We start from the raw sequence: 88,966 nt of genomic DNA, 5'->3' as shown, positions 1-88,966 counted from the left end.
TGATGGCGAAGAAGGCCTCATACTTTCCAGCAAAGACATATATGATGTAATTGTTCTTGATATAATGCTTCCTGGAGTGGACGGCATTCAGATATTAAAAACAATAAGAAAAGAAGGAATAAAGACACCGGTAATAATGCTCACTGCCAAGGATACAGTAGACGACCGTGTATTTGGGCTTGAAAACGGAGCTGATGACTACCTTGTAAAACCATTTGCAACCAAAGAGCTGATTGCACGTGTAAAGGCTCTCGCCAGAAGGAAAAGCACTGAATATGTGGGTGAAATATATGAATTTGAAGATATAAAGTATGATGTAAAAAATTACCTTTTGTTCATAGAGGAAAAAGAGTATAAAATTCCTCTCAAAGAAGCAATGTTAATGGAAATGTTTATAAAAAAGCCACGTCAGGTTTTCACAAGAGAACAGATAATAGACAGAATCTGGGGTCTAGAAGCTGACGTCCTGGAAAGCAACATTGAAATATATGTTCACCACCTTAGAAAAAGGCTTGAAGAAACAAATGCAAAGATTGAAACAGTTAGAGGCGTAGGCTATATGCTTAAGGAGAAATAGTATGTTTAGAAGGCTTCATTTTAAATTAACAGCATATATGGGACTGATTCTTATTGTTTTCATGTTTTTCGTTGCAACAGGAATATACAGTTTTACGAGAATTGTTTATGAAGACGGCAACAAGGACCTGATGGAAACTGAAGCTATCAGAATTTATACCTACAGAAGCATGACATATTCAGGTTTCATGCTCAATGGAAGTTTTCTTCAGAGGTTCGGACCAAGTGTTGCTTTGATGGGGACTCAGAAGCTGGATGCATGTTACGTGATTTATGATAAAAATCTCAGAAGAGTTTATTCAGAGGAAAATGAAATAGCTATTGCTGACGACATAAAATCATTGGCTGAAAAATCTCTTCAGGATAAGCAAGATTCCTTTGTGACAAAAAAGATTGGCCGTTTCAATTACAGAATTTATACAAAGTTCTTTAACGACATGAACGGAAAAAGCGTGGTCCAGGTGTATCAGAGCACTATAAATGAAGACATCTTGTGGTCGTTTTTAAAAACGGTGTTGTTTGTAACCGGTATCACCGGCATGGCAATATTGCTTTGCATCAGCTATGCCTTTACAGGACAGGCGATAAAACCAATTAGAGATACATGGATGAGACAGAGGGAATTTGTTGCAGATGCTTCTCATGAGCTAAGAACACCATTGACTGTAATTCAGACAAATCTGGATGTTGTTTTAAGCGACGAAGAAGGTACTGTGGATGAAAATGAAATGTGGCTTTCAAATGCTTATTCAGAGACAAGGGTAATGGCAAAGCTTATTGATGAACTGTTGATTCTCGCCAAGGCTGATGCCAATGAGGAAAAGCTGGACATATCAGAATTTTCATTCTCTGAAATAGTTGATAATGTGTGCCAAAACATGGAAATAATAGCAAAAAAGAAAGGCATCGACTTTCAGCTTAATCTGGAGGAAGATGTAATGATAAGAGCAGATTATGACAAAGTAAGAAGGCTTGTGGTCATACTGGTTGACAATGCTGTTAAGTACACAGAAAAAGGTAAGGTTACAGTAAGTCTGTTTACTGACAAAAATAAAAAGAAATATTTCACTGTTGAAGACACAGGAATTGGAATAGCTACAAAAGACATAGATCGAATATTTGACAGGTTTTACAGAGCTGACAAGGCACGCCACAGGGAAGGCGGAACAGGGCTGGGCTTAAGTATTGCAAAGTGGATTGCCGACGTGCATAGATATTCCCTGACAGTGGAAAGCACTCTGAATGTGGGAAGTAAATTTACTTTGAAGATGTAAATAAATAGGACTGTTAATAACAAACCTCAGACCGTTGACAAACCGTAGGGGCGGACCTCGTGTCCGCCCGGGGCTATTAATTCAAAAAAGTTGTTATCTGGGAGAGCACAAGGCTCTCCCCTACGAACTTAGATTTCAAATTCACGACAATTACCAATATTAATTAATTTAATGACTTTGTCATCAATCTGGGCTGTTACATAACGGCCCTTATATTTTTTGTGAATTTTTACAGGAATTTTTCCTTAATAACATTCCAGTAGTTGAATGTTCCTGTTGAAAGCCTTTTGATTATCCTTTTTGAAGTCCTGAAATGTACACATTCTATTTCGTCATATTCATACATTTCTCCGTCTGCAGACAAGGCGAAAAAGTAATCATTTTTTCCTTCAGGGTAAAGTGTTATTTCAAATTCCGGCGGCACAATTATGCTGCAGTCAAGGCACCTGTATGCGTTTGAAATAATCGGAGACAATGGCGTAAGCTGCAGTGTCTTCAGTGAAGGATACACAAGGCTTCCTCCTGCAGATTTGTTGTAAGCGGAACTTCCAAGAGGCGAAGATATGATTAAACCGTCACCGCTTATTTTTTCCAGATGGTTTGAAGCTATGTAGACATCAAGATGAATGGTCTTCATGTCTTTTCTTTTAAGTATTATGTCATTTACTGCATATATTTTTTCTGCTTGTCCTGATGTTATTATTTCACTTTCAATAAGGTTTACGTTTGTAACGGAAAATTTTCCCTCCTTGTAATCATAGATGAAACTTTCCATGTTTTCAGGAGTGATTTCAGGATAAAATCCAAGGGTACCGGTATTTATTCCTATGAAAGGAATGCGTGAAAAATTGCTTTCTCTCACACCTCTTAAAAAGGCTCCGTCTCCGCCTATGGTAATGTTAAGTTCTGCTTCCTCACAGAAACCGTCATAATAACTATAGCCGTACTCTTTTAATATATCTATGAGCTTTTGTTTTATTTCCAGCGTATAACTATCATAGTTTGCAGCTATATTTATTAACTTATCCTTCATGATAATCCCCTTTACATTAAATGTAATTTATATTATATTTATATTAATGAAAATCCAGGAGCATATTAATGAACAATAATAATATTCTCAAATATACAATACAAGAAAACGGCAAAAGTGTAAAGGGTATATTGAGTGAAAACTTAAATTTTTCAAGGCGGCTGTCAAAACGTCTTGAGCTTAATGACAAGATTTTTATAAACGGCAGCATGACAAGACTGAACAAAAGAATCTCTCAAGGAGATATTTTAACCATAGAATTTGATGAAGAAGAAGATGAATACAATGCAGTGAACATTCCCATAGACATTGTTTATGAGGATTCAGACCTCTTGGTTGTCAACAAACCTCCATACATTGTTGTACATCCAACAAAGTCCCATCAGGACAACACAATAGCCAATGGTGTTGCTTATTACTTCAAGGAACAGGGAATACAAAGAAAAGTACGCCTTGTAAACAGGCTTGACATGAATACATCGGGAATAGTTATAATAGCTAAAAATCCATATGCTCACAACGAACTTTCCAATCAGATGAAATCAAATGCAGTGGACAAATACTACTACGCCATAGCAGAAGGAATAATAGAAGAAGACGAAGGAACAATAAACCAGCCAATTGCAAGGCTTAACCCTGAAGACATAATTAGGATCGTGCACCCGTCAGGCAAGGAATGCATCACTCACTTCAAGGTTGAGAAAAGAATGAACAACATGACACTGGTAAGGCTTAAGCTTGAAACAGGAAGGACTCATCAGATAAGGGTTCATTTGAAACACATAGGTCATCCAATAGTGGGAGACACTCTTTATGGAAATGAAAGCAGTCTCATAAATAGGCAGGCTCTTCACTGTTATGAAATGAAATTCAGACAGCCGCTGACCGGTGAAGAAATCACCATTAAGTGTCCCCTTCCGGAAGACATGGTCAGGGCAATTAATATTAGTTAAATGTGTAAATTAAATGAAAAATAAATGAAAATCAAATGAAAATCAAATGACGTTGAACGCAATAAAAATATGAGGGGATAAAATGAAAAAGAATATTTTGCTTATTGCCACAGGTGGAACAATTGCCTCAAAAAAAACAGATGAAGGTCTGGCTCCTGGAATAACATCGGAGGAGCTATTAAGCTATGTTCCGGAGATAAAGAAATTTTGCAATGTAGATACTATTCAGCTGTTAAATATAGACAGTACCAACATTCAGCCGGAATACTGGGTTTTGATGACAGAAGCAATTGAAAAAAATTACGACAAGTACGACGGATTTGTTATTTCTCACGGAACAGACACCATGTCCTACACATCAGCAGCTCTTTCATACCTCATCCAAAATCCGGACAAACCAATTGTGGTTACAGGCTCACAAAAGCCTATAAATGCAGACATAACCGATGCAAAGAAAAACCTGCTTGACAGCTTCAGGTTTGCTGCAGAAAAAGATGTAAAAGGTGTATACCTTGTGTTTGACGGAAAGGCAATTGTTGGAACAAGGGCAAGAAAAGTAAAATCAAAAAGCTACAGTGCTTTTGAAAGCATTAATTTTCCGGTTGCGGCAATAATAGATGACACAAGGATTACAAGATATATAAGAAGTGAACATGAAAATGAAACAGTCAAGTTTTACAAAAGCATTTATCCTAGTATTTTTCTTCTTAAACTTGTGCCCGGCATGGAACCGGATGTTCTTGATTATATTGGTGAAAAGTACGAAGGTGTAGTAATTGAATCATATGGCGTAGGTGGTCTCCCATTTCTTGATAAGAGAAATTTCCTGGAGAAACTTGGGGATTTGACTGAAAAAGGTAAAATTGTTGTGGTTGCCACACAGGTTATGTTTGAAGGAAGCGACATGGGAGTGTATGAAGTTGGAGTTAGAGCTCTAAAACAATTCAATGTTCTTCAGGCTTTCGACATGACAATTGAAGCAGCAATAACAAAGCTTATGTGGATCATGGCACAAACAAAGGATTTTGATGAAGTCAAGGAAAAATTCTACACAAGGATCAACGAGGATTCATTATATTAGAAAGAGGTAACAATGAAAAAAGTCGACATGCATATGCACACTTGCGCTTCCGACGGAACGTGGGATGTGGAGGAACTTAAGGAACAGCTTATAAAGAGCAACATAAATATTTTTTCAATAACAGACCATGACTGTGTTGACAATGTGAAAAATATGGAGAATATAATTACTCCTTCAGACAACCTCATTTTCATTCCTGGCACTGAACTTACAACAGAATATGATGGAAGAGAATACCATCTCACATTGTACAACTATGACATAAATAACAAGGGATTGATGGACTTGATCAACTGGAGCAATCAAAGCAAACTAAATTCCAACAAGGAATACATTGGAACATATGCAGCCGACAAGTACGACAGCATAAGTCTTGAGGACTTTGAAAAATATGAATACGACAGGAAAAGAGGAGGCTGGAAATCAGCCAACTATATGATTGATAAAGGAATTCACAAAGATGTTTTGAGTCATTTGCAGGAAGTTAAAGAATCGGGGCTTAAGGCAAAACTTAAGGGCCCTGATGAAGTAATAGATATTGCAAAGAAAAGCGGAGGAAAATTGTTTCTTGCCCATCCGTCATATCACTACAGAAACACAACCATGCCTGAAAAGGAACTTAAGTTCTGGCTTGAGGCAGGAATTGACGGAATAGAATGCTTTTCACCATACAACAAGGACGAAGCTCAATACTATATTGATTTTTGCAAGAAGAACAACCTTATGATATCAGGAGGCTCCGACTGCCACGGAAATTTCATTCCAAGCAGAAAGTTAGGCGTTCCACATGCTGAACTGAGCGACCTGAACATAAAAAAACTGTTTAACTGATGAAGCTGGATTCCAGTTTGTAGGGGAGGGTCTCATGCCCTCCCGAGTAGGCGTGTACTACTAAACTTTGAGTGAAATTTGTAGGGGAGGACTACTGTCCTTCCGAAAATAATAAATAGTGAAAAATTAAGCTAGTCTGAGAATTAGAATTAATTCTTATTTAAAAGAAGGGATACCATGTTTAGAGAAAAATTTGTTTCTGTTATTATTGTTGCTGCAGGAAAGGGAACCAGAATGGGTTTAGAACTTCCAAAGCAATACATGACAATAGCAGGAAAAACAATACTTGATACAACATTGTACAAGTTTGAAAAAAGCAATGAAATAGATGAAATAATTTTGGTTGTAAACAAAGAAGATATGGAATATGTGAAAAGCGAAATTGCGGAAAATTATGAAAAAATAACACAAGTTGTACAAGGCGGCTCCACAAGGACAGAGTCTGTGTTTGAAGGAATAAAATCAGTGAGGAGCGATTGCTCCGTGTTGCTCATACATGACGGAGTCAGACCTTTTGTTTCCTACAATCTCATAAACAGCTGTGTTGAAAATGCATTTCTTCATAAAGCATGCATTCCAGTAATTGATGTGGTTGATACAATCAAGGAAGTAACCGGCGACGGTTTTGTGGAAAAAACATTGGACAGGCAAAAACTTAAATCAGTACAGACTCCACAGGCCTTTGACTTCGAAACAATCAAACAGTGTTACATGAATGCAATAACAGAAGATGCTGTGTTCACAGATGATGCTTCAATAGCTGAATATTACGGGTACAAGGTAAAAACTATAGAAGGACTTCCAAGAAATTTAAAGATAACTACTCCGCTTGATTTAAGAATTGCAGAAATTCTTGCGAGCGTATATTAAGGAGAGGCAATGAAAATCGGAATTGGTTATGACGTTCATAAGCTGGTTGAAAACAGAAAACTTATTATTGGCGGAGTTGAAATCATTTTTGAAAAGGGTCTGGAAGGACATTCAGATGCAGATGTATTGATTCATGCAATTATGGACAGCATTTTAGGGGCACTGGGCAAGGGAGACATAGGATGTCTTTTCCCGGACACTGATGATGCTTACAAGGGAGCCAATAGCAGAGTTCTATTAAGAATGGTTGCTAATCTAATGAAAGACAACGGTTTAAAAATTGGGAATATTGATTCAGTCATTATTGCACAAAGACCTAAAATGATGACCCACATTGAAAAAATGAAAAGAAACATTGCTGAAGATTTAGAAACTGACATTTCAAATGTAAACATAAAAGCAACAACAACTGAGCATCTGGGTTTTGAAGGAAGAGGAGAAGGCATAGCTGCGCAGTCTGTTTGTTTGTTGGTAAATCAGGAAAATCATTGAAACATGTCTATATATTGAATATATCCAAATATATATCCCGGTTGTATAATAATATTAAGAAAATATGAAACGGAAAATTACGTTTAATCATACAGGGGGTATATATGAACAATTATCAAATTGCGGCATTAATTGGTGTGCTGATTTTTGTGATTTTTCTAATATTAAAAAATAAAAAGTCGGCTCAGAAGGAAATAAATAATTTAAATGAAATGGAATATTTAAGCTCTTCAAACATGAAGTTTGAAGATGTAGCAGGCAACTACGAGGCAAAGGAAAGTCTGAAGGAAATTGTTGATTTCATAAAGTTTCCTGACAGATATTCAAACTTCAATGCAAGGATGCCAAAGGGAATTTTGCTTTACGGCTCTCCTGGAACAGGAAAGACATTGATGGCCAAGGCTTTGGCAGGAGAAGCAGGTGTACCCTTCTATGCAGTTTCAGGCTCGGATTTTGTACAGGTTTATGCAGGTCTAGGTGCCGGAAGGATACGAAATCTTTTCAAGAAGGCAAGGAAATCAGGAAAAAGCGTGATTTTTATAGATGAAATAGATGCCATAGGAAAAAAAAGAATGAATGGAAACATGCGGGGCAGTGACGAGGGAGACAGAACACTGAATGCCCTTTTGACGGAAATGTCGGGATTTGGAGAAGCGGCAGGAATCGTAGTAGTGGCAGCAACAAACAGAATTGACACACTTGATACAGCTTTGCTTAGACCCGGGAGATTTGACAGGCAGATTGAAATTATGCTGCCGGACAAAAATGCCAGAAAAGACATTATTGAGCTTTATCTTTCAAAAAAGAAAGCTTCAAAGGATATCAAGCTTGATGAGATTGCGGATCTTACAGTATACTTCAGCGGAGCCATGATTGAAAACCTCATAAATGAGGCGGCACTTCTTGCCATAAGGGAAAACTCTGAAGCTATATACAACAGCCATATTCAAAGAGCATATCTTGAAATACTTGCAGGCTCTGAAAAAAAGAATGCAGAAGAAAACAACAAACAAAAGCTGACAACTTCTTACCATGAGGCAGGACATGCTTTTGTGTCAAAATATCTCATGCCAGAAAACAAAGTAATAAGGGTGTCTGTAATTCCAACCAGCAAGGGAGCAGGAGGGTATACATTGAGCACTCCTGATAATACAGATGTTGTTACAAAACGAGTTCTTCGAAGTCATCTATCTGTGCTCATGGCAGGGCGTATTGCAGAAGAGGTGTTTTTCGGAAAAGAAAATGTAACTGTGGGAGCACAAAATGACATTGAAAAAGCAACCAATCTTGCAGTTGATTACATTTCGTCCTACGGCATGGATGATGATTCAGGATTCATTAATTTTTCAGTTTTGTCACAAAAGCTGAATATTCCTCTGTCTTCTGTGGAAAAATCAGTAAAGGAATTAACAAGAGAAATTTACGAAGAAACAATAACAATTGTTAGAGAAAATATGGATAAAGTGTCTTCTATTGCAAAAAAATTAATGGAAAAAGAAGTTATCAATGAAGAGGAATTGATAGAATTAATGAATTAAAGTCTTGAATAGTAACGAATATTGAGGTAAAAATACTAATAATTGTATTTTGTAAAATTAAATTACAGTTGTAAAAATAAACGCGCTGTGGTATAATTACATTAACTTAAAAGCCTGCGGTTCACGGAAATTTTTTAATTCAACCGACATACTGTAAAAGGGAATTCGAGTTTGAGTGCCTATGACAGGCCCGCTTCGACGGGAAGTCAGAAATGCTTAACAGAAATCCCACCTGCTTAGATGCGGGTATGAATTAATAATTTGCGGCTCTCGCGGGTTTTTATTTTTTTTAGGAAAACTAGGAAAAAGCAATTGCGTTTTCATGAAAATACATATATAATAAATTATAATTAGGAATACGATTCAAATACCAAATTAACAAGGAGGATAAAATGATAACAATAAAAGACGTTGCACGACTTGCAGAAGTGTCTATATCAACCGTATCAAGGGTTATAAACGATTCTAAGCCAGTAAGTCCTGAAGTGAGAAGAAGAGTACTTAAAGTTATTGAAGAAACCGGATACAAGCCAAATGACGTTGCCAGAAGCCTCGTAACAAGAAGATCATATTTGATAGGTGTAATAGTAAACAATTTAGCCCAGAGCTATGTTGCTGATATAGTAAGAGGAATAGAAGAAATAGGGAAAATGTACGGATATGACATTCTTCTATGCAGCAGCTACTCAAGCAAGGAAACTCAGGAAAAATATCTGCAGTTGCTGGACAGAAAGCAAGCAGAAGGTTTGTTCCTGGTAGGAAACAAGTTTGACGATGAAATAATTGAAATTGCAAGAGGACTTAACAAGCCATGCATTTATTTTACCAGAGACGTGCATGAACACATGAACCATATTTCAATAGACAGCAATGCTGCATTCTATGAGATGACAAACTACCTGATTAAAGAAGGCCACAAGAAAATTGCCTATGTTTCTGACTTTGCAGACAGAACATCAGTTGAAAATGACAAAATTGCCGGCTATCAAAAGGCAATTGAAGACAATGAGCTTCAATATTCGAAAATGTATGTTGTGGGAGGAAACAAGCACAACAGGGCATATGAACTTGGAAAAACAATTGCAAAAGATGCAAGCGAGTTTACTGCTGTGGTATGCAGCAATGATGAAATTGCCATTGGAGTGATGAACAGCTTCTTTGACAATGGAATAAAAGTTCCTGATGATGTTTCTGTAGTAGGATTTGGAAACATAAGAGAAGGAAAATTTGTAAGACCTGAACTGACCACTATAGGAGAACCATATTATGATGTAGGTGCTGTAGGAATGCGCATGCTCATTAAAATGATAAAAGGCGATAAAACTCCTCAAGGTCTCATGGAACTTCCTTTCACAATTGAAAAGAGAAAGAGCGTAAAAACAATAGGCTAATAAAATTCTGCATGGACAAAGAATGGCTAGTACGGTTTTTGTCTATAGCTGTGCAAATTGCCCGTCTATTGTAGTAATATGTTGAATACAAGCGAAAACTAATAAGATTTTCATGACAAATAGCGCCATGAAAGACAACTTTGTCCCCCTATAATAAATGGTATCAATAATTTATTGTAGGGGGATTACAAATGAGAAACAGATTTATCTTCATAATGCTTATTTCGCTTCTTTTTAGTTATAATTCTTTTGGATATTACCAATACTACGAGGAAATAGACAGCATAGAATATTTGCTCAATGAGCGCATAGAGGTAATGAATGAATTTCTTTATGGCTATAAAGACATGGGAAAATTGGAAGAAAAACTGGAAAAAATAGAAGCAGAAAATCTTCTGGAAAACGATCTTGACATTTTATACAAGGTTATTGACTGCCCCACAGACTACGAACTTGCTTTAAGTGTTGAAGTTGATAAAATTAACAGCCTGGAAAAGACAGATGATTATATGAACATTAATGCTGATTTGAAATGGCAGATGAGCGGTTACGACGGTGAATTCACCATGGTGAAAAATTATAATATCAAATGTGTTAGGCTTGCAGATCAAATATACCTTGCTTCGTTAGTGTATATCAGATAATTAGGCTTTTGATATTTAGTGAAAAAAGTATACGTTGACATAAATCGTGATTATGCTATAATCAACATAACATTTATTTATAATAGAGTTTCAAGCGCTAAGAAGTCACTTAATTATAAATTAAGTAAATGCATACTAATTAATTTATATATAACTTTGATGAGTTGTGACAAAAATGTAAAATATAAATTAAGAAGGAGAGTTATATATGTCAACTAATAAAGAAATACAAAGAAAAAGAATGCTTTTGTATTTCATTGAAGCCACAAATAAAATAATTGATAATGATGGAATAGAAAATGTAACAATAAGAAATGTTGCTGACATAGCAGGCTACAATAGTGCTACATTGTATAATTATTTTGAAGATTTGGATCATCTAATATTCTTCACATCAATGAAGTATTTGAAAGAATACATTTTAGAATTGCCTAAATTTATTAAAAATTCGGATAATTCACTTGAGGTTTTTATGAAAACTTGGGAGTGTTTCTGTAAGTTTTCGTTTGAAAATCCTAAAATTTTTTATAACATATTTTTCAGCAAATATAAAGATACTTTGAAAGAGACTATTAATGAATATTATGATATTTTTCCTGAAGAATTAGGGGAAAATAATGAGCAAATACAAAGAATGTTAAAATATAACAATATTTTTGATAGAAATAGAGTAATTATGTATCCTCTTGTAACGGAGGGAATAATAAAATCAGAAGATTTTGATTTAGTAAACCAAACAATAATTTATTGTTTTCAAGGCATATTGCATGAGAAAATTACTGGGGATGGAAAAAGCGTTGAACAATTGGTAAGAAAAACAATGAAAATTATAGAATATATAGTAATGAAAACTAATTAAATATTAAAAAAACCTAGATAAAAACTATAGCGTAGGCAAAAAACCTGCCCTATAGTTTTTTTATTTCAAATAAGAAAAAAGAAAAAATAACATAGATTGTAAAATAATAATGATTGACAAGTAATCATTATTATGCTAGTATATTGTTAATAAAATAACTTTTATATAAAAACGTTTTTCAATAAAAAAATGTTATTAATAAGCAAAGGATTTATTAACTTTGAAATGGTTTGCTTATTACATTTAGTAGTTATGAGAAACAAGTAAAGTATGAAAGAATATGTTTAAATATGAATAATACACTAATAGATTAAAAGTATAAATTAACAAAACTAATCAATAATAATAAGTGAGCTTCATGCCAATAGAAATTTTTGAAGTGTAATAGGTAAACTACAAGAATATTGCAATTTAATTAACAAATTGCTTATTTATATTTATTTAAAAGGAGTGAAGAAATGAAATTAGAAATTGGTAATTTTCAAGTTAAAGATGTTGTTTTTGGAGAGCAAACTATGTTTCATAATGGAGTGCTGTCTATTAACAAAGAAGAGGCGATGTCTTTTCTTAAAGAAGATGAGCACATTATTGATGTAGACATAATTATTGCTAAGCCTGGAGAAAACACAAGAATAGTTCCTGTTAAGGAGGCTGTAGAACCTAGGATTCGACCAGATGGCAGACCGGTGTTTCCAGGTGTAACTGGAGATGTTGAAGCGGCAGGTAGCGGAAGAGTCCATGCTTTAAAAGGATGTAGTGTTTTAGGTGTAGGAATGCATTATGGTAGTTTTGGCGATGGATTAATTGATATGGGTGGAGAAGGTGCAAAGTACACTTTGTTTTCAGAACTCATCAATATATGTGTAGTAGCCGATACTGATGAAGAATTTGAAAGATTTGAACAACAGAAAAAAAATAGAGCAATTAGATGGGCAACACATAAATTAGCAGAATATTTAGGAAATGCAGTTAAAGACTTAGTACCTGAAGAAACAGAAGTTTTTGAATTAGATTCAGTTATTAAAAGATCTGAAGAAGTTAGTAAACTTCCATCAGTAGTATTAGTAATGCAACCTCAGTCTCAAATGGAAGAGTTGGGATATAATGATTTAGTGTACGGATGGGATATGAATAAATTTGTTCCAACATTTATGCATCCTAATGAAATATTAGATGGAGCAATGATATCTGGTAGCTTTATGCCTAGTTCTTCAAAATGGTGCACATATGACTTTCAAAATTTTCCAACTATTAAGGAATTATATAAAGAACACGGAAAAAGCATTAATTTCTTAGGCGTTATAATGTCAAACTTAAATGTATCATTGGAGCAAAAGAAACGTTCAGCAATATTTGTTGCACAAATGGCAAAATCCTTAGGTGCCGATGGTGCTATAGTTACAGAAGAAGGATACGGAAACCCTGATGCTGATTATATTTTATGCATTTCATCTTTAGAAGATGTTGGAGTAAAGACTGTAGGTATTAGTAATGAATGCACAGGTAGAGATGGAGCTTCTCAACCACTTGTTACATTAGACAAGAAAGCAAATGCGTTGGTATCTACAGGCAACGTTTCACAATTAATTGAACTTCCACCAGCAGACAAAGTAATTGGTGAATTACAAGCATTAGCTAGAGACGGTTTATCAGGCGGATGGTCATATGATGAGCTGCTTGGAGCTTCTGTAAGAGAAGATGGATCTATTGTTATGGAAGATAATGCTATGTTCTGTGGAGATAGAATAGCTGGTTGGTCAACTAAGACAATGAAAGAATTTTAGGAGGTGTAGAGATGAAAAAAGCAATTCATTATATAAATCAATTTTTTGCAGGAATAGGCGGAGAAGAGAAAGCAGATTATAAGCCAGAGATAAGAGAGGGATTGGTAGGACCATCACTTGCACTAAGCGATGCTATTGAAGCAGAAGTTACACATACAGTAATTTGTGGTGATAACTTTATGGGTTCAAATACGGAAGAAGCTGTAAAGATAATATTGGGATTTTTAGAAGATAAAGAATTTGATATATTTATTGCAGGCCCAGCATTCCAGGCAGGTAGATATGGGGTAGCATGCGGAACTATTTGTAAAGCAGTTAAGGAAAGATTTAATGTACCAGTTATTACTTCAATGAATGTAGAAAATCCTGGGGTAGAAATGTTTAAAAAAGACATGTATATCTTTGAAGGTGGAAAATCTGCTGCTAAACTTAGAGGTGATATAAAGGTAATAGCAAATTTTGCAAATAAAATACTAAAAGGCGAAGAAACAGGTTCAGCTGATGAAGAAGGTTTTTTCCCAAGAGGAATCAGAGCTCAAGTTTGGTTGAAATCAGGAAAGATTGCATCTCAAAGAGGCGTGGAGATGTTGATTAAGAAATTGAATGACCAGCCTTATATTACGGAACTTCCTATACCAAAACTAGACAGAGTACCAATAGCAGCACCAATAAAAGATTTATCAAAAGCAAATATAGCAATGGTAACAACCGGTGGAATAGTACCTGTAAATAATCCGGATAGAATTCAATCAGCATCAGCAACACGCTGGGGAAGATATGATATATCAGATGTTGATAGATTAGAATCAGGAGTATATAAGACTATACATGCTGGTTTTGATCCTGCAGCAGCAGATGCAGATCCAAATGTAATAATGCCGATTGATGCAATGAAAGCATATTTAAAAGAAGGAAAAATAGCAAAGCTACATGATTATTTCTATAGTACTGTAGGCACAGGAACTACTCAAGCTGAAGCAGCAAGAATGGGCAAAGAAATAGTACAAAAATTATTTGAAGATAAAGTTGACGGAGTTATAATGACGTCAACCTGAGGTACCTGTACTCGTTGCGGTGCAACGATGGTAAAAGAAATTGAAAGAGCAGGAATTCCAATAGTTCAAATGTGTAATTTGATACCTGTAGCAACAACAGTTGGCTCAAACAAGATAGTACCTACAATATCTATTCCATATCCATTGGGGGATCCTTCAACATCTAAGGAACAACAATGGAAACTTAGATATCATCGTGTAGGTGTAGCACTAGATGCTTTAACTGATGATGTGAAAGAACAAACAGTATTTAAGGTGAAAATTTAAACTAATTTTAGATGAGGGTTTTTACCCTCATCTAAACCATAAAAAAGGGAGGAACATATTGAATAAATTAAATCAAAAAGATAATAGTGTGTTTTATATATCTCTTTCTATATCTATTGTTATAGTTTTATGGGGAATAATCGCAAAAGAGAATTTTTCAAATTTTGCAACTTTTATATTTGATTTTCTTACAACTAATTTTGGATGGACTTACTTGCTATCTATGTTAGCTTTTGTTGTATTTGCCCTTTTATTAGCTTTTAGCAAATATGGATCTATTAAATTAGGACCTGATGATTCAAAACCAGAATATAGTACAACATCCTGGTTTGGTATGTTGTTTGGAGCAGGCATGGGCATTGGACTTGTGTTTTGGGGCGTAGCAGAGCCTATATCACATTTTGTTAACCCAGTTGGGGCAGAGCCTGGTACAATGGAGGCTGCGAATTTTGCTATGAGGACATCCTTTATGCACTGGGGATTTCACCCTTGGGCTAATTATAGCATCATTGGACTTGCACTTGCTTATTTTCAATTTAGAAAAAATAAACCAGGTCTAATTAGTAGCATTTTCATTCCTTTAATCGGAGAAAAGAGAGTTAATGGACCTATTGGAAAATTTATAGATATATTAGCTGTATTTGCAACAGTTTCTGGCGTAGCTACATCTCTTGGACTTGGAACTTTACAGATAAACAGTGGGCTGAATTATTTGTTTAATATTCCGGAAACTAAAATAGTTCAGATAGGGATAATATTTATTATTACAATTTTATATATCTGGACGGCGATAAGTGGCATAGGCAAAGGTATAAAGATACTAGGAGACATTAATCTTATACTTGCTTTTAGCTTACTTGTATTAACCATTGTATTAGGGCCAACATTGAAAATAATTAATGCATTAACAAATGGGTTGGGTCAATATATTAATGGTTTTGTAAGTGCTAGTCTTCATATCGAAGCTTTTGGCGATAATAGTTGGTTAAAAGGGTGGACTGTGTTTTATTGGGCTTGGTGGATAGCTTGGGCACCATTTGTAGGAACTTTTATAGCACGTATATCAAAAGGCAGAACCATAAGAGAATTTATTATGGGTGTAATATTTGCTCCGGCTGTAGTATCAATTGTTTGGTTTGCAGCATTTGGTTCTATGGGTATTAACCTAATTGATAAAATAGGTATAGAAGGATTACAACTAGCAGTAAATAGTCCATCTACTGCTTTGTTTCAAGTATTCAATCAGTACCCTTTAAGTAAAATCTTATCTTTAATAACAGTAGTATTATTGGGAACATTTTTCATTACATCAGCAAATTCGGCTACATTCGTATTAGGTATGTTTAGTTCACAAGGCAATTTAAATCCACCAGCCAAGAAACAGTTTATTTGGGGAGTTGTTCAATCTTTATTTGCTACTTCTCTATTACTTGCAGGTGGACTTCAAGCACTGCAGACTGCTTCAGTAGCAGCGGCCTTTCCTTTTATATTTGTAATGTTGCTTGCAATGGTATCTCTGATGAAAGCGTTTAAAGAAGAATAATATCGAAGCTACTGGTGAAACAGTATTTGAAAATAATTTATAAAATCACATTATACTTGGAAATTTATATTATTAATTTCCAAGTATAATGGATGATTTGAGTATAAGAGGTGTAAAATGAGCAATGTTTATGATGTAATAATAATTGGAGCAGGTCCAGCAGGGTTAACAGCAGCATTGTATGCTGGAAGAGCTAGAATGAGCACATTGATAATAGAGAAAGAAAAGGACGGAGGACAGATAGTTCTAACTTCTGAAGTAGAAAATTATCCAGGATGTCTTGAAGGTGAATCAGGTCCTACTCTAATAGATAGAATGGCTGAACAAGCAAAGCATTTTGGTGCGGAAAAAGTTTATGATGAAATTCTTGAAGTTAAACTTGAGAGCAAAGAAAAAGTTTTAGTAGGTAAAAAAGCCGAATATATTGGAAAAACAGTTATTATAGCAACTGGAGCTTCATCAAGACCTATAGGCTGTTCCGGAGAAAAACAATTCACAGGAAAAGGTGTTTCTTATTGTGCTACTTGTGATGGTGCTTTCTTTGAAGGCTTAGAAGTTTTTGTAGTAGGTGGTGGTGATACTGCCATTGAAGAAGCTATGTACTTAACAAAGTTTGCAAGAAAAGTATCTGTAATTCACAGAAGAGATGAACTTAGAGCAGCAAAATCTATTCAAGAAAAAGCATTTGCAAATCCGAAGATGAACTTCATTTGGGATAGTGCGGTACATGAAATTAAAGGTGATGGATTAGTTAATTCTATGGTATTAGAGAATTTGAAAACCGGTGAAATGACAGAATTAGTTGCTGATGAAGATGATGGCATATTTGGTGTATTTGTTTTTATAGGATATACACCTAAGACGAAAATATTTGAAGGTATTATTCATATGGATAAAGGATATATCGTTACTGATGAAAATATGAAAACTAATTTAGAAGGCGTATATGCAGCCGGAGATGTTAGGTTGAAAAGCTTAAGACAAGTTGTGACAGCAGCCGCAGATGGTGCCATTGCAGCAGTTCAAGCAGAAAAATTTTTGTCAGAATAAAATTAGGAGGTTTTAATATGTTAATGTTAGATAAAACGAATTTTGAAACAGAGGTATTACAATCAAAAGGATATGTATTGGTAGATTTTTTTGGAGATGGATGTGCTCCTTGTGAGGCTTTGATGCCTCATGTTATGGAATTATCCGAGAAATATAAAGAACAATTGAAATTTGCTAAGTTAAATACAACTAAAGCAAGAAGAGTTGCTATAGGACAGAAAATATTAGGATTGCCGGTTATATCTATTTATAAAGATGGAGAAAAAATTGAAGAACTAATTAAAGATGAAGCAACTCCGGAGAATATTGAAGCATTAATTAATAAGTACATATAGTTTATTGTAAAATAAATTACTATATAGTAAAAATGAAATTAAAAAAATAGGAGGAAAAAGTAATGAGCTTATTACAAGGCAAAAAAGTTATTATAATAGGCGACAGAGATGGAATACCAGGCCCAGCTATTGAAGAATGTGTAAAAAGTGCTGGAGCTGAAGTAGTATTTTCTTCAACAGAATGTTTTGTCTGAACTGCCGCAGGCGCAATGGATTTAGAAAATCAGAAAAGGGTTAAAGAATTCGCAGAAAAATTTGGTGCTGAAAATTTAGTAGTAGTATTAGGAGCATCAGAAGGCGAAGCATCAGGGTTAGCTGCTGAAACAGTAACTAATGGAGACCCAACTTTCGCAGGTCCATTGACAGGAGTTCAGTTAGGACTCAGTGTATTCCATATATGTGAACCAGAAATGAAAAATGAAGTAGACGAATCTATTTATGATGAACAAGTAAGTATGATGGAAATGGTATTGGATGTTGATGATATAATTTCAGAAATGGCTCCAATTAGAGAAGACTTCTGTAAATATCTTTAATTTTTATATTATAGATATTGTTGCTTCGCAGTTGATTTAATTGCGAAGCAATTTTTTTAAAAACATACAATCATTTATACAACTTAAAATATATAAAATTTAACGGAGGTAAATAAATGAACAGTGTAATTAAAGGTGCAAGCTATATATTGGCATTTACACCAGACATGGTATTGCAAAATGGCACTACTCAAACTACTGAAAGAACAATAAACCCTGAATCGGAATATTTGAAGCAGATTGAGAGTCATTTAAGAACATTTGAACAAGTTGTTAAATATCCACCTAATCAATCATATATTGGAAATGTAACCCCAGATGAGCTTGTACAAATTGAACAACCATGGTATGACAAAGAAATAAGTGCAGCAACAAGATTCGGAAAATATGGCGAAATAATGCCTCAAGACGAATTTATATGTTTAATGCAGATCTGTGATGTATTTGATCTTGTTAAACTAGAAAAAAACTTTGTAGAAACTACTAAAATTAAACTAATGAATCATCCTCTTATAGGAGCTGATTTATTAGATAGACTGAAGGAAGGCGATGAAGCTGAAATAATTAATAAATTAGTTTATGAAGAACATTCAGAGCCAATTTATCACGATAAAAGTTTAGTTGGCTGTGTAAAAAGAGCACATGATTTAGATATAAATTTAAATGCACACGTAATGCATGAAAATTTAACTTCAAAAGCAACTAATGTTTTAGCAATTATGAATTTAATTGCAAAAAACAATATTAATAAGGAAGATATTGATTACGTAATTGATTGCTCCGAAGAAGCATGCGGCGATATGAATCAAAGAGGTGGCGGTAACTTTGCAAAAGCATGTGCAGAAGTAGCCGGCTTAATAAATTCAACGGGTTCTGACGTAAGAGGATTTTGTGCTGCACCTACACATGCGTTAATTCAGGCAGCATCACTTGTCAAAGCAGGTACTTATAAAAATGTTATTGTTTCAGCTGGTGGATGTACAGCAAAACTCGGAATGAATGGTAAGGATCATGTAAAAAAAGGTATCCCAATACTTGAAGATGTTCTTGGAGGTTTTGCTGTATTAATAAGTGAAAATGATGGTGTAAATCCAGAAATTAGAGTTGACCTAGTTGGAAAACATATGGTTGGAACTGGCTCATCCCCTCAGGCTGTTATTACATCTTTAGTAACACAAGCATTAGATAAAGCTCAGATGAAGATTACAGATATAGATAAATATTCTGTAGAAATGCAAAATCCTGATATTACAAAGCCAGCTGGAGCAGGGGATGTACCTTTGGCTAACTACAAAATGATAGGCGCATTAGCAGTAAAAAGAGGCGATATAGAAAAGAATGATTTAGCAAGTTTTGCAGAAAGACATGGTATGGTAGGTTGGGCTCCAACTCAAGGGCACATTCCTTCAGGGGTACCATTTATAGGATTTGGAAGACAGGATATACTTGACGGAAAAATCAAAAATGCAATGGTTATAGGTAAAGGAAGCTTGTTCCTTGGCAGAATGACAAATCTTTTTGATGGTGTATCATTCGTAATTGAAGCAAATCAAGGAAAAACAGAAGAACAAGGATATGTATCAGAAGAACAAATTAAGGGACTGATAGCAAAAGCACTGAAAAATTTCGCTTCAAATCTTTTAGCAGAATAGGAGTGTAGGTATGTCAGAAAAACAAGTAAATCAAATAATAGGTAATATTTTTAATCAGTTAGCAGATACACTTAATACTGGGGAATATGGGAAAAAACCTAAAATTGGTATTACTGCTATGGGAAGTGAACATGGCGAGAAAAATATTTTAGAAGCATCTTTAAAGGCACAAAAAAGTGGAATTGACGTGATTGTTTTAGGATCTCAAACTGCAGAAGGTATAGAAACAGAAAAGATAGAAACAGAAGACCAAGCACATAAAATGATGGAGTCATTGTTAAATTCAAAAGAAATAGATGCAGCAGTTACAATGCATTATCCATTTCCAATTGGAGTATCAACGGTAGGAAGAATTATTACACCTGGTAAGGGTAAAGAAATGTTTATAGCTACAACTACAGGTACTTCATCTACTGACAAAGTTGAAGGTATGGTAAAAAATGCAATTTATGGAATTATTACAGCTAAATCATGCGGCATTAAAAATCCAACTGTTGGCATATTGAATATAGATGGTGCCAGACAAACTGAAATTGCACTTAAAAAATTGCAATCACAAGGTTATGATATAACATTTGCTGAGTCGCAAAGAGCAGATGGCGGATCTATAATGAGAGGAAATGATTTACTGACGGCGTCTGCAGATGTTATGGTAATGGATTCCTTAACAGGAAACTTATTAATTAAAATATTTTCATCTTATACAACAGGTGGAAACTATGAATCCATAGGATATGGTTATGGACCCGGTATTGGTGAAGGCTTTGAGAAATTAATAATGATTATTTCAAGAGCTTCTGGTGCACCTTTAGTTGAAGGAGCTATAAAATATGCTGCTGAGCTTGTAAGAGGAAATTGCATGCAGATAGCAAAAGATGAATTTGCCAAAGCTAATGAAGCAGGATTAAAGGAGATTTTAAAGGGTTTAAAGTCAACAAAAAAAGAAGCAGCTGATGAAGAAGTCGTAGCACCTAAAAAGGAAGTTGTTACTTCACAAATTTCTGGAATTGAAATTATGGATCTTGAGGAGGCTGTAAAAGCATTGTGGAAACAAGGTATTTATGCTGAAAGTGGTATGGGATGTACAGGTCCAATTATTTTAGTAAATGATTCAATAACTAAGACAGCAATTAAAGTGCTTGCAGATGCAGAATTTGTTTCTAAAGAACAATGTGACTGCTAATAATGTAATAGATATGCGTAAAAAATAGGTAGTGAAATATTTGATAAATGTGGTATAATATTTTTTGTATTTACACATATAATTATAACTGGCAAGTGAATAGGTTCCAAAACTATTAGTAATAACAACAGCCTTAGAACAAATGATGCAACAATCGTCTTTCGCCTTTTAGTAAACAACAATTTTGTAAAATGTGATACACTATGTTTCCACGAACCCTATGTTGAATGTATACTTGCTATATATAAAAAGTTATGAGGCATATATCTAATTAGCAAATAAACATATCTGCGGATATAGCCTTAATTGTAACAGCCTGCCGTTTAATTACTGCTGCCGCAGGAAAAAACTAATTCAATGAGTCTATAAAAAAATTATATAGAAAAGAAAATAATTTTATGGAACTAATATAGTTCCATTATACAAGGAGATAATATGGAAACAAACAGTAAACTATTTTACAAGAAACACTTTATTTGGGATAAAATAAGCGACGACGAAAAAAACGATGTCTTTAATTTAGGTGATGACTACAAAAAATTCATAGATGCATCTAAGACGGAAAGACTTTCAATCAAAGAAATAATAAGAAGAGCTGAAAAAGAAGGTTTTGTGAACATCGAAGAGCTGCAGGAAATAAAGGCAGGAACAAAGTATTACTATGTAAACAAGGGTAAGGATGCAGTTCTTGCAGTAGCAGGCAAGGAAAAACTTGAAAAAGGAATGAACATTGTGGGAAGCCACGTTGATTCCCCGCGCATCGACATAAAACCAAATCCACTTTATGAAAAGCATGGTGTTTCTCTTCTTAAAACTCATTATTACGGCGGAATAAGAAAATATCAGTGGGTAGCTATACCTCTTGCTCTTTACGGAACTGTTGTGAAGGAAAATGGAGATATTATTGAAGTGGCCATAGGCGACGATGATAATGACCCGGTTTTTTATATTACAGATTTGCTTCCGCATCTGGCAAAGGATCAAAACGATAAAAAACTTTCAGAAGCTATTGAAGGCGAAAGTCTGAATGTAATAATAGGAAGTCTTCCAGCAGAAGGCAAAGATGACGAGAAAAAGTTCAAGCTTAATGTTTTAAAAATTTTAAATGAAAAATATGGGATGATTGAAGAAGACTTTCAGACAGCTGAACTTGAAATAGTGCCTGCAGGAAAATCTAGGGACGTGGGAATAGACAGAGGAATGATAATGGCATACGGTCATGATGACAGAGTGTGTGCATATACTTCTCTTAAAGCCATTCTTGAAGTTCAAAACCCAGAAAAAACAGCTGTGGCTGTTTTTGCAGATAAGGAAGAGGTAGGAAGCAACGGAAACACCGGAATGCATTCTTTGTTCTTCAGCAATATGGTGGCTGAAATGATAGCTCTGGAGGACAATGGAAATTACAGCGAGCGAACTCTGAAAAAAGCCATGGCTAACAGCTCCATGCTTTCCTCTGACGTTGCAGCAGGACTTGATCCAACATATCCTCAGGTTTCAGAAATTCAGAATTCTGCGGTTATGGGCCAGGGCGTTGCATTGATTAAGTATACAGGAAGCAGAGGAAAATCCGGTGCAAATGATGCCAATGCAGAATACATAGGAAAATTAAGAAAAGTTTTCAATGAAAGCGGTGTTGCATGGCAAAGCGCAGAACTTGGAAAAGTTGATCAGGGAGGCGGAGGAACAATTGCCTACATAATGGCAAATTACAACATGGATGTTGTAGATTTGGGAGTTCCTGTCCTGAGCATGCATGCTCCCTTTGAAATAGTTTCCAAGACTGATGTGTACATGACATATAAAGCATATAAAACATTTTATAATAAATTCTAATGTTGTAAAAAAATACATAAAATTCTCTTTGTGATAAAAGAGGATTTTATTTTAGCTTGATATGTTGATTCCAAAATATGTAACGTTTGCATGTTTTTAATTTGACAAATTACGAGCTATTAGGTTGACTTTTGATATACTCGAAGCTATAATATAAACGTGTTTGTGTGTTAATTATAATAATATGGAGGTAACTGAATTGCAGAATGAATTTGTAGAAGCAAGAAAAAGTGAGTTTGAAGAACTGAAACAGTATATAGATACAGTAAAAAATTCACAAGGTATATTAATGCAGACTTTGCAAAAGGCCCAGGACATATTTGGATATTTGCCTTTGGAAGTTCAGCAGTTTATATCTGATGAAACAAATATACCATTGGCTGACATATACGGTGTTGTAACATTCTATACTCAATTTACTGTAGAAGAAAAAGGAAAGCACAGAATAGGTGTCTGTCTTGGAACGGCTTGTTATGTAAAAGGTTCTCAGGAAATAATGGACAAACTTTCAGAGGAGTTAAATATTAAGGTTGGAGCAACAACCGATGACAAAATGTTTACCCTGGAAGCTACCAGATGCCTGGGATGCTGTGGTTTGGCTCCCGTTATGATTATTGACGAAGATGTTTATCCGAAAATGGAAGCAAAAAGTGTTCCTGAAATATTGAAAAAATACAGTAATTAGGAGGTGTAGGCTTGAAAACATTAGATAATTTGAAAGAAATCAGAGAAGAATCTGTTACAAATTTAGAAATGAAAGATGTTGACAATGCTATAAGAGTTGTTGTTGGATTGGCTACATGCGGAATTTCAGCAGGCGCTAAACCTGTTTTGAAAACATTGGCAGAAGAAGCTGAAAAAAGAAACATGAAAAATGTACAGGTTGTTCAGACCGGATGTATCGGAATGTGCACCTATGAGCCAATAGTTGAAGTATATGTTCCTGGAAAAGAAAAAGTAACTTATATTCACGTTAATTCTGAAAAAGCCATGAAAATATTCGAAGAGCATATTTTAAACGGCAATGTTGTTGAAGAATATACAATTGGTTCTGCTGAAGTTAAGAGCAAAGAATCAAAAGATGAAGAAGAGCACACTTCCCTCATGGACGTTCAATTCTACAAAAAACAAAAAAGAGTTGCCTTAAGAAACTGCGGCATTATCAATCCTGAAAACATTTACGAATACATTGCAACTGACGGTTACATGGCATTGGGAAAAGTTCTTACTGAAATGACTCCCGATGATGTTATAAAAGTTATGAAAGATGCAGGCCTTAGAGGAAGAGGCGGAGCAGGCTTCCCTACTGGAATGAAGTGGAGCTTTGCTGCACCTAATAAGGCTGATCAAAAATATATTATATGCAACGCTGACGAAGGAGACCCGGGTGCATTCATGGACAGAAGCGTTCTTGAAGGAGACCCTCATGCTGTTCTTGAAGCAATGGCAATTGCAGGTTATGCAATTGGAGCTACAAAAGGCTTCATATATGTAAGAGCTGAATATCCTGTTGCAGTTCAAAGACTTCACATTGCCATTGATCAGGCGAGGGAGCTTGGACTTCTCGGAAAGAATATTTTTAATTCAGGTTTTGACTTTGACATCGAAACAAGACTTGGAGCCGGCGCATTCGTATGCGGCGAGGAAACAGCCCTCATGCAGTCAATTGAAGGAAAAAGAGGAATGTCAAGAATAAAACCTCCATTCCCTGCAAACAAAGGACTTTGGGGAAAACCTACAGTTATTAACAACGTGGAAACACTGGCAAACATTCCGCAGATTCTGTACCACGGTGCTGAATGGTTCAAGAGTTTTGGCACTGCAAAATCTTCAGGAACAAAAGTATTTGCATTAGGTGGCAAAATAACAAACACAGGACTTGTGGAAGTTCCTATGGGAACTACACTTCGTGAAGTTATATATGATATCGGAGGAGGATGTCCAAACGGCAAGGCATTCAAGGCTGTTCAGACAGGCGGACCTTCCGGCGGATGTCTTACAAAGGACCACCTGGACATTCCTATAGACTATGAAAATCTTACGGCTGCAGGCTCAATGATGGGTTCAGGCGGTATGATTGTTATGGATGAAGACAACTGCATGGTTGACATAGCAAGATTCTTCCTGGAATTTACAGTTGACGAATCATGCGGAAAATGCACACCTTGCAGAGTCGGCACAAAGAGAATGCTTGGAATTCTTGAAAAAATAACTCAAGGCAACGGAACAATGGAAGACCTTGAAGAACTTGAAACTCTGGCAACAAGCGTGAAAGACGGTTCACTCTGCGGTCTTGGACAAACTGCTCCAAACCCGGTACTTTCAACTTTGAAATATTTCAGGGATGAATATATTGCACACATCGTTGATAAGAAATGCCCGGCAAAACACTGCAAGCCATTGTTGACTTTTGAAATCAACAAGGACAAGTGTACCGGATGTACTTTGTGCGCTAGAAAGTGTCCTGTGAATGCAATTGAAGGAACTGTCAAGAATCCTCATGTGATAAGTCAGGAATTGTGTATAAAATGTGGCAATTGCTTCAGCGTTTGCAGATTCGGCGCTGTTGAAAAAAACTAAGAGGGAGGATTTGGACGTGGCTTTAGTAAAACTTAACATTAATGGACAAGAAATAACGGCTGAACAAGGCAAGAACGTGCTGCAGGCAGCTTTAGAAAATAATATAGAAATTCCTCATCTGTGTTTTGATGAAAATCTTGAAGTATATGCAGGATGCGGACTGTGCGTTGTTGAAATAGAGGGACAGCCTAAGCTTGCAAGAGCTTGTGCCACACCTGTAACAAACGGATTGGTCATCAAGACTAACACAAAAAAAGTAGAGGAAGCAAGAAACACGGCTTTAAACCTGCTTGTTTCTGAACACATCGGAGACTGCAAGGCCCCATGTACTTTAAACTGTCCTGCTCACACAGATGTTCAGGGATATGTTGGTTTGGTAGCAAACAAACAGTACAAGGAATCACTGATGTTGATAAAAGAAAAACTTCCTCTTCCTGCAAGTATAGGAAGAGTATGTCCACACCCATGCGAAAAGGCGTGCAGAAGACAGCATGTTGAAGAACCTGTTTCAATAGCATGCATCAAGACTTTTGCAGCAGATTATGATTTGAACTCAGGCGATGTTTATATCCCAAGTTTAAAAGAATCAACAGGTAAAAAGGTTGCAGTAGTAGGTGCAGGTCCTGCAGGACTGTCAGCTGCATACTTCCTGCTTCGTGACGGACATGAAGTTGAAATATTTGAAGCAAAGGACTTGCCGGGCGGAATGCTTCGCTATGGTATTCCTGAATACAGACTTCCAAAAAATGTTGTTGATGCAGAAGTGTCAGTAATAGAAGAAATGGGAGCAAAGATAAACTACGGCGTAAAAATCGGCGAAGATATGACTCTTGATTATCTTCAGAACAAATATGATGCGGTATTCTTAGGAATAGGAGCATGGAAAAGCTCACCGATGAGATGCGAAGGAGAAAATAAAGTCGGAGTTCTCGGAGGAATTGATTTCCTTATAAAAGTAGCAGAAAATAACCCGGTTAAAATAGGCAAGAAAGTTATAGTTGTAGGCGGCGGAAACACTGCCATGGACGTTGCAAGAACAAGCATTCGTCTTGGAGCAGAAGAAGTGAGAGTTGTTTACAGAAGAACAGAAGATGAAATGCCTGCAGAAAAAATTGAAATCGAAGAAGCAAAGGAAGAAGGAGTAATATTCTCATTCCTGTCAGCTCCTGCTCTTGTAGAAGGCGATGATAAAGTTACCGGACTTAAATGTGAAAAGATGGTTCTTGGTGAAAAGGATGCTTCTGGCAGACAAAAACCAATGCCTACAGGAGAGTTTGTAACATTCGAAGCAGACACAATAATTGCTGCCATTGGTCAGGAAGTTGACTGCGGCAACATAAACGTTGGACAGGGCAAAAAGAAAAATATTGCTATAAACGAAGAAACATTTGAAACTAACTTAAGGGGAGTATTTGCCGGCGGAGACGCTGCAACAGGCCCTAAAATAGCAATTGATGCAATTGCTCAGGGACAGCAGGCAGCAAAAGTTATTAATAGCTACCTGGACGGAGTAATAATTCCTTACAAGGATATTCCATTGGTTTACACTGAAGTTAAAGCAGAAGACTTCAAGGACCAGGAAAAAGTTCCAAGAACAGCTCACAGAACAGTTGAAGCTGAAATAAGAAAACACAACTTCCAGCCAATTCTTCCTACAATGACAGAAGAAGAAGCTGTAAGAGAAGGTTCAAGATGTCTGGAATGCGGCTGCAAAGATTACTTCGAATGCCAGCTTGTTGACTATATTAAAAAGTTTGAAATTGACACTGAGAAATATCATGCTCTAAAAGACAAAAAGTTCAAGGAAACAGATCATCCATACATTTCCCAGAATGTTGACAAATGCGTTCTTTGCGGACTTTGCGTAAGAACATGTCAGGAAGTTGTTGGAGCTTCTGCTCTTGGATTTGTTGAAAGAGGAAGTGAGACATTTGTATCTCCAGCTTTCGAGCAAAAATTAAAAGTAACTGAATGTATTTCATGCGGAAGATGTATTGATGTATGTCCAACAGGCGCTTGGCTTGACAGAAGAGAAAACATTAAGGAAATTCCGCTTGATCTTGCTGCAACCCAGTCAGTATGCAGCTACTGCTCAGTAGGATGCGATATTGTTTACGAACACAAGGACAATGTTGTTTATAAAGCATCAAGTCCAAGACACAATGAAATTCCAATGTGCGGAAAAGGTAAGTTCGGAATTGAGCACATCAATTCAAAGGACAGACTTCTTTCTCCTCTTGCTAAAGTCAAGGGAGCACAGGAAAAAACTACACTTGAAACTGCGTTGTTTGAAACTGCAAAACGTCTGAGAAGCATACAAAACATGTACGGCGAAGGAGCGATAGCTTTTGCAGTATCACCTAAGATTACAAATGAAGAACTGATGCTTGTAAAAGCAACTGCAGAGGAACTTAATACAAATCTTACAGGTTCATTTACCGTAGATGCTGAACCAGGAATTGAAACAGTTCTTGGACAGAATAAATCAACTATAACATTTGCGGAACTTGATTCAGCAGATTTGATAATAGCTGCAGGACAACTTTATGAGCATCATCCTGCAACAGGAATGAAACTGAGAAGACTTTCAAATCAAGTGAAGGTTGTTTCTGTCTCAACAAAAGCAACAAAGGCAGACCAATGGGCTGACAAAGCAGAACTAGACAGCTACGAAGAGTTCTTTGCAGGGATTTTGAAGTCACTAATAGAAAAAGGTGCAGTAAAAGCAGAAACTGTAAAAGGCTATGCTAACGGAGAACAGCTTATAAGTTCACTGGAAAATGTTGATGTTACACCATCAGCAGAAAAAATTGCAGAACTTTTCAAAAAGGCTAAAAAACCGATTATAATTGCAGATTCAAACACTGTTCAAAATGAAGCACTTAAAGTACTGGCTGATATTGTACTGGTAACAGGCAATGCAGACAAACCTCACAGAGGACTGATAGTATTAAAAGCAAAATCCAACAGCCAGGGAGCTTGGGATTTAGGTTTCAGAACATCAGGTGAAGAACTTAAAAAAGCCATTCTTGAGGGAACTGTAAAAGGCCTTATAGTAATAGGCGAAGATGTGGTTGGAAATTGCCCAGAGCTTAAAGAAGCTGTAAATAATTTGAAATTTGTTGCAGCATTCGATATATTTGAAAATGAAACAACAGTATGTGCTGATTATGTTCTTCCTCTTTGCAGTCTTGCAGAAAGCATCGGAACAATAACAAGCGCAGATACAACTGTAAGAAATGTAACAGAAGCAGTAAAGATGCTCACAGGAATGACAAACAAAGAAATGTTCGGAAAAATAGCAGAAATGCTAAATGCAAAAGAGTACAAATTTACTGCAGAAGAAAATGCAAAAGAATTGTATGTACCAACATTTGAAAGCAAAGAAAAAGAATATGAAGTTTATGACACAGTTGAAAAACAATTTTTAGCTGATTTAAAATCAAACTGCGTAAAGGCAGTTTAAAAGAACAAAAACAATCCTTAAAAGACCCTTGGGCGAACAATTTATTCGTCGTTCAATGCAGCTTTTAGCAAATCAGGGACTCATCCCAGTGACTCCCGGTTGGATGAAAAAATGTGAAGACGTAAGTCTTCACATTTTTTTATGCAGCAATGTAGTGTTGAAATAATAACACTGGCGGACACAAGATCCGCCCCTACGAACTAGTAAATTTGACATTTGGCGTTGTTTTGATATCACGAAATGTAGGGGAGGACCTCGTGTCCTCCCGTATATATGACCAACGTTAAAATTTGAGAAATGTAGTCTTCTTCAAATTGCACATTTATTTCATTTTATAAAAATTTAGATATTAATTATTATTTGAATATTGGTAAAAATAATATATAATAAGTTATCAATTAATCTGGAGGAATTATGGAACAATACTTTACCAAAAACCCCACAACTCAAAAGGAAATTTATAAATTTGACTGGAATTTAGGAAAAGATAAATTTTATTTTTATACCAGCAACAGCGTTTTTTCAAAAAATGGAGTTGACTTCGGCTCAATGTTACTTGTTGAAACCGTTATAAAGGAAAACGCAAATTTTAAAGGAAATATTCTTGACTTAGGTTGCGGATATGGACCAATTGGAGTGATGCTTGCAAAACTCATTGAAAATGCCAATGTTACAATGTCTGATGTAAACGAGAGGGCACTTGAACTAGCAAAAATGAATGCAGAGGAAAACAAGGTAAAAACAAGGGTCAAAACATTAAGCTCTTCAGCCTTTGAAAATATAAATGAAAATTTTGATATGATTGTAACTAATCCGCCAATTCGTGCAGGAAAGGATGTCGTATTTTCCTTTTATGAAGGAGCCTACGAGCATTTGAACAAAGGCGGACACCTGTATGTAGTAATTCAAAAAAAACAAGGAGCTCCAAGCACAAAGGAAAAGCTTGAAAGCCTCTTCGGAAACTGTGAAACAGCAGAAAAAAAATCAGGATACTTTATATTCAGAGCAGAAAAATAGCTACATCGGTGTCATTCTGAGGGCGTAACCCGAGGAATCTCATGTTTTCAATAAAGATGAGATCCTTCACTATCGTTCAGGATGACAGCGTCGTGGGTTTATCGATAGTCTATTTGCATTTTTTATTTTTTGAAACCAGGTAATTGACTTCTGCTCCCATTAGGAAAATTATGGACAATATATAAATCCATATTATGAAAACAAACACTCCTGAAAGATTTCCGTAAATGGAGTTATAATACATAAACCTCGTGCTCACATAGTGAGAATAAAAGTATGAGCCTGTAATCATAGAAATTGCTGCAAACAATGCACCTGGGAACACAAATGAAAAATCAACTTTTTCATATGGCAGAAATTTGTAGGCTGCGGAAAACAATAAAAACAGCAGCACAAAGGGAATCGCGTAACGCAGAGTATGTATGAGCAAATAGTTTAGATCCTTATAAATTGTTAATTCTTCAAGGTATATTAGAATTGGCCTTCCTGCTACCACCAGGGCAAAAATTACCTGCATGGATATCATTATTGCCACAGCAAAAATAATTCCTTCAAGTCTTAAAAATAGGAAATGTCTTTTGGCAGTAAAGCCGTATGCTTTGTTTATTCCGCTGATGACTGTAGCGCTTCCTGATGTTGCAGACCACAATAAAACCAGCATGCTAAGAGACAAATATGATTTGCTGCAGCTGTTTATGGCATAACTTACTATGTTGTACACTATTTTATATACATCCTCAGGCATGAAAGAATTAAGTGTGTCAAGCAAGTAATAAATATATTCGCTGTAGCTGCATAGAAGTGATATAGCAAATATTAAAAACGGAAAAATTCCGAGAATTATGAAGTAAGAAAACTGGGCGCTGAGGGCAAATATATTGTCCTCTATTGTTTTGTTCAACAGTCTCATCGCAGACATTACAATTTTTTTTATCATGTGCACTCTCCATAGAACTTTGTATAATTTCTTTATCTTGCATATACAGCAATAATATTATTGACATTTGAACGATTTATAATCAAAAATAAAATGTTAAAATATTATCAAAATAGTATCTTGATAAAAAAAAAGCAGAGTGTTATAATGATTCTAGGCAAAAAAAGGACATGGTCCAAAAATAGGAGGAAAAGATGGAAATTAAGAAAATTTGTGTTGTTGGAACTGGAACAATGGCAAAAGGAATTGTGCAGACATTTGCACAGGCAGGATATCCTGTTGTTGTAAAAGGAAGAGCTGGAAGAACTTTTGATACATTGGAAGAAACAATAGGAAAAGGTCTGTCAAAACTTGTTTCAAAGGGAAAAATGGAACAATCTAAGATGGATGAAATCCTCAGCAACATTACAAAATCTGTTACATATGAAGGATGCAGCGATGCTGACTTGTTCATCGAAGCAATTGCTGAAGACATGGAAACAAAACATGCAATATTTGCTGAAATAGAAGCAGTTGCAAAAGAAGACGCAATACTTTCAACAAACACATCTTCATTGTCAATAACTGAAATTGCATCAAAATCTAAAAGACCTGGAAAGATTATAGGAATGCACTTCTTTAATCCTGTTCCAATGATGAAACTTGTTGAAATAATCAAAGGAAAACTTACAGACGAAGAAGTTCATGAAGCTATTTACGCTTTATCACAGGCTATTGGAAAAACTCCTGTAAGCGTTGAAGAAGCTCCTGGATTTGTTGTAAACAGAATTCTTGTTCCAATGATCAATGAAGGAATCGGCATACTGGCAGATGGAGTTGCAACAAAAGAAGAAATAGACACAGCCATGAAACTTGGTGCAAATCATCCTATGGGACCATTAGAACTAGGAGATTTAATCGGCCTTGATGTTTGCCTTGCAATAATGGAAGTGTTGTACAATGAATTTGGAGATCCTAAGTACAGACCTCACACACTTCTGCGTAAAATGGTAAGAGCTAACTTGCTTGGAAGAAAAACAGGTAAGGGCTTCTACGACTATAATTAAGAATTAATTGTAAGGAACTGCTTGCAGTTCCTTATTTTTTTACGACAAAATCGATTGCCGTTTTGTAAAGGAGGACTACTGTTCTCCCGCAAATAACAAAATTATTAATTTATAAATACGGGACGGACACAAGATCCGCCCCTTCGGTTTGTTGAAATTAATTTGCAATAATCTGAGGAACGCGTAGTTCCTTTTTTTTAGTTTCAAATTTCTCTTTGCAATAACTATTTATTCAATTATGGGATATAATAAATATATTGGAATAATTAACTTGAAATAAAGAGCTTCATTAAGTATAATAAAGTGAAGTTATTGTGGCAGGAGTCTGTCCGGTTGAAAGATAATATGAATTACTTTTAAATTACAAATAAAATATTGATAATATAAATTATTCAAGGAGGAATTAAATGAGCGAAATCGAAAATAATTCAGAAAACAGGGAATCGGTTAACTTTATTCAAAAAATAATCAATGAAGACCTGGCTAAAGGAACTTACGGCAACAGGGTGCAGACGAGATTTCCTCCGGAACCAAATGGCTACCTTCATGTGGGCCATGCTAAATCCATATGCCTGAACTATGGACTGGCAAAGAAAAATAATGGTATATTCAATCTAAGGTTTGATGATACGAATCCTACAAAGGAAGATGATTCTTTTGTTGAATCCATAATAAAAGATGTTAAGTGGCTTTGTCCCGACTGGGATGAAAGAATATTCTTTGCTTCAAATTATTTTGAAAAAATGTACGAATACGCAGTGGAGCTGATTAAAAAATCTTTGGCATTCGTTGACGACCTTTCTGCAGATGAAATAAGGGAATACAGAGGAACTCTTACTGAACCGGGAAAGGAAAGCCCATGGAGAAACAGGTCCATTGAAGAAAACCTTGAACTTTTCGAAAAAATGAAAAACGGTGAATTTGAAAACGGAGCTAAGGTGTTAAGAGCCAAAATCGATATGGCAAGTCCTAACATAAACATGCGCGATCCTGTAATATACAGAATACTTCATGAATCTCATCACAACACAGGAGACAAATGGTGCATTTATCCAATGTATGACTATGCTCATCCAATAGAAGATGCAATAGAAGGAATCACTCATTCAATATGCACGCTGGAATTTGAAGACCACAGACCTTTCTATGATTGGCTTTTAGGCAATCTGGAAGATTTCAAAACTGCCCCAACAAAACAGATAGAATTTGCAAAATTATTTCTTACAAAGACAATGATGGGCAAAAGATACCTTAAGAAAATGGTTGAAGAAGGATATGTTGACGGATGGGATGATCCACGTATGCCAACTGTTGCAGCCTTAAGAAGAAGAGGCTACACTTCTGAAGCAATCAACAATTTCTGTGAAGCAATAGGAGTTTCCAAGGCACAAAGTGTCGTTGATATTGCAATGCTCGAGCATGCAGTCAGAGATGATTTGAGTCTGAAGGCTGAAAGAACAATGGCTGTATTGGATCCTATAAAACTAATTATAACAAACTATCCTGAGGACCAGGTAGAATACATGGAAACTGAAAACAATCCGGACAATGAAGAAATGGGAACAAGAATGGTACCTTTCTGCAGAGAAATTTACATTGAAAGAGAAGATTTCATGGAAGTTCCTCCGAAGAAATATTTCAGACTTTTCCCGGGAAATGAAGTAAGACTTAGAAATGCTTATTTTGTCCGATGCGAGGATTTTGTAAAGGATGAAAATGGAAATGTGACAGAAGTTCACTGCACATATGACCCTGAAACAAGAAGCGGTTCAGGATTCACAGGAAGAAAAGTTAAGGGAACGCTGCACTGGGTTTCTGCACGACACTGCCAGGATGCTGAAGTGAGACTTTACGACTACATGATGGAAGATCAGGATTATGATAAAACCAATTTCCTTGAAAAACTTAATCCAAATTCTAAAGTAGTACTGAAAAACTGCAAGGTTGAACCTTCAATGAAGGAAAAGAATGTGGGTGAAAGATTCCAGTTCTTAAGACATGGTTATTTCATCATAGACCAGGACTCAAATGACAACCATCTTGTCTTCAACCGCATTGTGTCACTGAAAAGCAGCTACAAATAGATAACAATTAAGAATTAAGAATTAAGAATTAAGAATTATGGAAGGATTTGTGCTCAAGCACAAATCCATCTATTAATTTTTCATTCTTCACTCTTCATTCTTCATTAATATGGAGGGTGTTATATTGAACATACATGAAATAGTTACAAACAGTTTAAAGCAAAATAAGTTTATTTACGCTGTGTTTACAACTCCAAGAAACAAGTCTGAAAACCCCTACATAAAAATAACAGCCAGGATTGTTTCCCTAAAGGGAGAAAACTTCATACAGTTTGAAAAATTTACCGACAAGCAGGCTTTCCATGAAAACTGCTCCTACGAGGATGCTGCTGAAAGAATAGTGAACATGATAGTACATGATTACAGGAACATAAATATATTCACGGAAGATTCAGATTTTCAGCTAATGGTCAGCAAAAAAGGAATGGTTAAGGTTACGGAAAAAGAAGCGAGCAAAAAACTAAAAATTGATGAACACAACAAAAAGAAACAATACATCATCAAGGAACATGAACCCTGTGATTTCTTGTGCCATCTGGGCGTAATGAACCCCGAAGGCGATGTGTATGCCAAGAAGTACGATAAATTTAAACAAATAAACAAATTTCTGGAGATTGTGGATGATTCCTTAAAGGACAAAAAACTCCAGGATGATTTCATGATAATTGATTTCGGATGCGGTAAGGCATATCTTACATTTGCACTGTATTATTACTTTTATTTTATAAAAAACATTAAAGTGAAAATAATCGGCCTTGATTTAAAAAAGGATGTAATAGAGTTTTGCAACCAGACAGCAAAAAGTTTAAATTATGAGCATTTGGAATTTTTGCACGGAGACATAAAGAACTTTGAATACAAGGAAAAGGTGGATATGATTGTCACTCTGCATGCCTGCGACAATGCAACAGATGCGGCCTTAGTTAAAGCAATCATGTGGAACACAGACATAATTTTATCTGTTCCATGCTGTCAGCACGAATTTTATGATAAGATTGAAAACATAAATTTAGAGCCCATGCTTAAGCATGGTTTGATTAAGGAAAGGGTATCATCATTGGTTACGGATTCATTGAGGAGCTTGTTTTTGGAAACAAAAGGCTACAAAGTACAGCTCATGGAATTCATAGCCATGGAACACACTCCAAAAAACATTTTAATAAGAGCAGTAAAGTCAAATAAAGACACTGAAAAGTCCCAGGTAGAATATGAAAAATTTAAAAAATTCTGGAACTTAAACGACTTATTTATAGAAAAATATTTCAATGCAATTAAGAATGAAGAATGAAGAATTAAGAATTAATAGAAGGAATTGTGCATTGCACAATTCCAACATTACATTTTTCATTCTTCACTCTTAATTCTTAATTAGAGTAGGGGGTACATGGTGGGCGAAAAGAGCTTCAACAAGCATGATAGAGGATTATTTGAATACATATTGGATAACATACCAGATTCTATTACTGTTGTTGACAAGGACGGAACAGTAATATTTTTTAATTCAACAGCAGAACAGTATTTTGCAGTTGAAAGGAAGGATATTATCGACAAAGACATAAGAGCCTTTTTTCCTAATGCCATACTTCCGAGAGTGCTTGAAAGGAAGACATCCTTTTACAACATATACAACAGTCCCAGGGAAAACAGCTATGTTATTTCCAGTGCAGTTCCCCTTTACGACAAACTTGGTAACCTAATAGGAGGACTAGCAAGAGACAGAGACATCACTGAAATTGTAAAGCTCAGTGATTTACTGAACAAGACTCAGACAAATCTTTTGCAGCTCGAAAAAGAATATTCCAAAATGGCTTCCTCCGGTGAAGCTTATTTTTCAAAAATAATAAGCAACAGTTCAAATTTCATACAGATTATTAACCTGTGCAGAAACATTGCTAAATCTCCCCTGAACATTCTTCTCAAAGGGGAAAGCGGAACTGGAAAAGAGTTGTTTGCAAAAGCAATTCATTATGAAAGCGGCAGAAAGGGAAAATTTATTCCAATTAACTGCAGCGCAATTCCAAGGGAATTGTTTGAAAGCGAAATTTTCGGGTATGAAGCAGGAGCATTTACAGGAGCAAAAAACGAAGGGAAAATGGGAAAGTTTGAGGAAGCCGAGGGAGGAACACTCTTTCTTGATGAGATTGCCGACATGCCCCTTGAACTTCAGCCAAAGCTTTTGAGGATTCTTGAAGACGGAGTAGTAACAAGAATAGGCTCCAACAAACAAAAGAAAATCGACGTAAGGATAATTTCTGCAACAAACAAGGATATAAGAGAACTCATTGCTCAGGACAAATTCAGAATGGATTTGTACTACAGGCTTGATGTGTTTCAGATAAACATACCGCCGCTGAGGGATCGAAAAGGAGACATAGCACTTCTTGCAAACATGTTTCTGCAGGAATTCTGCATGGAGCAGGGAATAAGCATTGTAGAAATCCCTGATGAGGTTTTCGACATATTTAACCAGTACAGCTGGGGAGGAAATGTGAGAGAGCTGAGAAACGTAATTCAAAGGTCGGTTGTCATAGCATCTCAAAGCGGAAAAGACAAAATAGAAAAAGAATTCCTTCCATATGAGCTTCAGAGAATAAAAGTAGACGAAATAAACAAAATTATAAATATAGATGAAATTGTAAACAGCGACACGGGACTTGAAGAATATCTTGAAAAAATAGAAAAAAGAATTATACAAAAAACGCTGGAAGAGTCTAAGAACAACAAGGCTCTAGCAGCAAAAAATCTTAAGATACCAAGAGCCACGCTTTATTACAAAATGGATAAATACTGCATATCAATTGATTGAACAATTGATTGTTAAGAAAGGAAAATATGGATAAAATAAAATTAGCGGCAATCAGCGCCTTCGGTCTGGAGGCAGTTGTAAAAAGAGAACTGAATGACCTTGGCTATGAAAATGTTGTTACAGACAACGGCTGGATGTACTTTGACGCAGAAGCAAAAGACATACCCAGAGCAAATATCAATTTAAGGTGTGCTGACAGGGTTATGCTTGTTATGGGGCAGTTCGAAGCATTAAGCTTTGAAGAGCTCTTTGATAAAACTTATGAACTTCCATGGGAAAAGTGGATTTCAAAAGACGGAAGGTTCACTGTCAAGGGAAAATCAGTGAAATCAAAGCTGTACAGCGTTCCTGACTGCCAGGCCCTCGTAAAAAAAGCAGTGTCAAAAAAGCTGTGTGAAGAATATGATGTTGAGTGGATGCCTGAAACAGGTGCTGAATACACAATTCTCATATCAATCCATAAGGATGTTGCAACTGTTTCAATTGATACAACCGGAGCAAGGGAAGGATTGTTCAAGAGAGGCTACAGAGAAAGATCAATGGAAGCTCCTCTTAAGGAAACAATGGCTGCAGCTTTGGTAAGTTTAAGCTACTGGAAAAAAGACCGCATCCTTTATGACCCCATGTGCGGGTCAGGAACAATTGCAATTGAAGCTGCAATGATTGGGAGAAATATAGCTCCGGGTTTAAACAGGAGCTTTGCATCTCAAAACTGGCCTGCTGTCAAAGAAGAATACTGGAAAAACGCAAAGATTGAAGCAAGAAAAAATATAGACCTTGATTCTGAAATTAAAATTTATGCATCAGACATAAGTGCCAAGGCCATTAAAATTGCACAGGAAAATGCTGCTGAAGCCGGAGTTGATGACTGCATAGAGTTCTTTGTAAAAGATGTAATGCACATAAAAGAACCAATGTGTCCATATGGCATATTGATTACAAATCCTCCTTACGGAGAAAGAATTGGTGATATATCTGAAATTAAAAAGATACACGAGCATCTTGGAAAAGTTTTCGGCAGAGACAAGACCTGGTCCAGTTATTTCATTACATCGATTGAAAGCTTTGAAAAAGATTTCGGCAGAAAAGCAGACAGAAAAAGGAAGCTTTTCAACGGGGATGTAAGAGTAGATTTCTATCAGTATTACGGAGAAAGACCTGAAAAACAGGAAGATTAAAATTTTTCTATTTGTAAATATTTTATCACAAAATTAGTTGAAATATATCCGTTTTTATTGTACACTGTAAATATATGTTTGATTTTTTAAAATATTGTGTTATTATATAATCTACAATATTATAAAGGTGAGGCATATATGATTGAAGAAGTAAGTGCTGGGGGGATTGTTTTTTTCAAAAACAGCATATTGATGTTAAAGAAATTTAACGGAGATTGGGTGCTTCCTAAAGGAAGAGTTGAAGAAAATGAGACGCTTAAGGAAACTGCCTTGCGCGAGGTATTTGAGGAAACCAGGGCAAAAGTTACCACCATTAAATATCTTGGAAAAATCAATTATGAATTTAACAGAACCAGCTACATGGACAGGGTTCATATAAATAAAGAAGTTCACTGGTATTTGATGATGGCACGGAACATGAATTGCACCGCACAGAAAAATGAAGGATTTGTAGAAGCTAAATACCTTCCTTTTGAGAGATCATTGATAATTGCAAGATACGACGATGAAAGAAAAATTATTAAAAAAGCTGTTGAAGATATAAAATTTCATTGCTACAAATAAGGTGATAATATGACTTTTTCTTCTAAAATTAAGGATGAGCTGTCAAGAACAGAAATAAACAGCGACATAGCAGCACAGGCAGAAATCTCAGCTTTAGTGAGAACAATGGGTTATATTAGCTTTAAGGGTTTTAACAAGATCGAAGTGGAATTTTCAACAGAAAATGCTGCGGTAGCAAGAAGAATTTTCAAGCTTCTTAAGATTGCGTACGGAATTTCCACTCAGGTAAGCGTGGAAAAAACCAACAGGCTTAAAAAACATAATAATTACATCATAAATATTGAAAATAAGCTAGCCAGAAAGTTTTTACTGGACACAAGGATCGCCGACAAGGAAGACTTCAACATAATGGCATTTGACTACGGCGTTCCTGAAGAATTGATTAAAAATGACCTGTGCAGAAGAGCTTACATAAAAGGTTCTTTCATGGGATGCGGTTCCATAAGCGACCCTGAAAAATCCTATCATGCTGAGTTTGTCAGCAGCAGGGAAGAACAAAGCAAGGGGATTTGCAGTCTTCTTGAAAGCTACGACATAGGTGCAAAAGTAATTTACAGGAAAAACAACTATGTAACTTACATAAAGGAAAGCGAACAAATTTCAGATCTTCTGGCGCTCATGGGCGCTAACAAGGCAGTGCTTGACTTTGAAAATGTAAGAGCAGTAAAAGAAACACGCAACCAAATCAACAGGGTAATAAACTGTGAAACTGCTAATCTTGATAAGATAGTAGACACATCCATGAGGCAGATTAACAGCATTAAGATTTTGAAAAAGCACAAAGCTATTGATAATCTTCCCGACCATTTGCGTGAACTTGCATACTTAAGACTGAAACACAGCAATGCAAGCTTAAAGGAACTTGGAGAAATGCTAAATCCACCCCTTGGAAAATCAGGTGTGAATCATAGATTAAGAAAAATTGAGGAAATTGCTGAAGATTTAATGAAGCATGAGAAAAGAGGTGTAGAAGATGAGATCACAAAAAGTAATATTAAAAAATAAGATAGGACTGCATGCTAGACCGGCAGCTATATTTGTGAAGAAAGCTAGAAATTTTGACAGTGAGATTATTATTAAAAAAGGAATCCAGGAAGCTAATGGAAAAAGCATTATTAGCATAATGGCTTTAGGAGCTATGAAAGGTGATGAACTTATTATCATTACTAAAGGTTCTGATGAAGACAAATGCATAGCTGAATTGTCAAACTTATTGGAATTCATGGAAGAAGAAGAATAAAGTATAAAAAGAGGGTGTAAACCTCTCAGTTGATGACAAAGTCAATTAAACATGTAGGGGAGGACCTCGTGTCCTCCCGCGGGCGGATACAAGATCCGACCCTACAGTTTGCAAAATAGGGTATGTCAATTAGCTGAAGAGGGTGTAAACCCTCTTATTTATTGCGTTAGTCCAACCGCAACGAGTTCCAAATATATTTGTGAATGAGACTGCGTACTCCATAAACCAATTATTAAATAATAAATCATAGGAGATAAAATGGAAAATAAAGTTTTGGCTGTTGTTGACGGCAGAGAAATAAAGGAATCTGACCTTAAAGCCCTTATGGGTAATTTAGGACAAAATGCGGCATATTTCCAAGGTGCTGAAGGAAGAGCAAAGTTAATTGATGAACTTGTTATGCATGAACTGATGTATTCTGATGCTGTTGAAAAGAACTTTGACAAGGATGAAGAATTTTTAGCTGTTATGGAAAACATGAAAAAGTCCATGCTGCAGCAGTATTCCTTAAGAAAAATGTTTAACAGCATTACAGTTTCAGATAAAGAACTTAAAGATTACTACGAAAAACACAAATCAATGTTCAAGACTGAAGAAATGGTTGCAGCAAGCCACATACTTGTTGAAACTGAAGAACAGGCCAATGAAATTCTTGAAGACATAACAGATGGCTTGAAATTTGAAGAAGCTGCAGAGAAATTTTCAAGCTGCCCTTCAAAACAAAATGGTGGTGCTCTGGGACAGTTCGGAAGAGGACAAATGGTAAAAGAATTTGAAGATGCTGCATTCTCAATGCAGGTTGGAGAAATAAGCGAACCTGTTAAGACACAGTTTGGATACCACATAATTAAACTTACAGAACACATACCTGCAAGAAATTCAGAATTTGAAGAAGTTTATCAGGAAGTTAAAGAAGGTTTCTTTGTAGAAAAGCAAGAGAAAGTATACATGGATAAAAAAGCTGAACTTACAGGCAAGTACGAAGTTTATATAATGGAATAACTTAAAATTTGTAATCGACAAAGCCCTATGGGGCTTTGTTATTTAATTCAAGTAAATTGTTAACACACTGGCAAGTCTGTGAATAAAATTCTTTTAAAACCTTACACTTGTTAACAACTTTATAAATTTTGTTGCAAATCAGTAAAAGTTTAGAACTTAGCAAAAAAAATGTTGCAAATCTAAACTCCTTGTGTTAATATAATTAAGCGATATGCGGATGTGGCGGAATTGGCAGACGCGCACGGTTCAGGTCCGTGTGGGTAACTCCATGCAGGTTCAAGTCCTGTCATCCGTACCAATATATTGAAAAAGCAATCTTATAAAATGAGATTGTTTTTTTTATGCACACTCTAAGAAACTATAGTTTGCTCTTTATCTAGAGTGGGATTATATTTGTTGACAATATAAAGATCTTAATATATAATTTAGGCAAATTGAATATTTGTGTTGTGGTAACATAAGTTTTAATAGGGAAAACAGTAAAAGCTGTTACAGCCCCCGCTACTGTGAAAGGTGATAATTTTCAATGCCACTGTGCGTATGCATGGGAAGGTGAATATTAGTTGAACCGAAAGTCAGGAGACCTGCCATAATACTTATTTATAGATTTTCGGGAGGATTATCATATAATAATTAAAATTGTTATTGTAAATTATTATGTTTATTTAAACTTCCGAAAACTTCGGAAGTTTTTTTATTGTCTGAATTATAATCAGGAGATATTGCTAGTTGTTTGCCAGTAATAACTATAAACCAGAATTAAAGGATTTCCAGTTGATTTTAGAAACAATTCAACTAATATTGAAAATAATAAAATCATTACCAAAAGAGGTTATGAGAAAAAGAGGTGAGCATGGAAGTAGCGGTAATAGGATTTAATCATAATTTATCACCTATTAAAATAAGAGAAAAAGTTTTTTTTACTGAAGCTAAAAAGATTGAAGCAACTACTATATTATTAGATAAAAATATTGATGAAATAATTATTTTGTCAACTTGCAACAGAAGTGAAATATATGTAGTATCAGACAATATAGAAAGGGCTGTTCATATTGTTAAAGAATTTTACATATCTTTTTTTAACGATAAAACGATTGATGAATATATTTTTTCAAAAATTAATGATGAAGCTGTTAAACATATTTTTCAGGTATGTGCCGGGTTTGATTCAATTGTAATAGGTGAAGATCAAATACTTGGACAGGTTAAAGAAGCTTTGACTACGGCAATGGCGTTAAATGGCAGCAGTAAAATATTAAATAAATTATTTAGAGAGGCAATTACTACTGCAAAAAAAATTAAAACAAAAGCAAAGATATCTGAAAATCCACTATCAATTAGTTATATTGGCGTAAAAAAACTTAGGGAGAATATCAAGGATTTGTCAAATAAAAAAATTCTTGTTATTGGGATTGGAAAAATGGGTATTCTGGCTTTAACTCACCTAAGAGAGAACAAGACTGGTCAAATATTCATCTGCAACAGAAACAAGTGCAAGTCCATAGAAATATGGGAAAAATTTAAAGACGTAGAAGTAGTGGAATACGAAAATTTGAAAAATATAATCAATGAAGTAGACATTATCATAAGTGCAACCTCATCCCCTCATGTAATCATAAAAGAAGAGGACATGAAAAAGAATAGAGGTAAATCTTTATATATTCTTGATTTAGCAATGCCAAGGGATATTGATGAAAATATAAAAAACATTCCAAACATTTTATTGTATGATGTGGACTCGTTAAAAACAGAATCTGAAGAAAATAAAATTATGAGAGAAACTCTTTTAAATGAAAACTTAAGTTTTATTGACGAATGCATTGATGAATTTAACATATGGAAAAGCAGTTTAAAAGCAGACAAGGTATTAGAATCAATGTATATAAAATGCAGCAATATAAAAGAAGACACTGTTTCATACATTTACCGAAAGACAAATTTAAGTGTAAAAGATAAAAAAATAATTGATAAAATGATAGAATCATCGCTTAAAAGACTTATGAGAGAAGCAGTTATAACACTAAAAGATACAAGGGAGGAAAAAAAGCTAAATGAGTATGTAAAAGTGCTCAATGAACTTTTTGGATTTTAATGCGCTATTATCCTATATGTATTGATACATTAAATAAAAAAATACTAGTTGTGGGCGGAGGAAACGTCTCATATTTAAAGCTGAAAGACCTTGCAAAGACTGAGGCTCATATAGACGTTGTTTCAGAAAAGTTTTTAAAGGAAGTTGAAGATCTGAATAATATCAATAGAAATATTATTCTAATAAAAGAAAACATTGAAAACTTTGAATTATCAGATGATTATCACATGGTTTTTATCTGTACTGACAATCATGAGTTGAACATTGAAATCTGCAAATATTTTAAAGATAAAAAATCCTTGGTCATGGTTGCTGACAATAGTGAGAAATCAGATTTTATTACTTCGGCAATTTTACATAAAGATAATATAACAGTATCGGTAAATACACAGGGCAAAAGCCCGACAGCTGCAAAACTAATATTAAATGAGACTGGTAAAATCCTTAATGAAGAATTCACAGAAAAAATAAGCTTGCTGTGCGAAATAAGAGAGCAGTTAAAAATGAAAAATAACGAAGGATTAAATATTGGAAATATAAAATCTACCATGGATTCATTAATATGTAAAAATAACTCGGATTTGAAAATATTTTTAAATGATATTGAGGATTCAGTCAGTCAGGAGAACTAAATGAAAATAAAAGTGGGAACAAGAGGCAGCAATTTAGCTTTAATTCAGACAAACTTAGTAATTAAAGAACTGAAAGAAAATAACCCTCACTTGGAATTTGAAATAAAAGTAATAAAGACCAAGGGAGATATAATACTAAATGTACCTCTTCATAAATTTAACGATAACGGAATATTTTCAAAGGAAATAGAAACTGCATTGCTTAATAAAGAGATTGACTTAGCCGTTCATTCAATGAAAGACATGCCGTCTAGGCATACAAAAGGTCTTACATTTGGTTCAGTGCCCAAAGGAGAAGATCCCAGGGATGTTATAGTTTCAAATAAAATTATTAACTCTTTATCGGACTTAGAAGGATGCTTAATTGGAACAGGAAGCGTAAGAAGGGACGTCCAGCTTAAAAAATTCATTAAAAATATAGAAGTTAAAAGTATCAGAGGAAACATTGAAAGCAGAATGAACAAAATCGAAACAGAAAATCTTGATGGTGTAATGCTTGCAGCAGCAGGATTAAAAAGAGCAAACTATGAAAGCAGGATAAGCTGTTACTTGGATCCAAAGTTGTTTATACCATCCCCTTGCCAAGGAATTTTAGCTCTTCAAATAAGAGAAGAAGATGAAGAAATAAAAAACATACTAAAAACCATTGAACATTATGAAACTTCAATTAGAGCAAAGGCAGAAAGAGCATTCTTAAAAAAATTGGGAGTTGGCTGTGAATTTCCCATGGGTGCATATACAGAAATTAATGATGAATCCATGACTTTGTATGCAATGTACGGTGATGAAAACGGCAGGTTCTTGTTAACGACAAAAGGTACTGCTCCAATATCTCAGGCAGAAAATCTTGGCATCATGTTAGCCGAAGAATTGATTGAAAAAAGCCATGAATTAAGTTCAGAAAGGATAACCGAAGAATGAAAGAAAATGGAAAGGTTTATTTGGTTGGTGCAGGTATTGGCAGTGAAGAATATATAACAATAAAAGGCAAAAAAGTTTTAGAACAGGCAGATGTTATTGTTTATGACAAACTATTAAACATTGGATTAATAAATTTAAACGATACGTCAAAGGAATTCATATATGCCGGTAAAGAATCTGCAAATCATTATTTAACCCAGGATGAAACTAATGAAATAATGGTTAAAAAGGCCTTAGAAGGAAAAACAGTAGCAAGACTTAAAGGGGGAGACCCTTATGTTTTTGGAAGAGGTGGGGAAGAAGCTGAATACCTTGTAGAAATGGGAATAGAGTTTGAGGTTGTACCAGGTATAACATCGGGAATTGCAGGTTTATGTTTTTCAGGGATACCAATAACACACAGGGATTACAGCTCATCTTTGCACTTAATAACAGGTCACAAAAAAACGCAGGATTATTTGGACTTTTATGCTCTGTCCAAGCTGAACGGTACAGTAGTATTTTACATGGGACTTGAAAACTTATCAAACATAGTAAGTGGTTTTATGAAAAATGAGAAAAGTCCTGATACTCCATGTGCGGTAATAAGCCATGGAGGATATCCGGACCAGGTGGTTGTAGCCTCTTCTTTAGAAAATATATTAAAAGATATTGAAGGTAAAAATATAAAAAGTCCAAGTTTAATTGTAATAGGTGATGTTGTTAAATTAAGGAGCAGACTTAATTTTTTTGAAAATAAATCTCTATTTGGAAAAAATATAGTTGTAACAAGAGCAAGAGCTCAGGCAAGTTCATTGGTGAGCGCACTTAAGGACCATGGGGCAAATGTTATTGAGGTTCCCGCAATAGAAATAAAAGAAATCAATATAGAATTATTATCTAAAGAAATAAATAACTTACAAAAATACTCCCATATTATTTTTACAAGCACTAATGCGGTAAAAATATTTATGGACAATCTACTTAAAATAAAAGATGTAAGAAGCCTTGGGAATATAAAAATACTTGCCATAGGAGACGGTACAGCTGCTAAGCTTATGGAATATGGTATAAAGGCTGACTTTGTGCCAAGCAGCTTTGTTGCTGAAACATTGTTTGAAGAAATAAAAGATTTTATTAAACATTCTGATAAAATTTTAATGCCAAGAGCATTAAAATCGAGATCGTTCTTAAAGGATAAGCTATCAGAAATTTGCGAAACAGTAGAAGTTTTTATATATGACACTGTTATTGGAACTATCGGAGAACATGAAAAAGAAATGTTAAAAAATAAAATTGATTATATAACATTTACAAGTTCTTCTACTGTTGAAAATTTTATTAAATTAATTGACAGTGAAACTCTTGAAAATATTAGAAATTCTAGAATAATATCAATTGGTCCTATAACAACAAAAACAGTAGAAAATAACGGGTTAAATGTATACAAGCAGTCAGAGATATATAATATTGAAAATTTAGTTAATACAATCTTAAATGATCTGGAGAAATAAAATGAGAATGAGAAGAATGAGGGATAGTAAGTTTACAAGAAATATGATAAGAGAAACTTATTTATCTAAAAATAATTTGATTTATCCAATTTTTGCAGTTGAAGGCAAAGGCATAAGGAGAGAAATACCATCGATGCCTGATTGCTACCATTATTCCGTAGACAGGCTAAGAGAAGAGATCGAAGAGCTCACAAATCTTGGTATAAACTATATTATGATTTTTGGTGTTCCGGACTATAAAGATGAAATAGGAAGCAGCGCATATGGCAATAACGGAATAGTGCAAAGAGCAATAAAGGAAATAAAAAAAATCAATCCTCAAATGTATGTTATTACTGATGTGTGCATGTGTGAATACACTTCCCATGGACATTGCGGAATATTAGGACATAACAATGAAGTATTAAATGATGAAACATTGCCTTATTTATCTAAAATAGCATTAAGCCATGCAGCAGCAGGTGCTGATATGGTTGCACCTTCGGATATGATGGATTTTCGTATAGAAAGTATAAGAAAATGCTTGGATGAAAACGGATATACAAATGTTCCAATAATGGCTTACAGTGCTAAATATGCATCGGCTTTTTACGGGCCTTTCAGAGATGCTGCTGACTCAGCACCTAAGTTTGGAGACAGAAAAAGTTATCAAATGGATATATCAAACTCTGATGAAGCAATGAGGGAAATTAGTCTTGATATACAAGAAGGAGCAGATATAGTTATGGTTAAGCCTGCTTTGTCATATTTGGATGTTATAAGAAGAGCAAAGGATAATTTTAATATCCCCATAGCTGCATACAATGTGAGCGGTGAGTATTCTATGTTAAAAAATGCTGTAAAAATCGGGCTACTGGACAAATCAGCAATTTATGAATCCGTTCTTTCAATTAAAAGAGCAGGAGCAGATATAATAATTACATATTTTGCTAAAGATATTGCAAAAATTTTGAATGAGGTGCAATAATTATGAATAGTTCAAAAAAATTATTTGAAAAAGCAAAAGAAATTATCCCAGGAGGAGTGAACAGTCCTGTTAGAGCCTTCGGCTCGGTTGAAATGGATCCTATATTTATAAAAAAAGCTAAAGGATCATATATATATGATGTTGAAGACAATAAATACATTGATTATATTTCTTCATGGGGACCTATGATTTTTGGACATGGAGATGAAGAATTAAATAATGTTGCAATTGAAGCTTTGAAGTACGGTATATCATATGGTGTTCCTTCAGCAGTTGAAGTTGAAATGGCAGAAATTATTACAGATGCCTATAAGGGATGTGAAATGGTAAGGATGGTAAACTCTGGGACGGAAGCAACAATGAGTGCTATTAGAACAGCAAGAGGCTATACAAAAAAAGACAAAATAATAAAATTTGAAGGATGCTACCATGGACATTCTGATTGCCTTTTGGTTAAATCGGGATCAGGAACTCTAACGTATAACGTAACTACAAGCCTTGGAGTGCCTCAAGATTTTGTTAAAAATACAATAGTATGTGAATTTAACAACATAAAATCAGTAAAAGATGCAATAGAACAAAATAAAAACGAAATTGCCTGTGTAATAATTGAACCTGTTCCAGGAAACATGGGTGTTGTGATTCCCGACATGGATTTTATGAATGATTTAAGAAATATTACAGAGGAAAACAACATATTGCTTATTTTTGATGAAGTGATTACTGGGTTCAGACTATCATACGGTGGTGCAGCAAAAGTATTTAACATAGTTCCGGACATGGTGTGCTTTGGCAAAATTATTGGAGGAGGTCTTCCAGTTGGGGCATATGGAGGCAAAAAAGAAATAATGAGCGTTGTTTCTCCTTTAGGAGCAGTTTACCAGGCAGGTACACTATCAGGAAATCCATTGGCAATGTCAATCGGTATTGCTGCTCTTAAAAAATTAAGAAACAGTCCTCAAATATATGACGGTCTTGAAAAAAAGGCAATCAAACTTGAAGAAGGATTCAATAAAAATATTGAAAAAACAGGTATTAATGCAAAAGTTGTGAGATACAAATCAATGCTTACATTATTTTTCACAGAAAAGTCAGTTAATTCTTATGCGGATGTAATGAATTCTGATACTAAAATGTATGCGAAATATTTTAAGGGAATGTTGAATTCAGGTATATTGCTTCCTCCATCGCAGTTTGAAGTTATGTTTATGAATCAAGCTTTGTCAGATGAAGACATAGATTATACTATTGAGTCTAATTTAAAAGTTTTAAATTCAATTTAGCAGGTGGATAAATGAAAAAAGCTATTATATTTGCCAGTTTTGGATGTTCAATTAAAGAGTCAAGACAAAAATATATTGAAACAATTGAAAATGCGGTGAAAAGTAAATTTAAAAACATTGATTGTTTCAGTGTTTTTACATCTGAAATAATCAGAAAAAAAATTTACAGAGAAGAAAACATATTTATAGATAATATGGAATCATGTTTGAAAAAGTTAAAAGATGAAAATTACTCTCACGTATACATACTATCTTCACACATAATACCTGGATTTGAATATGAAAAAATAATTAATAAAGTTGATGAATGTAAAAACGATTTTAAAGAAATCATGGTGAGCAGAACTTTTTTAGATGATGGAATGGGAGAAAAAGAAGTAAGCGCTGTTAAGTCATATATAAAAAGTGGACTTGGTGAAGGTGAAGCGGTTGTCTTAGTAGGGCATGGTTCTGACCATGAAGCTCATAAATATTATAAACAATTTGAAGAACTTTTAAACAGTGACTGCAGGAATATTTTTATCATAAACGTGGAAGGCGACACTTACATGGATGAAGTGGCAATTAAAATGCAAGAAATGAACATAAAAAAAGCATATATTTACCCGTTCATGGTTGTGGCCGGTGACCATGCAATTAATGATATAGCATCTAATGAAGAAGATTCAATAAAATCATATTTCGCAGAGAAGGGATTTTATGCTGAAGCTTTCATTACTGGACTTGGAAACAACAAAAAAACAATAGAATTATTTGTTAAAAGAATTGCTGACATAATGTAAAAAATTCATTTATAACAAATAATGAGAGTCATTTTGAAAATTGATAGTTTTATCATAATAAAAAATGCAGCTTGCACAATTGCCAATCGTACATATGTGAATATAATGAAATGCTAAAGTGAAAGAATCTATAAAACAACAGCAATTCTTAAATAGTTTTTAAGGAGAACATATGAAAGGGAAATATAACTTTATACTATTATTTGTGTCAGTATTGATTTTAACACCAAATTATGCATTAGGAATGCATATTATGGAAGGTTTTTTACCACTTGAATGGGGAATATTTTGGTTTGTGGTGTGTTTGCCTTTTTTAATTTTAAGCATGAGAAAAATATCTAAAATGTTTAAAGTTAATGCGAATCAAAAATTGTTGTTTGCTTTGGTTACAGCATTTGTATTTATATTATCAGCATTAAAGATGCCATCAATAACAGGAAGCACTTCACATCCTACTGGAATGGGTCTGGGGGCAATATTATTAGGACCATTGCCTATGGTTGTGTCAGGACTAATTGTTCTTTTGTTTCAAGCACTGTTGCTGGCTCATGGTGGAATTACAACATTAGGAGCAAATTTGTTTTCCATGGGTATTGCAGGACCTTTTGTTTCTTTCTTTATATATAAAATTTTTAAGAGCAAAAATAAAAAAGCTGCTGTATTTTTAGCAGCAGCTTGCGGAGATTTATTTACATATGTTGTAACATCAGTGCAGCTTGCTTTTGCTCATCCTGATATGGTTGGAGGAGTAATGGCTTCCATGGTTAAATTTTTAGGGGTATTTGCAATTACGCAAATTCCGCTTGCCATAGCAGAAGGTATACTTACAGCTATAATATATGATTTAGTAGTAAATTATCAAAATGAAGGAGGATATGAAATTGAAAAGTACAACTAATAATTTATTAATGTTTGCGTTAGTAATTATTTTAATTGTATCACCACTATTAATTTTAAAAGATGCAGAATTTGGTGGAGCGGATGGACAGGCGGAAGAAGTTATTGCAGAAATAAATCCAGACTATGAACCATGGTTCAGTCCTATAATTGAACCTGCAAGCGGTGAAATTGAAAGCTTACTGTTTTCAATACAAGCAGCTATCGGTGCAGGCGTTATAGGATATTTCTTAGGATATGGAAAAGGTAAAAAAGCTGCAACTACTCACATGTAATAATTAAAATGTAGTTTTAACAACAGAAAGGAACAAATTTAATGTTCATTATTGACAGATTTGCTTATACTAATGATTTCGCAGAAGTAAATCCATATTTTAAGGTGATATTTTCAATATCATTAATTTTAGCATCAATAATTAATTCAAATATATATTTTTTTGCTGCTTCAATTTTTGGTGTAACTATATTAACTGTAGTAGGTGCACGAATTCCTTTAAAAACATATGCTAAAATGCTGAGTGTACCTTTTTTATATCTTTTAATAGGCGTATTAACCATAGTATTTTCCTTTGGTTTTAATGAAGTGAATGCAACATCAAACTTTGTTTATATAAAATCATTTGATTTTTTCAATCTTTATGTTGGGATTGTAAAAGGCGCTGTTGATAAAGGTATTATAGTTACATTGAGGGCATTAAGCGCTATATCAAGCATGTATTTTTTTATACTTACCACACCTATCAATCAGCAAATAATTGTTATGAAAAAAATTAAACTTCCAGTTGTATTTATTGAACTGTATGTGCTTACATACAGATTTATAGCATTATTTATTGAAGAGGCTGTTATGATACACACGGCTCAAAAGATGAAGTTTGGATATAACAACTATAAAAATTCCATGAATTCTTTAGCATCATTAGCAAGAGCGTTGTTTGTAAGAATAATGATTAGATATAAAGATATGGAATCAGTACTTGAAATAAAACATTTTGATGGAAATTTTTATGTTGAGTGATATTAATAAATAAGAAGCAGGTAAATTATGTTAGAGATGTTAAATGTATCTTACATGTATGAGGATAAAACAATCGCTCTTAATAATGTGAGCATTGATTTAAAAAAAGGGAAAAAAATAGGTATAATTGGCTCAAATGGAGCAGGAAAATCAACATTGTTCATGAACTTTTTAGGGCTTCTCAAGCCAACTAAAGGAAAAATTTTTTTTGACGGGAAAGAATTAAAATATGATAAAAAAACATTGAATAATTTAAGAAAAAATGTTGGAATTGTTTTTCAAGATCCAGACAAGCAAATCTTTTTTTCAAATGTTTATGATGACATAGCTTTTGCCTTAAAGAATCTTAAATATAATGAAGAAGAAATAAAACAAAGAGTTGAATCATCAATTAGAAATACAAACATTACCCATTTAAGAAATAAACCGGTCCATTTCTTAAGCTATGGACAAAAGAAAAATGTATCTATTGCAGGAACTGTTGTTATGGATCAAAAAATAATTTTTTTTGATGAACCCAACGCAGGACTTGATTATCCTTCTAAAGAAAATGTTAAAAATATTTTAAACAATTTAACTGAAAGAGAAAATAAAACAATTGTTATTTCAAGCCATGATATGAATTTTATTTTTGAAATATGCGATTATATTTATATATTAAACAAAGGCTGTATTTTAGCTGAAGGAGAAACAAGAGAAATCTTTCTTCAAAAAGAAATTCTTGATGAAGCAGCATTAGAAGAACCTTTTTTAATAAAAATTCATAAATATTTTGGTAAACCTATTTGCAAATCAGAAAAGGAATTATTTTATTAGTGTTTAAAATACTCCTTTTTTATACACAATGGAATTGCAAATATCACATTGTATTTGCGAAAAACTCAGTTTTTACGGCCTGACGAGGGTTTGAATGTAAAATTCAAGACCCTCATTTTTTTGATGCACCTCGCAATTTAATGATTGGAATGAAGATTTGGAAACGGTACAATTGCAGGAGCGGACAACATCAGCTATGGTAATGTGATGAAAGTAGACTACTGTTACTAAATTACATGGGTTTTAGATTTTTATTGAGGCGCTCAATCATCCATGACAAACGGCTATTCCGTCCGTCAACTGTTTTTGCATCAAAATATGCCCGTGTATAAGTCTTTTTTACAGATGGAGACATACCCTGAAAATTCGTATAGGCAGGTTCATGTTCTATGAGTAAATCAGATAAAGCTGCTATCTGTTCATCGGAAACCACTGGAGATTTAGGAGCATTCCATTGTCCGTTTTTCTTGGCATCCGTTATTTTTTCCCTACCATAATCGGTCATCATTCCTCGTTCCTCAAGTTTCATGACTAACTCCTTATTTTTATCCGACCATTTACTATTTGCCGTACGACACGCAAAGTATTTCTTATATTTTGTGCTGTCAAGTCTTTGCATTTGTCCATCGATCCAGCCGTAGCAAAGAGCTTCTTCCAATGCCTCAGCAGCAGTAAGCGTAGTAGGCCCTCCATTTTTGCCGAAAAGCAACCATACACCTTCACTACTTGTTCCGTTTTTGTGTAACCATTCACGAAACATTTCCCTGTTTGAAAAAACTAAAATCTCGCTCATATATCCACCTCCATTAAGTTTTCTTACTCTTCGAAATTAACTATTTTGATTTTATTATACCATCAAATTCTCACAACAGAAGAAAGAATTTCTAAGTACAGACTACACTGATGCTCATTTTCTGAAGTGACATTAGGTTGTCTGCATAAGCGATTTTTATGGATAATGTAGTTTTACACATTCAACAATGAAGTGAAATTAAATATTCAGGATGCTTTAGGTGAAATGATAATTAGTTTCAAAAATGCTGGAAGTTTATCTTGCTAAATACAATTAATGGTTTTATGATGATGTAGTAGCATGTAAATATGGTTTAATAAATGGTTATTATGAAAAATAATTTTTTAGTTAAAAATCTATTTAAGAAGGTAAGTTTCAGCTATATCTTAATTATAAGAAATGAAATCTACTTTGTTAAGATCAAATTTTTCTAATGACAAAATATAAAAATAATGGTGTAAGTAATACATAAGGTCAATGTAATAGGTGGGGATAAAATGAAAACTGATAATTATATAATAACAGATCAAAATGAGAATATTGTTTTTTTAGGTGATAAAACCTTAAAATACATAAAAAAAGATTTAGTTACGCCTGTTGCTTTTCCAAGTGGAAGCTTTGAAAAAGGTAATGTTTTGATTTATGTTTCCAATTCAGAAAGAGATTATTCATATATTTCTAAGGAATTTAAAATACCTGCTAATGAAATGCATTATGATAAAAGACTATTGGTTATTGCTTCAATAGACAGCGAAGAAATAATGCCGATAATAAAGCAGAATTTTAAATATGAAGGGAAAACAGAAGAATTAATAGATACCATCTATGAGAGAAAATCCATATCAATAATAAGAAAAGATAGGTATATCATAGTAAAGGTCGATACTCAGATAATGTCCTTTGATACGGATAGAGATAAAGAAATTGTAATTCTTGCAGATGATAATGGAATAAAATATTTTATTCATGATGATAAGGAAGACAATAGCTTTGAGATAACCTTAAACAAAAAGGTTTTTAATGGATACTGCGATAAAGAAAAAATTCAGGATATGAATCTAAAAAAACTCATTCATCATAGTATATATGAATCAATTATAAGAGGTGGAGCATTAACTGATTTTAAAGATACAAAGGTTTTCATTTCCAGTGAAACAATTAAAGTTAAGGATGTTCTGTATAATGTTATCTCATTTGATGAGGAAGATAGTCTGATAAAAAGAATTATCGATGATAATTTAAAATATAATAAGATATTATGTAAGGTATCAGAAGATATGTACGGCAGTATACAATACAATAGTTTCAGATTGTGGGGAAATGAAGGTAAATTTAGAGAGCTGGAAAAACTCCTTCAAAAAGGCAGTGCTACCAATGCAACTATTTTATTGACGGGTGAAAGTGGAACTGGAAAGACATACTTGGCAAAAGAAATACATAATTGCAGCAAAAGGAAGGATAAGCCTTTTGTTCATATAAATTGTGCTGCTATAGCGTATCATCTATTGGAAAGTGAGTTGTTTGGATATGAAGAAGGTGCTTTTACAGGAGCTAAAAAAGGCGGTAAAGAAGGATTGCTTGACATGGCATTCGGCGGCACGCTATTTCTGGACGAAATAGGTGAAATACCGCTGACACTTCAGGGTAAACTGCTGGAAGTAATGCAAAGTAAGACGTTTTATCGTGTAGGCGGTACAAAAAAACACAAGGTTGATGTAAGATTTATTGCAGCAACAAACAAGAATCTGGCAGAAATGGTAAAGGAGAAGAGATTCAGAGAAGATTTATACTATAGGATAAATGTATTTCCAATTGAGATACCTCCGCTAAGGGAAAGATTAGATTGTATACACTCTATAATATCAGACATTCTTCCTGAAATATGTGAAAGGCTTGAGATAGAACCTGTTTTGATAGGGTATCAGACTCTGGAAAAAATCAAGGAATATCCATGGCCTGGGAATATTCGAGAACTGGAAAATGTATTGGAAAAGGCTGCCATATTATGTGATAAAAAAATAATACCTCCAGATGACATAATATTGCCTGAGCATGATAAGTTTGCGTTAAAACCGATGACTTTAAAAGAATTGAAAGAAAATTGTGAGAAACTGGCAATACGAAATGCATTAGATTTATTCCATGGAGATAAATTCAAGGCGGCTCAGTATTTAGATATAGGAAGGACTGCAATTTTTGATAAGATAAAGAAATATGCCATCATATATGAGGGGATAGAAGAAAATGATTTTAGATAATATTAAAGATAGAATTGAAAACTTTCGTGGCAAGATAGGTATTTATTACATAGATTTAAATAGTGGTGAAAGTTGCTTTGCCGGAAATTGCGATGTTTTTTTTGCCTCCGGATCAGTGAAGATCATCACTCTTCTTGAGGCATTTGAATGGATAGAGGCTGAAAAAGCCAGCAAAGACAGTAAATATATTCTTAAAAAGAGCGACTATATAGGGAACAAAGAAAAAAGAATAAAGACGTTCGGTGCACTAGAATATCTTCATGAAGGCACGGAATTGACACTGGAAGATTTATATAGTTTAAGCACTTCAGTAAGTGATAACATAGCTTTCAATATATTATACAGAATGTTTGGAGAGGAAGAAATAAATAAAACTTTGGATATGCTTGGATTTCCTAAGACCAGACTTCACAGGGCAATTCTGGACAAGGAAAAGATAGACAAGGGCATAGAAAACTATGTTTCCATAAAAGAAATGGCCAGTCTGTTTTACAGAATGTATAAAGGACAAATTATATCAAATAGAGCAAGCCTTGAAATGCTTGAAATATTAAGAGAACATCAACAAAACAGCATTATTCCTTATTACTTTGATGAAGAGCTTCCTATTGCTCACCAGACTGGAATAGACGATAATTTGATAATGGATATGGGTATTATTTATAGTGAAAATCCATTTATTTTATGTATGGCAGCTGAGGATTCTAATACAAGGAATGCAGAAAGTATAATGAGAGATATTACACTTTTGTGCTACAAAAACTCAAATAAATCCGGAAAAGCGAACTGAGTCCGGATAAACGAAATAAACAGAAAAGAATTGTGTAGATGTACGAATAAAAATGCGTAAATTTACACAATTTTTTTTAAAATTATGTTGGCACATAATTTGCTTGTATTCTATTGATATTAATCAAGGCTTATTTAACAAATATATAGGAGGGTTCAAATGGAAAGTGTAAATAAGAAGAGAAAGTTTAATATGCCTGATACCTTAATAATTGTAGCTGTTGTGGTTTTAGTCATGGCAATATTGTCATGGGTCATACCATCAGGTACATATGATTATCAAGATCAGGATGTTAACGGAAGAATTAGAAGTGTAGCTATTGATGGAACTTATCATGAAGTTGATAAGTCGGAAGTATCACCTACAGGTTTTTTAGGGTTATTCGCAGCTTTCTATAGAGGCTGTGTTGATGCTGCAGATATTATTTTTGTAATTTTATGCTGTTGTGGTACTTTTGGAGTAATGGTAAAAACGGGTGCCTTCCACTCAGGAATAGGATCACTGCTCAAACGACTAGGTAATAAAGGATTGATATTAGTACCTATACTGATGATAATTTTTGGTTTAGGTGGATCAATTTTCGGTATGGCCAGTGAATTCTATGGCTTTTATCCACTTATTATTGGCTTAGGAATAGCAATGGGTTACGATGCAATGTTTGGTTTTGCAGTTATAGCCTGTGGTGAGTTTGTAGGATTTATGGGTGCTACATTGAATCCTTATACAGTAGGTGTAGCTCAGAATGTTTCTCAAGTAGAGTTATATTCCGGAACTTGGTACAGAGCTATTTGTTTAGTTGTATTTATGACAATTACAATAGTGTATGTAATTAGATATGCTAAAAAACTATCTAAAGATCCTAAATCATCAGTTGTTTATGGAGAAAAGTCAATACATGAATTTGCAGAAGGAGATTTGGATTCATATGAGTTTACTACATCTGACTTATTAGTAATCATAGACATTGCAGTAACATTAGTGATTTTAATGCTAGGACTTATGAAATGGGGGTGGGACTATCCTCAGCTATGCGGGCTATTTTTAATCATGTCCATGGTTGGTGCCGGAATCAAGAAATGGTCGCCAAACAAATGGTGTGCTGAGTTCATAGACAGTGCAAAAACAGTGGTATGGGGCTGTATACTTACTGGTGTTGCTAAGGGTATTGTAGTAGTAATGAAAGATGCTATGATAATGGATACTGTTATTTTCCATCTATCGAATCTGTTAAAAAATGCACCAAGCGGGATATCAGCTCAATTGATGCTTATTGTTCAAACTTTAATAAACTTCTTTATTCCATCCGGTTCAGGTCAAGCAGTTGCTACAATGCCTATCATGGCCCAGCTTGCTGATATTATTGGTGTAACTCGACAAACAGCAGTGCTTGCATTCCAGTTTGGTGATGGCTTATCAAACATTTTCTGGCCCACAGCTGACATCGTTATCATCTGCGGATTGGGTGGTATCAAACTTGAAAATTGGTATAAATGGTTTACTCCGCTGTTCTTAATGCTACTTGGAGCTCAAATGATTATGCTTGAAATCGCAGTATTGATAGGATATTGATAGTATAATGAAAATACTTATGTCGAGCCCTCAACTTATTAATATGGGGCTCGGCAAATTCTACAATTTGGAGAATGAAATGGATGTGGATAAAATAATCAAAAAATATAACCTTGATAAGGAAATAATAGAAATAAGAAGACATATTCATCAAAATCCAGAGCTGTCTGAAATGGAATATGAAACTGCAAAATATATTTGTAAGAAGTTGGAAGAGTGGAATATCGAATATATAAAAGGAATTGCAGACACTGGTGTAGTCGCAATTGTTAGTGGCAATCAAACTGGCAATACTGTTGCGCTTAGAGGAGATATGGATGCTTTACCAATTGACGAAAAAACTAATCTTGACTTTGCATCTATAAGCAAAGGCATAATGCATGCTTGTGGTCATGATTCTCATGTTTCGATTTTATTAATAACAGCAAGAATAATTAACTTGTTAAAAGATGAATTGAAAGGAAATGTGAAATTTTTCTTTCAGCCTGCTGAAGAAACTATTGGCGGCTCATCAAGAATGATAAATGACGGATGTATGGAAAATCCTAAAGTAAACTATGTATTGGGACTACATGTCGACCCTGCATATGATACTGGTATGGTGGGTATAAGGTACGGAAAAATGTATGCGGCCTCTGACATGATAGATTTAAACATAAAAGGTAAAAGTGCCCATGGTGCACATCCCAATGAAGGAATTGATACTATTGCTATTGCAGCCAACATTATAAATACAGTACAGACAGTAATAAGCAGGAATGTTTCTCCTTTAAACTCTGCAGTATGTACTTTCGGAATGATAAAAGGAGGTACTGTTAGAAATCAAATCGCTGATAATACAAGCCTTAAAGGTATAATCAGGACATTGGATCAAGAAACAAGACTGAGCGTACGTGAAAAAATAAGAGCAATTTGCGAGAGCATAGGCGAAGTAATGGGAGCACAAATTGAATTCAATGTGACTGAAAGCTATAGTCCACTCATTAATAATGATGTAGTTACTAGAGTGGTAGAAATGAATGCTAAGCTTATTGTTGGTGAAAAAAATGTAGTATTGGAAGAGTACCCTGATTTAAGTTGTGAGGATTTTTCCTATTTTGCAATGACTAAACCTGCGTGTTATTTTCATTTGGGTTGCCATAATCCACAAAATGAGACTATGGTAGACTTGCACCATCCACAATTTACTATTGATGAAAATTGCATGATGCTTGGGGTAAAGCTTCAAGTTAAAAATGTTATTTCATTGCTTAATGAAGGAGCGTAAATTTATAATATGTGTAATGAAAAAGGAAATTTGGTAAAATTAGTCGAAATGGACAATGAATTTATTATATATCTAAAATATGCAACGACTGATAATTTTACTGGTCAAAAGATATATAATTCAGGTGAATGCTGGATAGATAAACATACTGCAGAAATATTAATAAAAGCCAAGAACATATTTAAGGTTGCAGGTTATAGGGTGAAAGTCTGGGATGCATACAGACCTATAAGTGCACAGGCTAAGTTTTGGGAAATAATGCCTAATAATGATTTTGTAGCAAAACCACCTGATATGAGAAAGTTAAAAAAGTTCAGACCAACCCATATGAATGGTCTTTGTGTAGATATTACTTTAACTGATTTGGATGGAAATGATATAGCTATGCCATCTGAGTTTGATGATATGACAGAAAGAGCCTCTCTTAATTGTATAAAGACTTCAGAAGAAGGAAGAAAGAATGCAACATATTTGAAAGAAGTTATGGAAAGCGTTGGTTTTTTGGCTTATGATAAAGAATGGTGGCATTTCTATGATGTAAGTACTGAACCAACACCGTTTATGGATTTTCAGATTTAATATAAAATCATGTCAACTGTATAAATAAAATAAAAAGCGATTCTCATGTGAGGACCGCTATTTTTTGTAAGAAAATCCGCATTAAATGTAGGATTTTATTTAATAGATATAATATAAATTTGAAATAAAAATAATTTTATAGTCAAAGTATAATTGACTTTTATCATGTATTAAAGTACAATCTTTATATAAAAAGACATCGAGGTTAATATGAAAAAGTTATTACTATTATTTATTTTGTCTACAGCAATACTAACAGCATGTTCAGGTCCTGAGAAGGTTGAGGATATAGACAACAATCCTTCAGATATCGTCTATGATGATAAGACTGAACAAAAGGTTTATGAAGAAGTGACAGAGGTTTTCGATGCAGTTAAAGTATATGATGAATCAGCCATCAAGAAGCAATTCGGTGAAGGATTTCTTGATTATTTTATAGGAGATTCAGAGTCGTTAAAACTTCTGACCGGTAAAATGGAATACAAGGTTAACTCTATTGAACTTAATGATTCTAAGGATAGAGCTTATGTAGAAATGAGTATTACAGGAGTAGATACGGCAAAGATAATGTACGAAATTCTCATGTTCAACAATGGTTTTCCGGGTATGATTAACAACAACAAAAAAATTGAAGAAGTAAGAAAGGATCTCACTGTAAACGTAGTAAACAGAAATATAAACAACACAATGGAAAATACCATTAATATTACAGTTAAAAAGGAAGGCTTTAACTGGGAAATTGTGAATGACGTCATGATAAGAGAAGCCATAGTAGGAAGCAGCATATCATACGACACCATTTATATGAAAGTTTCTGAAAATATTATGAATGTAAGAAAGACTGTATCTGAATTATACGACATTGAAAGACCTAATATTTCATTAGAAGAGTATACAAACAAGAAGTTAACTGAATTTTGTGAAAATTACTTAAGTGAGCATATAAATGATTATCCGTTTTCAGAAGCCTTTAGATAATGAAGATTAAATTATATTTAATAGTCATGTGATTTTAGCAGACAAATACTATAAACCCAATATGCAAAAAGCAATTCTCAATGAGGGTTGCTTTTTTATTGCTTCACGTAGCTAAAAAAATATATTAATGAAATTTGCATATAAATAAGTAAAGTTATGCATGTTTTATTAATGTTTTGACCAATTGCAAGTTTTAATTTGAAATTTGGCGTTTTTCCATTTTTCGACAAGTTCTTATGAAATTAAATTTTTAAAAAATGCAACAAAATATTGGGAAAACGTAAAACTAATAAATTAGTAACGTTTGCATGAAATATACATTTGACATTCCTTCAAAAATATATTAAAATTGTGCAAATGTTCAGAATAAATTTCATAAAAGGAGAGTAATTATGATACGCAAAAAACTAGCTTTATTATTATCAGTTACACTTATTGCAGCAACTGCATTTACAGCTTGCAGCAGCCAAAGTGCCCCTGCAGAACCAGACAAGGCAGCAACAGAAAAAAATGAAGGGGACGAGTCAAAGGAAATAAACAGAAGTGAATACTTCATTACTGTTGCAACAGGTCCCACAAGCGGTTTGTATTATCCCATTGGAGGAGCTTTCTCCAGTGTGTTTCAAAATAAATTAGGTTACAAGTCATCAGCTCAGGCAACAGGAGCTTCTGTTGAAAATATTAATCTCATTTTGACAGGAGATGCTGAACTTGCAATAACAATGTCTGACTCAGTTGCTCAGGCATACGGCGCATTCGGTGCATTTGAAGGCAAAAAACCTGCAGAAGACTTAAGATGTATACTGGGTCTTTATCCGAACTATGTGCAGCTGGTAACCACAAAGGATACTGGAATCACAAAATTTGAAGATCTTAAGGGTAAAAAAGTAGGCATTGGAGCTCCTAATTCAGGGGTTGAACTCAATGCGAGAATGATGTACGAAGCTCATGGCATGACTTATGAGGACAGCAAAGTTGATTACCTGAACTACGGTGAAGCAATAGATCAGATGAAAAACGGTTTGGTTGATGCAGTATTTGTAACAAGCGGAATTCCTAATGCAACTGTTATGGAACTTGGAACTTCAGCAGACATAGTTGTTGTTCCAATAGAAGGTGAAGGACTTAATAATCTTACAGAAAAATATCCGTTCTTTGTGCCTGAGGTTATTCCTGCGGACACATATGGAACAGATACGGATGTAAACACAGTTGCTGTAAGAAACATAATGCTTGTTAGCAAAGATCTTCCTGATGAAGTTGTATATGACCTTACAAAGGGTATATTTGACAACATAGAGGACATCAAGGCTTCTCATGCAACAGCAGCAAAGCATATATCTCTTGAAAATTCTCACATAGGAGTTGAAATTCCTTTCCATCCAGGAGCAATTAAATACTATGAGGAACAAGGCATTAAATAATGAAAAATAAAAAGAACCTGCTGGATAAAAGCAATGAACATAGCTTTAACTACGGCAGTGAAGGGATGAAGCGTACAGCTTCATCCCCAATAAAAATTCTTATAACAATATTTGTTTTAGCAGTTGTTTTGTTTGCAGGAACAAGACGTATAAAAGTTTTAACTATCTCTCATCAAATTACAGGTGAAGTTTATCTTAAGACAATAGTGCATGAAAAAGACATAATTGAATATTCGTGGATTCATTCCTTTGAACACATACCATGGAACGAAGAATACACAGTAACAAAAAACAACCAGTTAATGCTTAACAGCATTTCAGTTGCTGGTTTTGGAGCCGGAATCCCGGAAAATAAGGGTGAGGTTTCAGTAGAAAACGGAATTATATATATGAGAAATATCAATCAGATATTTAATGAAATAAATTGGATTAATTCAAATACAGCGCTTGCGCAAATAGGGCTTAACGGCAGCATACTCATTGAGGGAAGCAGCTTGCCGCACCATGAGCCATGCATTTTACAAGTAAAGGAGAAAAATATTTTATGGCCAATTCGCTAGACAACAAGAATATAGCAGTTGAAGATAAGCAAACGGAAATACTTGAGAAGTTTGACAAGGAATCCAAAACAAGAAAACTTGAAAATAAGAATTTGGCAAAATTCATATACTGGACTGCAATAATAATAGCTTTATACCATTTTACAACATCCTTCATAGGATATCCCGCAACTCATAAGCATAGATCTCTGCACGTTGCTATGATGCTTTTTATGACATTCTTTCTCTATCCTGCCACAAACAAGAGCAGCAGGAAGAAGGCAACTTGGTACGATGTGGTTTTCGCAATAATGTCTGTTGCGGTTGCTGCATATGTTTGGTTTGATTACGAGAATTTTATCAACAGAATGGGTATGCCTAACACCATGGACATTATTATGGGAACAATGCTCATAATTACTGTTCTTGAGGCTTCAAGAAGAATTTCAGGATGGCCTCTGGTAATTTTAAGCCTGTTGTTTATTCTTTACGGTTTGTTCGGCAAGGACATGCCGGGAATTTTCACTCACAGGGGATACAACTGGACGAAACTGGTTAACCACATTTTCATAAACACAGAAGGAATTTACGGTACAAGCGTAAATGTTGCTGCAAGCTATATATTCCTTTTCATATTATTTGGTTCAGTAATGAATAAGTCGGGCATGGGACAGTTTTTCAATGACATAGCACTTGCTCTTGCTGGGCATACAAAGGGAGGACCTGCAAAGGTTGCTGTAATTGCCAGCGGGTTTTTGGGAAGCATCAATGGTTCAGCCGTAGCAAATGTTGTTACTACAGGTGCGTTCACAATTCCTCTTATGAAAAAAACGGGATACAGCAAAGAATTTGCAGGCTCTGTAGAGGCCACTGCATCAGTTGGAGGACAGCTTCTTCCTCCTATTATGGGTGCTGCTGCATTCATTATGGCAGAAATGCTTGGGGTGAAATACGGGGTTATAGTAGTAAGCGCTGCTATTCCTGCACTTCTTTATTATTTTGGAATAATGGTGCAGGTTCAATTAAGAGCCAACAAGAACAACCTGATTGGTGTTCCCAAGGAAGAGCTGCCAAAGGTCAGCGATGTTATGAAGACCAGAGGACACCTGATAATACCAATAATATTTCTGTTATACATGCTTCTTTTCAGCGGTAAGACAGTTATATTCTCAGCGTTCCTTACAATTGTTGTGACCATAGCAATAAGCATGATGAAGAAGGAAACAAGAATGAGCATTAAGGACCTCATGGATGCCTTTGAAGAAGGAACACGCTCTACAGTATCGGTTGCAGTTGCATGCGCTGTTGTTGGAATAATCATTGGGGTGGTTAGCCTTACAGGTTTCGGGCTGAATATGGCAAATGCCATCATACTTCTTGGTAAATCAAACCTCATGGCAACTCTTGTACTTACAATGGTTACATGTATGATACTTGGAATGGGACTTCCTTCAATACCTGCGTACTTGATCACTGCAACAATGGCAGCCCCTGCTCTCATTCAGCTTGGAGTTCCTGACATAGCAGCTCACATGTTCGTGTTCTACTATGCAATGTTTGCAAACCTGACACCACCTGTTGCTCTGGCATCATTTGCAGCTGCAGGAATATCAGGTGGAGACCCGATGAAGACAGGGCTTCAGTCAGTGAAGCTTGCACTTGCAGGATTCATTGTACCGTATATGTTTGTTTACAACACATCATTGCTTCTTATTGATACCACACCTATGATAGCAATACGTGTAATAATAACTTCTATGATTGGCGTGTTTATGATAGGAGCTTCAGCAGAAGGATATCTAAACGGAAAAATCAATTTCGTTTTAAGGATTGCTGCATTTGCAGGATCGCTTCTTCTAATAACTGAAAATGTGTACCAGGACATTATCGGATTTGCCATATTGGCTGTGATAATTGCTATCCAAAAATATAAAAATAATAAGTCAGCAAAGTAATATAATTAAAACAGCGATTCTATAATGAATCGCTGTTTTTTAATAATATGTTACATGTGTTTTGCTTTTCCTATTTTGCACTATCAAAACTACACGTTGTATATTTATTTTAACATTTAAAAAAAATTAATGTAATATTTTTTAAAAAAATTATTTCCAAAATAATACTTTTATTCTTCTCCAGATATTTCTCCTACAGGCATAGTGATTTCACCTATTTTAAATTTTTCTCTTATTCTGGATTCAATGCTATCCATAAGTTCGGGATTTGCAAGAAGAAATTCTTTGGCGCTTTCCCTTCCTTGTCCTATTCTGTTGCCTTCGTATGAATACCAGGATCCTGATTTGTTGATTATTTCAGTTTCTGCTCCCAAGTCAACAATACAGCCTTCTCTTGATATTCCTCTGCCGTAAATTATATCAAATTCTGCTTGTTTGAATGGTGGAGCCACTTTGTTCTTCACTATTTTAACTCGGGTCCTGCTTCCGAAAACATTGTCGCCTTTTTTCAATGTTTCAATTTTTCTTACGTCAAGGCGCATTGAAGCATAAAATTTCAAGGCCTTTCCTCCTGTTGTAACTTCAGGGTTACCAAACATTATTCCTATTTTTTCACGAAGCTGATTTATGAATATGGCTACAGTATTGGACTTGTTTATTGCACCAGCTAACTTTCTTAAAGCCTGGGACATAAGTCTTGCCTGTAATCCCATGTGGGAATCTCCCATGTCTCCTTCAATTTCAGCTTTTGGAACTAAGGCTGCAACAGAGTCAACAACTATTACATCTATAGCTCCGCTTCTTACAAGAGCTTCTGCTATTTCAAGTGCTTGTTCGCCTGTGTCAGGCTGAGAAATTATCAATTCGTCTATTTTAACACCGAGTTTCTTTGCATATCCCGGATCCAAAGCGTGTTCTGCATCTATAAATGCAGCTGTTCCGCCCTTTTTTTGTGCTTCTGCTATAATATGCAATGAGACTGTTGTCTTTCCTGATGATTCTGGTCCATATATCTCTATGATTCTTCCTTTTGGAACCCCGCCGATACCTGTTGCAATATCAAGGGGCAATGCACCTGTAGATATGGCTTCTATATCAAGCTTTGCATTTTGTCCCAGTTTCATTATTGAACCTTTTCCATATTGCTTTTCTATCTGAGCAAGTGCCAGTTCAAGGGCTTTTTCTTTTTCCATTATTACCTCTTCCTTATGTCGCGCAGTTTGCTGACAAGTTAGTTTGTGTCTTATTAAATTAAAAAGTAGATATGAATTATTCTTATCTACATCTTATATTAACATTTTTCAGAACTTAATGTAATATTTTATTTTATATTTTTTAGAAGATATAGTATTTAATTTTGATTTATCCTCCATACAGTCTGCAGAGCATTATGGCAAATTAACAAAAAAATTGCAGCATGGCTGCAATTTTTAATATACTAGGAAAGTTCTCATTCCTAGTATATTAAAAACGGGGATACTCAGTTAAAACGCGAATGCGTTTTAACGCCGAAGGGGGACATAGGTCCCCCTAGCGGAGTTGCGGAGCAACTTTTTTATTGTTCGTTAACAACCAATACAGGGCACGGAGCATCTGATATAACTCTTTGGGTAACTGAGCCTACAAAAAACCTCTCAAATTTTGAAAAGCCTCTTCTTCCCATTACAATCATATCGTAATTTTCATCTCTGGCAACTTTAATAATTTCTTCATCAACTGTTCCAAGAAGAAACTTTTTATCATAAGTAATATTGTCAAGATTAAGTTTCTTGAGCGTATCTTCAAGCAATTTACTGTCAATTCCTTTTATAATATCAAGCATTTCATTTAGTTCCGGATCCCAGAAAGGTTCATATTCATACACCTTAATTGGAATTGGATTTATAGAAACAGTTATAAAAGTAAGACTTCCTCCTAGTTTTCTGGCAATGTCAACAGCCTTGGCAGCGGCTTTGTTTGAAGCTTCGGAGCCGTCAATGGGTACTAGTATTTTTTCCATTTTACCCTCCTTAGGAATAAATTTTATTTCCATTAAACTTATACCCATTCATATGACTGCTAATCAATTTTAGTCAACATTAACAATTTGATAATTATCTTTTTTAACAAAAAATATTCCAATATTTTGATTTTATGTTATAATTCATAAAGGTAATAGCTAAAGTCGGAGGACTTATGAAAAAGGCATCAATAGGAAGATTGTACTTGATGTATGGATTGTTTTCAATATTTTGCAACCTGGCACATCCAATAACGCCCACAATGTTCATAGAAAAGAACTTTGCCGATTACTTGTTCGGTGTGTCATATGCAGCCATGTCGCTCAGTTATTTTGCAGGTTCACTTGTTTTTGGAAGCATAGGAGACAGCATGGGACGAGTGAAGACCATGGCTTTTGTAATGCCTGTGTATGCATTGTCACAGTTTGTTTTCGGAGTGACTGATTCTGCTGTGATTACAGTGATTGCAAGGCTTGTGGCAGGATTTTTCAGCGCTGGGGTCTTTGTGTGCAGCCTGGCGTACCTTGTTGACCTCACCACAGAAGAAGACAGAGGAGTTCACATGTCTTACTACGTTGCATGTAATTCAGTGGGTGCAGCATTTGGATATTTTATAGGTGGAATTATTGGCAATGTTTCAATTTTGACTGTCATAACACTTCAGACAGTTACCATAGTTATATGCGGTATAATAACCTACATGCTGCTTGAAGAAACAAGCATGGGAACTTCAAGATTTTCATTGAATATTTCTATAAATCCATTTAAGTCATACAACAATATTGCAGGGAAAATGCCAAGAATACTCACAACATTCTTGTTTGCTGTATTTTTGACTTCATTTGCCACAACAGCCTATGACAATGCTTTTAATTATTACTTGAAAGATGCTCTAGGACTTGGGTCTTCATACAACGGTATAATAAAAGCAGTTATAGGAATTATAACTCTTGTAGTTAATTTTACTATAAACATTTATATAGTAAAACATACACAGACTAGAAAATCGCTGATTGTTGTATTGCTGTTGTGTGGAATTTCAGCAATAGCTGTTCCGTTCATTTCAGGAATGTATCCGTTTTTTGCAGGCAACATATTATTTTTCATGTTTAATGCAATTTACTTGCCTATACAACAGGATATTGTAACAAATGGTCAGGGATCAAGAACAAGCGGCCTCATATCCGGGATATTCAACGCAGTCAGGGCAATAGGAATGATTTTCGGCTCATTGTTTTCAGGTTTTATTTATGAGTGGGGAAACAAGCTTCCGTTTATTGCATCCTCAATAGTGTTTTTTATTAGCGTTGGAATTTCTGTTATTAACTTAGAGCAATACAAATTGAAATCTGCGGAGTGATTATGAATTTACAATTAAAAATTATATTGGTCACAATGTTTTTTGTTATTTTAATAAGTTTGCAGTTCACATTGAACAAAATACTTTTGACTTTAAAGGAAATAAAGGCGATTTTACTTGTCAAAAAAGATAGATAAGAATAATTTATGAAAATTCAACCATAATACTTCTATAATACAAGGAGGAAATTATGGCTGAAAAAAAGAAAAAAGAACCAACACCTGAAGACATAATGAAAATGGAGATTGCCGCAGAACTGGGCCTCATGGAAAAAGTGGCAGAATTGGGTTGGGGAGGACTTACTGCCAAAGAAACAGGCAGAATTGGCGGACTGATGACTGCCAAGAAAAAGCAAAGGAAAAAATAAAAATGCAAAATAAAAGCTATAAGGAATTCTCGCAAATTTATGATTTGCTCATGGATGACATAAATTACGAAAAATGGACATCCTTCATAATTGAAAAAATAGATGGCAGCAGAAAAATACTTGAAGCTGCCTGTGGTACAGGAAGCATTACCCGATTATTGGCTGAAGCTGATATAAAGGTAACTGCTTTTGACCTGTCTGAGGACATGCTCATGCGCGCCTATGAGAAGCTGGGCAGAAATCCCGGAGTGAAGCTTCTTAATCAAGATATGACAAATTTTAAAATTGACGACAGGTTTGAAGCATGTGTATGCTGCTGTGACGGAATTAATTATCTTACAGAAAATCAAACTGCATTGTTTTTCAAGAATGTGCATGATCATTTGAACCAGGGCGGAAAATTCATCTTTGACATGAGCACTGAATACAAGTATGAAACCATGTTCAATGAAACATATGTCTACGATGACGGTGAAGTTTTTTATGTTTGGGAAAATATGTCTGATGAATGCAGCAATAAAATTGACATGGAAATTAATTTTTTTGTAAAGGATTCATCAGATAAATATTCAAGAATAACGGAAGAACAGACACAGTATGTTCATACAATAAAAAATATTGTTGACATGCTTAAATCAGAAGGTTTCTCCAACATAAAAATATACGATGATTACAACAATGGATCTGGTGTCTTACCTGAGGAATCTTTGCGTGCAGTTTTTTGCGGTGAAAAATTATAGCTAAGAAAGAGAGATATTATGGACTACATGATAAGAGCAATAGATGAGAAAAAAACATTCAGAATATTCATGGTAAAATCAACTGATACAGTTGAAGAAGCAAGGCTTCACCACAACACTTCCCCCACAGCATCTGCAGCCCTTGGAAGGACATTGACTGCTGGACTCATGATGGGATATATGTTGAAAAATGAAAAAGACAGGCTGACTATTAACATTAATGGAGGAGGACCCATTGGAACATTGCTAGTGGTTTCTGACAACCAGGGTCATGTAAAGGGCTATGTTGAAAACCCCGACGTTAATTTGGATTTGAAGGAAAACGGAAAGTTAAATGTTGGAGGGGCCGTAGGAACAAACGGAAAAATTACAGTTTTAACTGACATAGGAATGAAGGAACCATACGGAGGAAGCACAGACCTTACAACAGGAGAAATAGGCGAAGACATAGCATCTTATTACTGGATTTCTGAACAACAGCAGTCTGCTGTTGCATTGGGAGTGCTGGTTGATGTGGACTATCACATAAAGTCGGCTGGAGGATTCATAGTGCAGCCTCTTCCATTCATTGAGGAAGAAGATCTTGCAAAGTTAGAAAATGCATTGGGCAAAATGAAATCAGTGTCAGATTACTTCGACAATGATGATGATGTTGAAGACATTGCACGAAAAATATTTTCTGATTTTGAAATAGAAATTACCGGCAAAATACCTGTGAGGTTCAAATGTGACTGCTCTGAAGAAAGAATGGCTTCAGCTCTGATATCCTTAGGAAAAGAAGAACTGAAGGATATAATAGAAGAAGACCAGAAAATTGAAACAGTGTGCCATTTCTGCAACAAAAAGTATTTGTTTGAAGGCGAAAAGCTGGTAAATTTATTTGAAAACCTTAAGTAGCATTTAACATTAATGGAATCCGGGATATCCCGGATTCCATTTTTTTGATAAACTAATTTTCCACATCGTAGGGGCGGATTTGTGTCCGCGCGGGGTTATACGGGAGGACACGAGGTCCTGCCCTACGCACTATGATTTCAAATTCACTGATAATTCCAAAATTATTTAAGTAACTATCGTACAAAAATCTGTGTTAACCCGTATTCAGTCTTATGACAAACTTAATTTTCCACATCGTAGGGACGGATCTTGTGTCCGCCCGGGGTTATTATACGGGAGAGCGCAAGACTCTCCCCTACGTGCTATGACTTCAAATTCATCGATAATTTAAAATTAATTTAAATAACTCTTACTTAAATTCGGGATATCCCGGATTTTTTTAAAAATTTATTTGTATATAATCTTATTTCAAGATTAAAACTCATTTTTTGGACAGGAACTACATAATATTATATATGAGTTTAAAAAGCGGTAACATTTAAAGGTTTTGACTCATAAAACATGACAAATGGTAAAATTCACAACCGTTTAATTAACTAATCGATATTGAATTATTCAAGAAAATCATTTATAATTAAATAAAAAATATTTATGCAAGTTCAATAATAAAATTGAAATGAAAGAAGTATATCAGGAGGTTTATGGTGAAATATTTGGCTAAAGATGATCAAAAATGCATTCAGTGCGGAACATGCGAAGAAGTGTGTTCAAGTGCCTATTTTAAAACTAAAGACAGATTGAAATCCTGCATTCAAATTAACAAAGAACAGGGAAAGCCGGAAATCAGCGTGTGTAGCCAGTGCGGAAAATGCATCGATATTTGTCCGGTAATGGCAATAACAAGGGACAAGCAGGGAGTAGTAAGAATAAACAAGAAAATTTGTGTTGGGTGTTTCATGTGCGTAGGATTTTGCCCTGAATTGTCCATGAGGCAGCATGATGATTATATTGAACCGTTCAAATGCATAGCTTGTGGATTATGTGCAAAAAAATGTCCGACAGGAGCTATAAGCATTGCTGAAAAAGATGATTCACAATCACAGGAACTTAAGCTTGATAAACTTTTTAATAAATAGGAGCGAATATGGATATTAAAGTTTTAAGAGATAATCATAAGCTGTTGGCGGAATATAAGTATGAACTTGGGAAAATCGACAAGGGATACACCGGCAGATCACTTTTTGTAAATGTTTCAGAAAATAAAATAGAGTCAAAACCCGTAAGCCAGATGATGAAAGATAAATTTGTAGGAGGCAAGGGCTTTGGACTCTGGTATTTATGGAATGCTACAACACCTTCAACAAAGTGGAACGACCCTGAAAATGAAATAATAATTTGTGGCGGACCGGTTTGCGGCATTACCCAGTACCCTGGTGCAGGAAAATCTCTTGTTTGTAGTATTTCACCTGCTACAGACATGCCAATTGATTCAAATGTGGGAGGATATTTTGGCCCTCTATTGAAGTTCTCAGGATGGGATGCCCTTGAATTGCAGGGAAAATCAGAAAAGGATATAATAATTGTTATTGACGGCAACAATGGCACCGTATCAATAGAAGAAGCACCTTTAGAAGCAGTTGACGGTCATGTTCTTGGAGAACAGCTTACAGAAATGTATGCTGATAACGAAGAAGACAAAAGAAACGTAGCAGTTGTAACTGCCGGAAGCGGTGCTGAACACACACGCATGGGTCTTTTGAATTTTACTTTCTATGATCCGCGAAGAAAGGTTGCCAGATTAAAACAAGCAGGCCGCGGAGGTATAGGAACAGTATTCAGAGATAAAAAAATAAAGGCTCTTGTTGTAAAATTCAGCTCAGTGAAGGGAGATTTGAACAATCCTTTTGACCAGGGAATACTTAACAGAACAGGAATAAAGCTTCACAAAGAAGTTCATGATCTTGACCCTAAGCAAAACAACATGAGGAAAATAGGAACTGCAAATATTATTGAGGTAATGGATGAATATGACTTGCTTCCTGTTATGAACTATCAGTATGGAAGCCATCCTGACACTCAAAAAATTAAATCTACAGTATTCATAGACAAGTACATTACTCAGGGAGTTCAAGACGGATGCTGGTACGGCTGTTCTTTAGCATGTGCAAAGGCAGCAGACAATTTTTTACTGAAAACCGGACCATACAAAGGACATAAGGTTACAGTGGATGGACCTGAATATGAAAATGCAGCTGGTCTTGGATCAAACTGCGCAATTTTTGATCCGGAAGGAATTTTGGAACTCAACTTCTATTGTGACACTTACGGCATTGACACAATTTCATTTGGTACTGCTACGGCATTTGCAATGGAATGTTATGAAAGAGGAATAATAAATAAGGAAATAACAGGAGGTCTTGAACTTAATTTCGGGAACTTCTATTCAGCCGCTGAGCTTCTCCACCAGATGTCAAAGGGCGAAGGCTTTGGTGTTGTTGTAGGTCAGGGAATTCACAGAATGAAGAAGCTTTTTGTTGAACAGTACGGAGCAGATGCTGATTTCTTGTTTGACATAGGAATGGAGCAAAAAGGTCTTGAATATTCAGAATACGGTTCAAAAGAATCACTGGCTCAGCAGGGTGGTTACGGCTTAACAAACAAGGGACCTCAGCACGATGAAGCATGGCTCATATTTATGGACATGGTTAACAACCAGATACCTACATTTGAAGACAAGGCAGAAGCACTGCATTATTTCCCTATGTTCAGAACATGGTTTGGCCTTTACGGTCTGTGCAAGCTTCCATGGAACGATATAGCTCCTGCAAACAACAAGTTCACATCAGAACCTGCAAAAATTCCTGAACATGTGCAAAATTATCTGGACATAGTGTATGGAGTGACAGGAAAAAGACTTGGAACAGCCGACATGGTGAGAGAATCCGAAAGAGTTTACAACTTCCAGAGAATATTCAACATAAGATTGGGCAAGGGATTGAGAGAAAATGATAAAACTCCTTACCGTTCAATGGGACCTGTTACAAAAGAAGAATATGAATCAAGACAGGAAAGATATGACACGCAATTAAAAGAAAAAATTGGGTATGATATAACTGGAAAAACTACTGAAGAAAAAATGATAGTATTAAGAAGCTACAGAGAAGACCAGTATGAAAAGCTAACAGATGCAGTATACAAAAGAAGAGGCTGGAATTCAAACGGTGTTCCAACCATAGAACATCTTAAAGAACTGGGCATGGATATGCCAGAGCTGATAGAAGTTGTTAGAGGCCTGCAATAGAAATTAAGAATTAAGAGTTAAGAATTAAAAATGGTGGTTGGAATTGTGCGTTGCACAATTCCTTCATTCATTATTAACTTTTCATTATTCATTCTTAATCAAAAAAAGGTGGTGTGTAGATGATAAAAGTAAACAACCGTGATTTTCAGTGGGAACAGGGAATGACTGTTGAAGATATAATGAAGATTAAAAAGTTTTCATGGCCTAAAATCATAGTTAAAATTAATGGTCAGCACGTGGACGAAGAAGATTACAAGACAACAATAGTCAATGACGGTGATGATGTTCAGATGCTTCATCTGCTAGCCGGAGGTTAATTCTCAGAGTGAAATGTTGTATATTTGATACAAAATAATATCATAAAAATGAAAATCGCACTCTAAACAGGTGCGATTTTTTATACAAATGTTTTGCGATTATTTATTTATATTTTGCATGTGATGTTTGAAAATAATGTAATAAATTTTAGTTAATTATATATTTTGCAACATTATTTTGATATAATTATTATATCATTATTAGTTAATAGCAAGAATTTTAAATATGAAAATAAATGGCTTGCTTTGTGAAAGGGATTTGTATGAAAGTAGTAAGGACTGAAGATTCAGTTGGAATGGTGCTTGGGCATGATATTACGGAAATTGTGCCAGGAGAATTCAAAGGAGTAGCGTTTAAAAAAGGACATGTTATACAGGAAGAAGATATTGAAAGACTCCTTAGAATAGGTAAAGAGCATATATATATTTTTGAACTCAAAGAAAATGAACTCCATGAAGATGAAGCAGCATTGGCTTTAGGAAATCTTATATGCGGCAGGGGTGTGCACTTTTCAACTCCTCCTCGTGAAGGAAAAATCAACATTCTTCCAGACTATAAAGGTCTGCTTAAGATAAATCGTGATGTACTTGATGATGTCAATGAACTTGGAGATATTTGTCTGGCTACAATACATGGGGATAGAACTATAAATGAAGGAGAACTCATAGGCGGCTGCAGAGTTATACCTCTGAAAATAAATAAGACAAAAATTGAAGATGTTGAAAAGATTATCCATGAAAAGGGAAAAATTTTTGAAGTCAAAATGTTTAAACATTATAAAGCTGCAATAATAGTGACTGGAAGTGAAGTGTACAAGGGAAGAATAACAGATAAGTTCGGACCTGTTGTGGAAAGAAAACTGTTGGAATTTGGAGCTGAAGTGTTTTATAAGACTATTGTGCCTGATGATTCAGACACAATTAAGGAAACTATTCTTAAGTGCAAAGAAATGGGAGCAGAACTTATAGTTGTAACCGGAGGAATGTCCGTGGACCCAGATGATAAAACACCAGGTGCAATAAAATCAACCGGTGCAGACATAGTTTCATACGGGTCACCTGTACTGCCGGGAGCAATGTTGTTGTTTGCGTACTCGGGTGGAATTCCTGTTTTCGGGCTTCCGGGTTGCGTGATGTTTTCTGCAACAACAGCATTTGATATACTGTTGCCAAGAGTAATGGCAGGAGAGATTATTGTAAAAAGAGACATTACCAGAATGGGATATGGAGGACAATGCCTGAAGTGCCAAGTGTGCACCTTCCCAAATTGTCATTTCGGAAAATATTAATTTTAAATGATAAGCGGTAAACAATAGGAGATTAAGATGGATTTTTATGAGTTTCTTAAACAAATTGACAAGAACAAAGAAAATATAGTCATTACTATTCTATCAGGCCATAACATGGGAGAAAAAATTGTTTTATCAGACGGAGAAATAGTATACAAGGACAACAATGATTTGAACACGGAAAAAATAATTTCTGCCATACCAGAAATCAAAAAGAGCCAGTCATTAACAGTTGATGGGGAAAAAATATATGTTGAATTCATGAGACAAAGCTACAATGTTGTTGTCTGCGGGGCAGGACATATTTCCATTCCGATTATTAAAATATGTAAGCTTCTTGATTTACCTGTGACGGCAATAGATGACAGAATCACATTTGCCAACAATGCTGCTAAAGCAGGAGCTGAAAAGGTTATATGCAAGCCCTTTGAAGAAGCATTAAAAGATATTGAAGGCAGCAGTGGCACGTTTTTTGTTATTGTAACAAGAGGCCACCGTTATGACCAGACTTGTCTGGAAAATATCATCCAAAAGGAAAATGCCTATATAGGCATGATTGGCAGTAAGGTTCGGGTGGCCAAAGTGCTTGATTATTTAGAAAGTGAAGGCATTTCCCGGGAAACATTAGACAAAGTTTACACACCTATAGGACTTAAAATAGGAGCCGAAACACCAGAGGAAATTGCAGTAGCAATTATGGCTCAGATTATTGAAGTCAAAAACAAAGAAACAGGTTCAAGTGCCTATAGCGATGAATTGTTAAATGCCGTGCTAAGGGAAGAAAGCAAGGCAATACCAAAAGCAATGGTTACAATCGTTTCAAGAAGGGGCTCAGCTCCAAGGGATGTGGGAACAAAAATGGTAGTTTACAAAGATGGCACAATAATAGGAACTATCGGCGGAGGATGTGTTGAATCAAGCATTAGAGGAGACGCATTGATGTGCATTGACAATAAAAAACATAAATTAATCTCAGTTGACATGACAGGAAGACACGCTGAAGAAGAAGGTATGGTTTGTGGCGGTGTTGTTGAAGTGTTTGTTGAGTCAATTAATTGATGGAGGATAAAGTGAAAAAAATTATTGCTGTAGTTTTAATTGTATGTTTAGTACTTGGTTTTTCAGCATGCAGCAAAAATGCAGAACCTGATGAAAATAAGGGTTCTTCCATGAATGAGTCTGAACCTGCAGTTAATGAAACATTGCTTGTTGCAGCAGCAGCAAGCATGAAAAATTGTTTTGAAGATGAACTAATTCCTATGTTTGAAGAAAAATATCCCAATATTAAGGTGGATGCAACATATGACAGTTCGGGAAAATTGCAGACTCAAATCGAAGAGGGTGCTGATGTTGATGTATTCATGTCAGCAGCCATGAAACAGATGAATGAATTGGATGAACAGGAACTCATGGTTAAGGAATCAATAGTCAAGCTCCTTGAAAATAAAGTAGTCCTTATTGTTCCCAAGGATAGTGATAAAGGGATTAATGCTTTCGAAGAAATTTTAAAGGCGGATACTGTTGCTGTTGGTGATCCTGACAGTGTTCCTGCCGGTCAGTATGCCAAAGAGATTTTTGAAAATCTAGGTCTGTGGGATGAGGTGTCAGCAAAATCAAGCCTTGGAACAAATGTAACCGAAGTATTAAACTGGATTTCTGAAGGAAGTGCAGATGCAGGAGTGGTTTATTCAACAGATGCTGCTTCAAATAAAAATGTAATTGTTGCAGCAGAAGCACCTGAAAAAAGCGTATCCCCTGTAATCTACCCTGTGGGGATTATAAAATCTTCAACAAAAAAAGATTCGTCGAAATTGTTCGTTGAATTCCTGAAAAGCAATGAAGCTTTGTCTGTTTTTGAAAAATATGGATTTACGTCTTTAAAATAGGAGGGTTTATGGACTGGTCTCCAATGCTTATTTCACTAAGGACAGCCTCGCTGTCAATTTTAATTACATTTTTCCTTGGAATTTTTGCAGCGAGGTTTGTTATAGCAATGAAATCTGACAAGGCAAAGATAGTTATTGATGGTTTATTGACCATGCCATTGGTGCTTCCGCCAACTGTGTTAGGTTTTTTTCTCCTGCTGATTTTTGGAGTTAAAAGGCCATTTGGAAAAATTCTGCTTGATTTTTTAAGCATCAAAATTGTATTTTCATGGACAGCAACCGTATTGGCTGCTGTTGTTGTTTCTTTTCCTCTTATGTACCGCTCATCCAGAGGAGCATTCGAACAGGTGGATAAAACTTTAATAATGGCAGGTCGTACCCTGGGAATGTCAGAAAGGAAAATATTCTGGCGTGTGGTGATGCCATCAGCATTACCTGGTGTAGCTTCAGGAGGTGTGCTTGCATTTGCGAGAGGTCTTGGGGAGTTTGGGGCGACTGCAATGATAGCAGGAAACATAGCAAACAAGACCAGGACACTTCCACTGGCAATTTATTCCGAAGTTGCAGCAGGCAACTTGGAAGGAGCATACGGATATGTGGCAGTAGTATTGATGATTTCCTTTTTTGTGCTGTCACTTATGAACTATTTCACAATTAAAGGAAGAAAATATGCAAATAAGGATGAGGAAAAATGAGTTTATTGGTTTCAATAAAGAAATATTACAAAGGTTTCACACTGGATGCGGATTTTGAAACAGATGAAGAATACCTTGGAATTTTAGGCGCCTCAGGGAGCGGAAAAAGCATGACTTTAAAATGCATTGCAGGTATTGAAACTCCTGATGAAGGGGTGATTGTACTCAATGGGAGAGTGCTTTTTGATTCTGTGAATAAAATAAATTTAAGTCCTCAGGAAAGGAACATAGGTTATTTGTTTCAAAATTACGCGTTGTTTCCTAATATGACAGCAGAACAAAATATAGGTTCCGGGCTTAAAATGACGAAGAAAGAAAAGAAGATCAAGATCAATGAACTTATTAAATCATTTCATTTAGAAGGGCTTGAAAACAAGTATCCTTCACAGCTTTCAGGAGGTCAGCAGCAAAGAGTGGCCCTGGCGCGTATTTTTGCTTATGAGCCTGATGTGTTGCTTTTGGACGAGCCTTTTTCTGCACTGGATACACATTTGAAAGATAAACTTCAGACGGAAGTTATTGATATATTGAAGCTTTATAAGGGAGAAGTGTTGATGGTCACCCACAGCATGGATGAGGTATATAGATTCTGTGAGAATATTGCTTTTATTGAACGGGGAAAAACTGTTCTGTCAGGAAAGACAAAAGAATTATTTGCCAAGCCAAACCTTTTTGCTGCAGCAAGGCTTACAGGATGCAAGAATATTTCAAAATGTAATGTTTTATCAAATCATCAAATTTATGCTGTTGACTGGGATTTTATATTTGAAACGGAAGAACTGGTTCCCGAAAATATAAATTATGTTGGAATTCGAGAGCACAGCTTTCAAATAGCAGACACAGCAGATGTAAAAAATACGGTTGTATGCAAAATCAATAAAATAGTTGAAGAAGTCTTCGAATATACCATAATAGTTGAAAACATGAATCAAAAAACACGAAATGAAAATTCTGAAATGTTATTTAAAGTCAGCAAGGATGAATGGAATAAAAGAATAAACAATAAATATCTTTATTTAAATGTTCCTGATGATTCAATTTTGATGCTGAACTGATAACTGCATCAAAGCATTTTTGATGCAGCTATGATTAAATATATTTGCTAAAATACCTGACAAAGGACTCAGAGGCGTGACTGTTAAGTTCATTTATAAAGGAAGAGTATTTCTCTGAAAATTCTATGCCTTCAGGTGTTAATTTTGAACCGCCGCCTCCTGCTCCTCCTATTTTTCTGTCCAAAAGCTTAAAACCCAGGGCAGTTTCAGCACCCTTTACCATTTTGCATGCTTTTGAATAAGATAAATCCATGCTTTTCGCAGCTGCACTTAAAGATTCACATTCTTGCGTCAATGTTAGCAGAGCCAATACTCCTGGACCAAAAAAAATCTCATTTTTTGCCAGGCGAATTTGTAAGTAGTAATGTAATTCTTCCATTTATATTTCCCCCATAATTATATATATGTATTTTATCAGAAATGTAAAAAAAATGATATAATAATAGAAATATTTTCTAAACATAAATTTGTGCAAGGAGCAATTATGAATCCGTACTTACCTCATAAAAAGCCGCGATTTGTTATAATCGACTACAAGGCTGATGATGAAATTTTAAATTATTTAAGAAAAATGAACATTGAACCCATAAAAACCATTAGGTGCGTGGATTTGCAGGAACCTGTTGACGGACATCCGGATATGGTTATTTTTCCTGTTGATTTTGAAACATTTATAGTTGCTCCAAATGTGTACGATTATTATAAAAATGTTTTAGAAGACAAAGGAATAAAAGTTATTAAAGGTGGAAAAACTCTGTGTAGAAACTATCCTGAGGATATAGCATATAATGTAGCAAGAATAGGGAGATATGCTGTGCACAATACAAAGCATACAGACCAGGTTTTAAAGTATTATTTGGAAGAAGCAGGCGTTGAATTCATTCATGTCAATCAAGGCTACACTAAATGTTCCACAGCTTTAATCAGCGAGACAAAAGCTTTGACATCAGATGTCCTGATACATGAAAAACTCAAATCATATAATATAGACTGTATGTATATAGATCCCAAGGTGGTGTATCTGAAGGGATATGATCACGGATTTATCGGTGGCTGTGCAGGGAAGATTAATGATAAAATATTTTTGTCAACAGGCAAAATCCTTGATGAAAGTATTTTGTGTTCATTAAAGCAATTTATCCATACTGCAGGATATATATATGAAGAAGCTTCAGAAAGGCAAATAATAGATTTGGGATCGCTGATACCAATAATATGACCTCCCTGGCAGAGAGGAGTGACTAAGTGGAGCTTTTATCATTAGAGTTAAATGAAAATGAAAATCATGAGTTGTTTAATAATATCAAAATAATCACAAATTTAGATGAAAGTGATATTAATATAGAATTATCCTCCACAGATGAAGGAAATATACGAGTAAGATATTTTACAAATGAAAAATTAAATAAAAGAGAACTAACTGAAAAAATAATTGCAAAGGTGACAAAACTTCTTGTTGAATACACAAAACTGGAAAGCATAAACTGTCTTAAGGAAAACTACTTTTATTTTGATGAAGATGAAGTGGGAGCAATAATAGAAGACATAGAGGATGAAATAGACAACGACGTTAAAATCAAACTTATAATCAAAAATAAGTTCAAAGAAGTCCTTGAAAGGTCCAGTACAATAAATTTAAACGGATTCATAAACTTCAGGCTTAAGTTCATTAAACTTTATGCAGTCCAGGTTGTTGAAAGATGCATTGACTCTTACCTTATGAAAAAGGAATACCTTGATTTTATCAGCATCATTAAGCTCATATCCGACAAGGATGAAAAAGAAAATGAGCTTGTGAACATCATGTACAACAATAACAAGCTTCAGGTATACGACAAGAACATGCAGAAGCTAACGTTCATAACAAATGCAGAGTTTTCAACAGAATTTGGTGAAAAAACAGTGTTGTACGATGAAATTATAATCAACATTCTTTTAAGCATATCGCCCAAGAAAATAATTATTCACGAAGCAAAAATAGATAAGAAAAACAAAGAAGCAACAAATACTATTGATGTAATAAAAAAAATATTTGAAAACAAGGTTGAAATATGCAAAGGGTGCAAGTATTGCGAATTTCTGTAGAAAATGTTGTCATCCTGAACGATAGTGAAGGATCTCATCTTTATTGATAAGATGAGATTCTTCGGGCTACGCCCTCAGAATGACAGCGCCAAAAGTTACTTGTCATCAACCTGAGGGTGCATAGCACCTTGAAATATTGTAACATTTAAGAAAACTTCAAGGTTCATGTAATATTATGGTAGCAGGGAATATATAGGGGATAAAGGAGGAATACATATGTCATTCTTAGTTTTAGCAGCTTTGATAATAATAACAGTATCAAGTGCGGTTCATTTGGTGAATTTAAAAGAAGCACAAACTGACAACGAACAAATATAAATAAAATATAAAAATGAGCGCTTGCGCGCTCATTTGTGTTTTTTGATTATTCTGCCATTATTTGAGTCCACCTTGATGTGTAAAGGTCTATGAATTCTTTAGGGTCCCGGAACATTTCCATTTTTTTGATATCTTCTGATGGAATGTTGAAGGCTGAATTGTTTAAAAGCTCTTCATCAACTTCTTTGATTGCCTCAGTGTGCACTGTTGAATACCAAACCTCGTCAATGTTTCTTAATGTTGCTTCCTTGGAGCAGAGGAAATTTATGAATTCTTCAGCAAGGGGCTGATTTTTGGTTGTTGATGGAATAAACATGGCATCAATCCAGATGTTGCTTCCTTCCTTAGGAATCACAAAGTCCAGGTTTTCATTTTCTGACATTGCAGATACTGCTTCACCTGACCAAACAAGAGCCATGTCTGCTTCTTCATTTATCATTATGTCAGGAGCCCCGTCAGTTATGTACGCCATAACAAGAGGTCTTTGCTTGATGAGAAGCGCTTTTGCTTCATCAAGTTCTTTTTCATCAACTGTGTTAAGAGAATATCCCAAAAGCTTAAGAGCTGCTGCAAAAGCATCCCTTTGGGAATCCATCATTATGATTCTTTGTGAATATTTTTCATCCCAAAGCATTGACCAGCTATCTGAAGAAGCATCAACTGTTGTCTTGTTATAAAGAATTCCCAATGTTCCCCAGAAATAAGGAACAGCGTATTCGTTGTTGGGATCGTAGGGCTGATTTTTGAATTCTTCATCTATGAACTGGTAGTTTGGAATGTTGTCAAAGTTCAGTTTGTTTACCATTCCTTCGCTAATCATTCTCTCTATCATGTACTCGCTTGAAATTATAAGGTCGTAATCGGAAGCACCGGCTTTTGCCTTGATGTACATTTCTTCAGGTGTTGAATATGTGTCATATTTTATTGTAACATTGTTTTCTTTTTCAAATTCTGAAATCAGCGTCTTGTCCATGTAAATGTCGTAGTTCAGCACATTCAGAACTTCTTTTTCTTCTGATTTGCTGCTGCATCCTGCAGTCAGTATCAATGCAATAATACATACAATAAGTACTAATTTATTTTTCATTTTAAGCCTCTTTTCTTTTATTAGTAGCTTTTTCAGCTCCGCTTGATCTTTTGTTGATAAGTATCATTAACAATAACACCACAGTGAGCATTATTGTTGATAACGCGTTGATTGTAGGACGAACTCCTCTTCTTGCCATAGAATAAATTACTATGGAGAGATTTGTCACTCCTTCTCCTTTTGTAAAGTAGCTGATGATGAAATCGTCTATGGAAAGAGTAAAAGCCATCAAAAATCCTGTTACTATTCCAGGTTTGATTTCAGGTATTATAACTTTTCTTAAAGCATACATGGGGGTAGCGCCCAGATCCATGGCTGCTTCGGTCATATTAACGTCCATTTGCTTCAACTTTGGAAGTATGGACAATATCACATATGGAGTGTTGAACACAATGTGTGAAATAAGCATTGTTTTAAATCCAAAATCAATGTTGAATGATATGTAAAGTATCATGAGGGAAATACCTGTAACTATGTCTGGATTTACAACCGGCAGGTAGTTTACATTGAGCATGATTGATTTCATTTTTCCCTTCATGCTGTTGATGCCTATGGCAGCAATTGTACCAAGTATTGTGGATACTATTGCGGATATCAAGGCAATTGATATGGTGTAATAAAATGCTGAGCGTATGTCACCATCCTGAAAAAGCTCCACATACCACTTGAGTGAAAAACCTGTCCAGTTTCCTCTGGATTTTGATTCGTTGAAGGAAAATACAGCCAGGACTGCAATAGGGGCATAAAGGAATATGAAAATCATCCCCATGTAAATTCTTGATAGATGTTTTTTTACCACAGCCTTGCCCCTCCTTCCTTGTCCACGTCAAACTTGTTCATGATGGACATTGAAATCAAAATAATTATCATCATTATTATGGAAATTGCCGAGCCAAAGTTCCAGTCGCCGTTTAATATGAACATTTTTTCAACAAGGTTTCCAATCATCATGCTTTTGTTGCCTCCTAAAAGCTGCGGTATGATGAATGTGCTTACTGCAGGCATGAAGACCATTATTATTCCTGATATCACTCCGGGCATGCTGAGGGGCAGAATGATTTTTCTGAACACAATGTACTTTGTAGCTCCTAAATCATCGGCTGCCTCAAGAAGTCCTGTATCCATCTTGCTCAGTGCCGTGAAAATGGGAAGTATCATGAATGGAAGAAAGTTGTATACCATTCCCATTACAGTTGCACCCCTTGTGTAAAGCATGTTTATTTTAGGAAAACCCAATAATTCAAACAGATTATTCAGTATTCCATTGTTCCCGAGAATTGTCATCCATGCGTATGTTCTAAGGAGCATGTTCATCCACATTGGAAGTATGCACAGGAATAACAGGGTGTTTCGTCTTGATAAATTTGATTTTGAAATTATGTATGCTGCAGGGTATCCCAGCAATAGGCATATGATTGTGCATATGGCTGCAAGAAATATGGAATCCCACAAAATGTTCAGGTACAGGGGGTCAAAAAACTTAATAAAATTGCCGATTGTAAAATTAATGTTTGTAAGCCCTCCGGAATCTGTTGTAAGACTGTACAAAAGAACCAGAAATGATGGAAATACAATGAATATAACAATCCATACAGCGTACGGATAGGCAAAATATTTTGTTCTGTCCTTCAAATCTATTCCCCCTTTTCCATTATGTGAATGTCATCAGGTGTGAGAGTGAGCCCGACTGTTGATCCTGCCGGTGCCATGTCTGTGGAATGAACCAGAAATTCATAACCAAGGACAACAATTCTCATTTCATAGTGCACTCCCTTGAATGTGACGGATTTTACAATTCCTTCGAGTTTTCCCTGGCCGGGAGGAGTTATATCAAGATCTTCAGGTCTTATAACGACATCAACTTCTTCGCCTTTTCCAAAACCCTTGTCCAGACATTCAAATTTCTTACCCAGAAACTCCACCAGGTAATCATCGTGCATTATGCCGTCTAGAATGTTGCTTTCTCCAATGAAATCCGCCACAAATGCATTCTGAGGCTCATTGTAAATATCGATTGGAGAACCCATCTGCTGAATTATTCCGTCATTCATTACAACAATTGTGTCTGACATGGTGAGAGCTTCTTCCTGGTCGTGAGTAACATATATGAATGTTATTCCTATTTGCTTCTGCATGGCCTTAAGCTCCTGCTGCATTTCTTTTCTTAATTTCAGGTCAAGGGCACCCAGAGGTTCATCAAGGAGCAGGACCTTAGGCTCGTTGACAAGGGCTCTGGCTATGGCAATTCTTTGCTGCTGTCCTCCGCTTAATTGGTCTATTCTTCTTTTTCCGTAATTTTTCAAATTGAAAAGTTCAAGCATTTTTTCCACCTTGCTTGTAATGAGGCGTTCATCCATCTTTTTTATTCTCAGCCCAAATGCAATGTTTTCAAAAACATTCATGTGAGGAAAAAGGGAATATTTTTGAAACACAGTGTTTAGCTGCCTCTTGAAAGGAGGAACATCGTTTATAAGATGGCCGTCAAAAAAAACATCCCCTTCATCAGGAGTTTCAAATCCTCCTATAATCCTGAGGGTTGTTGTTTTGCCGCAGCCGCTAGGGCCCAGCAATGTTACAAATTCATTTTTTTTAACTGACAGGGTAATGTCATCAAGAACAGTTTCACCGTCAAATTTTTTAGTAATATTATTCAATTCGATAATTGCATTGTCCATTTAATTCTCCTGCTAGAAACTTGGCGGAGTGCAGACCCATACCACACGGGCGGGATTTTTACTCGCATTTTCTATATAATGATTTTTATTTGATTTGAAATAAAATGATTCTCCTTTTTTAACCTTGTACACCTGGCTGCCGTAATTGAGCATTACTGTTCCGGACAGTATGTAACCAAACTCTTCGCCTTCGTGGGGGACATGAAGTTTTGTCTTGCCGTAGCTTTTCAGCTCCACCATTATGGGTTCCATGGCATTTTTCTGTGCGTTTGGAACCACCCAGTTAATTATGTAGTTATCATCTGCTTCCTTCACAAACACATCTTCTTCTTTAAATACTATTTTGCTGTCAACTGCTTCGTTGAAAAAGCTTGCCAGGTCTGTACCAAGACATTCCAAAATGTCTGTTAATGTGGCTATGGATGGAGATGTCAAATCTCTTTCAAGCTGCGAAATATATCCCTTTGTAAGTTCACATCTGTCTGCCAGCTCCTGCTGAGTGAGAGAATTGGCAACTCTCATTCTTTTTAGGTTTTCTCCTATGTTCATAAATACCTCTCATGAGTTAAGTTTAAAATTACTAAACTTTGAAGCAGTTATAATTATACATGTCGTGAAGTGCAATGTCAATACATAAATGGTAAAATTAGGGTAATATCAAAGATTTTGGCGATTACAGAACATTAAATGTTTAAAATGGCTAAACATTTTAATTATGTTTACGAAGCAAGTCCAACAGATGTAGACAGCTTAACTTAGTGCCATTATATATTGACATTAATCTACAATTTATATATAGTTGTATTTGATAAATAGATGAGGTGTATTATGGCAAAGGTTAAGACAAAGTTTGTTTGTCAGGAATGCGGATATGAAACAGCAAAGTGGTTTGGAAAATGTCCTTCCTGCGGAGAATGGAACACTCTTGTTGAAGAAATAGAATCAAAGGCCTCTGATACAAAAAGCCAAAGGGGCATAAGCAAAGGCAAAATAGAAAAAATTCAAAATATAACGTCTTCTAAGAAAGACAGAATTTCATCAGGCAGCAAGGAGATGGACAGGGTTCTGGGAGGCGGTATAATCAAAAGTTCACTTGTTCTTGTGGGAGGAGATCCGGGCATAGGAAAGTCAACGCTTCTCTTGCAGGTTGCTGATCATGTGTCAAAAAAGAACTTAAAGGTTCTTTATGTTTCCGGTGAAGAATCAGGTGAACAAATTAAATTAAGAGCAGACAGGCTTGGACTTGGTGAAGGCGAGCTTTACATACTTTCGGAAACAAACATAGATATTATAAAAGAACTGGTAGAGAAGGAAGAACCTGACCTCTTGATTCTTGATTCCATACAGACAATTTATTCGCCTGAAGTTGTGTCGGCTCCGGGAAGCGTCAGCCAGGTCAGAGAAGTCACAGCTATGGTTATGCGTATGACAAAAGTGAGAGACATGGCTTCATTTATTGTGGGACATGTAACCAAGTCAGGTGCCATAGCAGGACCCAGGGTTCTGGAGCATATGGTTGACACGGTTCTTTATTTTGAAGGGGAAAGACATTTTTCTTACAGAATTTTAAGATCTGTTAAAAACCGTTTTGGTTCCACAAATGAAATAGGTATTTTTGAAATGCGTGAACAAGGACTTGTTGAAGTTGAAAATCCTTCGGAAGTTTTTCTTAGGGGAAGGCCTGTTGATGCCTATGGAACCGTGGTTACTGCAGCAATGGAAGGAACAAGACCTGTACTCATAGAAATACAGGCTCTGGTCACATATTCACCTGCAGGTTTTGCAAAACGAATAACAACTGGAATTGACAACAACAGGGCAGCAATGCTTCTTGCTGTGCTTGAAAAAAAAGCAGGACTGGCTCTTCAGAGTTCAGATACTTTTTTGAATGTCACAGGTGGACTGCAGCTTAAGGAACCTGCTTGTGATCTTGCAATTCTTTGCGCTCTAGCTTCAAGCTTCAAGGAAATTCCAATAGATTTCAAAACAATTCTCCTTGGCGAGGTAGGTCTTACTGGGGAAATAAGGGGAGTTAATTCTGTAGAAAAACGAATTATTGAAGCTCAGAAAATGGGATTTGAAAGAGCCATAATTGCTGAAGCTAACTTAAATGCTACAAAGGATTTGAAAAACATTGAAATTGTTCCTGTTAATAACGTAAGACAGGCTATGGACATGTTGTTCTAGATATCATTATTTATTTAAAAATTAAATTTAGGAGACAATAATGCTTGATTTTTTAAGAAAAGAAGGAATCAGTGAGAGACTGATAACTGAAATAGATAAATTCAGAAAATTTTATAAAGTGGATACAAAAATGGAATACAGAATTCCAAGTCCAAAATACAACTATTACGGAAACGATGTGTGGGAAGAAGCAATAACATCAATATTGTGCGGAGAAAATCTTCTTCTTGTGGGTTCGAAGGCAACTGGTAAAAATGTTCTTGCTGAAAATCTTGCAGCGGTATTTGCAAGACCAAGCTGGGATATTTCTTTTCATGTGAACACAGACTCTTCATCATTAATAGGAACGGACACATTTGAAAACGGACAGGTTGTATTAAGACGGGGCCCTATATATGAATGTGCTGCATGGGGTGGATTCGGTATTCTTGATGAGATAAACATGGCAAAGAACGACTCTGTTGCAGTACTCCACGCAACACTGGACTACAGAAGAATAATAGATGTTCCGGGATACGACAAAATAAAAGTTGATGATGCAGGCAGATTCATTGCAACCATGAACTACGGTTATGCAGGAACCAGAGAGCTTAATGAGGCACTTGCTTCCCGTTTCATGGTAATAAACATGCCGAACATATCAACGAAAAATCTGAAAAAGATGCTATATAAAGAATATCCAAACTTAAAAGAAGAATATCTTGAGCAATTTGCAGGACTTTTCAAGGACTTGAGATTGAAAAGCGAAAATTCTGAAATTTCAACAAAATCAGTTGATTTAAGAGGGCTTATTTCAGCAATCAATCTTATGGCCAAAGGGCTTGAAGCAAACAAGGCACTGCAGATGGGAATAACAAATAAATCATTTGATGATTTTGAAAGAAAACTGGTTGAAGATGTAATCAGACTAAGATTGCCTGACAAACTTGAAAGGGAAGAAATTTTTAATTATTAATATGGAAAATCATAACGATGAAAAGAAGAGGGCTCAGAACATCATATGGAATGCATCAGGAGACTATTCATTCACAAGCGAAGATGGCGCTTATGCAGAAGATGGAAGTGCAGAGCTTTATTTTAACTTTATAATAGGAGCAGTTCATAAACATTACGACTATCCTAAACTCTTAAGTTTCTTCAATTATCTAAAAAGCGATATTGATCATGAATTTTACAGGGAACTCACGTGGATAGGACTTGAAAACAGCGCTTTTGAAAAAATAAGGGATGAACGTCCTGTCCTTGAAAATCTTCGAATGGATTATGCACGTAAGGTTTTGGAAAACGGAAGGACAGCCGAAAAAAACATATTGCAGGAAGTTAAAGAGGCCCATTATATGAGGGCTTTGGGACAGGAAATTAAAATCTCAGGAAGGCTTCTGGAAATATTAAACGCAATTGAGTTTCACAATGATATGGACACAGGGCAGATAATAGACAGCATGAAACAAATCATCAAATTGTACTTCAGATTCAATGCCGGAACCTATGAAACTCTTTCAGGGAAAAAAGAAAAAAGAAGTTCCGTGGCAGAAGCAACAAAAGAAGGTACAGATGAAATTTCATCTAATTTTGAAAGTGCTCCGGCAATGGACATTGCAGTTGATGAGTCAGCTGAAACATCAAGAGACTTAAGTTTTCAGGAACTGGATGAAAAACAAAAGAAAGTTGTTTTTGATATAAGAATAACTAATAAGACAGTAAATCAAGACAGACAGTTTATTCAGAAATATTTTGGCTGTTCAACAATTCCAGAGCATATGACGAAAAATCTTGAAAATATATTGTGCGTTGGCAACCACAAAAAATCCAATCTTCACTTTACTCGGGGAGAGTTTGACAAGAATTCAGGAAATGATGCTGATGCCGAGTACTTCAAAAAATCTGCCTTTGAGCAAAGAGAAACAAACTTGGAATATTACAGGCAAGATTTTGCGAGAAATTATGAGAGTATTTCAAAACTCACAAACAAAATCAGAAATACGCTCATTGCACATTTTGAATCATCATCAAGCTGGTCAAAGGCAGGAACTCTTGCAGCACAAAAAATTTGGAGAAACGTCCTGCTTGACGACAATAAAATATTTGTAAAAAATTTCAGGAACAATCCTGGCAATATTGCTGTTGACATATTGCTTGATTCTTCAGCCTCACAGGTGGAAAGACAGGAAATAATAGCTGCGCAAGCGTTCATAATTGCAGAAAGCCTAACAAGGTGTCAGATTCCTGTAAGGGTTTATTCCTACTCGAGCCTGAGAAATTTCACCATTATTAATTTGTATCGCGATTACATGGAAACTGACAAGAATAACAGAATTTTTAATTACAATACTGCAGGATGCAACCGTGACGGCCTGGCAATCAGGACAGCCCTTCACATGATGAAAAATTCTGACAGCGAGCACAAAATACTCATAGTACTTTCAGATTGCAAGCCAAATGACATACAGACAAATCCTGCTACGGGCATAATTCCTGCAAGGATTGAATATTCTGGAGCAACTGGCGTTGAAGACACGGCGATGGAAGTTAAAAAGGGAATAAATGAAGGCGTATCAGTGTTATGCGTTTTCACAGGACTTGATGAGGATGTACCATCAGCAAAAAAAATCTACGGCCGCAATTTTGCAAAAATAAATACTCTTGACAGATTTGCAGACATAGTGGGTGTGCTCATTCAAAATCAGCTGAAGAACCTGTAATTTATTGTTAATTTGTATTTAAAGATGCTTGTTGTAAAATGACAACAGTGTTGTAATATTGCAACACATTATATTAGCATTAAATCAATGTTTTTTATCTTATTGACTAAATTTAATCAATTAAAATGGAATAACTGTTGTAATAATACAACAAATAATATATCAATAAATATTAAAAGTCAGAATACAATTAAAATATCAACACATTTTAATTGTATTTTTTTTGGCATTAAAATTGCATAATGATTACAAGGCAAATAATTTATAGATTAAAGGGCAATTAATAAAATAGTTTAGCAAGGAGGATAT

82 protein-coding genes, 1 tRNA gene, 1 other RNA gene and 1 riboswitch are annotated in these 88,966 nt (G+C 35.2%); of the genes, 73 read left to right on the top strand and 11 right to left on the bottom strand.

The window, feature by feature from the left end:
• Both BN358_RS06410 and BN358_RS06405 read left to right on the top strand, forming a co-directional pair.
• Positions 1-577: response regulator transcription factor (locus BN358_RS06410; RefSeq protein ID WP_019228395.1), on the top strand; the 577-nt coding region annotated here is incomplete at its 5' end.
• A 1-nt stretch (position 578) separates the two neighbouring features.
• Positions 579-1,850 carry a cell wall metabolism sensor histidine kinase WalK gene (locus tag BN358_RS06405; protein WP_019228394.1) on the top strand — a complete coding sequence of 424 codons (1,272 nt, stop codon included), beginning with the start codon at positions 579-581 and terminating at the stop codon, positions 1,848-1,850.
• A gap of 229 nt (positions 1,851-2,079) precedes the next feature.
• On the opposite strand, the gene BN358_RS06400 is transcribed toward BN358_RS06405, so the two are convergent.
• Complete coding sequence (locus BN358_RS06400; protein WP_019228393.1) at positions 2,080-2,883, bottom strand: NAD(+)/NADH kinase; 804 nt, start codon at positions 2,881-2,883, stop codon at positions 2,080-2,082.
• Positions 2,884-2,951: 68 nt separating this feature from the next.
• Here BN358_RS06400 and BN358_RS06395 point away from each other — a divergent pair, with 68 nt between their 5' ends.
• The 23 genes from BN358_RS06395 to BN358_RS06285 all read left to right on the top strand — a co-directional run bounded on the left by BN358_RS06395 (position 2,952) and on the right by BN358_RS06285 (position 29,846).
• Positions 2,952-3,836: an RluA family pseudouridine synthase gene (locus BN358_RS06395; protein WP_019228392.1), complete on the top strand. Its 885-nt coding sequence runs from the start codon at positions 2,952-2,954 to the stop codon at positions 3,834-3,836.
• An 82-nt stretch (positions 3,837-3,918) separates the two neighbouring features.
• A complete protein-coding gene (locus tag BN358_RS06390; RefSeq protein WP_019228391.1) occupies positions 3,919-4,917 on the top strand; it encodes an asparaginase in 999 nt (332 codons plus the stop codon).
• Between the two features lie 12 nt (positions 4,918-4,929).
• Positions 4,930-5,748, top strand: coding sequence for a PHP domain-containing protein (locus tag BN358_RS06385; protein ID WP_019228390.1), 819 nt, complete (start codon positions 4,930-4,932; stop codon positions 5,746-5,748).
• A gap of 177 nt (positions 5,749-5,925) precedes the next feature.
• Entirely contained in the window at positions 5,926-6,618 is a 693-nt protein-coding gene (gene ispD / locus BN358_RS06380) for a 2-C-methyl-D-erythritol 4-phosphate cytidylyltransferase (RefSeq protein ID WP_019228389.1), read from the top strand.
• Between the two features lie 9 nt (positions 6,619-6,627).
• Positions 6,628-7,110 carry a 2-C-methyl-D-erythritol 2,4-cyclodiphosphate synthase gene (gene ispF / locus BN358_RS06375; protein ID WP_019228388.1) on the top strand — a complete coding sequence of 161 codons (483 nt, stop codon included), beginning with the start codon at positions 6,628-6,630 and terminating at the stop codon, positions 7,108-7,110.
• Between the two features lie 104 nt (positions 7,111-7,214).
• The gene (locus BN358_RS06370; RefSeq protein ID WP_019228387.1) at positions 7,215-8,648 is read left to right on the top strand and encodes an ATP-dependent metallopeptidase FtsH/Yme1/Tma family protein; all 1,434 of its coding nucleotides are present in this window, start codon (positions 7,215-7,217) and stop codon (positions 8,646-8,648) included.
• A gap of 108 nt (positions 8,649-8,756) precedes the next feature.
• A non-coding RNA gene (gene ssrS, locus BN358_RS22785) (6S RNA) lies at positions 8,757-8,931 on the top strand.
• A 109-nt stretch (positions 8,932-9,040) separates the two neighbouring features.
• The gene (locus BN358_RS06365) at positions 9,041-10,039 is read left to right on the top strand and encodes a LacI family DNA-binding transcriptional regulator (protein WP_019228386.1); all 999 of its coding nucleotides are present in this window, start codon (positions 9,041-9,043) and stop codon (positions 10,037-10,039) included.
• 191 nt (positions 10,040-10,230) lie between these two features.
• A complete protein-coding gene (locus tag BN358_RS06360; RefSeq protein WP_019228384.1) occupies positions 10,231-10,683 on the top strand; it encodes a hypothetical protein in 453 nt (150 codons plus the stop codon).
• 208 nt (positions 10,684-10,891) lie between these two features.
• Entirely contained in the window at positions 10,892-11,542 is a 651-nt protein-coding gene (locus tag BN358_RS06355) for a TetR/AcrR family transcriptional regulator (protein WP_019228383.1), read from the top strand.
• Between the two features lie 458 nt (positions 11,543-12,000).
• Positions 12,001-13,326 carry a glycine/sarcosine/betaine reductase component B subunit gene (locus tag BN358_RS06350; protein ID WP_019228382.1) on the top strand — a complete coding sequence of 442 codons (1,326 nt, stop codon included), beginning with the start codon at positions 12,001-12,003 and terminating at the stop codon, positions 13,324-13,326.
• 11 nt (positions 13,327-13,337) lie between these two features.
• Positions 13,338-14,648 carry a betaine reductase selenoprotein B gene (gene grdH / locus BN358_RS06345; protein ID WP_083851522.1) on the top strand — a complete coding sequence of 437 codons (1,311 nt, stop codon included), beginning with the start codon at positions 13,338-13,340 and terminating at the stop codon, positions 14,646-14,648.
• Positions 14,649-14,706: 58 nt separating this feature from the next.
• On the top strand, positions 14,707-16,191 hold the full coding sequence (locus BN358_RS06335; protein WP_019228379.1) for a BCCT family transporter: 1,485 nt from the start codon (positions 14,707-14,709) through the stop codon (positions 16,189-16,191).
• A gap of 117 nt (positions 16,192-16,308) precedes the next feature.
• Entirely contained in the window at positions 16,309-17,241 is a 933-nt protein-coding gene (gene trxB / locus BN358_RS06330; protein ID WP_019228378.1) for a thioredoxin-disulfide reductase, read from the top strand.
• Between the two features lie 17 nt (positions 17,242-17,258).
• Positions 17,259-17,576 (top strand): co-chaperone YbbN, encoded by a 318-nt coding sequence (locus tag BN358_RS06325; protein WP_019228377.1) that lies wholly within the window; start codon positions 17,259-17,261, stop codon positions 17,574-17,576.
• Positions 17,577-17,638: 62 nt separating this feature from the next.
• Positions 17,639-18,112 (top strand): glycine/sarcosine/betaine reductase complex selenoprotein A, encoded by a 474-nt coding sequence (gene grdA / locus BN358_RS06320; protein ID WP_083851521.1) that lies wholly within the window; start codon positions 17,639-17,641, stop codon positions 18,110-18,112.
• Positions 18,113-18,228: 116 nt separating this feature from the next.
• Positions 18,229-19,764, top strand: a complete 1,536-nt coding sequence (gene grdC, locus BN358_RS06315) for a glycine/sarcosine/betaine reductase complex component C subunit beta (RefSeq protein ID WP_019228374.1) — start codon at positions 18,229-18,231, stop codon at positions 19,762-19,764.
• A 10-nt stretch (positions 19,765-19,774) separates the two neighbouring features.
• Positions 19,775-20,947 (top strand): glycine/sarcosine/betaine reductase complex component C subunit alpha, encoded by a 1,173-nt coding sequence (gene grdD / locus BN358_RS06310; protein WP_019228373.1) that lies wholly within the window; start codon positions 19,775-19,777, stop codon positions 20,945-20,947.
• A gap of 435 nt (positions 20,948-21,382) precedes the next feature.
• Entirely contained in the window at positions 21,383-22,783 is a 1,401-nt protein-coding gene (locus BN358_RS06305) for an aminopeptidase (RefSeq protein WP_019228372.1), read from the top strand.
• Between the two features lie 199 nt (positions 22,784-22,982).
• Positions 22,983-23,468, top strand: a complete 486-nt coding sequence (locus BN358_RS06300; RefSeq protein WP_019228371.1) for an NAD(P)H-dependent oxidoreductase subunit E — start codon at positions 22,983-22,985, stop codon at positions 23,466-23,468.
• Positions 23,469-23,536: 68 nt separating this feature from the next.
• A complete protein-coding gene (gene nuoF / locus BN358_RS06295) occupies positions 23,537-25,363 on the top strand; it encodes an NADH-quinone oxidoreductase subunit NuoF (protein ID WP_083851524.1) in 1,827 nt (608 codons plus the stop codon).
• Positions 25,364-25,379: 16 nt separating this feature from the next.
• Positions 25,380-28,829 (top strand): FAD-dependent oxidoreductase, encoded by a 3,450-nt coding sequence (locus BN358_RS06290; protein WP_019228369.1) that lies wholly within the window; start codon positions 25,380-25,382, stop codon positions 28,827-28,829.
• A 414-nt stretch (positions 28,830-29,243) separates the two neighbouring features.
• On the top strand, positions 29,244-29,846 hold the full coding sequence (locus BN358_RS06285) for a class I SAM-dependent methyltransferase (RefSeq protein WP_019228368.1): 603 nt from the start codon (positions 29,244-29,246) through the stop codon (positions 29,844-29,846).
• 109 nt (positions 29,847-29,955) lie between these two features.
• On the opposite strand, the gene BN358_RS06280 is transcribed toward BN358_RS06285, so the two are convergent.
• Positions 29,956-30,783 (bottom strand): YihY/virulence factor BrkB family protein, encoded by an 828-nt coding sequence (locus tag BN358_RS06280; protein WP_019228367.1) that lies wholly within the window; start codon positions 30,781-30,783, stop codon positions 29,956-29,958.
• Positions 30,784-30,977: 194 nt separating this feature from the next.
• On the opposite strand from BN358_RS06280, the gene BN358_RS06275 reads away from it, so the two are divergent.
• The 21 genes from BN358_RS06275 (at position 30,978) to BN358_RS06175 (ending at position 51,604) form a co-directional block, all read left to right on the top strand.
• Positions 30,978-31,829, top strand: coding sequence for a 3-hydroxybutyryl-CoA dehydrogenase (locus tag BN358_RS06275; protein ID WP_019228366.1), 852 nt, complete (start codon positions 30,978-30,980; stop codon positions 31,827-31,829).
• Positions 31,830-32,236: 407 nt separating this feature from the next.
• Positions 32,237-33,913, top strand: coding sequence for a glutamine--tRNA ligase/YqeY domain fusion protein (locus BN358_RS06270; protein ID WP_019228365.1), 1,677 nt, complete (start codon positions 32,237-32,239; stop codon positions 33,911-33,913).
• Positions 33,914-34,037: 124 nt separating this feature from the next.
• Positions 34,038-35,201: an SAM-dependent methyltransferase gene (locus BN358_RS06265; protein ID WP_019228364.1), complete on the top strand. Its 1,164-nt coding sequence runs from the start codon at positions 34,038-34,040 to the stop codon at positions 35,199-35,201.
• A 96-nt stretch (positions 35,202-35,297) separates the two neighbouring features.
• Positions 35,298-36,719, top strand: a complete 1,422-nt coding sequence (locus BN358_RS06260) for a sigma-54-dependent Fis family transcriptional regulator (protein WP_019228363.1) — start codon at positions 35,298-35,300, stop codon at positions 36,717-36,719.
• Positions 36,720-36,745: 26 nt separating this feature from the next.
• On the top strand, positions 36,746-37,897 hold the full coding sequence (locus tag BN358_RS06255; protein WP_019228362.1) for a class I SAM-dependent RNA methyltransferase: 1,152 nt from the start codon (positions 36,746-36,748) through the stop codon (positions 37,895-37,897).
• A 138-nt stretch (positions 37,898-38,035) separates the two neighbouring features.
• Positions 38,036-38,461 (top strand): NUDIX hydrolase, encoded by a 426-nt coding sequence (locus BN358_RS06250; RefSeq protein ID WP_019228361.1) that lies wholly within the window; start codon positions 38,036-38,038, stop codon positions 38,459-38,461.
• A gap of 9 nt (positions 38,462-38,470) precedes the next feature.
• A complete protein-coding gene (whiA, locus tag BN358_RS06245) occupies positions 38,471-39,466 on the top strand; it encodes a DNA-binding protein WhiA (protein WP_019228360.1) in 996 nt (331 codons plus the stop codon).
• Positions 39,435-39,701, top strand: a complete 267-nt coding sequence (locus BN358_RS06240; protein ID WP_019228359.1) for an HPr family phosphocarrier protein — start codon at positions 39,435-39,437, stop codon at positions 39,699-39,701. The genes whiA and BN358_RS06240 overlap by 32 nt, the downstream gene beginning before the upstream one ends.
• Before the next feature lie 258 nt (positions 39,702-39,959).
• Positions 39,960-40,703 (top strand): peptidylprolyl isomerase, encoded by a 744-nt coding sequence (locus BN358_RS06235; protein ID WP_019228358.1) that lies wholly within the window; start codon positions 39,960-39,962, stop codon positions 40,701-40,703.
• 213 nt (positions 40,704-40,916) lie between these two features.
• Positions 40,917-41,001, top strand: a tRNA-Leu gene (locus BN358_RS06230).
• A 135-nt stretch (positions 41,002-41,136) separates the two neighbouring features.
• Positions 41,137-41,310, top strand: a riboswitch (cobalamin riboswitch).
• Positions 41,311-41,556: 246 nt separating this feature from the next.
• Positions 41,557-42,795, top strand: coding sequence for a glutamyl-tRNA reductase (gene hemA, locus BN358_RS06225; RefSeq protein ID WP_019228356.1), 1,239 nt, complete (start codon positions 41,557-41,559; stop codon positions 42,793-42,795).
• Positions 42,795-43,427, top strand: coding sequence for a bifunctional precorrin-2 dehydrogenase/sirohydrochlorin ferrochelatase (locus BN358_RS06220; protein WP_019228355.1), 633 nt, complete (start codon positions 42,795-42,797; stop codon positions 43,425-43,427). The genes hemA and BN358_RS06220 overlap by 1 nt, the downstream gene beginning before the upstream one ends.
• Positions 43,428-44,348 carry a hydroxymethylbilane synthase gene (hemC, locus tag BN358_RS06215; RefSeq protein ID WP_019228354.1) on the top strand — a complete coding sequence of 307 codons (921 nt, stop codon included), beginning with the start codon at positions 43,428-43,430 and terminating at the stop codon, positions 44,346-44,348.
• Positions 44,345-45,841, top strand: coding sequence for a uroporphyrinogen-III C-methyltransferase (cobA, locus tag BN358_RS06210; RefSeq protein ID WP_019228353.1), 1,497 nt, complete (start codon positions 44,345-44,347; stop codon positions 45,839-45,841). The genes hemC and cobA overlap by 4 nt, the downstream gene beginning before the upstream one ends.
• A gap of 1 nt (position 45,842) precedes the next feature.
• The gene (hemB, locus tag BN358_RS06205) at positions 45,843-46,808 is read left to right on the top strand and encodes a porphobilinogen synthase (RefSeq protein WP_019228352.1); all 966 of its coding nucleotides are present in this window, start codon (positions 45,843-45,845) and stop codon (positions 46,806-46,808) included.
• 2 nt (positions 46,809-46,810) lie between these two features.
• Positions 46,811-48,091 carry a glutamate-1-semialdehyde 2,1-aminomutase gene (hemL, locus tag BN358_RS06200; RefSeq protein ID WP_019228351.1) on the top strand — a complete coding sequence of 427 codons (1,281 nt, stop codon included), beginning with the start codon at positions 46,811-46,813 and terminating at the stop codon, positions 48,089-48,091.
• Between the two features lie 11 nt (positions 48,092-48,102).
• Positions 48,103-48,873 carry a sirohydrochlorin cobaltochelatase gene (locus BN358_RS06195; protein ID WP_019228350.1) on the top strand — a complete coding sequence of 257 codons (771 nt, stop codon included), beginning with the start codon at positions 48,103-48,105 and terminating at the stop codon, positions 48,871-48,873.
• 172 nt (positions 48,874-49,045) lie between these two features.
• Complete coding sequence (locus BN358_RS06190; protein ID WP_019228349.1) at positions 49,046-49,771, top strand: energy-coupling factor ABC transporter permease; 726 nt, start codon at positions 49,046-49,048, stop codon at positions 49,769-49,771.
• Positions 49,749-50,045 (top strand): energy-coupling factor ABC transporter substrate-binding protein, encoded by a 297-nt coding sequence (locus tag BN358_RS06185; protein WP_019228348.1) that lies wholly within the window; start codon positions 49,749-49,751, stop codon positions 50,043-50,045. The genes BN358_RS06190 and BN358_RS06185 overlap by 23 nt, the downstream gene beginning before the upstream one ends.
• A gap of 41 nt (positions 50,046-50,086) precedes the next feature.
• Positions 50,087-50,788 (top strand): cobalt ECF transporter T component CbiQ, encoded by a 702-nt coding sequence (gene cbiQ / locus BN358_RS06180; RefSeq protein ID WP_019228347.1) that lies wholly within the window; start codon positions 50,087-50,089, stop codon positions 50,786-50,788.
• Positions 50,789-50,815: 27 nt separating this feature from the next.
• A complete protein-coding gene (locus BN358_RS06175) occupies positions 50,816-51,604 on the top strand; it encodes an energy-coupling factor ABC transporter ATP-binding protein (protein WP_019228346.1) in 789 nt (262 codons plus the stop codon).
• Between the two features lie 232 nt (positions 51,605-51,836).
• On the opposite strand, the gene BN358_RS06170 is transcribed toward BN358_RS06175, so the two are convergent.
• Positions 51,837-52,397: a YdeI family protein gene (locus BN358_RS06170; RefSeq protein ID WP_019228345.1), complete on the bottom strand. Its 561-nt coding sequence runs from the start codon at positions 52,395-52,397 to the stop codon at positions 51,837-51,839.
• Between the two features lie 497 nt (positions 52,398-52,894).
• Between BN358_RS06170 and BN358_RS22260 the strand changes: the two genes are divergently transcribed.
• The 9 genes from BN358_RS22260 to BN358_RS06125 all read left to right on the top strand — a co-directional run bounded on the left by BN358_RS22260 (position 52,895) and on the right by BN358_RS06125 (position 63,756).
• A complete protein-coding gene (locus tag BN358_RS22260) occupies positions 52,895-54,655 on the top strand; it encodes a sigma-54-dependent Fis family transcriptional regulator (protein ID WP_019228344.1) in 1,761 nt (586 codons plus the stop codon).
• Complete coding sequence (locus BN358_RS06160; protein WP_019228343.1) at positions 54,642-55,445, top strand: serine hydrolase; 804 nt, start codon at positions 54,642-54,644, stop codon at positions 55,443-55,445. Before BN358_RS22260 ends, BN358_RS06160 begins: the two co-directional genes overlap by 14 nt.
• A 159-nt stretch (positions 55,446-55,604) precedes the next feature.
• Positions 55,605-57,014, top strand: a complete 1,410-nt coding sequence (locus BN358_RS06155; protein ID WP_019228342.1) for a YfcC family protein — start codon at positions 55,605-55,607, stop codon at positions 57,012-57,014.
• Positions 57,015-57,093: 79 nt separating this feature from the next.
• Positions 57,094-58,281 carry a M20 family metallopeptidase gene (locus BN358_RS06150; RefSeq protein WP_019228341.1) on the top strand — a complete coding sequence of 396 codons (1,188 nt, stop codon included), beginning with the start codon at positions 57,094-57,096 and terminating at the stop codon, positions 58,279-58,281.
• 9 nt (positions 58,282-58,290) lie between these two features.
• Complete coding sequence (locus tag BN358_RS06145) at positions 58,291-58,860, top strand: M15 family metallopeptidase (RefSeq protein ID WP_019228340.1); 570 nt, start codon at positions 58,291-58,293, stop codon at positions 58,858-58,860.
• 210 nt (positions 58,861-59,070) lie between these two features.
• Complete coding sequence (locus BN358_RS06140) at positions 59,071-59,838, top strand: hypothetical protein (protein WP_019228339.1); 768 nt, start codon at positions 59,071-59,073, stop codon at positions 59,836-59,838.
• A gap of 392 nt (positions 59,839-60,230) precedes the next feature.
• On the top strand, positions 60,231-61,262 hold the full coding sequence (locus tag BN358_RS06135; protein WP_019228338.1) for a TAXI family TRAP transporter solute-binding subunit: 1,032 nt from the start codon (positions 60,231-60,233) through the stop codon (positions 61,260-61,262).
• A complete protein-coding gene (locus BN358_RS06130) occupies positions 61,262-61,822 on the top strand; it encodes a DUF1850 domain-containing protein (RefSeq protein ID WP_019228337.1) in 561 nt (186 codons plus the stop codon). The genes BN358_RS06135 and BN358_RS06130 overlap by 1 nt, the downstream gene beginning before the upstream one ends.
• Entirely contained in the window at positions 61,807-63,756 is a 1,950-nt protein-coding gene (locus BN358_RS06125; RefSeq protein WP_019228336.1) for a TRAP transporter permease, read from the top strand. Before BN358_RS06130 ends, BN358_RS06125 begins: the two co-directional genes overlap by 16 nt.
• 170 nt (positions 63,757-63,926) lie before the next feature.
• Here BN358_RS06125 and recA read toward each other — a convergent pair whose 3' ends face one another.
• On the bottom strand, positions 63,927-64,949 hold the full coding sequence (gene recA, locus BN358_RS06120) for a recombinase RecA (protein ID WP_019228335.1): 1,023 nt from the start codon (positions 64,947-64,949) through the stop codon (positions 63,927-63,929).
• Positions 64,950-65,311: 362 nt separating this feature from the next.
• Positions 65,312-65,755, bottom strand: a complete 444-nt coding sequence (locus tag BN358_RS06115) for a universal stress protein (RefSeq protein WP_019228334.1) — start codon at positions 65,753-65,755, stop codon at positions 65,312-65,314.
• Between the two features lie 176 nt (positions 65,756-65,931).
• On the opposite strand from BN358_RS06115, the gene BN358_RS06110 reads away from it, so the two are divergent.
• The 13 genes from BN358_RS06110 to BN358_RS06060 all read left to right on the top strand — a co-directional run bounded on the left by BN358_RS06110 (position 65,932) and on the right by BN358_RS06060 (position 77,603).
• The gene (locus tag BN358_RS06110) at positions 65,932-67,116 is read left to right on the top strand and encodes an MFS transporter (protein ID WP_019228333.1); all 1,185 of its coding nucleotides are present in this window, start codon (positions 65,932-65,934) and stop codon (positions 67,114-67,116) included.
• A gap of 2 nt (positions 67,117-67,118) precedes the next feature.
• Positions 67,119-67,253, top strand: coding sequence for a hypothetical protein (locus BN358_RS28295; RefSeq protein WP_019228332.1), 135 nt, complete (start codon positions 67,119-67,121; stop codon positions 67,251-67,253).
• 53 nt (positions 67,254-67,306) lie between these two features.
• On the top strand, positions 67,307-67,483 hold the full coding sequence (locus BN358_RS22780) for a small, acid-soluble spore protein, alpha/beta type (protein WP_019228331.1): 177 nt from the start codon (positions 67,307-67,309) through the stop codon (positions 67,481-67,483).
• Between the two features lie 2 nt (positions 67,484-67,485).
• Positions 67,486-68,223: a class I SAM-dependent methyltransferase gene (locus tag BN358_RS06105; RefSeq protein ID WP_019228330.1), complete on the top strand. Its 738-nt coding sequence runs from the start codon at positions 67,486-67,488 to the stop codon at positions 68,221-68,223.
• An 18-nt stretch (positions 68,224-68,241) separates the two neighbouring features.
• A complete protein-coding gene (hslO, locus tag BN358_RS06100) occupies positions 68,242-69,120 on the top strand; it encodes an Hsp33 family molecular chaperone HslO (RefSeq protein WP_019228329.1) in 879 nt (292 codons plus the stop codon).
• Positions 69,121-69,761: 641 nt separating this feature from the next.
• Complete coding sequence (locus tag BN358_RS06095) at positions 69,762-70,196, top strand: 4Fe-4S binding protein (protein ID WP_019228328.1); 435 nt, start codon at positions 69,762-69,764, stop codon at positions 70,194-70,196.
• Positions 70,197-70,204: 8 nt separating this feature from the next.
• Positions 70,205-72,361: an aldehyde ferredoxin oxidoreductase family protein gene (locus tag BN358_RS06090; RefSeq protein WP_019228327.1), complete on the top strand. Its 2,157-nt coding sequence runs from the start codon at positions 70,205-70,207 to the stop codon at positions 72,359-72,361.
• 119 nt (positions 72,362-72,480) lie between these two features.
• Positions 72,481-72,678 (top strand): sulfur carrier protein ThiS, encoded by a 198-nt coding sequence (thiS, locus tag BN358_RS06085; RefSeq protein ID WP_019228326.1) that lies wholly within the window; start codon positions 72,481-72,483, stop codon positions 72,676-72,678.
• A gap of 263 nt (positions 72,679-72,941) precedes the next feature.
• The gene (locus BN358_RS06080) at positions 72,942-73,967 is read left to right on the top strand and encodes a molybdopterin-binding protein (RefSeq protein WP_019228325.1); all 1,026 of its coding nucleotides are present in this window, start codon (positions 72,942-72,944) and stop codon (positions 73,965-73,967) included.
• 36 nt (positions 73,968-74,003) lie between these two features.
• Positions 74,004-75,026: an XdhC/CoxI family protein gene (locus BN358_RS06075; RefSeq protein WP_019228324.1), complete on the top strand. Its 1,023-nt coding sequence runs from the start codon at positions 74,004-74,006 to the stop codon at positions 75,024-75,026.
• An 11-nt stretch (positions 75,027-75,037) separates the two neighbouring features.
• The gene (gene modA, locus BN358_RS06070; protein WP_019228323.1) at positions 75,038-75,853 is read left to right on the top strand and encodes a molybdate ABC transporter substrate-binding protein; all 816 of its coding nucleotides are present in this window, start codon (positions 75,038-75,040) and stop codon (positions 75,851-75,853) included.
• A gap of 8 nt (positions 75,854-75,861) precedes the next feature.
• The gene (gene modB / locus BN358_RS06065; protein ID WP_019228322.1) at positions 75,862-76,548 is read left to right on the top strand and encodes a molybdate ABC transporter permease subunit; all 687 of its coding nucleotides are present in this window, start codon (positions 75,862-75,864) and stop codon (positions 76,546-76,548) included.
• A complete protein-coding gene (locus BN358_RS06060) occupies positions 76,545-77,603 on the top strand; it encodes a sulfate/molybdate ABC transporter ATP-binding protein (protein WP_019228321.1) in 1,059 nt (352 codons plus the stop codon). The genes modB and BN358_RS06060 overlap by 4 nt, the downstream gene beginning before the upstream one ends.
• A 34-nt stretch (positions 77,604-77,637) precedes the next feature.
• Here the strand turns inward: BN358_RS06060 and BN358_RS06055 are convergent, their stop codons facing one another.
• Positions 77,638-77,982, bottom strand: a complete 345-nt coding sequence (locus tag BN358_RS06055) for a winged helix-turn-helix domain-containing protein (protein WP_019228320.1) — start codon at positions 77,980-77,982, stop codon at positions 77,638-77,640.
• A gap of 105 nt (positions 77,983-78,087) precedes the next feature.
• Here BN358_RS06055 and BN358_RS06050 point away from each other — a divergent pair, with 105 nt between their 5' ends.
• Complete coding sequence (locus tag BN358_RS06050) at positions 78,088-78,822, top strand: DUF6873 family GME fold protein (protein ID WP_019228319.1); 735 nt, start codon at positions 78,088-78,090, stop codon at positions 78,820-78,822.
• 26 nt (positions 78,823-78,848) lie between these two features.
• Positions 78,849-79,688, top strand: a complete 840-nt coding sequence (gene ytxC / locus BN358_RS06045; RefSeq protein WP_019228318.1) for a sporulation protein YtxC — start codon at positions 78,849-78,851, stop codon at positions 79,686-79,688.
• A gap of 364 nt (positions 79,689-80,052) precedes the next feature.
• Here the strand turns inward: ytxC and BN358_RS06040 are convergent, their stop codons facing one another.
• Genes BN358_RS06040 through BN358_RS06020 form a run of 5 tightly spaced genes read right to left on the bottom strand, consistent with a single transcriptional unit; the run spans position 80,053 to position 84,317 of the window.
• Entirely contained in the window at positions 80,053-81,093 is a 1,041-nt protein-coding gene (locus BN358_RS06040; RefSeq protein ID WP_019228316.1) for a PotD/PotF family extracellular solute-binding protein, read from the bottom strand.
• Between the two features lies 1 nt (position 81,094).
• Positions 81,095-81,892, bottom strand: a complete 798-nt coding sequence (locus BN358_RS06035; RefSeq protein WP_019228315.1) for an ABC transporter permease — start codon at positions 81,890-81,892, stop codon at positions 81,095-81,097.
• Entirely contained in the window at positions 81,886-82,725 is an 840-nt protein-coding gene (locus tag BN358_RS06030; RefSeq protein ID WP_019228314.1) for an ABC transporter permease, read from the bottom strand. The genes BN358_RS06035 and BN358_RS06030 overlap by 7 nt, the downstream gene beginning before the upstream one ends.
• 2 nt (positions 82,726-82,727) lie before the next feature.
• A complete protein-coding gene (gene potA, locus BN358_RS06025; RefSeq protein ID WP_019228313.1) occupies positions 82,728-83,768 on the bottom strand; it encodes a spermidine/putrescine ABC transporter ATP-binding protein in 1,041 nt (346 codons plus the stop codon).
• 12 nt (positions 83,769-83,780) lie between these two features.
• Complete coding sequence (locus BN358_RS06020; RefSeq protein ID WP_019228312.1) at positions 83,781-84,317, bottom strand: helix-turn-helix domain-containing protein; 537 nt, start codon at positions 84,315-84,317, stop codon at positions 83,781-83,783.
• 279 nt (positions 84,318-84,596) lie between these two features.
• Between BN358_RS06020 and radA the strand changes: the two genes are divergently transcribed.
• From radA to BN358_RS06005, 3 genes are read left to right on the top strand one after another with little or no spacing between them, the layout of a single operon-like run.
• Positions 84,597-85,955 (top strand): DNA repair protein RadA, encoded by a 1,359-nt coding sequence (gene radA, locus BN358_RS06015; RefSeq protein WP_019228311.1) that lies wholly within the window; start codon positions 84,597-84,599, stop codon positions 85,953-85,955.
• A 40-nt stretch (positions 85,956-85,995) separates the two neighbouring features.
• Positions 85,996-86,910, top strand: a complete 915-nt coding sequence (locus BN358_RS06010; RefSeq protein WP_019228310.1) for an AAA family ATPase — start codon at positions 85,996-85,998, stop codon at positions 86,908-86,910.
• Between the two features lies 1 nt (position 86,911).
• Positions 86,912-88,657 (top strand): hypothetical protein, encoded by a 1,746-nt coding sequence (locus BN358_RS06005; protein WP_019228309.1) that lies wholly within the window; start codon positions 86,912-86,914, stop codon positions 88,655-88,657.
• Positions 88,658-88,966 lie beyond the last annotated feature (309 nt).

The organism is Sedimentibacter sp. B4, assembly GCF_000309315.1.
GTDB lineage: Bacteria > Bacillota > Clostridia > Tissierellales > Sedimentibacteraceae > Sedimentibacter > Sedimentibacter saalensis.
This window is presented reverse-complemented; position numbering and strand designations above follow the sequence as displayed.

Coding starts and splice junctions, on each gene's coding strand:
- BN358_RS06405 (WP_019228394.1), top strand. CDS start 579: ATGTTTAGAAGGCTTCATTTTAAATTAACAGCATATATGGGACTGATT.
- BN358_RS06400 (WP_019228393.1), bottom strand. CDS start 2,883: ATGAAGGATAAGTTAATAAATATAGCTGCAAACTATGATAGTTATACG.
- BN358_RS06395 (WP_019228392.1), top strand. CDS start 2,952: ATGAACAATAATAATATTCTCAAATATACAATACAAGAAAACGGCAAA.
- BN358_RS06390 (WP_019228391.1), top strand. CDS start 3,919: ATGAAAAAGAATATTTTGCTTATTGCCACAGGTGGAACAATTGCCTCA.
- BN358_RS06385 (WP_019228390.1), top strand. CDS start 4,930: ATGAAAAAAGTCGACATGCATATGCACACTTGCGCTTCCGACGGAACG.
- ispD (WP_019228389.1), top strand. CDS start 5,926: ATGTTTAGAGAAAAATTTGTTTCTGTTATTATTGTTGCTGCAGGAAAG.
- ispF (WP_019228388.1), top strand. CDS start 6,628: ATGAAAATCGGAATTGGTTATGACGTTCATAAGCTGGTTGAAAACAGA.
- BN358_RS06370 (WP_019228387.1), top strand. CDS start 7,215: ATGAACAATTATCAAATTGCGGCATTAATTGGTGTGCTGATTTTTGTG.
- BN358_RS06365 (WP_019228386.1), top strand. CDS start 9,041: ATGATAACAATAAAAGACGTTGCACGACTTGCAGAAGTGTCTATATCA.
- BN358_RS06360 (WP_019228384.1), top strand. CDS start 10,231: ATGAGAAACAGATTTATCTTCATAATGCTTATTTCGCTTCTTTTTAGT.
- BN358_RS06355 (WP_019228383.1), top strand. CDS start 10,892: ATGTCAACTAATAAAGAAATACAAAGAAAAAGAATGCTTTTGTATTTC.
- BN358_RS06350 (WP_019228382.1), top strand. CDS start 12,001: ATGAAATTAGAAATTGGTAATTTTCAAGTTAAAGATGTTGTTTTTGGA.
- trxB (WP_019228378.1), top strand. CDS start 16,309: ATGAGCAATGTTTATGATGTAATAATAATTGGAGCAGGTCCAGCAGGG.
- BN358_RS06325 (WP_019228377.1), top strand. CDS start 17,259: ATGTTAATGTTAGATAAAACGAATTTTGAAACAGAGGTATTACAATCA.
- grdC (WP_019228374.1), top strand. CDS start 18,229: ATGAACAGTGTAATTAAAGGTGCAAGCTATATATTGGCATTTACACCA.
- grdD (WP_019228373.1), top strand. CDS start 19,775: ATGTCAGAAAAACAAGTAAATCAAATAATAGGTAATATTTTTAATCAG.
- BN358_RS06305 (WP_019228372.1), top strand. CDS start 21,383: ATGGAAACAAACAGTAAACTATTTTACAAGAAACACTTTATTTGGGAT.
- nuoF (WP_083851524.1), top strand. CDS start 23,537: ATGAAAGATGTTGACAATGCTATAAGAGTTGTTGTTGGATTGGCTACA.
- BN358_RS06285 (WP_019228368.1), top strand. CDS start 29,244: ATGGAACAATACTTTACCAAAAACCCCACAACTCAAAAGGAAATTTAT.
- BN358_RS06280 (WP_019228367.1), bottom strand. CDS start 30,783: ATGATAAAAAAAATTGTAATGTCTGCGATGAGACTGTTGAACAAAACA.
- BN358_RS06275 (WP_019228366.1), top strand. CDS start 30,978: ATGGAAATTAAGAAAATTTGTGTTGTTGGAACTGGAACAATGGCAAAA.
- BN358_RS06270 (WP_019228365.1), top strand. CDS start 32,237: ATGAGCGAAATCGAAAATAATTCAGAAAACAGGGAATCGGTTAACTTT.
- BN358_RS06260 (WP_019228363.1), top strand. CDS start 35,298: ATGGTGGGCGAAAAGAGCTTCAACAAGCATGATAGAGGATTATTTGAA.
- BN358_RS06255 (WP_019228362.1), top strand. CDS start 36,746: ATGGATAAAATAAAATTAGCGGCAATCAGCGCCTTCGGTCTGGAGGCA.
- BN358_RS06250 (WP_019228361.1), top strand. CDS start 38,036: ATGATTGAAGAAGTAAGTGCTGGGGGGATTGTTTTTTTCAAAAACAGC.
- whiA (WP_019228360.1), top strand. CDS start 38,471: ATGACTTTTTCTTCTAAAATTAAGGATGAGCTGTCAAGAACAGAAATA.
- BN358_RS06240 (WP_019228359.1), top strand. CDS start 39,435: ATGAGATCACAAAAAGTAATATTAAAAAATAAGATAGGACTGCATGCT.
- BN358_RS06235 (WP_019228358.1), top strand. CDS start 39,960: ATGGAAAATAAAGTTTTGGCTGTTGTTGACGGCAGAGAAATAAAGGAA.
- hemA (WP_019228356.1), top strand. CDS start 41,557: ATGGAAGTAGCGGTAATAGGATTTAATCATAATTTATCACCTATTAAA.
- BN358_RS06220 (WP_019228355.1), top strand. CDS start 42,795: ATGCGCTATTATCCTATATGTATTGATACATTAAATAAAAAAATACTA.
- hemC (WP_019228354.1), top strand. CDS start 43,428: ATGAAAATAAAAGTGGGAACAAGAGGCAGCAATTTAGCTTTAATTCAG.
- cobA (WP_019228353.1), top strand. CDS start 44,345: ATGAAAGAAAATGGAAAGGTTTATTTGGTTGGTGCAGGTATTGGCAGT.
- hemB (WP_019228352.1), top strand. CDS start 45,843: ATGAGAATGAGAAGAATGAGGGATAGTAAGTTTACAAGAAATATGATA.
- hemL (WP_019228351.1), top strand. CDS start 46,811: ATGAATAGTTCAAAAAAATTATTTGAAAAAGCAAAAGAAATTATCCCA.
- BN358_RS06195 (WP_019228350.1), top strand. CDS start 48,103: ATGAAAAAAGCTATTATATTTGCCAGTTTTGGATGTTCAATTAAAGAG.
- BN358_RS06190 (WP_019228349.1), top strand. CDS start 49,046: ATGAAAGGGAAATATAACTTTATACTATTATTTGTGTCAGTATTGATT.
- BN358_RS06185 (WP_019228348.1), top strand. CDS start 49,749: ATGAAATTGAAAAGTACAACTAATAATTTATTAATGTTTGCGTTAGTA.
- cbiQ (WP_019228347.1), top strand. CDS start 50,087: ATGTTCATTATTGACAGATTTGCTTATACTAATGATTTCGCAGAAGTA.
- BN358_RS06175 (WP_019228346.1), top strand. CDS start 50,816: ATGTTAGAGATGTTAAATGTATCTTACATGTATGAGGATAAAACAATC.
- BN358_RS06170 (WP_019228345.1), bottom strand. CDS start 52,397: ATGAGCGAGATTTTAGTTTTTTCAAACAGGGAAATGTTTCGTGAATGG.
- BN358_RS22260 (WP_019228344.1), top strand. CDS start 52,895: ATGAAAACTGATAATTATATAATAACAGATCAAAATGAGAATATTGTT.
- BN358_RS06160 (WP_019228343.1), top strand. CDS start 54,642: ATGATTTTAGATAATATTAAAGATAGAATTGAAAACTTTCGTGGCAAG.
- BN358_RS06155 (WP_019228342.1), top strand. CDS start 55,605: ATGGAAAGTGTAAATAAGAAGAGAAAGTTTAATATGCCTGATACCTTA.
- BN358_RS06150 (WP_019228341.1), top strand. CDS start 57,094: ATGGATGTGGATAAAATAATCAAAAAATATAACCTTGATAAGGAAATA.
- BN358_RS06145 (WP_019228340.1), top strand. CDS start 58,291: ATGTGTAATGAAAAAGGAAATTTGGTAAAATTAGTCGAAATGGACAAT.
- BN358_RS06140 (WP_019228339.1), top strand. CDS start 59,071: ATGAAAAAGTTATTACTATTATTTATTTTGTCTACAGCAATACTAACA.
- BN358_RS06135 (WP_019228338.1), top strand. CDS start 60,231: ATGATACGCAAAAAACTAGCTTTATTATTATCAGTTACACTTATTGCA.
- BN358_RS06130 (WP_019228337.1), top strand. CDS start 61,262: ATGAAAAATAAAAAGAACCTGCTGGATAAAAGCAATGAACATAGCTTT.
- BN358_RS06125 (WP_019228336.1), top strand. CDS start 61,807: ATGGCCAATTCGCTAGACAACAAGAATATAGCAGTTGAAGATAAGCAA.
- recA (WP_019228335.1), bottom strand. CDS start 64,949: ATGGAAAAAGAAAAAGCCCTTGAACTGGCACTTGCTCAGATAGAAAAG.
- BN358_RS06115 (WP_019228334.1), bottom strand. CDS start 65,755: ATGGAAAAAATACTAGTACCCATTGACGGCTCCGAAGCTTCAAACAAA.
- BN358_RS06110 (WP_019228333.1), top strand. CDS start 65,932: ATGAAAAAGGCATCAATAGGAAGATTGTACTTGATGTATGGATTGTTT.
- BN358_RS28295 (WP_019228332.1), top strand. CDS start 67,119: ATGAATTTACAATTAAAAATTATATTGGTCACAATGTTTTTTGTTATT.
- BN358_RS22780 (WP_019228331.1), top strand. CDS start 67,307: ATGGCTGAAAAAAAGAAAAAAGAACCAACACCTGAAGACATAATGAAA.
- BN358_RS06105 (WP_019228330.1), top strand. CDS start 67,486: ATGCAAAATAAAAGCTATAAGGAATTCTCGCAAATTTATGATTTGCTC.
- hslO (WP_019228329.1), top strand. CDS start 68,242: ATGGACTACATGATAAGAGCAATAGATGAGAAAAAAACATTCAGAATA.
- BN358_RS06095 (WP_019228328.1), top strand. CDS start 69,762: ATGGTGAAATATTTGGCTAAAGATGATCAAAAATGCATTCAGTGCGGA.
- BN358_RS06090 (WP_019228327.1), top strand. CDS start 70,205: ATGGATATTAAAGTTTTAAGAGATAATCATAAGCTGTTGGCGGAATAT.
- thiS (WP_019228326.1), top strand. CDS start 72,481: ATGATAAAAGTAAACAACCGTGATTTTCAGTGGGAACAGGGAATGACT.
- BN358_RS06080 (WP_019228325.1), top strand. CDS start 72,942: ATGAAAGTAGTAAGGACTGAAGATTCAGTTGGAATGGTGCTTGGGCAT.
- BN358_RS06075 (WP_019228324.1), top strand. CDS start 74,004: ATGGATTTTTATGAGTTTCTTAAACAAATTGACAAGAACAAAGAAAAT.
- modB (WP_019228322.1), top strand. CDS start 75,862: ATGGACTGGTCTCCAATGCTTATTTCACTAAGGACAGCCTCGCTGTCA.
- BN358_RS06060 (WP_019228321.1), top strand. CDS start 76,545: ATGAGTTTATTGGTTTCAATAAAGAAATATTACAAAGGTTTCACACTG.
- BN358_RS06055 (WP_019228320.1), bottom strand. CDS start 77,982: ATGGAAGAATTACATTACTACTTACAAATTCGCCTGGCAAAAAATGAG.
- BN358_RS06050 (WP_019228319.1), top strand. CDS start 78,088: ATGAATCCGTACTTACCTCATAAAAAGCCGCGATTTGTTATAATCGAC.
- BN358_RS06040 (WP_019228316.1), bottom strand. CDS start 81,093: ATGAAAAATAAATTAGTACTTATTGTATGTATTATTGCATTGATACTG.
- potA (WP_019228313.1), bottom strand. CDS start 83,768: ATGGACAATGCAATTATCGAATTGAATAATATTACTAAAAAATTTGAC.
- BN358_RS06020 (WP_019228312.1), bottom strand. CDS start 84,317: ATGAACATAGGAGAAAACCTAAAAAGAATGAGAGTTGCCAATTCTCTC.
- radA (WP_019228311.1), top strand. CDS start 84,597: ATGGCAAAGGTTAAGACAAAGTTTGTTTGTCAGGAATGCGGATATGAA.
- BN358_RS06010 (WP_019228310.1), top strand. CDS start 85,996: ATGCTTGATTTTTTAAGAAAAGAAGGAATCAGTGAGAGACTGATAACT.
- BN358_RS06005 (WP_019228309.1), top strand. CDS start 86,912: ATGGAAAATCATAACGATGAAAAGAAGAGGGCTCAGAACATCATATGG.